At 67.7% G+C, this 115,343-nt stretch carries 82 protein-coding genes, 4 pseudogenes and 1 riboswitch (2 of these 87 cut by a window edge); of the genes and pseudogenes, 50 read left to right on the top strand and 36 right to left on the bottom strand.

Going from position 1 to position 115,343, the window contains the following annotated elements; genetic code table 11:
* A protein-coding gene (locus tag WS78_RS24465; protein ID WP_038744872.1) for an amidase crosses the window boundary here: on the bottom strand, positions 1 to 780 show its 5' portion. It extends 609 nt beyond the left edge of the window; 780 of the gene's 1,389 nt are visible here — the first part of the coding sequence; its start codon is at positions 778 to 780; the stop codon falls past the left edge of the window.
* A 283-nt stretch (positions 781 to 1,063) separates the two neighbouring features.
* Between WS78_RS24465 and WS78_RS24460 the strand changes: the two genes are divergently transcribed.
* The 3 genes and pseudogenes from WS78_RS24460 to WS78_RS24450 form a co-directional block, all read left to right on the top strand.
* Positions 1,064 to 1,984, top strand: coding sequence for a helix-turn-helix domain-containing protein (locus tag WS78_RS24460; protein ID WP_156437555.1), 921 nt, complete (start codon positions 1,064 to 1,066; stop codon positions 1,982 to 1,984).
* 681 nt (positions 1,985 to 2,665) lie between these two features.
* On the top strand, positions 2,666 to 2,971 hold the full coding sequence (locus tag WS78_RS24455) for an H-NS histone family protein (RefSeq protein WP_085701533.1): 306 nt from the start codon (positions 2,666 to 2,668) through the stop codon (positions 2,969 to 2,971).
* A 335-nt stretch (positions 2,972 to 3,306) separates the two neighbouring features.
* Positions 3,307 to 5,045, top strand: a pseudogene (locus tag WS78_RS24450) (type VI secretion system Vgr family protein); the annotation flags it as partial.
* 431 nt (positions 5,046 to 5,476) lie between these two features.
* Here the strand turns inward: WS78_RS24450 and WS78_RS24445 are convergent.
* Positions 5,477 to 6,388, bottom strand: coding sequence for a helix-turn-helix transcriptional regulator (locus tag WS78_RS24445; protein ID WP_226377304.1), 912 nt, complete (start codon positions 6,386 to 6,388; stop codon positions 5,477 to 5,479).
* A 75-nt stretch (positions 6,389 to 6,463) separates the two neighbouring features.
* Here WS78_RS24445 and WS78_RS24440 point away from each other — a divergent pair, with 75 nt between their 5' ends.
* From WS78_RS24440 to WS78_RS24380, 13 genes are all read left to right on the top strand, one after another.
* Entirely contained in the window at positions 6,464 to 6,889 is a 426-nt protein-coding gene (locus tag WS78_RS24440) for a hypothetical protein (protein WP_156437384.1), read from the top strand.
* Positions 6,890 to 7,557: 668 nt separating this feature from the next.
* Positions 7,558 to 7,683 carry a hypothetical protein gene (locus WS78_RS38065; protein ID WP_257789117.1) on the top strand — a complete coding sequence of 42 codons (126 nt, stop codon included), beginning with the start codon at positions 7,558 to 7,560 and terminating at the stop codon, positions 7,681 to 7,683.
* 321 nt (positions 7,684 to 8,004) lie between these two features.
* On the top strand, positions 8,005 to 13,086 hold the full coding sequence (locus WS78_RS24430) for a non-ribosomal peptide synthetase (protein WP_226377303.1): 5,082 nt from the start codon (positions 8,005 to 8,007) through the stop codon (positions 13,084 to 13,086).
* Positions 13,083 to 17,765, top strand: coding sequence for an SDR family NAD(P)-dependent oxidoreductase (locus WS78_RS24425; RefSeq protein ID WP_226377302.1), 4,683 nt, complete (start codon positions 13,083 to 13,085; stop codon positions 17,763 to 17,765). The genes WS78_RS24430 and WS78_RS24425 overlap by 4 nt, the downstream gene beginning before the upstream one ends.
* Positions 17,762 to 21,319, top strand: coding sequence for a type I polyketide synthase (locus WS78_RS24420; RefSeq protein ID WP_059582785.1), 3,558 nt, complete (start codon positions 17,762 to 17,764; stop codon positions 21,317 to 21,319). The genes WS78_RS24425 and WS78_RS24420 overlap by 4 nt, the downstream gene beginning before the upstream one ends.
* Positions 21,316 to 32,238 carry a non-ribosomal peptide synthetase gene (locus WS78_RS24415; protein ID WP_059582790.1) on the top strand — a complete coding sequence of 3,641 codons (10,923 nt, stop codon included), beginning with the start codon at positions 21,316 to 21,318 and terminating at the stop codon, positions 32,236 to 32,238. Before WS78_RS24420 ends, WS78_RS24415 begins: the two co-directional genes overlap by 4 nt.
* Positions 32,235 to 36,803, top strand: coding sequence for a type I polyketide synthase (locus WS78_RS24410; RefSeq protein WP_059582795.1), 4,569 nt, complete (start codon positions 32,235 to 32,237; stop codon positions 36,801 to 36,803). The genes WS78_RS24415 and WS78_RS24410 overlap by 4 nt, the downstream gene beginning before the upstream one ends.
* Positions 36,796 to 37,968 carry an acyl-CoA dehydrogenase family protein gene (locus WS78_RS24405; protein WP_038744881.1) on the top strand — a complete coding sequence of 391 codons (1,173 nt, stop codon included), beginning with the start codon at positions 36,796 to 36,798 and terminating at the stop codon, positions 37,966 to 37,968. Before WS78_RS24410 ends, WS78_RS24405 begins: the two co-directional genes overlap by 8 nt.
* The gene (locus WS78_RS24400; RefSeq protein ID WP_059582799.1) at positions 37,965 to 38,933 is read left to right on the top strand and encodes a phosphotransferase family protein; all 969 of its coding nucleotides are present in this window, start codon (positions 37,965 to 37,967) and stop codon (positions 38,931 to 38,933) included. The genes WS78_RS24405 and WS78_RS24400 overlap by 4 nt, the downstream gene beginning before the upstream one ends.
* A complete protein-coding gene (locus WS78_RS24395; RefSeq protein ID WP_059582802.1) occupies positions 38,930 to 41,161 on the top strand; it encodes an alpha/beta fold hydrolase in 2,232 nt (743 codons plus the stop codon). Before WS78_RS24400 ends, WS78_RS24395 begins: the two co-directional genes overlap by 4 nt.
* 81 nt (positions 41,162 to 41,242) lie before the next feature.
* Positions 41,243 to 42,148: an NAD(P)/FAD-dependent oxidoreductase gene (locus WS78_RS24390; RefSeq protein ID WP_059582805.1), complete on the top strand. Its 906-nt coding sequence runs from the start codon at positions 41,243 to 41,245 to the stop codon at positions 42,146 to 42,148.
* 72 nt (positions 42,149 to 42,220) lie between these two features.
* Positions 42,221 to 43,135, top strand: a complete 915-nt coding sequence (locus tag WS78_RS24385) for an alpha/beta hydrolase (protein WP_394335894.1) — start codon at positions 42,221 to 42,223, stop codon at positions 43,133 to 43,135.
* Positions 43,132 to 43,968 (top strand): thioesterase II family protein, encoded by an 837-nt coding sequence (locus WS78_RS24380; protein WP_038744886.1) that lies wholly within the window; start codon positions 43,132 to 43,134, stop codon positions 43,966 to 43,968. Before WS78_RS24385 ends, WS78_RS24380 begins: the two co-directional genes overlap by 4 nt.
* Positions 43,969 to 43,992: 24 nt before the next feature.
* On the opposite strand, the pseudogene WS78_RS24375 reads toward WS78_RS24380, so the two are convergent.
* The 4 genes and pseudogenes from WS78_RS24375 to WS78_RS24360 all read right to left on the bottom strand — a co-directional run.
* A pseudogene (locus tag WS78_RS24375) lies at positions 43,993 to 44,810 on the bottom strand (IS3 family transposase); the annotation flags it as partial.
* A 274-nt stretch (positions 44,811 to 45,084) separates the two neighbouring features.
* Positions 45,085 to 46,056 (bottom strand): aldo/keto reductase, encoded by a 972-nt coding sequence (locus WS78_RS24370; protein ID WP_038744887.1) that lies wholly within the window; start codon positions 46,054 to 46,056, stop codon positions 45,085 to 45,087.
* A gap of 26 nt (positions 46,057 to 46,082) precedes the next feature.
* A complete protein-coding gene (locus tag WS78_RS24365; protein WP_052145019.1) occupies positions 46,083 to 46,886 on the bottom strand; it encodes an SDR family NAD(P)-dependent oxidoreductase in 804 nt (267 codons plus the stop codon).
* Positions 46,887 to 46,938: 52 nt separating this feature from the next.
* A complete protein-coding gene (locus WS78_RS24360) occupies positions 46,939 to 47,400 on the bottom strand; it encodes a cupin domain-containing protein (protein WP_038744888.1) in 462 nt (153 codons plus the stop codon).
* Between the two features lie 164 nt (positions 47,401 to 47,564).
* Between WS78_RS24360 and WS78_RS24355 the strand changes: the two genes are divergently transcribed.
* From WS78_RS24355 to WS78_RS37780, 5 genes and pseudogenes are all read left to right on the top strand, one after another.
* Positions 47,565 to 48,497: a LysR family transcriptional regulator gene (locus WS78_RS24355; protein ID WP_038744889.1), complete on the top strand. Its 933-nt coding sequence runs from the start codon at positions 47,565 to 47,567 to the stop codon at positions 48,495 to 48,497.
* On the top strand, positions 48,494 to 48,850 hold the full coding sequence (locus WS78_RS24350) for a nitroreductase family protein (RefSeq protein ID WP_082717418.1): 357 nt from the start codon (positions 48,494 to 48,496) through the stop codon (positions 48,848 to 48,850). The genes WS78_RS24355 and WS78_RS24350 overlap by 4 nt, the downstream gene beginning before the upstream one ends.
* 11 nt (positions 48,851 to 48,861) lie before the next feature.
* Positions 48,862 to 49,434, top strand: a complete 573-nt coding sequence (locus tag WS78_RS36265; RefSeq protein ID WP_156437383.1) for a hypothetical protein — start codon at positions 48,862 to 48,864, stop codon at positions 49,432 to 49,434.
* 90 nt (positions 49,435 to 49,524) lie between these two features.
* Positions 49,525 to 50,232, top strand: a complete 708-nt coding sequence (locus WS78_RS24345) for a DUF4145 domain-containing protein (protein WP_063889471.1) — start codon at positions 49,525 to 49,527, stop codon at positions 50,230 to 50,232.
* A gap of 260 nt (positions 50,233 to 50,492) precedes the next feature.
* Positions 50,493 to 50,651, top strand: a pseudogene (locus WS78_RS37780) (ISNCY family transposase); the annotation flags it as partial.
* A 211-nt stretch (positions 50,652 to 50,862) separates the two neighbouring features.
* On the opposite strand, the gene WS78_RS24340 reads toward WS78_RS37780, so the two are convergent.
* Both WS78_RS24340 and WS78_RS24335 read right to left on the bottom strand, forming a co-directional pair.
* Positions 50,863 to 51,192, bottom strand: coding sequence for an H-NS histone family protein (locus WS78_RS24340; RefSeq protein WP_038744892.1), 330 nt, complete (start codon positions 51,190 to 51,192; stop codon positions 50,863 to 50,865).
* Between the two features lie 61 nt (positions 51,193 to 51,253).
* Positions 51,254 to 51,721 (bottom strand): ProQ/FinO family protein, encoded by a 468-nt coding sequence (locus WS78_RS24335; RefSeq protein ID WP_038744893.1) that lies wholly within the window; start codon positions 51,719 to 51,721, stop codon positions 51,254 to 51,256.
* Positions 51,722 to 52,297: 576 nt separating this feature from the next.
* Here WS78_RS24335 and WS78_RS24330 point away from each other — a divergent pair.
* The 4 genes from WS78_RS24330 (at position 52,298) to WS78_RS24315 (ending at position 58,729) form a co-directional block, all read left to right on the top strand.
* Positions 52,298 to 53,059: a 2-keto-4-pentenoate hydratase gene (locus tag WS78_RS24330; protein ID WP_059582815.1), complete on the top strand. Its 762-nt coding sequence runs from the start codon at positions 52,298 to 52,300 to the stop codon at positions 53,057 to 53,059.
* Between the two features lie 427 nt (positions 53,060 to 53,486).
* The gene (locus tag WS78_RS24325; protein ID WP_038744895.1) at positions 53,487 to 54,062 is read left to right on the top strand and encodes a DUF2760 domain-containing protein; all 576 of its coding nucleotides are present in this window, start codon (positions 53,487 to 53,489) and stop codon (positions 54,060 to 54,062) included.
* Positions 54,059 to 55,906 (top strand): Hsp70 family protein, encoded by a 1,848-nt coding sequence (locus tag WS78_RS24320; protein ID WP_038744896.1) that lies wholly within the window; start codon positions 54,059 to 54,061, stop codon positions 55,904 to 55,906. The genes WS78_RS24325 and WS78_RS24320 overlap by 4 nt, the downstream gene beginning before the upstream one ends.
* Positions 55,907 to 55,909: 3 nt before the next feature.
* Positions 55,910 to 58,729, top strand: a complete 2,820-nt coding sequence (locus tag WS78_RS24315; RefSeq protein ID WP_059582827.1) for an Hsp70 family protein — start codon at positions 55,910 to 55,912, stop codon at positions 58,727 to 58,729.
* Positions 58,730 to 58,795: 66 nt separating this feature from the next.
* Here WS78_RS24315 and WS78_RS24310 read toward each other — a convergent pair whose 3' ends face one another.
* The 6 genes from WS78_RS24310 to WS78_RS24285 all read right to left on the bottom strand — a co-directional run bounded on the left by WS78_RS24310 (position 58,796) and on the right by WS78_RS24285 (position 63,568).
* Positions 58,796 to 59,929: a CapA family protein gene (locus WS78_RS24310; protein WP_059582873.1), complete on the bottom strand. Its 1,134-nt coding sequence runs from the start codon at positions 59,927 to 59,929 to the stop codon at positions 58,796 to 58,798.
* Positions 59,930 to 60,064: 135 nt separating this feature from the next.
* Positions 60,065 to 60,346 carry a GYD domain-containing protein gene (locus WS78_RS24305; RefSeq protein ID WP_231751981.1) on the bottom strand — a complete coding sequence of 94 codons (282 nt, stop codon included), beginning with the start codon at positions 60,344 to 60,346 and terminating at the stop codon, positions 60,065 to 60,067.
* Between the two features lie 191 nt (positions 60,347 to 60,537).
* Complete coding sequence (locus tag WS78_RS24300; RefSeq protein WP_038744899.1) at positions 60,538 to 61,242, bottom strand: hypothetical protein; 705 nt, start codon at positions 61,240 to 61,242, stop codon at positions 60,538 to 60,540.
* A gap of 141 nt (positions 61,243 to 61,383) precedes the next feature.
* Complete coding sequence (locus WS78_RS24295) at positions 61,384 to 61,644, bottom strand: hypothetical protein (RefSeq protein ID WP_038744900.1); 261 nt, start codon at positions 61,642 to 61,644, stop codon at positions 61,384 to 61,386.
* 57 nt (positions 61,645 to 61,701) lie between these two features.
* Positions 61,702 to 63,135 (bottom strand): RtcB family protein, encoded by a 1,434-nt coding sequence (locus WS78_RS24290; RefSeq protein WP_059582877.1) that lies wholly within the window; start codon positions 63,133 to 63,135, stop codon positions 61,702 to 61,704.
* Positions 63,136 to 63,148: 13 nt separating this feature from the next.
* Complete coding sequence (locus WS78_RS24285) at positions 63,149 to 63,568, bottom strand: archease (RefSeq protein WP_059582830.1); 420 nt, start codon at positions 63,566 to 63,568, stop codon at positions 63,149 to 63,151.
* A gap of 703 nt (positions 63,569 to 64,271) precedes the next feature.
* Between WS78_RS24285 and WS78_RS37250 the strand changes: the two genes are divergently transcribed.
* Both WS78_RS37250 and WS78_RS24270 read left to right on the top strand, forming a co-directional pair.
* Complete coding sequence (locus WS78_RS37250) at positions 64,272 to 64,748, top strand: hypothetical protein (protein WP_186448660.1); 477 nt, start codon at positions 64,272 to 64,274, stop codon at positions 64,746 to 64,748.
* Between the two features lie 214 nt (positions 64,749 to 64,962).
* Entirely contained in the window at positions 64,963 to 65,772 is an 810-nt protein-coding gene (locus WS78_RS24270; RefSeq protein WP_060819989.1) for an SAM-dependent methyltransferase, read from the top strand.
* Positions 65,773 to 65,850: 78 nt separating this feature from the next.
* Here the strand turns inward: WS78_RS24270 and bcmE are convergent, their stop codons facing one another.
* From bcmE to WS78_RS24240, 6 genes are all read right to left on the bottom strand, one after another.
* Positions 65,851 to 67,281 carry a thiamine pyridinylase gene (gene bcmE, locus WS78_RS24265; RefSeq protein WP_059582840.1) on the bottom strand — a complete coding sequence of 477 codons (1,431 nt, stop codon included), beginning with the start codon at positions 67,279 to 67,281 and terminating at the stop codon, positions 65,851 to 65,853.
* 65 nt (positions 67,282 to 67,346) lie between these two features.
* A complete protein-coding gene (gene thiD / locus WS78_RS24260) occupies positions 67,347 to 68,147 on the bottom strand; it encodes a bifunctional hydroxymethylpyrimidine kinase/phosphomethylpyrimidine kinase (protein ID WP_038744907.1) in 801 nt (266 codons plus the stop codon).
* A gap of 236 nt (positions 68,148 to 68,383) precedes the next feature.
* On the bottom strand, positions 68,384 to 69,124 hold the full coding sequence (locus WS78_RS24255; RefSeq protein ID WP_038744908.1) for a class I SAM-dependent methyltransferase: 741 nt from the start codon (positions 69,122 to 69,124) through the stop codon (positions 68,384 to 68,386).
* Positions 69,125 to 69,139: 15 nt separating this feature from the next.
* Positions 69,140 to 70,126 carry a thymidylate synthase gene (locus WS78_RS24250; protein WP_059582841.1) on the bottom strand — a complete coding sequence of 329 codons (987 nt, stop codon included), beginning with the start codon at positions 70,124 to 70,126 and terminating at the stop codon, positions 69,140 to 69,142.
* Between the two features lies 1 nt (position 70,127).
* Positions 70,128 to 70,583 (bottom strand): nucleoside 2-deoxyribosyltransferase, encoded by a 456-nt coding sequence (locus tag WS78_RS24245; RefSeq protein WP_038744910.1) that lies wholly within the window; start codon positions 70,581 to 70,583, stop codon positions 70,128 to 70,130.
* Positions 70,580 to 71,059 (bottom strand): NUDIX hydrolase, encoded by a 480-nt coding sequence (locus WS78_RS24240; protein WP_038744911.1) that lies wholly within the window; start codon positions 71,057 to 71,059, stop codon positions 70,580 to 70,582. The genes WS78_RS24245 and WS78_RS24240 overlap by 4 nt, the downstream gene beginning before the upstream one ends.
* A 560-nt stretch (positions 71,060 to 71,619) precedes the next feature.
* Between WS78_RS24240 and WS78_RS24235 the strand changes: the two genes are divergently transcribed.
* Together WS78_RS24235 and WS78_RS24230 are read left to right on the top strand one after the other, a co-directional pair.
* Positions 71,620 to 72,414 carry a methyltransferase domain-containing protein gene (locus WS78_RS24235; RefSeq protein WP_059582846.1) on the top strand — a complete coding sequence of 265 codons (795 nt, stop codon included), beginning with the start codon at positions 71,620 to 71,622 and terminating at the stop codon, positions 72,412 to 72,414.
* A 35-nt stretch (positions 72,415 to 72,449) separates the two neighbouring features.
* Positions 72,450 to 73,613 carry a TauD/TfdA family dioxygenase gene (locus WS78_RS24230; protein WP_059582849.1) on the top strand — a complete coding sequence of 388 codons (1,164 nt, stop codon included), beginning with the start codon at positions 72,450 to 72,452 and terminating at the stop codon, positions 73,611 to 73,613.
* Between the two features lie 163 nt (positions 73,614 to 73,776).
* Here WS78_RS24230 and WS78_RS24225 read toward each other — a convergent pair whose 3' ends face one another.
* A complete protein-coding gene (locus WS78_RS24225; protein ID WP_059582856.1) occupies positions 73,777 to 74,613 on the bottom strand; it encodes a DMT family transporter in 837 nt (278 codons plus the stop codon).
* Between the two features lie 89 nt (positions 74,614 to 74,702).
* Positions 74,703 to 74,809, bottom strand: a riboswitch (TPP riboswitch).
* A 252-nt stretch (positions 74,810 to 75,061) separates the two neighbouring features.
* Between WS78_RS24225 and WS78_RS24220 the strand changes: the two genes are divergently transcribed.
* Positions 75,062 to 75,661, top strand: coding sequence for a rhomboid family intramembrane serine protease (locus WS78_RS24220; protein WP_059582859.1), 600 nt, complete (start codon positions 75,062 to 75,064; stop codon positions 75,659 to 75,661).
* Between the two features lie 49 nt (positions 75,662 to 75,710).
* On the opposite strand, the gene ftsH is transcribed toward WS78_RS24220, so the two are convergent.
* Positions 75,711 to 77,678: an ATP-dependent zinc metalloprotease FtsH gene (gene ftsH, locus WS78_RS24215; protein WP_038744916.1), complete on the bottom strand. Its 1,968-nt coding sequence runs from the start codon at positions 77,676 to 77,678 to the stop codon at positions 75,711 to 75,713.
* Between the two features lie 55 nt (positions 77,679 to 77,733).
* A complete protein-coding gene (locus tag WS78_RS24210) occupies positions 77,734 to 78,249 on the bottom strand; it encodes a BCAM0308 family protein (RefSeq protein WP_059582882.1) in 516 nt (171 codons plus the stop codon).
* 719 nt (positions 78,250 to 78,968) lie between these two features.
* On the opposite strand from WS78_RS24210, the gene WS78_RS24200 reads away from it, so the two are divergent.
* Positions 78,969 to 80,723, top strand: a complete 1,755-nt coding sequence (locus tag WS78_RS24200) for an N-acyl-D-amino-acid deacylase family protein (protein ID WP_059582864.1) — start codon at positions 78,969 to 78,971, stop codon at positions 80,721 to 80,723.
* Positions 80,724 to 80,779: 56 nt separating this feature from the next.
* On the opposite strand, the gene WS78_RS24195 is transcribed toward WS78_RS24200, so the two are convergent.
* Complete coding sequence (locus WS78_RS24195; protein WP_038744919.1) at positions 80,780 to 81,478, bottom strand: helix-turn-helix transcriptional regulator; 699 nt, start codon at positions 81,476 to 81,478, stop codon at positions 80,780 to 80,782.
* 150 nt (positions 81,479 to 81,628) lie between these two features.
* On the opposite strand from WS78_RS24195, the gene WS78_RS24190 reads away from it, so the two are divergent.
* The 14 genes and pseudogenes from WS78_RS24190 to WS78_RS24125 all read left to right on the top strand — a co-directional run bounded on the left by WS78_RS24190 (position 81,629) and on the right by WS78_RS24125 (position 98,338).
* Positions 81,629 to 82,726, top strand: coding sequence for an efflux RND transporter periplasmic adaptor subunit (locus tag WS78_RS24190; protein WP_059582865.1), 1,098 nt, complete (start codon positions 81,629 to 81,631; stop codon positions 82,724 to 82,726).
* Positions 82,723 to 85,833 carry an efflux RND transporter permease subunit gene (locus WS78_RS24185; RefSeq protein WP_038744921.1) on the top strand — a complete coding sequence of 1,037 codons (3,111 nt, stop codon included), beginning with the start codon at positions 82,723 to 82,725 and terminating at the stop codon, positions 85,831 to 85,833. Before WS78_RS24190 ends, WS78_RS24185 begins: the two co-directional genes overlap by 4 nt.
* Positions 85,830 to 87,458, top strand: a complete 1,629-nt coding sequence (locus WS78_RS24180; protein ID WP_226377301.1) for an efflux transporter outer membrane subunit — start codon at positions 85,830 to 85,832, stop codon at positions 87,456 to 87,458. Before WS78_RS24185 ends, WS78_RS24180 begins: the two co-directional genes overlap by 4 nt.
* A 31-nt stretch (positions 87,459 to 87,489) precedes the next feature.
* A pseudogene (locus WS78_RS37775) lies at positions 87,490 to 87,692 on the top strand (hypothetical protein); the annotation flags it as partial.
* An 18-nt stretch (positions 87,693 to 87,710) separates the two neighbouring features.
* A complete protein-coding gene (locus tag WS78_RS24170) occupies positions 87,711 to 88,355 on the top strand; it encodes a GTP cyclohydrolase II (RefSeq protein WP_059581877.1) in 645 nt (214 codons plus the stop codon).
* The gene (locus tag WS78_RS24165; RefSeq protein WP_059581881.1) at positions 88,352 to 90,049 is read left to right on the top strand and encodes a WD40 repeat domain-containing protein; all 1,698 of its coding nucleotides are present in this window, start codon (positions 88,352 to 88,354) and stop codon (positions 90,047 to 90,049) included. Before WS78_RS24170 ends, WS78_RS24165 begins: the two co-directional genes overlap by 4 nt.
* The gene (locus WS78_RS24160) at positions 90,046 to 90,738 is read left to right on the top strand and encodes a 1,6-didemethyltoxoflavin N1-methyltransferase (RefSeq protein WP_038745328.1); all 693 of its coding nucleotides are present in this window, start codon (positions 90,046 to 90,048) and stop codon (positions 90,736 to 90,738) included. Before WS78_RS24165 ends, WS78_RS24160 begins: the two co-directional genes overlap by 4 nt.
* Before the next feature lie 15 nt (positions 90,739 to 90,753).
* Positions 90,754 to 91,737 carry a formylglycine-generating enzyme family protein gene (locus WS78_RS24155; RefSeq protein WP_038745330.1) on the top strand — a complete coding sequence of 328 codons (984 nt, stop codon included), beginning with the start codon at positions 90,754 to 90,756 and terminating at the stop codon, positions 91,735 to 91,737.
* A gap of 106 nt (positions 91,738 to 91,843) precedes the next feature.
* Positions 91,844 to 92,938 carry a bifunctional diaminohydroxyphosphoribosylaminopyrimidine deaminase/5-amino-6-(5-phosphoribosylamino)uracil reductase RibD gene (gene ribD / locus WS78_RS24150; protein ID WP_059581887.1) on the top strand — a complete coding sequence of 365 codons (1,095 nt, stop codon included), beginning with the start codon at positions 91,844 to 91,846 and terminating at the stop codon, positions 92,936 to 92,938.
* Between the two features lie 61 nt (positions 92,939 to 92,999).
* Positions 93,000 to 94,052: a methyltransferase gene (locus tag WS78_RS24145; protein WP_059581892.1), complete on the top strand. Its 1,053-nt coding sequence runs from the start codon at positions 93,000 to 93,002 to the stop codon at positions 94,050 to 94,052.
* Positions 94,053 to 94,054: 2 nt separating this feature from the next.
* On the top strand, positions 94,055 to 94,918 hold the full coding sequence (locus WS78_RS24140; RefSeq protein WP_059581897.1) for a VOC family protein: 864 nt from the start codon (positions 94,055 to 94,057) through the stop codon (positions 94,916 to 94,918).
* A gap of 34 nt (positions 94,919 to 94,952) precedes the next feature.
* Positions 94,953 to 96,356 (top strand): MFS transporter, encoded by a 1,404-nt coding sequence (locus tag WS78_RS24135; protein ID WP_059581900.1) that lies wholly within the window; start codon positions 94,953 to 94,955, stop codon positions 96,354 to 96,356.
* A 74-nt stretch (positions 96,357 to 96,430) separates the two neighbouring features.
* Positions 96,431 to 96,922, top strand: coding sequence for a DUF2165 family protein (locus tag WS78_RS24130; protein WP_059582243.1), 492 nt, complete (start codon positions 96,431 to 96,433; stop codon positions 96,920 to 96,922).
* A gap of 18 nt (positions 96,923 to 96,940) precedes the next feature.
* A complete protein-coding gene (locus tag WS78_RS24125; protein WP_059581903.1) occupies positions 96,941 to 98,338 on the top strand; it encodes a DUF6687 family protein in 1,398 nt (465 codons plus the stop codon).
* Here the strand turns inward: WS78_RS24125 and WS78_RS24120 are convergent.
* The 3 genes from WS78_RS24120 to WS78_RS24105 form a co-directional block, all read right to left on the bottom strand.
* Complete coding sequence (locus WS78_RS24120; protein ID WP_038745343.1) at positions 98,335 to 99,120, bottom strand: helix-turn-helix transcriptional regulator; 786 nt, start codon at positions 99,118 to 99,120, stop codon at positions 98,335 to 98,337. The two genes, WS78_RS24125 and WS78_RS24120, sit on opposite strands and share 4 nt — an antisense overlap.
* A gap of 401 nt (positions 99,121 to 99,521) precedes the next feature.
* A complete protein-coding gene (locus WS78_RS24110) occupies positions 99,522 to 99,962 on the bottom strand; it encodes a nuclear transport factor 2 family protein (protein WP_038745345.1) in 441 nt (146 codons plus the stop codon).
* Positions 99,963 to 100,083: 121 nt separating this feature from the next.
* On the bottom strand, positions 100,084 to 102,105 hold the full coding sequence (locus WS78_RS24105; RefSeq protein ID WP_059581908.1) for an oxidoreductase: 2,022 nt from the start codon (positions 102,103 to 102,105) through the stop codon (positions 100,084 to 100,086).
* A 147-nt stretch (positions 102,106 to 102,252) separates the two neighbouring features.
* Here WS78_RS24105 and WS78_RS24100 point away from each other — a divergent pair, with 147 nt between their 5' ends.
* Positions 102,253 to 102,810, top strand: coding sequence for a PadR family transcriptional regulator (locus WS78_RS24100; RefSeq protein ID WP_059581913.1), 558 nt, complete (start codon positions 102,253 to 102,255; stop codon positions 102,808 to 102,810).
* Between the two features lie 260 nt (positions 102,811 to 103,070).
* Positions 103,071 to 103,853: a hydroxyethylthiazole kinase gene (locus WS78_RS24095; protein WP_038745495.1), complete on the top strand. Its 783-nt coding sequence runs from the start codon at positions 103,071 to 103,073 to the stop codon at positions 103,851 to 103,853.
* Positions 103,854 to 104,034: 181 nt separating this feature from the next.
* Here the strand turns inward: WS78_RS24095 and WS78_RS36255 are convergent, their stop codons facing one another.
* A complete protein-coding gene (locus WS78_RS36255) occupies positions 104,035 to 104,205 on the bottom strand; it encodes a hypothetical protein (RefSeq protein ID WP_156432345.1) in 171 nt (56 codons plus the stop codon).
* A gap of 262 nt (positions 104,206 to 104,467) precedes the next feature.
* Here WS78_RS36255 and WS78_RS24090 point away from each other — a divergent pair, with 262 nt between their 5' ends.
* On the top strand, positions 104,468 to 105,307 hold the full coding sequence (locus WS78_RS24090) for a TauD/TfdA family dioxygenase (protein ID WP_059581917.1): 840 nt from the start codon (positions 104,468 to 104,470) through the stop codon (positions 105,305 to 105,307).
* Between the two features lie 127 nt (positions 105,308 to 105,434).
* Positions 105,435 to 106,322, top strand: a complete 888-nt coding sequence (locus WS78_RS24085) for an AEC family transporter (RefSeq protein WP_059581922.1) — start codon at positions 105,435 to 105,437, stop codon at positions 106,320 to 106,322.
* A 170-nt stretch (positions 106,323 to 106,492) separates the two neighbouring features.
* Here the strand turns inward: WS78_RS24085 and WS78_RS24080 are convergent, their stop codons facing one another.
* Positions 106,493 to 107,113, bottom strand: a complete 621-nt coding sequence (locus WS78_RS24080) for a hypothetical protein (protein WP_059581925.1) — start codon at positions 107,111 to 107,113, stop codon at positions 106,493 to 106,495.
* Positions 107,114 to 107,252: 139 nt separating this feature from the next.
* Positions 107,253 to 107,510, bottom strand: coding sequence for a DUF2249 domain-containing protein (locus tag WS78_RS24075; RefSeq protein ID WP_038745355.1), 258 nt, complete (start codon positions 107,508 to 107,510; stop codon positions 107,253 to 107,255).
* Positions 107,511 to 107,884: 374 nt separating this feature from the next.
* Between WS78_RS24075 and WS78_RS24070 the strand changes: the two genes are divergently transcribed.
* Positions 107,885 to 108,844 (top strand): universal stress protein, encoded by a 960-nt coding sequence (locus tag WS78_RS24070; RefSeq protein ID WP_059581929.1) that lies wholly within the window; start codon positions 107,885 to 107,887, stop codon positions 108,842 to 108,844.
* Between the two features lie 455 nt (positions 108,845 to 109,299).
* Here the strand turns inward: WS78_RS24070 and WS78_RS24065 are convergent, their stop codons facing one another.
* The 6 genes from WS78_RS24065 to WS78_RS24040 form a co-directional block, all read right to left on the bottom strand.
* Positions 109,300 to 109,716: a hypothetical protein gene (locus WS78_RS24065; RefSeq protein ID WP_059581935.1), complete on the bottom strand. Its 417-nt coding sequence runs from the start codon at positions 109,714 to 109,716 to the stop codon at positions 109,300 to 109,302.
* Between the two features lie 475 nt (positions 109,717 to 110,191).
* Positions 110,192 to 110,716, bottom strand: a complete 525-nt coding sequence (locus tag WS78_RS24060) for an NADH-quinone oxidoreductase subunit B family protein (protein ID WP_038745362.1) — start codon at positions 110,714 to 110,716, stop codon at positions 110,192 to 110,194.
* Complete coding sequence (locus WS78_RS24055; protein WP_059581938.1) at positions 110,716 to 112,455, bottom strand: NADH-quinone oxidoreductase subunit D-related protein; 1,740 nt, start codon at positions 112,453 to 112,455, stop codon at positions 110,716 to 110,718. Before WS78_RS24055 ends, WS78_RS24060 begins: the two co-directional genes overlap by 1 nt.
* Positions 112,456 to 112,458: 3 nt before the next feature.
* On the bottom strand, positions 112,459 to 113,919 hold the full coding sequence (locus WS78_RS24050) for a hydrogenase 4 subunit F (protein ID WP_038745369.1): 1,461 nt from the start codon (positions 113,917 to 113,919) through the stop codon (positions 112,459 to 112,461).
* Entirely contained in the window at positions 113,912 to 114,571 is a 660-nt protein-coding gene (locus tag WS78_RS24045) for a formate hydrogenlyase (protein ID WP_038745372.1), read from the bottom strand. The genes WS78_RS24050 and WS78_RS24045 overlap by 8 nt, the downstream gene beginning before the upstream one ends.
* Positions 114,572 to 115,343, bottom strand: the 3' portion of a protein-coding gene (locus WS78_RS24040; RefSeq protein ID WP_038745375.1) for a respiratory chain complex I subunit 1 family protein. The gene runs 179 nt beyond the window's last position; 772 of the gene's 951 nt are visible here — the last part of the coding sequence; its start codon lies off the right edge, out of view — the gene reads right to left on this strand; its stop codon occupies positions 114,572 to 114,574.

The following is a 115,343-nucleotide window of genomic DNA, read 5'->3' as shown; positions in this document are numbered from 1 at the left end:
GCCAAGCCGAACGCCTTCGAGGTCATGGCACGGCTCGACGGAAAATTGAGGCACTGCGCGGAGCGACGTAGTCGGGTCGGCGGGGTCCCGGCCGGCGACAATTCCAAGAGCGGCCGCAGCGTCAGCAGCCGATCGAGCGATCACACCAACGTGGTCGAGGGTCGAGGCAAGCTCGAACGTTCGATGGCGAGACACACGTCCCCAAGTAGGCTTGATACCCGTAACTCCGTTGGCAGCGGCGGGCAGGCGGATCGAGCCGCCAGTTTCGGATGCGAGCGCTGCGTAACAGAGACCGGCGGATACGGCAACCGCGCTACCGCTCGACGACGCACCAGGCCAATAGTCGGCGTGCCACGCGTTACGTGGTGTCGGGAACGGCGCCCGATGTTCCGCGTAAGCGCCCTCCGTCATAGACAACTTACCGAGTATCACAGCACCTGCTTCGCGCAATCGCCGAATGACTGTGGCGTCTTCCGTCGCAAGGGCATTGGCGCGAATTGCCATGCCTGCCGTTGTTGGCACTCCCTTCATGTCAAAAATGTCCTTCACTGCCACTGGCACACCGTGCAAGGGTCCGCGATCTATCCCACGCGCGATTTCCCGCTCGGCTCGGTTCGCTTCGGCGAGCGCGGAAGCTTCCGTTACCCGGATGTATGCCTGCATGATTGGGTCGACTGTATCAATGCGAGAAAGCATGATCCGAGTCAACTCAACCGCGGAGAGAAGCCGCCGCTTAAGCATCGACGATATCTCGGACACGCCCAAGTATGCAATATCCACGGTGGTATCAATTAAATTTATAGTAGTTAGGATCTAACGTGCATCGATCACTGAAATTCAGAATCTCATCAATATATTCGATGAAATTTATGGTTACTCGACAACCACGAATATACAGCAATTTCAGGCAATTTCATCTCATTTTTCCTCAGCGCGATCTCGATGGTATGCATTTTGCAGATGATTATTTTGGCAGTCGAAATTTGATCGATGCAATACTTGCGTTTGCTGGAATTTGTCCAACTAATTATATTTTGTGATCGTGATCGAACGGATCGACACTATGGGTGTCACGGAAGCTGAGCGCGTGACATATTGGCAAGACGTCATTCGACGAATATATTGCCAATCAGAATCGACTATACCGTTAAACGCAGCGCGAGATTTTAGAGCCTTTCTGTCGCGGCAAGCATTTGGCCATGTTGGGATCGGCCATGTTGAAGCGCCAGCCGTCGCCTATTCGCGAAAAATTTCAGATGTCCGCCAATCTCCAAGTGAAGATTTTCTGGTTAGCATCTTAGAGTCTGGAGGTGCTAACATTGAACAAAATGGGAAAAGAGCAATACAAAATTGCGGAAATATGGTTATCTATGATACCGCGCGCCCATTCGATTATGAGTTTATTTCTGATTATAAAATTACATTGCTTAGTCTTCCGCGAAGCCAAATGTTACATAGAATCCCGAACATCGAGAAGCTCACCGCAGTTCCAATTAACACCCATTCTCAGATAGGCGCACTTGCCTCGACAGTCATCCGTGGCGCAGCTCAGATGGATCTGGTGGTTGACGCGAGTGCGCGCGCGAAGATTGGATCTTCGGTGATCGATATATTCAGTGCTGCAATCGAGATGGAGCTATACAGTGGAGGGTTGATTGAGAGTCGACAGATTGATGTAGTAGAGCGTGCCAAACGCTACATCACGGGAAATCTCTCGGATTCGAGTCTCGATATAAGTAAAATTGCGAATGCTATAGGTATATCAAACAGAACCCTTAATCGTGCATTCGCGGCTGAAGGAACCACTGCGGTTCGGTGGCTGTGGCAAGCGAGATTGCACGAGTGTTACATGGCACTCAATGACGGACGTATGGGGCGGGTGTCGGACATCGCGTCAGCATATGGTTTTAACGATGTTTCACATTTCAGCCGTGCATTCAAGTTGATGTACGGCGTTACGCCCACATCAATCGCGCGGCGCTGATCGCATCAGCCCGATCTTGGAGTTTTATCACAATACAGTTATGTTGTATTGGTCAGGTTCGAAGCATCAGGTTTCCAAAAACGCGCAAGGCGGAAAATGCAAATCGTCGTGACGCGATGAGTCATTCCATGTGATCACCTCGAGAAATATAATTCGGTCATGTCCTTTGGTGGTGATTCGCTATACACAGCTCCATGACGTATCTTTTCATGGGTACGTACATAAAAGTGATTAATGTTATGGCAAGAATGATTTCTTGCATTGCGCCTTCGCGTTCTCAATTGGGCATCTTGTTTTTTATCCGTCTGCGCCTATCTGCCTGGGTGTGGACGGTTTTCGATTACGCATTTTGTGATCGCCTTTTTATTAATATTTTATAGTTTATATTATTTTAATATCAAGTATGCCAAAGGGAGTGCGGTGCTTTCCCAGGGAAATTGTACCGATGCGTACTATCCGTTCGATTTAATTGATTCGGTAGAGAAAATGCTTATAAGTTAGTGGCCACCGCCTGCGAGCCCTCCGATCTGCCTCGGAGCAGGCGGTTTTGCGATCGTCGGTATCGACGATCGCCTTTTTATTCACGCCGTGTTGTCGCATGCCTGGCACACAACACCCGCCCCTGACGTCGCACGGCGCTCGGATGCGTGCGTCTAAACGTAATTCTATTGGAGAGAAATTGTGGCAACTTACGAAGAACTGAAAGCTCAACTCGATGCACTCAATAAGGAAGCCGAAGTAGCTAGAGAGCGTGAAATCTCTGCGGTACTTTCGGAGATTCGAGGGGCTGTCTTGAAGTACGAAATTCGGCCAGACCAGATCTTTCTGCAATGGACTCGCCTTCGCTCGCCAGACAAGCGGCGTGGCCCACTTCCGCCGAAATATCGGAACCCGATGACGGGCGAAACGTGGAGCGGTCGAGGCCGATGCCCAAAGTGGATGGCTGGCCTGCCGCGCGACGAATTTCTTGTCGAACGATTTGCTTGATCAGCAATCGAGTGCTCGGCACGCGCGCTCATTGAAAGACGCGTGAAAATTCGAACCAGTAGACGGAGATTTCTCCGCTCTCGAGGTCCATTTCGACGCAAGGGACGCTACGGCCAATGCTCAGCGGACCAATTTCCCGAATCGACCTGTTAACTCTGACAGGTCAACTCCATGTTGTAGAACCATCCGCTGTCAGCGCGATGGCAAATCTTCGTTAATTTGGCCGCCATTTGTCTCAGCCTTGATAAAATTAACGCGCCGTGAGGAGCGCCTCAATCACATCACGAATCAATGCTCCTCCAATTCGAATCCAAGCAGAAACCTGAGAGTCTTCCGTGACCAATTTGAACGATACGCTACGGGGTTTCGCGTCGGGGGCGGTCGACTGGAATAAACGTCCGGTCGCGTTGCACTTCGGCGCCGCGCAGGCCGCGATCGGCCATCTGCTGGCGCTGCAGCACGCGAGCGTTCAGGAAGGCTTGATGTCCGGGATTCGCGGGAGTCTGACCTGCGTGTCGACCCGCCACGACCTGCCGCCCGGCGTGTTGCTCGGCATTCCGGTATCGATCCGGCTCGTGACCGACCGCGGACAACCGCATATGGTGAACGCGATCATCAGCGACGTCCAGATCGGACAAAGCGACGGCGAACTCTGCGTGTACCAGTTGACCGTGTGCGATGCGTTGTCGCTGATGGACAAGCGCACCAATTCGCGCGTGTTTCGGAAGCGGAACGTCGTCGACATTCTCATCGCGCTGTTCAACGAGTGGCAGCAGCGCAGTCCGGCTCTCGCGCGCGCGTTCGAATTCGATCTTTCCCACCTGCGCGCCGACCGCTATCCGCCCCGCGAATTGACGCGGCAGGTCAACGAGTCGGACGCGCACTTCGTGCGTCGCCTGCTGCGTCGCGAAGGGATCACCGTGTTCGCGAAGGCCGGCCCGGCGAAGCACATGCAGAACGTTCACGACGAAACGCCGGTGCATACGCTCATGTGCTGCGACGATCCGATGTCGCTGCCTCAAGCGCCCGCCGGCACGGTTCGATTGCATCCGCGTGACGCCGGCACCGAGCAACGCGACACGGTCACGCTGTTCGCGCTGCACCGGCAACTGGTTCCGGGCAAGGCCGGCCGTCGTGGGACTACAAGAAGGCGAGGATAGACGAATCGACCGTCGGCTCGAGTCTCGATCAGGGCGAGTCAGGCAACGACCTGGCCAAGTTGCTGACCGACGTCGCGATCGACATCCCGCACGCGGGCGATTCTTGGAGCGATCACGAGCGGCTCACCCGCGCGCGCATGCTCGCGCACGAGTTCGAAGCCGAACGCTATGACGGCGTCAGCAGTGCGCGCGATCTTGCCGTGGGTGCGTGGATCACGCTGACGGGCGCACCGGAATGGGACAAGCAACTCGCCGACAAGCGCCAGTTCGTGATCACGTCGATCGACCACGCCGTCTGGAACAACCTGCCGAAAGGACTCAACGAACGCGTGCAGGCGCTATTCGCGGCGAGCCGCAATCTCGCGCAGGCAGCTCCTGCGTTACCGGCCGCGCTCGCGGAGGATGCCGATACGCGTTACAAGAACACGTTCAGTTGCGTGCGCCGCGGCGTGCCGCTCGCGCCCGCGTACGATCCGCGAACGGACTTGCCGCCAGTGCATCTGCTGACGGGCACGATCGTCGGCACGGAGGACGAAGAAGTGTTCTGCGACGAGGACGGCCGCGTGCGCGTGCGGATTCACGGCCTCGATCCGGCGGACCACGCGCACGCGCAGGTCACGGGCACCACCGACAATGCGGGCGATAGCGCGCCGATTCGCGTCGCGACGAGTCTCGCGGGAACGAATTTTGGGGCATCGTTTCTGCCGCGCGTCGGCATGGAAGTCCTTCTCGGTTGTGTCGGCGGCGATCCGGACCGGTTGGTGATCATCGGGGTGCTGAGCAACGGCGCGCATCCGCTGGCGACGTTCAGCCACACGGGCCGGCTGCCGGGCAACCGTTACCTGTCCGGCATCAAGACGAAGGAAATCAAGGGGCAGCGGTACAACCAGCTGCGCCTCGACGACACATCGAATAGCAGGAAGGACACGCTAACTATCGCAAGCCGGATGCGGGCGCCAGCCGACAACGTGATCACTTCACGCACTCCTGCAGGGACGCCTCGGCGCTGGCGCCAGCAGCCCGCGAATCCGCACACGTCGATTGCGGACCTCCCTGAGGGTCGGCCAGGATTCGCATATTTTCGAATCCCGGCCGACCCTCAACTTCCTCCGGAGGCGTTCGCGGCACGCAATCGCGATCGGCCTCGGGCTCATTCTGGATTCCGCCGGCCCAACAAGCGCCCATTTGCTGAGCCCGCTATGACGGCCACGCGGCCCTCGTGTTGGCGACGACTCCGTTTCGCTTGTGGCGAATCGTTGATCGAACGGTATGAGTCGCGCAGCACGAGCGACTGCGACGCGAGGCAACATCGTTGTCAGCCAAATCGTGACGACTGTATTTCGCTCTACGTACTTTGTGCGACTTCGTCAACGGACATCAAATAGCAGCGCGGAGATTGGCCGGTGACCCGGCGGAACGAGCGCGACAGCTGAGTGTTGCTTTGGAAGCCGACTTCGATCGCGATGTCCAGCAGCCGCATATTTCCCCGGCGCATCAGCCGTTTAGCTTTCTCGACTCTCCTTTCCGTGATGTATTTGCACGGCGGCACGCCGAAATGATGCTTGAACGTACGGGAAAAATGGTACACGCTTAGCCCGACCACGCCAGCCAGGTCCCTCAAAGTGATCGGCGAATTCAGATTTTCGTCGATGTGATGGGTCAGTCTGCGGTGCTGCGCGCTGGAGAATCTCTTGCCGCTCGCGTTGTCTTCGGTCGATTGAAGCCGGAGCATCTCGGACAGCAGCGCGACTGCCATGTGATCGTGAAAGTACGGCCATCTATGGCGATTGGTCGATGTGTCCACGACGTGTCGCATGAGCTTGAGCAACACCTCGCCGGTGACGTTCATCGCCGGCTTGAGCATCGATGACGCACTGTCCATGAAGCCCGTTTCGCGAGCATCCACGGCAAATATGAAATAGCTGACCTTCCCACCGGAGCCGCCCTTGCAACTGAGCGTGTGCAGCGGCGGCAAGTAGTCGAGCCCGACGTCGAGCCGGCGTGGCCCTGCGACGCGCCGTCCGTCGATCCACGTGCCGCCCGTGGACACGGCGTGCCGGTCGTATAGGAAAAACAGGTGGCGATTGCTTTCGATCTCGACCTGGTATGTCTCGGACAATACTTCGCACCGGTACATGCCGCATACGTCGGTCTGCATGAGCGGAGTCACTCTCGCATGATCGCGGTCCTGATAGTGAAGCCATGTGGGCGCATCGGCTGAGACGGGGAAGTTGTCGCGGGTAGTGACGGAATGCATGGGTGGCCTCAAGTTTCTTATGCTTGCAACAAACGGAGTCACGGGTGAAAGCTCGAGCGGAAAGGGGCGCTTTGCGTGATGCTCGACGTGTTCCGCAAGGAAGCGCTTGAACAGAGCCGGGAGGCGCCGGATGGAGTGCGGGCGGAATGTGTGATGTTGTTGCACATGATCCAATGCTATGCGGCCGGATTCGAAGGCGGTGGGCGAGCGGAGGCGCTTCCCGCGGACTCGCGCGAACTCGCTGTGACGTGGGCGAAGCGAATGCTTGATTTAAGAAATCGCTGTGCGCATCTTTCTGGCTCCTTGATTGGGAAAGCGAAGAATCACTTTTCATTCGCTAACAGACGGGAATCAATGGCGCATATCGCCGAACGGCTTCCGATAGCCGTTTTGCATTTTCCTGTTGGTTCGCGACCCTCAGCGCCATGTGACTTATATAAACAAAAAACGTTCAAATCGAAATCAGAGTTGAATAAATTGGATGGTCGTCTCACGAGATAAAAATGACTTTTGCCGATTGCATTCTCTTATTCCGAATGCAACATGGATGCGATGAAGCCGTGCGCATGCATTGATGGGACACGCCCCAATTTCGATAGACTTTGCGCCATGTCGGCATGCGCCCTCGTGCATTCGCCACAAGGGCAGGCAATGTTGCTCTCGCGCCGATTTCCCGGTTCGTCCATCGATCAGCCCGAGCGTGCGTTCCGTTCGTCTTGCAGCGCACGGGGCTGGTGCGCTGGCAGCGTAGGGAGGCGCGAGGCAGCTGCGGGATTTCGATACGCTGGACGACGCAGCGTCGCTGAATCGTGGGCACCACGAGTGGCCGGAAATGCCATCGCTAAACGAAAGGCGGTATATGCTAAACGGGAAATAATTGACCTGAACATCGAAAATAATTTTCGATTTGTTTCCAATCGTCGTCAATTGATGATCAATTAGATGTTGGTTATGCGCATGTTTCCAAGGAATCGGGACAGATAGAAAGCAATTTTGATCAAATTTCCGCAATGGTGATGGGGACGAGGAAACGCGGATATAGACAATGTGAGCGCATATCCGAGCGTTGATAAAGAGTTGCTCAAGCGGTCAAGCACGGAGGCGATGTTTATATCAAAAGCGAGGTCAAGTCGGAGCCGCTCGCATTATGTTCGTACGCGTGACGGCACATGTCTTTTCCCGCAGCGCACGCATCGAGACTCACGTACCGCGGCCATTCCTGGCAAGAGGCCTTCGTCGACAGCCCGGTCATTCACGAGGGGGCGTCCGGCAATCTGTCGATGCTCGGCACGTGACATGTCCGATTTCGGGCGACAGCAGCTCGCAGTCGACGTGATCGTGAATGTTCTTGCGCAGCCGGATATCGATGTAGATGTGACAAGGAGATACTCGATGATTTCCGATGTGAGCCGGCAAGTTTGCAGTGTCAGCCGAGAACTACCGACGGGCGGATGCGTGATCGGGCGCCAGCGCATGAAGCCCGATGATTCCAGCGCGCGCCGCGCTGAGCGAAGAGGATGGCGCGCGCTTCATCCTCCGCGCGCGGCGGCATGCGGCCCCCTTCGGCGCGTCTGCACCGCCAGCCGGAACGAAAGCCGAAATAGGAAAGCGACGTCATGAGCACCTCTCGTATCGGCGCATCGCCCCCGCCTCCCGTCGACGACAAGGCTCGGAACGGTCGCTCTTCCACGTATTCCGGCGCCGAGTCGATCGCCGGGCAATTGATGTCGCGTGCCGAAGCGGCCCCCGATTTTCCTGCGTTCGCTTCCGTCGGCTCATCGGAAGACGTTTGTTTGACCAATGCGTGTCTATGCGAACGCGCATCCGCGATTGCTTTCCGCCTGGCGCGCATCGCGTCGGTCGGCGATCGCGTGATGCTGGCTTTTCGGAATCCTCTCGATTTCATTCCCGCCTTCTTCGGCTGTTGCCTGGCCGGCACGATTCCTGTTCCCGTGGCGCCTCGGCATGGCCGCGACACGATGCTCGCGATCGCGCAGGATTGCGGCGCGGCTATCGCGTTGACCGCCGAGGAGCGTGAGGCGCTGCCGGGTATTCAGTGGATGCGCACGGACGACGGTGAACGTCGCGCGCCGTTCCTGAGCGTGGTCACCGACGACCATCCCGCCCTGTTGCAATACACGTCCGGCTCGACGCGAACGCCGCAGGGCGTCGCCGTGACGCACTCGGGGCTGCGCGCGACGATCAGGGACCTCGACAGCGCCGCGCTGCACGACCCCGACAGCGTCATGGTCAGTTGGTTGCCGTATTTCCACGACATGGGCCTCGTCTACGGCATTCTCACGCCGTTGTACTGCGGCTTCACCGCGTATCTAATGCCGCCGGAAAAATTCATCGCACAACCGATGTCATGGCTGCGGGCGATCGCGACCGTGCGCGGCACGCACACGGCGGCGCCCAATTTCGCGTACGCGTTGTGCGCGGACCGAGCGGCCGATCTCGCGCCCGAAACCGATCTTTCTTCGTTGCGCTTCGCGCTCAACGGAGCCGAACCGATTCGTTGCGAGACGGTACGCCGCTTCGAGGCGGCGTTCGCGCCGTTCGGCTTGCGGCCATCGGTGGTGACCCCCGGTTACGGGCTGGCCGAAGCGACCCTGAAGGTGGCGTCGGGACGCAGTGGCGAGGGGATGCGCAGCGCGCGTTTCGAGCGCGATGCGCTGGCGCTCGGCCGCGTCGTCCCGCATCGGGACGGTGTCGAACTCGCATCGTGCGGCACCAGCCTGATCGACACGCGTGTGAGAATCGTCGATCCGCAAACGTGCCGGCCGTGTGCGCCGGATGTCATCGGCGAAATCTGGGTGAGCGGGCGAACCGTCGCCGGGAGCTACTGGCGTCGTCCTCAAGAAACGCAGCGGATCTTTCGCGCGCGACTCGACGACGGCGAAGGTCCGTGGCTGCGGACCGGCGATCTCGGCTTCGTGCACGACGGCTCGCTGTTCGTCGCAGGCAGGCTGAAGGATCTGATCATCGTCGGCGGCCGGAATTTTTATTGCCATGATATTGAGGACTCCATATCTGGATGCCACCCCGCCATCCGGATGGGGCGGGTATTCGCCGCGGCGATCGAAGGCGCGGACGGCGAAGGGATATTGGTCGGCGCCGAGGTGCGCAGCGGCTGCGACGAGACGGCGGCCCGCGCGATCATTCCGGTGATCCGCTCGGCGTTGATGAACGAACACGGCGTCGCGCCGGCGCGCATCGTGTTGCTGCGGCGGGGGAGCATCCTTCGTACGTCGAGCGGGAAGACCCGCCGGGCGGCGACGCGCGACGCGCTCGCGCGCGGCGACTTGCAGATCGTTGCCGATGACGGTGGCGGCATGGCCGGCGACGCTATCTTGGCCGAGATCGCGCGATTTGTGCCGGGGGCTGCGGCGCAGCCGGCCAGCCGGCTCATCGACCTCGGGCTCGATTCGCTGTCGGCCGCGCGGCTGGCCGCGTCGGTGCGCGCGCGCCACGGTGTGGACCTGACGTTCGCGACGCTGTTCGCCGCTTCGGCCGATAGTCTGAGGCGCGAAATCAGCGACGGGCGCAGCGCGCAGACTGCGGCCCCCGCGGCGCCGAGGCACTACGAGGCTGACCAGCCGTTCGAGTTGTCCGAGATGCAGCAGGCCTATTGGATCGGCCAGCAAAGTGGCGTGCCGCTCGGTAGTGTCCAACCGCATATTCGCGTCGATTTCGAAGTCGACCACGCCCGCGTGCCCGATCTGAGCCGGCGGCTGGCGCAGCTTGTCGAACGCCACCCCGCGCTGCGGATGGCGGTGCGCGGCGACGGGCGCGCGGTCTTCGAGGCGCACGCCTACGATCCGGTCCTGCCTCAGCAGGACCTGCGCGATCTGGAAGAGTCGACATTGGCCGAGCGCTTGTGCGCCGTGCGTGCGGAACTGGCCGACGGCAACGGACGCCCCGTCGCCGCATGCTTCAGCCGCATCACGGACACGATGTCCGTTCTGCATGTGCGCCTGGGGCTGCTCGCCGGCGACCTGCGCAGCTTTTTGCGGCTGGTGCGCGAACTGGCGCACGGCGCGTCTCGCGAGCCGTCTCCCGGCATCGTGCCGCCCGCGCCGCCGCCGTTGCCCGATGAACGCCGCGAAGCGTGGCTGCGCCGCGTCGAGTCGATTGCGCCCGCGCCGGAGTTGCCGGCGGCGATGGCGCTCGCCGACGTCGTCGACCCACGTTTTGTCAATCTTCGCCGGGAATTGCCGGAGCCGCTGTCCGCGGCGCTGACGGCGCGCGCGCAGGCGCTGGGCGTCACGCTCGCTTCGTTGTGCACCGCCGCGTTCGCCGACGTCGTGCGGTTGTGGTCGGCGGCGCCCGAGTTCACGCTCAACGTGACCTGCAATACCCGGGCGGCACAAGCCGGGGAAGCGATCGGCGACTACACCAGCAATACCTTGCTTTCCCTGCGCGAGCGTCACGCTTCGTTCGTCGAGCTTGCCCGGGCGGTGCAGCGGCAAGTCTGGGCCGACCTGGACGAGCCATGGTGCTCCGGCGTGGCGATCCTGCGCGAGCTCGGTCGCCGCAACGGCGCGCCGGTGCTGATGCCGGTGGTCCTGACGAGCCTGCTGTCGGGCGACCCGGCGGACGATCTGGCAGTGCTCGACGCGCTCGGGCGGGTGGTCGACATGGCCAATCCGACGCCGCAGGTCTCGCTGCATGCCATCCTCGGTCGGCGCGGCGAGCGTCTCGTCGTGATGTGGGAATACGTCACGCAGCTGTTTCCCGAACGGATGGTGGACGCGATGTTCGCCGCGTTCGTCGAGTCGCTTGCGACGATCGCGGCCGAGCCGTCGGCCGTCGAGCTGCCCGTGGTTGCGAAGCTTGCGCCGGACGAGGCCGCACGGCGTGCGGCGACCAATGCGACGGAGGTCGAGCGCGCGCCGCGTCGTCTGGAGGCGGCGTTCGTCAGGCAAGCGAATGCGCGCCCCGATGCCGTCGCCGTGAGGCAGGGCGGTGCGGCACTGACCTATGGCGCGCTGTTGCGCGACGCAGAAGACATCGGCAGCGCGCTGCAGCGGCTCGGCGTCGCGCGCGGCGATGTCGTGGCGGCCGTCGTCGAGCCGGGGCCGCGCGCGATTGCGGCGCTGCTCGGCATCGAATTGGCCGGCGCGGCCTATCTGCCGGTCGAGCCGTCCTGGCCGTCGGCGCGCATCGACGAGTTGCTGCGTGAGGCGGGCGCCCGTCACGCGGTCGTGACGACGGGCGACATCGATCTGCCGGTGCCGTCGCTGCGCCTCGACCGTCCGCTCGCGCGCGTCGCGCCCGCGCCGGTGGCGGATGCGGGCCCGGACGACGCTGCCTATGTGATCTTCACGTCCGGCTCGACGGGCCGCCCGAAGGGCGTGGTCATCACGCACGAAGCCGCGGCGAACACGATCGACGACATCAATGCGCGTTTCGCCGTCGGCCCGGCCGATCGGGCGCTCTGCGTATCGTCGCTTGCTTTCGACTTGTCGGTCTACGACATATTCGGACTGCTCGGGGCAGGCGGCACCGTGGTGTTCCCCGAGCGCGCGCGCGATCCTGATGCGATCTCGCAGGCGTTGCGCGATGCCGAGGTGACGATCTGGAATTCCGTGCCGGCCGTGCTCGAACTGTTGCTCGACGTGGCCGCGCCGCGCTCGCCGCACCTGCGGCTCGCGCTGCTGAGCGGCGACTGGATCGCGCCGACGCTGCCCGAGCGGCTGCGCGACGCGTTCCCGAACGTCCAGCCGATCAGCCTCGGCGGTGCGACGGAAGCGTCGATCTGGTCGGTCGTCCACCCGATCGCGCCGGCCGACGCGGCGCTGGCTTCGATTCCGTACGGCAAGCCGCTGTCGAACCAGCAGTGCTTCGTGCGCGCGCCCGACGGGCGTGAGCGTCCCGACGGCGTCGCCGGCGAACTGCTGCTCGGCGGATGCGGCCTCGCGCTCGCCTACCTCGGCAACGAGGCGGAAACCGCCCGCCGTTTCTTCGTCGATGGGGATGGCAGACGGCTTTACCGGACGGGCGATCTCGCGCGCTGGCTGCCCAATGGGGAACTCGAGTTGCTGGGGCGGATGGACGGCCAGGTCAAGGTGCAGGGATACCGGATCGAGCTGGGCGAGATCGAGGCCGCCGCGATGCGCGCGGGCGGCATCTCGCGCGCGGTGGCGTCGGTGGTCCGGCGCAGCGGCGCGACGGTGATTCAGTTGCACGTGGTCGCGTTGCCGCAGCGGCGCGGCGACATTGTGTCGGCGGTGCGCGCCGAGCTGGTTTTGCATTTGCCCGCCTATATGCAGCCGCACCACGTCGCCGTGCTCGACGCGCTGCCGCTGACGGCGAACGGCAAGGTGGATCGCGCGCGGCTGGCCGCGCTGCCGGCCCCGGCCCCGGCGGCACGGGTCGCGGCTGCGGCGCGGCGCGACGCGTCGCTCGAAGCGACGATGCTCGATGCGTTCGCCGAGGTGGTCGGCGTCGACATCGATCCGCAACAAGGGTTCTTCGACGCCGGCGCGACCTCGATGCACATCGTGCGCTTGCGCGCGCTGCTGGCGTCGCGGGGCGTGGCGGTTGCGCCGCTCGTCGATTTCTTCTCGCTCGCCACGATTCGCGCGCTCGCCTCGCGCTCCGCCGCGAGCGGCGCAGACACGCTCGACACGAAGGACGTCGCCGGCGTGCGCGCCTACAGACAGCGCGCACGCGCACGCAAGGAGGCTATGTGACTGTTTACGAAACACCCGTGGATGCAGTGGCGATCGTCGGCGCAAGCTGTCGGCTGCCGGGCGCGACCACGCTGGAACAATTCTGGTCGCTGATCGCCGATGGCCGCATCGCGATCGAGCGCTTCACCACCGATGCGGCCCGCCGCGAGGGCGTGCCGGAGGAAGTGTTGGCGCAGCCCGGCTTCGTCGGGGCGGGCGGGCCGCTCGAAGGCGTCGACCTGTTCGACGCGGCGTACTTCGGCATTGCGCCGTCGCAGGCGGCGGCGATGGACCCGCAGCAGCGGATTTTCCTCGAATGCGTGCACGAGGCGCTCGAGCGCGCTGGCCACGGCGCGGTGCGCGGCCCTCGCGTCGGGATCTGGGCCGGGTCGGCCACCGTCGATTATCTGGTCGACCATGTGCGCGACCGGCTCGATCGCGCGTCGCCGAACCGCTTCCTGCAGCAATGGGTGGGCGTCGACAAGGACTATCTCGCGACGCAGGTCGCGTACCGGCTGGATTTCGGCGGGCCCGCGGTCACGCTGCAGACGGCCTGTTCGACTTCGCTCGTCGCGGTGGTCCATGCGCTGCATGGGCTGCTGAGTTTCCAGTGCGACTTCGCGGTAGCGGGCGGCGTCAGCATCGCGCTGCCGCAGCGGCAAGGGCATGTGTACGAGGAGGGCAGCATCCTGTCCGCCGACGGCGCGTGCCGGCCATTCACGACGGAAAGCAGCGGCACCGTCTTCGGCAACGGCGCGGGGGTCGTGGTCCTGAGGCGTCTGGAGGATGCGCTCGACGACGGCGACCCGATTCTGGCGGTGATTCGCGGTGGCGCGATCAACAACGACGGGGCGGCGAAGGTCGGCTTCACCGCGCCGGGCGGCCGGGGGCAAAGCGAGGTGATCCGTCACGCGCTGGCGTTGAGCGAAGTCGACGGCGCGTCGGTCGGCTATGTCGAGACGCACGGCACGGGCACGGCGATCGGCGACGAGGTCGAACTGGCGGCGCTGACCGCCGCGCTGGGCGATCGACGGCCCGGCGACGCGCGGTGCGCGCTTGGATCGCTCAAAGCGAACGTGGGGCATCTGAACGCGGCCGCGGGAGCGTGCGGCCTGATCAAGGCCGCGCTTGCAGTGGAGCACGCGCAGATTCCGGCGGCGGTGGGGGCCGAGCAGGCGATCGCGGCGCTGCGCGGCGAATCCGCGTTCTACCTGCCGACGAACACGGTGCCGTGGGACGCGCCGCTCAGGCGTGCGGGCGTCAGTTCGTTCGGCATCGGCGGCACCAATGCGCACGTGATCGTGGAGGCCGCGCCGCCGCGCGAACCCAGGACGCCGCAAACGGTGCCGCTGCTGTTGCTGTCGGCGCGTGGCGACGCTGCGCTGCGCGAACTGTGCGCGAATTATGCGACGTTTCTCGAAGGCAACCCGGACGTGCGGCTCGAGGACGTGTGCTTGACGGCGGCTATAGGCCGCCGCCATTGGGAACAGCGCGCGGCGTTTCGCGCCGAATCCCGCGAGCGGTTGATCGGTTCGCTGCGGGCATTCGCCGCGGGCGATTCCGGTGCCGACGTGATCAGCGCCGAAGTGCCGGCCCGCGTGCCGGAAGTGAGCTTCGCGTTTGGCGGCGCACGCGATCTCGACGCGGTCCTCGCCCGCGTGCGGGCGTGCGGCGTCGTGCCGGCGAGCGTGTGCGCGACGGGCGACGGCGTGTTCGCGGCGGCCTTCGCCGCCGGCGCGCTGAGTCTCGACGACGTACGGAACCGTCGCGCGGACAACGTTGCCGCGCCGGCGCTGCTGTGGATCAGCGCATCGTCGGGCTTGCCCATCGACAGCCCGGCGGCGGTGCGCGACGAACTGGCGTGCGCGAACGACGCCGCATACGATGCCGCGGCGGCGCTGGAGGCCGCGGGCGCGGCGCTGGTGCTGGAATTCGGCGACGTGGCATTGGGCGCGGGGGGCGCGGGCGTGGTGTCGCTCGATCCGGCGTCGCCGGAGGCGATCGCCCGCATGTGGACGGCCGGCGTGGCGCTCGACCTGACGCAACACTATCGCGACGGCAACCGGGTCATGCTGCCGACCTATCCGTTCCAGCGTCAGCGCTTCTGGATCGACCGCGCGCCACGCTTCGCCGAAAGCGGCGTGTCGCCCTTCCTCGGCCGGCGGACCGACGCGCCCGCGCTGGATGCGACGTTCTTCGACGCCGACTGGAGTGTGGCGACGCTGCCGTTTCTCCAGGATCACGTGATCTACGGAAAGATCGTCGTGTCGGGCGCGGCCCTCGCGGTGATGATCGCCGACGGCGTGCGGGAGCTCACCGGGGCGGATGCTTGCGTGTTGAGCGACCTGCGCTTTCCGGCGGCACTGGTGATTCCGGCGGGCGCGGCGCGGCGGGTGCAACTGCAACTGGTGCGGGACGGCGACGGTTTCGAGGCGGCCGTGCTCACGCCCGAGCCCTTCGAAACCCATGCGACGGCACGCGCCGAAGCGGGCGCGGATCAAGACGCCGCGCCATCGGCGCAGGTGCGCGGCGAAGCGATCTCCACCGATTTGCTGGATACGTGGCTGCGCGCTCGCAGCGTCGTCATGGGGCCGACATTCCGCCGGCTCTCGGAGATCGTCGTGAGCGACGGCGAGGCTGCCTGCGCGATGCGTGCCGATCCCGGCGACGCGGGCTGGTCGCTGCACCCCGGAATTCTCGACTCGGCGCTGCAACTGGTCGCGGCCGCCGCGCGGCCCGACGGAAGCAACGCGTTCGTGCCGACCCGCATCGCGCGGTTGACGATCCGGGGGCGCGCCGGCGCGCAGATGCGATGCTATGCAGCCGCCGACCGCGGTTACGCGAGCGTGTTCGACGGCAACGGCGCGCTCGTCGAGCTGACGGGCCTCGAATCGCGCGAGGTCAGCCGCAACGAACTGCTGCGGATCGAGCCGCTGCGCGACGGCTACGCGGTTCAATGGCGGGGCGTGACGGACGGTGCGCCATTCGCCTTGCCGGAGCCGATCGTCGTCGTGCGCGATGCGGGCGAGGTCGCATCGGGGCTCGCGTCGATCTTGCGCGACGAGGGCAAAGAGACGCTCGTCGTCGCGACGCCGGACGAGATCCCGTTCGAGCGGGCCGGCCTGATCGTCGATTGCCGGGGCATCGACGCGCGCTCGGCCGCGCCGGCCCCGGCGCTCTACGAGGGCGCCCTTGCGCTGTTCGCGGCGGCCGCCCGGCGCGACGAGCCCTGCCGTATCGCCGTCGTCCTGGCGCCGCAAGCGCCGGCGTCGGCACCGTTGCAGGCGCTGGCGCGAGCGGCCGCGATGGAAACCCCGCACCTGCGCACGCTCGCGCTGCATGCGGACGACGCCTGCGCGATTCGCCGCGGCCTCGACTGCTTCGATCGGGAAACCGAGGTGTCGATCCGCGGCGCGGAGGTCACGGCGCCGCGCCTCGACGAGCGCGCGCTGCCCCGGCGCGCCGAATACGCGCCGGCGGGCGACGGAACCTGGCTGATTACGGGCGGCCTGGGCGATCTCGGGCTGCAAGTCGCGGGCTGGCTCGCGGCACTCGGCGTGCGCTCGCTGATGCTCGTCGGCCGCCGGCCGCCCGGCGACGCAGCCGACGAGACGCTGGCCGTATTGCGGCGGGACGGCGTCGATGTGCAGGTAAGGCAGGCCGACCTGTCGCGGGAAGCGGACGTCGACGCGCTGCTGAACGACATCGGCGCGACGATGCCGCCGCTACGCGGAATCTGCCATCTCGCGGGCGTCGTCGAAGACCGGCTGGTGAGCGACGTCACGCCGGCGTCGCTCGCCGCGACCTTCGCCGGAAAAGCTCAGGGCGCGTGGCTGCTGCACGAGCGCACGCGCGGCCATGCGCTCGAACACTTCGTGCTCTTCTCGTCCGCGGCCGCCGCGTTCGGCGCGCCGGGGCAGGCGAGCTACGCGATGGCGAATGCGTACCTGGACGCGCTGGCCGCGCATCGCCGCGCTCAGGGCCTGCCTGCGCTGTCCCTCGCATGGGGGCCGTGGCAGGACGTCGGCATGCTGGCCCGCACGGCGGCGAGCGCCAAGCGCCGGCTGGCGCAACTGGGCATCGGGCAGATCGAAACCGAGTGCGGGCGCGCGACGTTCGAGATCGCGCTGGCCGCCGATTTGCCGCCGCATGTCGTGCTGTTGCCGATCGACTGGCAGCGGCTCATCGATCAATGGCCGCCGCACGTTCCCGCAAGCCGCTTCGACGGCATCGCCACCGCGCGGCCCGGCGCCGGGCTCACTTCGTCGGTCAGCGAATTGCTGGCGCTTCCGGCAGCCGATCGCCGGCATCGATTGTTCCGGCTGCTCGCCGAGGATGCGGCGGCCGTGACCGGCACGAGTCTCGCCGCACTCGATCCGGAACGCTCGCTGTTCGACTACGACTTGGATTCCCTGCTGATCACCGACCTGCGCGTGCGGCTCGAAAAGCGCTTCGGCCGCACGATCTCCACCACGGTCATCTTTTCGAACCCGACGATTGCCGCGCTTGCCGACTACCTGGCTCGGACGATCTTCGGCGCGGCGCTCGACGCTCCCGCCGCCGGAGCAGGCGCGGCTACGGCGGCGCCCGCGCCCGGCGACGCGCAACCGCAGGCGCCGGCGGAGCGGCTGTCGCAAGAGGAGATCGTCGAACTGCTGTCCGCAAAGTTGGACGAGCTTCGGGGGGCGGACTCGCGATGAATCCGATCGATCCCACTGCGCTGATGCAGGACGCGCTGCTCGAAATCGAGCGCCTGCAACACAAACTCGGCAAGTTCGAGCAGCAGCTGCATGAGCCTATCGCGGTGATCGGGATGGGCTGCCGGTTCGCCGGCGCGAATTCGCCGGACGACCTCTGGCGACTGCTGCTGGACGGCACGGATGGCGTTCGCGAGGTGCCGCCCGATCGATGGGACGCCGAGCGATATTTCGACTCCGATCCGGATGCCGCCGGCCGCATCTACTGCCGGGCCGGCAGTTTTCTCGACGACATCGCCTCGTTCGACGCCGGCTTCTTCGGAATTTCCGCGCGCGAAGCGGTGATGCTCGATCCGCAGCAACGCATGCTGCTGGAGGTGGTGTGGGAAGCGATCGAGCGCGCCGGCATTCCGGCGTCCGCGCTGAAAGGCACGGCGACGGGGATGTTCGCCGGCGTGATGCATCAGGACTACGCGCACCGGTTCCGCCGCGCGGCCGACGTCGATCTCTACACCGCCGCGGGCAACGCGCCCAGCGTGCTCGCCGGTCGCGTATCGCACGTGCTCGGCCTGCACGGGCCGTCGCTCACGGTCGATACCGCGTGTTCGTCGTCGCTGGTCGCGGCGCATCTCGCCTGTCATGCGCTGCGCGTGCGCGAATGCGACATCGCCATCGTCGGCGGGGTGAACGTCGTGCTGTCGCCGCTGTCGACCGCTGCTGAGTGCCGGGCGCACATGCTGTCGCCGAGCGGGCGCTGCCGGTCGTTCGACGATGGCGCGGACGGCTTCGTACGCGGCGAGGGATGCGGCGTGGTGGTGCTGCAGCGGCTTGGCGACGCGCAGGCCGCGGGCCGCACGATCGACGCGTTGATCGCGGGTTCGGCCGTCAATCACGACGGCCGCAGCGCGGGCCTGACCGTGCCGAACGAGCACGCGCAGCGCGAACTGGTGCGCAGCGCATTGAGGGCCGCGCGCCTCGATGCGTCGCAGGTACGCTACGTCGAGGCGCACGGCACCGGCACCGCGCTCGGCGATCCGATCGAGGCGGCGGCGCTCGCGTCCGTATTCGCGGGCCGTGCGAAGGACGCGCGCGTGCTGCTCGGCTCGATCAAGAGCAACTTCGGGCATCTCGAAGGCGCGGCCGGCATCGCCGGACTGATCAAGGCGATCCTCGCGGTCCGCCACGGCGTCGTGCCCGCCATGCTGCACGTCACGCAACCGAACCGAGGCATCGACTGGGACAACTTGCCGCTGCGGCTCGCGCTCGGCAACGAGCGGATCGATCGGGACGCCGGGCCGTGCATCGCGGGCGTCAGCTCGTTCGGCTTCAGCGGCACCAACGCGCACGCGCTCGTCGTCGCGCCGCCGCGCGTCGAGCAGGCGGTTCAGCCGGACGACCGGCCCGGCGCGCAACAACTACTGACCGTGTCCGCCAAATCGGATGCGTCGCTGCGGGCGAACGCGGCGCGATACGCCGATCACCTGGCGGGCCTCGATGCGCGCGCGTTCGCGGCCGCCTGCCACGCGTCGCGCGTCGCACGCTCGCATTTCCCGCACCGGCTCGCGGCCGTCGCGGAAAGCGCGGACGACATGGCGCGCGAGCTGCACCGCTTCGCGCGCGGCGAGGACACGGCCGTCAGCGCCGGCGTGTGCGGCGCGATGCCGCTCGGACGCGAGTCGTCGCCGGACCTTGCCGGCGGCGCGAACGGTCTCGACCTGCTGCCGTCGCTCGCGCAGCGTTACGTGGCGGGCTTGCCGGTCGACTGGGCGGCGCTAGGCGGCGCTGGCCGCCACCTCGCGCCGTTGCCGACCTATGCGTTCGACCGCCAGCGCTACTGGGTCGACGAGCGCGCCGTCGGGGCGCCGTCGCAGCTCTTCCGGATCGCATGGCAACCGGCCTCGACGCCGGCGGGCGCGCACCGCACGGGTGCGCGCGTCATTGCGGGCGACCCGGCGCTCTGCGCGGAAGTCGCGCGCGCGCTCGAAGCCTCGGGTGAACGCTGCTCGATCGTGGCCGCCGACGCCGATGCGATCCTGCAAGCCGGGCCCGCCGACCTTGGCATCGTGCTCGCGTTCGACAGCGCGGTGCATGACGGCGAGCCTGTCGAGGCCGTGGCGTGCCGCGGCGCGCTAGTCGGCGCGCTTGCGCGCCGCCTGGCGGCGGCGCCCGCGGCGGGGCCGGTGACGCTCGTCACGCGCGGCGCGGTTGCCACCGGGCCCGCGGAGGATGTCGATCCCGTCGCCGCCGCCATGAACGCCGCCGTTCGCGTGGCGCGGCGCGAGCAGGGCCGTGCATGGCGCGGCACGATCGATATCGACGGATCGGCGGCGTCGTTCGAGACGCTTGCCGCGCTGCTCGGCGACGAACCGGGCGACGAGCAGATGGCGGTACGCGGCGCGACCGTGCTCGTGCCGCGGCTGCGCCACGCCGGAGCGGGCGCGGCGGGCGGGGTTCCGGCGCTCGACGGAGACGCCGCCTACGTCGTGACCGGCGGCACCGGCGCGCTCGGTCTCGCGACCGCCCGCTGGCTCGCGGGTCGCGGCGCACGCCATCTGCTGCTGATCAGCCGGCGCGGCGCGGTCGGCGACGGCGTGCGGGCAACCTGCGAACGCCTGCGCGGCGACGGCGTCGACGTGCAGGCCGTCGCCTCGGATGTCGCGGACGAAGCATCGCTGCGCGGTGCGCTCGCGGCGGCCGCGCGGCCGATCCGCGGCGTCGTGCACTGCGCAGGCATCGTTCAGGACGCGCCGCTCGCCACGCTGGATGCCGCCGCATTCGCGAACGTGCTGCGCGCGAAGGTGGGCGGCGCGGCGCTGCTCGACCGCCTGACCGATGCACAGCCGCTCGACTTCTTCCTGCTCTATTCGTCCATCTCCGTCGTGGTCGGCCGCCACGGCCAGGCCGCGTACGCTGCCGCGAACGCGTATCTCGACGCGCTCGCGCAACGGCGCCGCGTGCGCGCGCGTCCCGCGCTGTCGATCGGCTGGGGACTATGGACGTCCGGCATGGGCACGGCCGATGCGAAGACGGCCGAGCGGATCCGCTCGAGCGGCCTCCATCCGCTCACCGAGGTCGAGGCGTTCGCGTCGCTGGAGCAGGCATTCGCGGGCGAGCCGCACGTGATCGTCGCGGCGATCGACATCGATCGAATCGCGGCGCAGCCGGATCTTCCGCGCGCGATCGAGGGCATCACCGGCCGCGCCCAGGCCCCGCGCGCACGCGCCTTCGACATCGAGCAACTGCGCGGCCGCCCGGCCGCCGCCCGCCGCGCGCTGATCGCCGGCTATCTCGACGCCGAATTGCGGGCGGTGCTGTCCAGTTCCTCGGCGTTCTCGCATCAGGCGTCGCTGATCGAGCTCGGCGTCGATTCGCTGACCGGCTCGGAGCTGCGCAATGCGATCGAGCGCTCGATGGGCGTATCGGTGTCGATTTCGAACCTGGTCGACGGTTCGTCGCTCGACGCCGTGATTGAAGCCGTGGCGGCGCAGATCGAGCGGCGACTCGTCACTGAACACAGCTCGACGACCGGAGCCGAAACGGAGGAAATCACGCTATGAATATCGTTCGGCTCATGGCCGATTTGGCCGATGCGGGGATCACGCTGCGCCGCCGCGACGACCGGCTCCACGTGGAGGGACCGCCGGGCGCGCTTGACGGCGCGCTTGTCTCGCGGCTGCGCGACGCGAAGGATGCGCTGCTGGCGATGCTCGACGACGACGCATCGCGCGCCCCCCCGCTGCCGCCGCCGTTGCCGGGCGAGGGCGGCGACGCGGGCGCGCTGTCGCCGGGACAGGCCCGCCTCGTTGCCGCGACGCGGCTCGGCGATCCGGCGATGTACAACGAGCAGATGGCGATCGAACTGGCGGACGCCGTCGACTCGCAGGCAATCGGCCGTGCGTTCGTCGCGCTCGCGCGCAGGCACGACATCCTGCGCACCGTGTTCGTCGGCGGCGAGCGGATGCAGCAGACCGTGCTGCCCGAGCCGGTGGTGCAGATCGAGCGGATGTCGGTCGACGGCGACGGTGCGTTGCGCGCGCGCGCCGCGGAGGTTGCCCGTCTGCCGTTCGCCGCCGGGCGGCCGTTGTGGCGCATCGACCTGTTCTCGACGCCCGAGCGGCCGCTCGTGCTCGTGCTGACGATTCATCACGCGATTTTCGACCGGTGGTCGATGAGCGTGCTGATCCGCGACTTCAGCGCGTATCTCGCCTCTCCGGACGAAAGCGATGCACCGGGGGGCCGGCTGAGCTACCGCGACTTCGCGGCCTGGCAGCGCCGCTGGATGGAGACGCCCGACTACGCCGCGCAACTGGACGCGTGGCTCGAGGCGCTGGCGGACCTCGATGAGGTGCCGGCGATTCGCGGCGACCGCCCGCGCGCCTCCGTTCCGAGCTGGCGCGGCGGCACCGAACGCGTCGAGATTCCAGCAGACTGCATCGAGGCGGCGGCGGCGTTCTCGCGCACGCGCAACACGACGTTGTTCACGACATTGTTCAGCATGTTCGCGCTGCTGCTGCATCGGTATACCGGCGATCCGCGCGTCGTGGCGCTCACGCCCGCGGCCAACCGGCCGTTCCAGGCGGCCGAGGACATCGCCGGCTATTTCGTCAATCTCATCGCGCTCGCGACGAGCGTGCGCGACGACGACAGTTTCAGCTCGCTGGTCGAGCGGATGCGTGAGGCGACGGCGCGCGCGTTCGCGCATCAGGGCGTGCCGCTCGACGCGATCGTCGACCGGTTGCGCGCGCGCGGCGGCCCGCAGCACGATCAGTTCGCGCAGACGGCGTTCGCATTCCAGAACGTACGTCTTCCGGCGGTGCGCACCGCGAGCGGCACCGCGACGCCGTTCGATCTCGACAGTCCGTTCGCGCGCTTCGACCTTTATCTGTCGATCGAGGGGGATGAGCGCGGGATGTTCGCGGTCTGGCAATACAACGCCGATCTGTTCGACGCGGAGACGGTTTGCCGGCTCGGCGCGCACTACGTCGCGTTGTTGCGCGCGGCGCTCGCGTCACCGGAGGCGAATGCGCATGCGCTGCCGATGCTGTCGAACGCGGAACGCGCGCAACTGCTGTTCGATTTCAATGCTACCTGGGCTGACTTCCCGCAAGACGCGCTGATTCACCAACTGTTCGAGGAACAGGTCGAGCTCAGCCCCGACGCTGTTGCGGTGGTGTTCGAGGATCAGTCGCTGAGCTATGGCGAATTGAATCGCCGCGCCAACCGGCTGGCGCATCACCTGATTGCGCTGGGGGTGGGGCCGGACGAGCGGGTGGCGATCTGCGTGGAGCGCAGCCTGGAGATGGTGGTGGGGTTGCTCGCCATCCTCAAGGCGGGGGGCGCCTACGTGCCGCTGGACCCGGCCTATCCGGCCGAGCGGCTGCGCTACATGCTGGACGATGCGGCGCCGGTGGCGTTGCTGACCCAGCGCGCGTTGATCAACGGCCTGGCCTCCAAACTGCCCACCGTGCTGCTTGACACCCAGGACCCGTCCATCGATGCGCAAATGGACAGCAATCCCGATGCGCAAGCGCTGGGACTGACTTCGCGCCATCTGGCCTATGTGATCTACACATCGGGTTCCACTGGGCAGCCTAAGGGAGTGGCGATCGCCCACTGCAATACTGTGAATTTTCTCACCTGGGCACAACGTACCTTCAGCCCGGATGAGTTGGCGCATACCCTTTTCGCGACATCGCTCAATTTTGATTTGGCGGTATACGAGTGTTTTGCGCCACTGCTTTCCGGCGGCACGGCTCACCTCGTCCCGGATGCGCTGTCTCTAGCCGCCGCAGGACAGCCTGTCAGCCTGATCAATACGGTGCCGTCGGCCATCGCGCACCTGATCGAGACAGGCACAATCCCCAGCGAGGCACGAACGGTCAATTTGGCTGGCGAGGCATTGAAACAAAGCGTAGTCGAGCGTTTGTTTGCCCGCACATCCGTACAGCATGTGTGCAATCTGTATGGCCCCTCCGAGACAACAACCTACTCGACCTGGATACGGATGAACCGGGCAGAGGGCTTTGCCAGTCATATCGGCCGGCCGATCGCCAACACCCGGATCTATATTCTGGACACGCACGGCCAGCCGGTGCCGATCGACGTGGCGGGCGAGATTCACATCGCCGGCGCCGGCGTTGCGCGGGGCTATCTGAATCGTCCCGAGCTGACCGCCGAACGCTTCCTGTCCGATCCGTTCTCGGCCGATCCGGATGCACGCATGTACAAGACCGGCGACCTTGGACGCTGGCTGCCCGACGGCAACATCGAGTATCTCGGTCGCATCGACTTCCAGGTCAAGGTCCGCGGTTTCCGCATCGAACTGGGCGAAATCGAAGCACGCCTCGCGCGATGCGACGGCGTGCGCGACGCGGTGGTGATCGCTCGCGAAGACACGCCGGGCGACAAACGCCTCGTCGCCTATGTGCTGCCGCAGTCCGGCGTCGCGCTCGTCCCCGGCGAATTGCGTCGGCAACTCGCCGGGCAACTGGCCGAGTACATGCTGCCCAGTGCCTTCGTGATACTGGATGCATTACCGCTCACGCCCAACGGCAAGCTCGACCGCGAGGCGCTGCCGGCACCTGATTTGGCGGCGGTCGCGTCCCGTGGCTATGAAGCGCCGACGGGCGAAGTGGAAACGGCGCTGGCGCGGATCTGGCAGGACTTGCTGGGCCTGGAACAGGTCGGCCGCAACGACCATTTCTTCGAGCTCGGCGGCCATTCCATGCTGGTAGTCAGCATGATCGAGCGGCTGCGGAGCCTCGGCTGGTCGCTCGACGTGCGCAGCCTGTTCGTCGCGCCGGTGCTCGCTGATCTGGCTCGGGCCATCGACACCCGGCGCAGCGACGCGCCCGCTTTTGTGGTGCCGCCCAACCGCATCCCCGACGGTTGCGGTGCCATCACGCCGGCCATGCTGCCGCTGGTGGCACTTTCCCAGGCCGAGATCGACGCCGTCGTCGACGCGGTTCCCGGCGGGGCAGCCAATGTGCAGGACATCTATCCGCTGGCGCCGCTGCAGGAAGGCATCCTGTTTCATCATTTGCAGCAGACGCAAGGCGATGCCTATCTGTTGCGCAGCCTGCTGGCTTTCGATACCCGCGCGCGTCTCGACGCCTTTCTCGCGGCCTTGCAACAGGTCATCGATCGTCATGACATCCTGCGCACCGCCGCCTGCTGGAAGGACTTGGCGCAGCCGGTTCAGGTCGTTTGGCGTCAGGCGGCACTGCACGCCGAGATCTTCAGTCCCGCAGAGGAGGGCCATGTTCCCACCCAGCTGCTAAGGCATACCGATCCGCGCGCGCGCCGCCTCGACTTGAGCCGTGCGCCGCTGTTCGCGCTCGACATCGCTCACGATCCGGAGCGGGGCGAGTGGCTGCTGGCGCTGACCTTCCACCATCTGATCGCCGACCATCTGACGCTGGAACTCATCGTCGCCGAAATTACCGCGATTCTGCACGGGCAGGCCGAAGCCCTTCCGGCGGCGCTGCCTTACCGAAACTTCATCGCGCAAGTCTCGAGCGTGCCGGCGGATGTGCACGAGACCTACTTTCGCGAGGTGCTCGGCGACGTCGATGAGCCGACCGCTCCCTTCGGCGTGCTCGAGGCGCGAGACGACGGAAAGGATATAACCGAGGCCCATCTCGCGCTGGCCGACGACCTGGCTCGGGCGATCCGCAATCAGGCGCGGCGGTTGGGTATGAGTCCGGGCGTGCTGTTCCATGTCGGCTGGGCCCAGGTGCTGGTGCAGACCAGCGGCCGCGACGACGTGGTCTTCGGGTCGGTGCTGCTGGGTCGTCTGCGGGAATTGGCCGGCGCCGATCGGGTGATGGGGGTGCTTATCAATACCCTTCCGGTACGGATATGCCTGGCGGAGCGCAGCGTGCAGGAGGTGGTTCAGGCCGCCTATCACGGTTTGACGGGGCTGCTGGAACACGAGCAAGCGCCCCTGTCGCTGGTTCAGCGCTGCAGTGGGGTGGTGCCGCCGCTACCGCTGTTCAGCACCTTGCTCAATTATCGCCACAGTACCGCCGGCATAGCCGACGGGACCTGGGAGGGAATGCGCCAGCTTCACTCGGAGGAGCGCACCACCTATCCGGTGACGCTCTCGGTGGATGACCTGGGCGAGGGCTTTGGCTTGACCGCCCAGACGGTTGCGGGCATCGACCCGGCCCGGATGGCCGCCTACCTGGCGACTGCCATGCGTGGCCTGGTCGATGCATTGGCCGCCGAACCGCAACGGCCGATCCTGAGCCTGTCCATTCTGTCGCGGGAGGAAGAACGGTGCCTGATTCACGATCTGAACGCCACGCCGCCGGAAGGCGACGGTTATCTGCTGCACGCCGGCATCGAGCGCCACGCCGCGCTCACGCCGCTCGCGCCCGCGGTCATCTGCGCCGAGGGCTGCATGCAGTATCGCGAACTGGCGGCAGAAACGCGCCGCGTCGCCGGCGCGGTCGTTGCGGCTGGTGCGCGGCGTGAACCGGTCGCGGTGCTGCTGCCGCGCTCGGTCGGCGCGATCGCCGCGTATTCCGGCGTGATGCGTGCGGGTTGCGCTTATGTGCCCATCGACCCGGCGACGCCGCCGGAGCGCATGCGCGACGTGCTCGCCACGCTCAACTACGTGCTGACGACGCGCGAACTCGCCGCGGCGCTTGACGGCGTCGACGCGCGGGTGATCCTCGTCGACGAGGCCGCGCCCGCCGATGTCGCGCCTCCGACGGTCGCGCTCGGCGATCTCGCCTATGTCATGTTCACGTCCGGCTCAACCGGCAAGCCCAAAGGCGTGATGATCGACCATCGCTCCGCCTCGCTAACTATCGAGAGCATTCTCAGGCGTTACGCGATCGGCCCGGCCGACCGGCTGCTGTGCGTGTCGTCCGTGGGATTCGACCTGTCGGTGTTCGATTTCTTCGGCGCGTTCGCGGCGGGCGCCGCGGTCGTGCTGGCGCCGGAATCGTCGAACGTCGAGCCGCACGTCTGGCTCGACCTGATGGAGCGTGAGCGGGCGACGGTGTGGGAGTCCGTGCCGGCGGTGATGGAACTGCTGCTGCTCGAGTGCCGCAACAGCCGGCGAAAGCTGCCGCCTTCGCTGAAGCTCGTGATGATGAGCGGTGACCGCGTGCCCGTCAATCTGCCCGCGCGAATCAGAGAAGCCGCGACCTCCGAACTGCACGTGATCGCACTCGGCGGGGCGACCGAGGCGGCGATCTGGTCGTGTTACTACGACACGCGCCACCTTCCCCCCGACGCCTCCTTCGTGCCTTATGGGCGGCACCTCCCGGGGCAACGGCTGTACGTGCTGTCGTCGTCGCTGCGGCCTTTGCCGATCGGCGTGCCCGGCGATCTCTGGATCGCCGGCGCGGGCGTCGCGCGCGGCTATCTCGGCCAGCCGGACCTGACCGCCTATCGCTTCGTCGACGATCCGCACGTGCCGGGTGAGCGGATGTACCGCACCGGCGACCGCGCGCGGGTGCTCGCCGACGGCAACCTTGAATTCCTCGGGCGGATCGACGACCAGGTCAAGATCCGCGGCTTTCGCATCGAAATCGGCGAAATCGAGGCGGCGCTCGGCGCGGCGCCCGGCGTTGAGCGCGGCGTCGCGACGATTGTCGAGCACAATGGGCGCCAGACGATCGCGGCATATGTAGTGGCCCGCGCCGACGCCGTGCTGGACCATGCCGAGATTCGCGACGCGCTCGCGCGGCGCCTGCCGCCATACATGCTGCCTGCGTCGATCGTGTCGATCGACAGCGTGCCGTTGACCCGGAACGGAAAGATCGATCGACGCGCACTCATGCAGGTGCGTGCACAGACGTCGCCGGCGGAGGGGCCGCGAAACGCCGTCGAGAAAGCACTCGCGTCGATCTGGCAAGTGGTCCTGGGTCGCGAAGCCATCGACGTTCACGAAAATTTCTTCGACGCCGGCGGCGACTCGATGCTTGCCATTCGCATCGTGACCCGCGCACGGGAGCAGCGGATTCACATCATGCCCCGCGACGTGCTCCAGTTGCAGACGATTGCCAAGATCGCGGCCGCCGCGGGAGCGGCCTCCGATGTCGTCGAGCCGGACGGCGAAACCGCAGCTCCGTTACCGCCGATGGCTCGCTGGTTCTTCCTGCAGCAACCGCGGGAGCCTGACTGGTTTCACCAATCGGTCCTGTTGCAGGTGCCGGCGCAGACCGAAACCTCGGCCATTCGCGGCGCGCTGGAAACGCTGGTGACGATTCACGAGGCTTTGAGGACCGCTTACTTTCGCGAAGAGGGTGAATGGCGGCAGCGGGTGATCCAGCGGGTGAAGCCCGTCTTTGAAACCGTGAAGCTTGCCGTCGCCGAAGACGATGCGATTGACGAGGCCGCGGATCGGCTTCGGGCATCGATCCGCATCGAGCACGCCGCGTTGCTCAGCGCCGGGCTGCTCGAATTCCCGGACGATTCGCGGCGTCTACTGCTCATCGCGCATCATCTCGCCGTCGATGCGGTGTCCTGGCAGATCATCATTGACCAGATTGCTTCGCTTTGCGCGGGCAACGACCTTGGCGCCGTGCCGACGACGATGCGGCGCTGGACCCGGCGTCGCATCGACTGGGCGGCCGCGGCGCCCGCGGGCCTGATCGACGAATTGCTCGGCGGCGCGGCGTCGTCCGAGTCGCTGCCGCTCGACGGCACGGACGAAGCTGGCGACGTGGCGGCATCCGGCGAACAATCCTGCGCGCTGGACAGGGCGACCACGTCGCGGATCATCAGCGGCTTTGCCGCTGCCGAGGGCTATCGCATCGACGAGGTGACGGCAGCCGTTGTCGCCGGCGCGATCATGCGCTGGTCCGGACGGCACGAAGTCGTGATCGATCTGGAATCGCACGGACGCAACGGCTTCGCCGACGATCCGGAGGTTCCGTTCACCGTGGGCTGGTTCACGACCATCATGCCGACCGTGATTCGCGGCGGAACGTTCAAGGAAACGCTGCAGAGCGTGCGCGCGGCGATCCGGTCGAGCAGCGAGCACGGCGCCGATTATCAGGCGCTGCACTATCTGAAGGGGCGAGCCGACTGGTCGCCGCGCCCGCTGTTGTTCAACTTTCTGGGACGACTGGAGGCCAAGGCGGGGGAATGGCGACTGCTGCGCGCCGGAATCGGGAGCGACCGCGCGCCTTCGACACCACGCTCGCATCTGCTCGACATAGGGGCGGCCATCATCGACGGCTCACTGAACGTGAGTATCGAATACAACCCCCGTGCGCATCGCGACGACACCATCGCGAGCCTGCTCGACGACATCCGCACGACGCTAGACGAGTTGGGTTCCCGCACGGCGCTCGGCGATTCGTCGAGCATCGACGTGGAAGACGTTTACCCGCTCACGCCGATGCAGGAGGGGATGCTGTACCACGCGCTCGGCGGTGACGGGATGTATGTGGAGCAACTGACCTGCACGCTGGCCGGCGCCGTGAACGAGCAGGCGCTGAGGAGCGCCTGGAGCGACGTGGTCGCGTCGAACCCGGTGCTACGTACCTCGTTTCATTGGGAGGGCGTGGCGCAGCCGGTTCAGATCGTGCACACGTCGGTGTCGGTACCGTGGCAGCAGGAGTCGTGGCCGCGGGGGCTGGACCTGGACGCGTGGCTGCGTGCCGATCGAGAGCGGGGGCTGGATTTGCGCGCGGCGCCATGTCTGCGCTGCGCGCTTCTGAAAACGGACGAGGATCGATGGGAACTGGTGGTGACGTACAGCCACCTGTTGCTGGACGGCTGGTCGCTGTCGCTGCTGATCGGCGAGCTCGTGCGCGCGTATGCGGCGCGCGTGGCGGGCGATGTGGCGCAGCGGCCGCCTCGCAGCCCGTTCAGCGGCTATGTGGCGTGGTCTCGGTCGATCTGGGAGCAAGGCGCGGGCGAGGGATTCTGGCGGGCGGAACTGGGCGATTTCGAAGGCACGCGGGAGTTGGTGCTGCCGACGCCATTGCCGGATGGCGAAGACGGCGCGCCGGTCACGGTCGAAGTCGATCGCGGTGCGCTGGAAGCGCTGGAGAAGCGCGAGCGGGTGACGCTCGCGAGCGTGGTGGCCGGATGCTGGGCGGTGCTGCTGAGCCGCTACGGCGCAAGCGACGACGTGCTGTTCGGGATGACGAGCTCGGGGCGGCGGGCGGAAGTGAGCGGCAGCGAGTCGATGGTGGGGGTGCTGATCGAGACGCGGCCGGCGCGGATCAAGGTGGACGGGCAGGCGCCGCTCGGCGCGTGGCTGAGATCGGTGATGCAGGCGGAGGCGAGACGGGAAGAGGCGGGCGCGGTGTCGCTTGCGCAGATCGAGGGCTGGGGCGAGGCGGAACGCGGTACCCGGCTGTTCGATACGCTGGTGGTGGTGGAGAACTATCCGATGGCGAAGCCGAGCGATTTGCTCGGAGGCGGGATCGGCGTGGTGTCGGTGCGTGCGGTGGAGCGCACGAACTGGCCGCTGACGGTAGTGGCGGTGCCGGAAGGCGGGCGCTTGAAGCTGACGTTGCTGTACGACCCGGCGCGCTATGAGCGCGCGTCGATCGAGCAGGTGGCGGGGCATCTGGCGCGGTTGTTGAGCGCGGCGGCGCAAGCGGCGACGGTCGGCGACCTGGCGGCGGCGATGCTCGATGACACGGAGCGCGAGACGCTGCTGGTTCACTGGAGCGGAGGGGACCAGGTGCTGCCGCCGCCGTGCCGGACCATCGTCGAGCGGATCGACGAGCAGGCCCTTGCGCGGCCCCAAGCTACGGCGTTGCGGCTTGGCGATCGGCGGCTCAGTTATGCGGAACTGACGGCGCGGGGCCGACGGATGGCGGCTTGGCTGCAGGGTCAAGGCGTGGGCGTGGGAGGACGCGTCGCGATAGTCGGCGAGCGGACGATGGAGACGATCGCCGCGATGTACGGGATTCTGGCAAGCGGCGCCGCCTATGTGCCGCTGGACCCCGACTGGCCGGACGAACGCAAGGCGCTCGTGATCGAGGACGCGCAGCCGCTGATGGTCATCGGAGGCAGCGGGGCATGGTGCGGCGCGGTGCGGCAGGTCGAATTGGGGGAACTTGAAGTCACGCCTGACGCGGCGCTCACGCCATGTCAGGCGACGGTGGACGATCTGGCGTACGTGATCTATACGTCGGGATCGACCGGCCGGCCAAAGGGCGTGATGGTGCGGCACGGTGACGTGATGCATCTGGACGGTTTGCGCGAGCGGATGGAGCTGAGCGAAACCGATGTATGGACGGCGTTCCATTCCTACGCGTTCGACTACTCGATCCTGGAGATCTGGTATCCGCTGATGACGGGAGCGACGGTGGTGCCCGTGCCGTATTGGGTCACCCGTTCGCCGGAAGCGTTTCACGAATTGCTGCGCACGGAAGGCGCGACGATCGTGTGCCAGACGCCGGCGGCCTTCCAGCAGCTTGTGGCGGTGCCGCATCGAGGCGTGCGGCTGCGATGGGCGGTCGTGGGCGGCGAGACCTATCACGCCTCGCTGCCGGCTAGCGCCGATCCCGCCCAATACCCGCGCATCGCGAACGTGTACGGCATCACCGAGACAACGGTGATCACGACGTTCGAGCCGCTGGGGCGCGGCCAGCCGGTGACCATCGGACGGCCGTTTCCGGGCCAGAGAATCTATCTGCTGGACAGGCATGGGCGCCTCGTGCCGCCGGGCGCCGTGGGCGAGATTCACGTTGCGGGCGAAGGCATCGCGGCCGGCTATCTGGGCGCGCAAGCGCTGACGGCGCAGCGGTTCGTCGCGGATCCGTATCGGCCCGGCGAGCGGATGTACCGCTCGGGGGATCTGGGACGATTCCTGCCGGGCGGACGTATGGAGTCGCTGGGTCGGGCGGATCGACAGATCAAGATTCGCGGTTACCGGATCGAACTGGGCGAGATCGAGTGCGCGCTGTCTTCGCTGGAGGGAATCGGCGGCGCGGTGGCCGACGTTCGCGAGGGCGCAAGCGGCCGTCAGTTGGTGGCCTGGTATGCGGCGGCCGCCGACATGGATGCGCAACGGGTTCGCACGGCACTCAAGCAGCGGCTGCCGGACAGCATGATGCCGTCGGCACTGATTCGGGTCGACGGATTTGCGCTGACGGCGAACGGCAAGATCGACCGGCGGGCGCTCCCCCGGGAGAGCGCGCCGACGGCACCGGCGCAGGGACCGCGCAACGCGCTTGAAGAAGCGCTCGCCGCGATCTGGTGCGAGGTGCTCGGCCGCGAGGCGATCGGTGTCGATGAAAACTTCTTCGACGCGGGCGGCGACTCGCTCGCGATCGTCCGGGCGCACGGCCTGATGAGCACCCGCCTGCCACGCGCCGAAAGTCTGCGCGTGGTCGATCTCTTCCAGCAACCCACGATCGCCGCGATCGCTTCGCAAATCGCCGCCGGCGAAACCCGCCAAGCCACCGCCGACGAACCGGACGAGCGCGCACTGCGCCGCCGTCGCCGGACCATGGAACGCCGTCAAAAGATCGAGAGGGAACACGAATGAGCACTCCGCACGTTGCAATCATCGGCATGGGTTGCAGGTTTCCGGGCGCGAGCTCGCCCGAGCAGTTCTGGAACAACCTGGTGCACGGCGTCGAGTCCGTCACGTTCTTCGGCCCCGTCACGCCAACCGACGCCGGATACGAGGTTCATGCCGCGGGCATCCTCGACGATGTCGCCGGGTTCGACGCGGCGCTGTTCGGGCTCAGCGCGCGGGAAGCCGAACGGATGGACCCTCAGCATCGCGTATGGCTCGAATGCGCGTGGGAGGCGGCCGAACGCGCCGGCTACGATCCGAGGCGGCTGCCGGGACGCACCGGCATATTTGCCGGCGCCGGCTTCAACGAATACCTGATTCGCAATCTCGTGCCGTCGGCGCTGCACGACGATCTGTCGTTGCTGCTCTCCAACGAGCCGTCGTTCCTGCCGTCGCGGCTTGCCTATCTGCTGGGTTGCACCGGCCCGGCCGTCTCGGTGTCGAGCGCCTGTTCGACATCGCTCGTCGCCGTACATCTGGCCGTTCAGGCGCTGCTCGCCGACGAATGCGACACGGCCATCGCCGGAGGGGTTCGCATCACCACGCCGCAACGCCGCCCCTACCGCCACGAGCCCGGCGGCATCGGCTCGCCGGACGGCCATTGCCGCGCATTCGACCGCGCGGCCAACGGCACCGTCGGCGGCAACGGCGCCGGCGCCGTGATGCTGCGCCGTCTGGACGACGCGCTGGCCGACGGCGACCCCGTCGCCGCGGTCATTCTCGGCAGCGCGGTTTCCAACGACGGCGCGCGCCGGGTCGGCTTCACCGCGCCCGGCGTCGACGGGCAACGTTGCGCGATTCGCGAAGCGCAAGTGCTGGCCGACGTGCCGCCCGATTCGATCGGCATGATCGAGGCGCACGGCACCGCGACGGCGCTGGGCGACCCGGTGGAATTCGAGGCGCTGGCCGCCGCGTTCCGGCAAGGTACGGCGCGACAGGGCTTCTGCGCGCTGGGCTCGGTCAAGACGAACATCGGCCATCTCGACGCGGCCGCCGGCATCGCAGGTCTGATCAAGACGGTGCTCGCGCTGCAGCATCGCGTGATTCCGCCATCGCTGCATTTTCACGAGCCCAATCCGCGCATCGACCTCGCGAACTCGCCGTTCTTCGTGAACGCCGCCGCACGCCCGTGGCCCGATGCCACTCGGCGTGCCGGCGTCAGCTCGTTCGGCATGGGCGGCACCAACGCGCACCTCGTGCTGGAGTCCGCCGCCGAGCCGCAGCCCGAAGCGACCGGCGGCGACGCCGGCGGCCCGTGGCCGCTCTTGCTGTCGGCGCGTTCCGAGGCGGCTGTGCGGCGGCTCGCGACGGATCTCGCGGATCATCTCGAGCGCGAGCGGCCGCCGCTCGCGGATGTCGCATACACGCTCGCGATGTCGCGCGGCGCGTTCGAATGGCGGATCGCCTGCGAGTGCGCGTCGCTCGAAGAGGCGATCGAGATCCTCAGAAGCGATCTCCCGGTGACGCGCGCCGCGGCCGGCGCGGCGGCCGTCGCCGCGCGCGGACGCCGGGTTGCGTTGCCGCCGACGCCATTCGAACATCAGCGCTACTGGATCGATCCGCCGTCGCCGCTCGCACGCGTCGCGGACCCGGTCGGCTGGCTGTATGCGCCACGCTTGCGCCAAAGCGCACCGCTCGAGCGGGCACTGATCGACACTCGGCGGCACTGGCTGGTGCTGCTCGACGAGCATGGCGTGGGCGCGCGCGTCGCGACGAGGCTGCGTGAGGCAGGCGCGCAGGTGGCGGAAATCGCGTATGCCGACGAGATGGACGCGCAAGCGATCGATGCCGTCGCCGCGGCGGCCGCAGATCGTCCTTCCTCCATCATCGCGCTGTGGAGCCTCGCCGCGAAACCCGCCCGCGACGACGATTCGATGCTGAAACGGCATTACATCCGCCCGGCGCAGCTCTTGCGCGCGTGGGCGGACCGCACGGGCGCCGACGTGGACGTCACCTTCGTCGCCGACGGCGCGCTGGCCGGTTTCGGCGCGCCGGCCGCGCCGGAAAAAGCGATGCTGCTCGGCCTCGCGCGCGCGCTGCCGGCCGAATATCCCGGCTGGCGCGCGCGGGTTGCGGATGTCGACGCCGCCGCGGCCGATCTCGTCGAATGCATCGTCGCCGAAGCGTGCGCGCGGTCGGCCGACGACGCGGCGATCCATCGGCACGGATCGCGCTGGGTCGAAGTCTTGGAACCCATCGGGGCTGCGACGACGCAGGCGATGGCGATCCGTCGCGACGGCGTCTACGTCGTCACGGGCGGCAACAGCGGCATGGGGCTCGCAATCGGCCGGCATCTGGTCGAGCGCGGTGCGCGCGTGGTCGCGTTGAGCCGGCGCGGCGGCCAATCGATTCCCGGGCTGACCGCGATCGCGGTCGACGTGAGCGACCTCGATGCGTTGCGGCGAGCAGTCGCGCAGATCCGCGCCGAGCATGGCCCCATCAACGGCGTCGTGCATAGTGCGGGGATGCCGCCGCATGCATTGCTGCGCACGGCGACCGATGCCGCGATGCGCGATGTGCTGGCGGGAAAATTTCTTGGCGCGCGCAATCTGCGGCAGGTGCTATGCGCCGATCCCCTCGATTTCGTCGTGCTGTGCTCGTCGCTGCGCGCGCATGTGCCGGCCGCGGGCGCGAGCGACTATATGGCTGCCAACCTCGCGCTGGAAGCGCTGGGTGCTTCGTGGGCGGCCGACGGTGCACGCGTGCGTGCGATCGCGTGGGATACATGGAAAGAGATCGGCATGGCGACGGTGTCCGACGAACGCTTCGTGCCGGATGATCTGCGCACGGCGGGCCTGAGCGCCGACGAGGGTGTCAGGGTCCTCGAGATGGCGTCGGCTTGCGGATCGCCGCGCATCGCCGTCAGCACGCGCAAGCTGGACCCGCTGAAGGCCCGCGCCCGCGAAGCGTTTTCGCTGGCGCGTGCGGCCGACGCGCATCAGCCGGCCGCCGGCTCGCGGCATCCGAGGCCGGTGCTCGCGGTACCTTACGTACCGGCGCGAACCGCGCTCGAAGCCCGGCTCGCGACGATCTGGTCCGATGTGCTCGGCTTCGAGCCGATCGGCGTCATCGACGACTTTTTCGACCTCGGCGGCGATTCCGTCGCCACCTTGCAGATCGTCGCGCGCGCGAAGGAGCAGGGCATTCATCTCGATACGCATTTGGCGTTCGGCGCGCACACGATCGAAGAACTTGCCGCCGCCGGCGCCGGGCGGACGGCGCAGGCCGTGCCGCGAGAAACGCCGCTGCCGCTCTCGCCAACCCAGCAGTGGTTGTTCAATTGCGGATCGGGCGACATCAACCGCTTCGTTCAAGGCGTGGTCGTCAGCGTGCCGGCCGAGATCGATGCGACGGCGCTCGGCACCGCCATCGACGCCGCGATTGCGCACCACGCGGCGCTGGCGGCGCGCTTCGAGCAAACGGAAGCCGGCTGGAAGCAGGTGCTCGGCACGCCCGCGCCTGTTGTCGTCGCCGTTCATCGGCATTCGGGGCCGGCCGACGAGCAACTCGGTTTCGCACAGGGGATCGGCGCAACGTTGCAGTGCTCGCTCGACATCCGGACGTCGCCGTTGCTGCGCGCCGCGCTCGTATTGGGCCCGGCCGGCTCGATGCTGGTCCTCGTCGTCCATCATTTGCTGATCGATGCATTCAGTTGGCGAATGTTGCTGGGCGACTTCCACGGGCGCGTCGGCGCATCGGCGCCGGCGGCAGGCCAGCAACGGGCGGCGGCCGATGAGTCGTTCTTCCAATGGGCGATCGCACTCGAACGCGTCGCCGCGGCAGGGGAGCTCGACGACGATGCGGCGTTCTGGTCATCGCTCGATACGCCGCCGGATGCGTTTCCCGTCGCACGGCGCGATGGTGCGCGCCGCTCCCTGAATTCGACGCTCCCGGTCGAGCAGACGCTTGCGCTGAGCGCCACCCGTCGCCCGCTCGAAGCGCTTCTCGCGGTTGCCGTCGCGCGTGCGATCCGTTGCGCGGGCGAATCGGACCGGGTTCCGGTCGACATCGAGTCCTTCGGGCGCGGCTGGTCTCGCGTGCCATGCGACGTTTCAAGCGCGATCGGCTGGTTCACCGCAATTCATCCGCTCGTCGTGGACACATCGGCGGACATCGAGGCCGCCGCGACGCATGCCGCGGCGCTGTTGCCCGACGCCCGACGTCACGCCGTCGCCTACACGGTGCTGCGCCAGGCCGCGCCGGAGCGCCTGCCCAAAGCGTTGCGAAGCGACGCGCCGGTATCGATCGCGTTCTTCCCTGCGGAATCAGCCGTGCCGGCGTGGCCGATTGCCGCAATCCTGTCCGCGCCGGAGCAAATGCCGGCGCCGCACGCGATCGCGCTCGCAGCGACGATCGAGGGCGGCGCGCTGCACATCGTGTGGCACGGCCAGGACGAGCCATTCGACGGGGTGACGCTCGACACCATTGCCGCACGGGCCATGGACGAACTGCGGGCGCTGGCGACGGGAGGAAAGGCCAGGATGAGCACCATCCTGGCGCAGTTGGACATGTCGGAGGCAACCAATGATTGAACGGGTCGCAGCATTTCGGGACGTCGAAGCGGCGCTCGCGGAACCGGAGGCGGCACTGGCGGCAGGCGACTTCGCAGCGGTCGAGCGGTTGATGGCCGGGGTTCGCGCGGCCAACCGGGCGCGAGGCCTCTGGCTTCCGCAGGCGCCGCGCGCGGACGGCGGCATGGGGCTGAGCCTGCTCGAACTGGTCGAGGCCGGAGAAATCCTCGGCCGATCGCCGCTCGGTCACTATGCGGTCAACTATCAGGCGCCCGACACCGGCAACATCGAGGTGCTGTTCGAGTATGCGACGGCCGCGCAGAAAGCGCGCTGGCTCGCCCCATTGTTGCGCGGCGAGATCCGCAGTTGCTTCGCGGCGACGGAGCCGGACTCCGCCGGCTCGAATCCCGCGTCTCTCGAGTCGAAGGCGGTTTTCAAGAATGGAGCATGGTATCTGAGCGGCCGGAAGTGGTTCGCGTCCGGCGCCGATCAGGCGGCGTTCGCGATCGTGCTGGCCGTTACCGACGAGACGGCGCCATTGCATGCGCGCACCAGCACCTTCATCGTGCCAGCTGACGCGCCGGGCTACCGGCATGTTCGCAACCTGCGCGTGATGGGCGATGAAGGCTGCGGCTGGGCCAGTCACGGCGAACTCGAGCTGGACGACTGCCGGGTGGGCGAAGATGCGCTGCTGGGCAAGCCCGGCGAGGGGTTCATCGTATTGCAGGCGCGCCTGGCAACCGGGCGTCTGCATCATTGCGCGCGCTGGATCGGCGTGTGCGAGCGCGCGTTTGCGATCATGTGCCGGCGAGCGTGCCGCCGCGAACTGGCTGCGGGCGAACTGCTGTCGTCGCGTCAAACGGTGCAGAACTGGATCGCCGAGAGCCGCGCGTCGATCGATGCCGCGCGGCTCCTCGTCACCCAGGCGGCATCGCGTCTGCAAAGCCGGCACGAGCGCGCTCAGATCGACATCTCGATCGCGAAATTCTTCGTGGCAGGCGTGACGCAAACCGTCCTCGACCATGCGTTGCAGGTGCAAGGCGCGCTCGGCGTCAGCGGCGACACGATTCTCAACGTGCTCTGGCGCCACGAGCGAGCGGGGCGCATTTATGACGGTCCCGACGAAGTCCACAAGGCGCTCGTGGCGCGCCATGCACTGGCCGCGTTTCGGGGGGAAGCCCGATGAGCGCCGAAATCGCGCAGCGTGCGATGGCGGCGCTCGGCCGCCCCGGCGGCCCCGCTCAGGCGACGCGCATCGGCGGCGGACGGGCCAGCGAGGTTTTTCTCGTGCAGACAGGCAATCGCGACGTGATTGCCTACCTGCTGCCTGCGGGAGCGCCGAGAGAAGCGCAGCGCCGATTCGGCGTCCTGGAGCGAATCGGCGAGCATTTTCCGCTGGCGCCGAAGCCGCTCGCGGTTGGCGGCGGGGCCGACGACGGCTCGACGTTGCTGCTGGTCGAACGGCTCGACGGCGTCTTGCCGGCCGCGTGCGGGCCGCTTTCGCCCGACATCGTGCGCCGCCTCGCCAAGAATTTCATCGCCGCGCTCGCCGCGTTGCATGCCGTCGAAATCGCGCCGGCCGAGCGGCCGCCCGATTATCTGCGCCGAAGCCTCGGCGAATGGCTACGGCGCTGGAACGAGGAAGAAGCCGCGGGCGCCGACGGCGACTTCAAGGCGGTCGCGCGGTGGCTGACGGAACGGCTTCCTAATGCATCGCCGGCGGCATTCCTGCACAACGACTTCAAACTGGACAATACCCTCGTCGATCCGGGCGATCCGGCGCGGGTGGTCGGGGTTGTGGATTGGGAGCTGGCCGCCATCGGCCATCCTCTCGCCGATCTCGGGATCGCGCTGGCCTACTGGATCGAGAGTCGCGATCCGCCGCTGCTGCGTCTCGATGCGCCGGGGCCGAGCTGCGCGCCGGGCGCTCCGACTCGCGAGGCACTCGTTGACCTGTACGCCGAGGCCGGCGGGCGCGAGGTGGCGCAACCGGCGTACTGGTATGCCTATGGCCTGCTGCGACTCGCCGTGGTCACGCAGCAGCTCGCGCTGCGCCACCGCCGCGACGGGCAGCGCGTGCCGCGCAGTCGGTTGATCGTGCGCTGGCTGCTGAGCCGCGCATCGGAAGTTTGCGGGAGCGCACGGCTATGAAGGCGAAAGTTCAGGACATTCACGCACTCGCGCCGTCGCAGCGCGGGATGCTGCTCGAAAGCGCGCACGGCGCGATCAAGGGCGGCTTGTTCATCGAGCAGACCGTGCTGTCGGTTCGCGGGCATCTCGATCGCAACCGTTTCCTCGCGGCCGTCGAGCGCACCGCCGAGACTCACGCGAGCCTGCGCTGTTGTTTCGCATGGGACGTCGAGCAGCCGGTGCAGGTGGTGTTCGAGCGGATTCAGCCCGAACTGGCGTGGGAGGACTGGCGAAACACTGACGACGCGGACGATCCGCAGGCGCTGACGGCCTGGCTGGACGAGGATCGCGCGCGAGGCGTCGCTGTCAACCGCGCGCCGCTGTGGCGCTTCGCCGTGATCCGGCTGCGTGATGACGCATACCGGGTCGTCTGGACTCACCACCATCTCATCACTGACGGCTGGTCGATCGCGGTGGTGCTTTCGGATCTGCTCACATGCTACGAGGGTGTTCGGCCAGTGCCGCCGGCGCGGCCGCTACGCGATTACGTCAACTGGATCGACGCGCAGGATGCGGCGGTCGCGGCCGCGTTCTGGCGTCAGCGCCTCAGCGCATTGCCCCGCCTGTCCCCGATGGCGCGGCGCGCGTCGGGCGACGGCTTCGCAGAGGTCACGGACATCGACGCGAGCGCGCTCCTCGACGTCGCGCGCTCCCACGGAGTCGCGTTCGCGATTACGGTGTTCGCCGCATGGGCGCTGATCCTGCGCGCGTTTCGCGCGACCGACGACGTGGTCTTCGGCGTCACCACTCACGGCCGTCCCGCGACGCTTGCGGGAGTTGAGCGCATCGTCGGGCCGTTCATCTCGACCTTTCCGCTGCATGTGCGGATGACCGATATGGCGACGGTCGGCGAGTTGCTGGACCGGATCGAGGCGATGCAGCGCGAGCAGCGCCCGTTCGAATATCTGTCGTCCGCCGAAGTGCATCGGGCCGCCGCCGTTGCCACGCGTCTTTACGATACCTTGGTGGTGGTCGAGCATCTGCCGCAGCAAGACGCGCCCGCCGATGCCGGTATATCCGTCGCGGCCGAGGCGGGCAGTGGGGCGCGCTCGCATCATCCGTTGCTGTTGCGCGTCTCGCCTGACGGTATCGCGCGCTTGCTGTACAACCGGCGCTTCATCGACGACGCAACGGCGGCCGGGCTGGCGTCGCTGTTGAGCGAAGCGGCGGCGCGACTGGCGGCGGACGATGGCCTGCCGCGCCTCGAAGATCCGGCAATCCCGCTCGCCGTCGCGCAGCCGGCCGCGTCGCGCGCGCCTGAAACCCCGGAAGAGCGGGTGGTCGTCGCGCTGGCGCGCGATCTGTTCGGCGGCCAGGCGGGGCTCGACGATAGCTTCTTCGATCTCGGCGGGCATTCGCTGCTCGCCGTCGACTTCCTGCATCGCATCGCGAACGCAACCGGGGTGCGCTTGCCCGTGACTCAGTTATTGCACGACGCTCGCCTGGGTGCGATCGCGCAGGCGCTCGCCGACAACCTCGCGGGCAACGCCGGCTCCTCCAGTGCACCACGGATTTTCTTCGTTCCCGGCAACCCCGGTTCGCCGTTGTACGCCGCTCGCCTCGCCGCGCATCTGGGCGGCCCGAACGGCTGGCGCCTGCACGGCCTTGAAGCGCCGGGACTCGACGGCGCGCAAGCGCCGCTGCCGAGCGTCGAAGCGCTCGCCGAGCACCATCTGGCCAGTCTGTCGGACGCCGACGATCCGGCCGTGCTGGTCGGCCATTCGTTCGGCGGGTGGGTGGCGTTCGAGATGGGGCTGCGCTTGCAGGCGAGCGGCCGGGCAGCGGTGGTGATCCTGCTCGACACGCTCGCCCCACATCGGCTGACTTCACGCGGGGATGTCGGCGATGCGGGTTTGCGAGCCGAAGTCGCGAGGCTCGCGTCTCGCGCCAACGACGCGGGCTTCGCTATCCATGTCACGCCCGCAGCTTTCGCGGTCTATGCCGCCGCGCGGCGCGCGACCTATGCGCCGTCCGCGCGGGCCGAGTTTCCGCTCGCGCTGTTTCGCGCCGCCCGCGCGCACCCCGAGGACGGCTGGGACAGAAGCGATTCCGCCTATGGCTGGACTGAGCTCTGCCGCAATGTCCATGTGGATTGCATCGACGGCGACCATCTGTCGATGATGGCCGAGCCCGCCGTCGAAGTTCTGGCCGAGCGGATCGGGCATTGGCTGCGTCAACGGGAAGGTTGACGCCCGCGGGCAGTGCGGCCCGGTGCCGCGCATCCGCTTTTCTCAAACGCGGTTTTCCCCTTGTCAAAGGATGAATCATTCATGAATACGGAACGTTCCTCGACGCGCTTCGATGTCGTCGTGATCGGTGGCAGCTATGCGGGACAATCGGCCGCCATGCAGCTTGCCCGTGCGCGTCGGCGTGTGCTCGTGGTGGATGCCGGCTTGCGCCGCAACCGCTTCTCCCCGGTCTCGCACGGCTTGATCGGGCAGGACGGGCGTCCGCCCGAAGAGATCGCGGCAAACGGCAAGGCGCAGCTTCTTGCGTATCCGAACGTGCAGTGGCTGGAAGACACCGTGATTCACGCTGAACGCACCGATGCCGGTTTTGTTTTTCGAAGTGCATTGGGGCAGCACTTCAACGCGAGCAGCGTGGTGCTCGCGTTCGGCGTGGTGGACGAGATTCCGGATTTGGAAGGCGCGGCCGAACGATGGGGGCGCAGTGTATACCACTGCCCGTACTGCCATGGCTACGAATTGGACCAGGGGCGCATCGGCGTGCTCGGGAACGGCTCGATTTCGCCTCTGCTGGCGCTGCTGATGCCGGACTGGGGCAAGACCGTGCTCCTGACCAACGGAACATTTGAGCCAAACGACGAGCAACGCGACGCGCTGGCCGAGCGAGGCGTCGCGATCGAGCCCGAACGGGTGACGCGCATCGTCGATACGGCGAGCGTCGAGCTCGCCGACGGACGGTGCATCGTGCTCGATGGCCTGTTCACCATGAATCGCACCCATCTGTCGAGTCCGGTCGCGGAACAATTGGGGTGTGCGATCGAAGACGGGCCGCTGGGGCCTTATATCCGTGCCGACGAATCCATGGAAACTTCCGTGCCGGGCGTGTTTGCATGCGGCGACGCCACGCAGCGAGGCGGCAGCGTGGCGCTCGCCGTGGGCAGCGGTGCGCTCGCGGGCATCGTCGCGCATCGAAAGCTGGTCATTCCCTGATGCGCAGGAGAATCCATTCGGACTACAACTTTTCGAGCAACCGATTTTTCTTCATCTACCGGGAACATGATCGTGAGTTGGCAAAACTGGTGCTTTTCCTGGCTATCGCGTAAAACGACCAAGTCCCTGACCAGAAAACCGGCGCTGTCCGCTCACGACATGCGAGCGCACAGCGCCAAATGGTCCAGCCGTGGCGTGAAACCTCCCCGGGGCTGGCGCGTACGCGAAATGGCCGCGCGGCCGCTATGCGGCGAATGGATCGAACCGGCGGATCCGGTTCGCCGCGACTCGCTTCGCCGCATCGTCATTTATTTGCATGGCGGAGGATATTGCTTTTGTTCTCCCCGCACGCATCGAACGATTGCCGGTGCGTTGGCCAAAGGGGCGGATGCGCGTACCTTTTCATTGGATTACCGGCTTGCTCCGGAACATCCGTTTCCCGCCGCGGTGGAGGATGCATTGGCCTCCTATCGGCAACTTCTCGCCGATGGCGCATCTTCAGACCGGATTGTCATCGGTGGGGATTCCTCCGGCGGGGGGCTCGCGCTTGCTCTGTTGCTGTCATTGCGCGATGCCGGCGATCCGTTGCCGGCTGGCGCAGTATTATTTTCTCCGTGGACGGATCTGGCCGCGACCGGCGCGTCCCTGAAGGCGAATGACGAAGCCGATGTCATGCTGAGCGCGGCCGCCGTAGCGAATTTTTCCCAGTACTATCTGGGCGGCACAGCTGCTGATCACCCTATTGCTTCACCTCTCTATGGCGAATATTCGGGTTTGCCGCCCTTGTTCGTCCAGGCGAGCGACACGGAGGTATTGCTGGACGACGCCGCACGGGTCGCGGAAAAGGCCCGCGTTGCCAACGTCGCGGTGGACTTCAAGGTCTGGCATCGGGTTCCGCACGCCTGGCCTACGCTGACGCCTTATCTGCCCGAAGCGAAGGCGGCCGTAAAAGAGGCAACCGACTTTATTCGGAGGGTGGTGCCGTGAGCTTCGAATTGACGGAGAAAGCCGGCGCCGGCCGCTGGATCGAGCCGTCATCGTCGGCCGGGAACGCCATGCAGCGGTTGTTCTGCATCCCTTATGCGGGCGGCGGCGCATCCGTGTTCCGCGGCTGGCAGGCACGGCTTGCGGCGACGGTTGACGTCCGTCCGCTGCATCCGCCTGGGCGAGGCCGCCGTTTCCGCGATGCGTTGCTATATCGGGTGGACCTGATCGCCGACGAGGTGACGGAGGCGATCGCGCCGCTACTCGACCGGCCCTATACCCTGTTCGGCCACAGTATGGGCGCCAGCGTGGCGTTCGAGGTGGCGTGGCGCATCCAGGCCCGCCGCCTGCGGGAGCCGAGGTGTTTGATCGTTTCCGGCCGCGGCGCTCCGCATCTGCCTACGAAGGGACGGCCGATCCACGATTTGCCGGACGATCAATTTCTCGACGAGGTGATACGCATGAACGGCACGCCGCCTGAAATTCTCGCTCATCCCGAAGTGATCACATTGCTACTCCCGATTCTTCGTGCCGATTTCAAGGCGGTGGAGACTTACCGGGCAAAACCGCATCCCCCTCTGAACTGCCGGATCGTTGCATTGGGAGGCAGTGGCGAACCAGGCAGCGCGGAGGCGGTGGAGTCGTGGCGCACTTACACTACCGGCGGCTTTCGCGGCGAGATCCTTCCCGGCGATCACTTTTTTATACATGGCAATGCTGAGCAACTGTTTTCGGTTCTCAGCGAGGAATTGACGGATGCGCTGCGTTGCGCCGCAACCCCGTTGGCAACACCGGTGCATCAGCCATTCACAGATTCATGTGACGTGCGGAAGTGATCGCACCAAGGCTCGGAACGCAACACCTCCAGATATACGCATCATGTTAATCACCTCCCGGTCGCAGCAGTCCAGCGCGAACGTTACGCGCAGCGGCATGCCGTCGTCGCACCGGAACTCAAAGCCATCGGAGCACCAGCGGGCGTTGCTGCGGTCCACAGCAACGCGGCCGTCATGGCGCCGCTTGTCTCGCCGCACGCCAGGGCGGCGCAGCAGCAACCGGTACTCGCGCATAACCCGATACATGCGCTTGGCGTTGACGCATGGTGCGCCGGTCTGCTCTCGACTACGACGCAGCAGCGCCCAGATACGCCTATAGCCGTAGATCGGCAGGTGCGCTACATGCCCCCGAATTTCCTCGACCAACCCGGTATCGTCAGTCGGGCGGGCAGGGCGGCCATCGCGCCAGTCAGACGAACGCGCCTGCTTCACCACCACGGCAGAGCGCGCCACGCCGAGAACTTCGCAGACCGTCTTCATCGGTCGTCCCCTGGCAGCAAGGGCGAGCGCGCAATCAGGTTTTTTGAGCGGCCCCAGTCCACGGCTTCTTTCAGGATTTCGACCTCCAGCGTCCTCTTCCCGAGTAGCCGTTGCAGTTCCTTGATTTCCTTGATGGCGGCGGCCAGCTCAGATGCCGGCACAACGGCTTCGCCTGCCTTCACCGCCGCCGGACTGCCTTCCTGGTATTGCTTGCGCCAGCCGAACACCTGGTTGGCGTTGACGCCGTGTCGACGCGCCACGGCCGACACCGATGCTCCCGGCTCCAGTGTTTCCTGCACGATGGCGATTTTTTCCTGCGCCGTGCGCCGACGACGGCGCTCCGGCTCGGTCAGAATTTCGATGCTTTCCACGTCATGACTAGGCTTACTGATAGGCACAAGACTATCCGTTATTTTAAGAGAGTCCTCGTGTTCTCAGATACGTGGGGTCGCTCCACCGGTTACGTTCGTGGAGACGCGTGATTCTCTTTAAGAATCACACGACATTTATGTCGATATGTGATCGATTATTCGTGAATCCCGGGCGACCCGCTATTGCAACAGAGCGCTTTTTCGGCTGCCTCCAACACGTCCCACACGGACTACCATTTTGTAGCGACGGCGATGCGTAGCATCGTCACCACTGAACCGGTCCGACCGTTCCGTCGAACGCTGCCTCTAACAACGCGGTTTCGCGATCGTCGAGCGTCAGGTCGAGCGCCGCGAGCGCATCGGCCGCGTGATGCGGCTTCGACAACCCGACGATCGGCGCCGTGACGCCGGGCCGCCGCAGCGCCCAGGCGAGCGCGATCCGCGCAGGCGGCAGCCCGCGCGCCCGCGCTACTTGCCCGACCGCTTCGACGGTCGCCGCGACCGCGTCGCGGCCGTCGTACCACGACACCATCTGCCGGTCGGTCGCGGCGCGCGTCGTCCCGGCATCGCGCGAGCCGGCCAACAGCCCGCGGCCGAGCGGCGACCACGGCGTATACGCGATGCCTTCCTCGATGCACAGCGGCAGCATGTCGCGCTCGTCGTCGCGGCAGATCAGGCTGTACTGGCTCTGCATCGACGCGAACCGGGCGAGGCCGTGATGCCGCTGGAATGCGAGCATCTTCATGAACTGCCACGCGTGCATCGACGACGCGCCCAGATAGCGGACCTTGCCGCTCCTCACGATGTCATCGAGCGCCTCGAGCGTTTCGTCGATCGGCGTGTCCGGGTCGAAGCGGTGGACGACGTAGAGATCGACGTAATCGGTTCCGAGACGCTGCAACGACGCGTCGATGCTCGCGAACAGATGCTTGCGCGACAGCCCGCGCGCATTCGGGCCGTCGCCGGTCGGAAAGAACGCCTTGGTCGCGATCACCACGTCGTCGCGCACCGCGAAGTCGCGCAGCGCGCGCCCGAGAATGCGTTCGCTCTCGCCGTTCGAGTAGATATCCGCCGTATCGAAGAACATCACGCCCGCATCGAGCGCCGCGCGGATGAACGGGCGAGCCGCGTCCTCGGTCGCGACCCACGGCCGCCACGACGGATCGCCGTAGGTCATGCAGCCGAGGCACAGCTTCGATACCTTCAGCCCGGTGGTTCCCAGTCTCACGTATTCCATCGGTTCATCCTGTGTGGCGATAGCGGTCAGCGCATGCCGCCGATCGTATAGCCGCCGTCGACGAGGATCGATTCGCCGGTCACGAAACGCGCTTCGTCGCTGCACAGCCAGACGGCCGCGTCGGCCACGTCCTCGGGGGTGCCGATCCGCCGCGCGGGCGTGAACGCGGCGAACGGTCGAAACATCTCGTCGTCGCCAAAGCGGCGCGCCATCGGCGTATCGATGATGCCGGGGTTCACGTTGTTGATCCGGATGCCGTGCGGGCCGCCTTCGAGCGCGACCGCGCGCACCAACGCATCGAGCGCGCCCTTGCTCGCTGAATAGGTCGACGAGCCGGCCAGCGCGCCCTTCGCGAGCCAGGACGACGTATTCACGATCGCGCCGCCGCCGTGCGCGAGCATCGCTTCCATCTCGTATTTGATCGACAGCCACGTGCCCTTGAGATTGGTGTCGATCACGTCGTCGAAGTCGGCTTCGGTCTGCTCCACGATCGGCGCGAACGTGCCTTCCGTGCCGGCGTTGTTGAATGCCGCGTGCAACGCGCCGTAGCGCTCGACCGTCGCGTCGACGAGTGCGCGCACGCCATTGGCCGAGGCGATATCGACGGCGATCGCGAAGGCCTCGCCGCCGCGCTTGGCGATCGCGCGCACGGTGTCGTCGAGCGGGGCCGCGCGCCGCCCGGCGACGACGACGCGGGCGCCATCCCGCGCGAACGCGAGCGCGGCCGCCCGGCCGATGCCGGTGCCGCCGCCGGTGACGAGCGCGACGCGTCCGTCGAGCCGGGGCCGCGTCGGGGTAGAAGGGGTTGATAAGATGCGTGAATCGGACATGATGGGTGTTGCTCCACGTCAGGGTGAAACGGGCCGGCCGGCTGGCCGGCGCTCAGTCTTCGCCGGCCGGGATCGTCAGCGGCGCGCCGGGCGTGCCGGCATAGAACACGATTAGCTCGGCGGGCTCGTTGCCGGTCTCGCCGCGATGGGCGCCATCGACCATTTCCGGCACCACGTCGCCCGGGCCGAGCGCCAGCCGCTTGCCGTCGCTTCGGCGTACGGCGGTCAGGTGGCCCGACAGCACGTAGCCGATGTTGATCGACGGATGCGTATGCCAGGGCAGTACGGCGTGCGGCGGGAGGGTGTAGCGGACGACCGTCACTTCCGGCTGATGTATCGGGTATGCGCGATACGGCGAGCCGTCCCACGCGTGCGTGGTTTGCAGCAGCACCGTTTCGGCGGCGCGGGGGCGGGCGTCGGACGCTTGCGCGAGCGCGGGCGACGACGTACCGGCAATGATCGACGCGGCCGCGGTGGCGGCCCGGAAAGCGACGGAAAACAAGCGCGGCTTCATGGCGTGCGGCCCGTTCGGGCGGATCGTTCAGGACAGCGTCATTGTGCGAAGCGGATCGGCATGCGAATAGCGCCGGTTTGGTTGAAACCGATTCAACTTGACCGACCGGCGTCTCGACGCCATTGATGGACACCCGGACGTTCCGGGTTCGACGGGAGTACCGAATGGATCGTTTGAAGGCGCTGACGGTATTCGTCCGCGTGGCGGTCGCGGGCGGGATCAGCGCGGGCGCCCGCGAGCTCGGCATGACGCCGCAGGCGGTCAGCAAGCAGGTCGCCGCGCTGGAAGCTTTGCTGAACGTGCGGTTGTTCCAGCGCTCGACGCACCGGATCGCGCTGACGGCCGAGGGCGAGCGCCTGCTCGCGCAATGTCGCGGCGCGGTTGGGGAACTGGAGACCGCGCTGCGCATGCTCGACGACGATCGCGCGCAAGCGGTCGGCACGATCCGCGTCGCGGCGCCTTACTCGCTGGCGCGGCGCTTTCTCGCGCCGTTGCTCGGCGAGTTTTGCGATCGGCAGCCGGGCGTCACCGCGGAGCTGATCGTCAGCGACGACATGGCCGATATCGTCGAGCAGCGCATCGACATCGCGGTGCGGACCGGCGATTTGCCCGACAGCGGGCTGGTTGCACGGCGGGTTGCCGATCTGCAACTGGTCGTCTGCGCGGCGCCGGCGTATCTGAGCCGCCACGGCGAGCCGCGCACGATCGATGCATTGCGCGAGCACCGCTGCACCGCGTTCCTGTATCCGCGCACGGGCAAGCCGTTTCCGTGGGAGTTCCTCGTCGACGGCCGCGTCGATACGCAACAGGTCCGCCCGTTCATCGCGACCAACGACATCGACGCGGAACTCGACATCGTGCTGAGCGGCGCCGCGATCGGCCAGTTCTTCGGTTATTCGGTCCACGCGCACGTGCGCGAGGGCCGGCTCGTGCCGCTGCTGACGAAGCATGCGACCTGCCGGTACGGGCTCTACCTGTGCATGCCGCAGCGAACGCATCTGCCGCGACGGAACCGGCTGTTGATGGATTTTCTAGCTACGCGACTAGCCGAACACCCGGAGCTTGCGCCGCTCCCATTGGGGAGCGAGTCGACATGATGCGCCTTGTCAAATCATCAATCGCGTTGGTTCGCCTGACTGCCGATGTACCGGCTCCGGTTGTTTGGTCCCGTTTCGACAAGATGTGGTGGAAGTACCCGCACTCCCGTGCCTACCGCGTCGCGCTTTTGGATATGGGCTGCCTTGCCCAGACTTTCCAGCTCGTAACTACCGGCCTTGGCCTGAAATCTTGGCTGACAGGCTACTTCCTTGACAGAGAAATCAATCGTCTGCTGGCCGTGGACGAAATCAATGAATCAGTACTGTTTTTTGTGGGGGCTGGCGAGGGGGCCGATACGCCTTTCGCCCCCGAGGTGCTGACTGCTGTCGAAAAGCTCAGAAACGCGTCCTGAGAGACATTCCCATGCTCATTCTCGGCTTTAAGCCTGGACACGACGGGCACATTGCGAGCCTTGAAAATGGCGTCCTGAAATTTTCGTATGAAGCGGAAAAAGATACCAATCCGCGTTATGCCCCTGTCGATGTCGATCTGCTGATCGACGCTTGCAGAGCAGTTGATCGGATCCCGGATGTGATTGCCGTGAGCGGGTGGAGCAAAGGGATTCGGCCTGATCAAGGTGCGCCAATTGGCGGTGGCTATCTGGGTCTCGCTCGGCCGCAGGTTTTGCCAGCCTCATTTTTCGGCAACGAAATTCGTCGGATAACGGACTCTCACGAGCGCTCGCATATCATGTGTGCTTACGGCATGTCGCCGTTTCCTCAAGGGCAAGCGTGCTACGTATTGGTCTGGGAAGGACATATCGGCTCATTTTACTTTGTAGATGAATATGTCAATATCGAACGACTGTGCGAGGCGCATTTCAGGAACGCGCGCGTCGCCTGCGGGTGCGTCTTGAAAGGTGAGACTGCCTCTGAAGAGCATTTTCCCGAATGTGGAGACTTCGGGGTCATTCTCGTTGATAGCATCGCATCGTAGCCATACTGACCATTGTAGAGCGGTCGGGTTTTCGGCGCCGCTGTCCGCGCGCAATGAGAAAGATTGGTTGCCCCGTACGCAGGAAAACATATGGAAACGTTGAAAGCTCATTGCCCGCGATGTGATGGCGAGCGGAATTGTAGCGTTCATGGCGCCTTAGATGAGCCGTGGGAGTGGACTGACGGCCGCAATGCAGCGAATGGGAAAGTCGATCACCGGTTGCTGAAATGCCTGGGCTGCGAAACTGTTTTCTATTGGCGCAGTAGTTGGGATTCTGAGGACTGGGACATACGAATAGGTGTGGATGGGACACAAGAGATGTATAACCCCGTCACTGTAACGACTTACCCGATGCCCGACAAAAGCAACGACCGGCCAGACTGGATTTGGGATTTATCAAGCATAGACCCACAGCTCGCCACGATTTTGACGCAAACTTACGACGCGAAATCAACAGGGGCGCTGATTCTGGCTGCGGTAGGGCTAAGGACCGCGCTTGATCGAGCGACAGAGTTTCTAAAGATCGACCCGGGCTTGTCGCTGGAAAAGAAGGTCGACGTTCTGAAGAGCAACGGTTTCATTGGCGAGACTGAGGCGATTGTGCTGGCCACCGTAGCGAACGCTGGAAATGCGGCAGCTCATCGCGGCTGGTCGCCGAATGAACCCGAGTTCCGCGAATTGCTCACCGCGCTGGAGCAATTTGTCGCCCGGACGGTGGTGAGCGGAAAATCAGTCTATGAGATCGCGAAGCGCATTCCGCCGCGGCATCCGCGCCCCGGGAAGGCTCTGCCGGAATAGGTCGTGAGCATGACGCCACGAAAGTACGCCCATGTGGACAGGAACAAATTTACGCAAATTTTTAGAACAAATTTATGCAAACCAACGAGTGCGGCTGGTTCGATGCGGCCCTACGTCGGCAATTTGACATAAGGTAAATTATCGACATAAATAGCTATAGTAATTAAGTTGTAATGTCCGCTTCCGGCCAAGTTCAGATATCCGCTTTTCGCCCCGTCGTAAGCTGATCGGCCGCTGGGAATCCAGCGCTGGAGGCTTCGATGGCAGCGACGGAACGGATCATCATGACGATGCGAGAATTGGATCGATCCAAGAAGGCCATTCAGGACGTGGCGGACGGCAAGCTCAAGCCGTGGCGCGTGGCTGAGCGGCTCGGGCTGACGACGCGGCAGATTCGCCGGCTGGTCGGTCGACAGCGCGGGTGCGCAGTTTCTTTCGAGGTCACGACGCCGTCGACGGACGGCATCGCACTGCCGCGCGAATGTCTTGCGCGGGAGCATCGGGCGTGCGAAGACGAGCAATCGTCGCGCGGCCGCAGGCCACGGGTTTCACGGCGAATACAAGCAACGGCTTTGGGACGATGCCGGACCGCGGCGCTCGGCGCTGCCTGCCGCGTGCGGCCGCCGCCGTCTACGCGTTCTCCCCAGGCCACCATGGCTCAGGCTCCGGCCGGATCAGATAGTCGTCGAGGTTCTTGCCGGTCAGCCATTTCGGGCAGGCGCCGCGGCCCGTCCAGGATTTGCCCGACGACGGATCATAGTATTTCGCCGGCAATTTCTTCGGCTTGTCTTTCACGAAGCCCGCCGCCCGCAGCAGCTCCACCTCCGTGATGTCGTATTGCTTCACCTGTTCCCGAATGGCGGCGAGCACGTCGGCCTTCTCTTTCTTCTTCGCTTCCTCGAGGAGCAAATTGAGGTGGCCGAGCTGCTTTTGCAGCGTCTGAATTTTGCTGGTCGTCACGTGATGTGTGTCTTCAATCGATGCGCTGCCCACCGTTCGGCGGGCACGCGGATGTCGGTCGCTATTGTGGAGCCTGCTCGGGCTTGGCCTGTTGCGGCCGGGGCTTCGCCGGGCGACGCCCCTTCAGCATGCGCGCGCGCTTCGCATCGGCGGCCGATACCTGCCCTGCTTCGCCGCCCGCCAGATCGACGCGCACGGCACCTTCGACGAGGCACGTCCAGTAGCGGTTCCCGCGACACCAAGTCTTCATCGCGTCGCGCAACTCGGCCTCGCTCGACCGGAGCGCCTGCGCCTGGCCGATCAGGTCTTCGAGAATGCCGACCTTCAACGGCACCTTCGGCGCAGGATTGCGCGGAAACGCCAGCGGAAAGCGCTTCTGGAGTTTCGCGATCGTCAGCACCACCGGGTCCGTCGCGCTCGGCGAAGCCGCCGGTTTGGTGTCCCGCTTCTGCGCTTTCTTCTCCGACCGCTCCCGCGCGGCGTCTCTCGCAAGTTGATCGCGCAACGATGCAAGTTGCTCAAAGCCCATAACTTCCAGCCCACTGAAAAATAAGCCGAGATTGTAGCAGCCGACGGCCGGGTGTTTTTGCAATTCCGTCGCCGGGCGTTCATGCCGGCGACGGCGGCGGTTTCCGGCGAAAAGCGCCGGGGCGTCAGGCCGATGGAGAGGCGATCTCGCCGCCGACGTTGGGGCCGCATGCAGCGCGCGTCTCGCGTGGCCGCCGAGGCCGGGGATTGCACGCCGGGAGCATGGCGGAACAAGCCGTGACGGCGGGCGCCCCGTAGCGCTAGCGGCCGTCGTGCGTGCGGCGTGGAGCCGCGTCGAACGGCGCCGAGCGGTGCCGAGCGGTGCCTATTGGCAGCAGGCCCGCGCGCATCAGGATGGCATGGCGACGAGCCGGCGCGGCACACATCCGGCGCGCCAGCCGGTGTCGGGTTGTCCGCGATGCCGGCTGGCGGATCGATCCGCGAGCGCATCGATCATGCAATGCCTCGATGCCGCGTGGCCGCCGGGCGATGCGATCGCGATGAAACCGTTATCATCGCTTCCGTTGCGCCGATCCCGGCGTGCTCCCTTTGCCGCCCTTTTCTTCGCGAGAACGACATGACAAACACTCCCGAACGCGTGGACGGCGCCGCGCGGCATCTGGTTGCGGCCCGCCGCGCCGGCGTTGCCGGAGCGCTTCTGCCGGATGCGTGCCGTCCCGACGACATCGAGACGGCGCTCGCGATCCAGCAACGCGTCGCGGAATTGCTCGGCGAGCCGATCGGCGGATGGAAATGCGCGCTGCCGCCGCCGGGCCGGGTCGTCGTCGCGCCGATCTTCGCGTCGACGATCCATGCGTCGGCCGAGCCGTTGCGGGCCGTCGCCGATGCGCGGACGGTCCGGATCGAACCGGAAATCGCGTTCGTGCTCGATCGCGATCTGCCGCCGCGCGACCGGCCTTACGACGAGCACGAGGTGCGCGCCGCGATCCGCGAGGTCCGGCTCGCGCTCGAGGTGCTCGGCTGCCGGTACGCGGAGCCGTCGCGCGCGACCGTGCCGGAGCTGCTCGCGGATGGGCAATTCAATCAGGGCTTGTGCGTCGGCCCGGTCGTGCGCGACGGCCTCCACGCGCCGCTCGATGCCATCGCGCTCGAGTTTCAGGGCGGCGTCGACCGGGCGGCCGATGGCCGCCATCCGGACGGGCATCCGTTCAAGCCTTTGCTGTGGCTCGTGAATTTTCTGGCGGCGCGCGGCGAAACGCTCCACGCGGGACAGATCGTGACCACCGGATCGTATGCGGGGGTGATCGAGGTGCCGCTCGGCAAGGCGTTGACTGTGCGGTTCGGCGAGCTCGGCAGCGTCTCGGTGAAGCTGGCATAAGCGCAGCGCAAGCCCGACGCGCGCGCCCTCGGAGGACATCCGCCGGGCATGCTGCGCGCTTTCGACGAAGGCGGCCGCGCCGGAAACGGCTCGGCTGCGCGATCGCTCGCCCCGAATCGCCCCGAATTGCATGGGATCGCGCTGACTTACGCCGAAGCCGCGCCGAAGCCGCGCCGACACCCGCCCGCGCCTTGCGCCGCATGCGTTCCCGTGCGCGATCGGCGCGAAAAATTCGCAAAAAGCGACCGTTTGCATGCGTGCCTTGGCCGGCTCGACATCAGATCAAGGCAAAATACGGGTTTTGCGCCCGTCGGGCTCAGATACGAGATGCCGGAACAGGATGCGCGACGCCCGCTCGCGGCTCGTCCCGCCCTGCGTCCGGCAGGATAGCTCGCCGTTCAGGCGGGCCCAATGGAGCTTTCTCCTCATGACCGAACCGAACATTTCATTCGCCGGCCGGCTTTCGCTCGCCTTCGGCCTGTTCTTCTCCGTGCTCGGCGACCGCGAGCTCGCGAGCCGCGCACGCCGCCTGCGCGACGGCGAAGCCCCCGCGGCGCCGGCTGCGGCGCCCGTCGCGCCGCCCCAACCCGCGGCGGCGCCCGCGCGCGAGATCGTCAAGGAAGCGACCCCGGACGCGGCGCTCCAGCTGCTCGGGCTGCTCCAGCGCGATGCGCGCCTCATCGACTTCGTCGAAGAGGACATCGCCGGCTATTCCGACGCGGACATCGGCGCCGCCGCGCGCCTCGTGCACGACGGCTGCCGCGCCACGCTGCGCGAGCACTTCGCGATTCGCCCGGTGCGCGACGAGGCCGAAGGCGCGCGCGTGACGATCGGCGAAGGCTTCGACGCGAGCGCGATCCGCCTGACGGGCAACGTCGTCGGCAAGCCGCCGTTCAGCGGCAGCATCAGCCATCGCGGCTGGCGCGTCGACGCCGTCCGGCTGCCGAAGCTGAACCCGGGCCACGACGCGTCGGTCATCGCTCCCGCCGAGGTGGAGCTATGAGCGAGCCGCGTTATTCGATCGGCATCGATCTCGGCACCACGCACTGCGCGCTGTCGTACGTGGATCTCGCGTCGAGCGACGGCGAGAAAACCCGTCTCGACGTGCTGCCCATCGCGCAGTTGACCGCGCCGGGCGCGATCGAGTCGCCGAATCTGCTGCCGTCCTTTCTGTACCTGCCGCATCCGAGCGAGCTCGCGCCGGGCGACCTCGCGCTGCCGTGGGCGCCCGAGCGCGATTTCGCGGTCGGCGAGCTCGCGCGCAGCCGCGGCGCGGGCACGCCGATTCGCCTCGTATCGAGCGCGAAGAGCTGGCTGTGCCATCCGGGCGTCGATCGCCGCGCGGGCATCCTGCCGAGCGACGCGCCGCCGGAAGTCGCGCGCGTGTCGCCGCTCGAAAGCTCGGTGCGCTATCTGACCCATCTGCGCGACGCGTGGAACCACGCGCATCCGGATGCGCCGTTCGATCAGCAGGACGTCACCGTCACGATTCCCGCATCGTTCGATCCGGCCGCGCGCGAGCTGACGGCCGAGGCCGCGCAGGCGGCCGGCTATGCGCGCATGACGCTGCTCGAGGAGCCGCAGGCGGCGCTCTACAGCTGGATCGAGAAAAGCGGCGGCGGATGGCGCAAGGAGGTGAAGGTCGGCGACATCATCCTCGTCGTCGACGTCGGCGGCGGCACGACCGACCTGTCGCTGATCGCGGTCGTCGAGCGCGACGGCAATCTCGAGCTGCATCGCGTCGCGGTCGGCGAACACATCCTGCTCGGCGGCGACAACATGGATCTCGCGCTCGCGCACGTGGTCGCGCGCAAGCTTGCCGCGCAAGGCACGCAGGCGGACCCGTGGCAGTTGCGCGCCCTCACCTACGCGTGCCGCGCCGCGAAGGAGACGCTGCTCGGCGATCCGTCGACGGACGCCGCGCCGCTCGTCGTGCCGAGCCGCGGCTCGAAGCTGATCGGCGGCTCGATCCGCACCGAGCTCACGCGCGCGGAGCTCACGCAGACGATCCTCGAAGGCTTCTTCCCGCAAGTCGACGCGTCGGCGCGGCCCGTGAGCCGCACGCGCGCGGGCTTGACGCAGCTCGGCCTGCCGTACGCGCAGGATGCCGGCGTCACGCGGCACCTCGCGGCGTTTCTCGGCCGGCAGGTGGCGGCGCTCGCGGAACTCGACGGCTTGCGGGACGTGCACGACGCGTCGGCGAGCTTCCTGCATCCGACCGCCGTGCTGTTCAACGGCGGCGTGTTCAAGTCGCCGCTGCTCGTCGAGCGTATTCTCGGCACGCTCAACGGCTGGCTCGCCACCGACGGCGCGGCGCCCGCCCGGCTGCTCGGCGGCGCCGATCTCGACCTCGCGGTGGCGCGCGGCGCCGCGTATTACGGCTACGTGAAGCGCGGCAAAGGCGTACGCATCCGCGGCGGCACGGCGCGCGCGTATTACATCGCGGTCGAATCGGCGATGCCCGCCGTGCCCGGCCTCGAGCCGCCGATCCAGGCGCTGTGCGTCGCGCCGTTCGGCATGGAGGAAGGCTCCGACGCCGCGTTGCCGCCGCAGGAATTCGGCCTCGTGGTCGGCGAACCGGTGCATTTCCGCTTTTTCGGTTCGTCGGTGCGCCGCCAGGATCAGGTCGGCACGCTGCTCGATTTCTGGTCGCCCGACGAACTCCAGGAGCTCGAGGCGATCGAGGCCACGCTGCCGCCCGAGGGGCGCACGCCCGGCGAAATCGTGCCCGTGAAGCTGCATGCGCGCGTGACGGAGGCCGGCACGCTCGAGCTCGAGGCCGTGCAAAGCGGCGCGAACGAGCGCTGGAAAGTCGAATTCGACGTGCGCGGCGGCGCGAATGCGTAACCGATGAAACAGTTCATCGTCGGCATCGATCTCGGGACGAGCAACACCGTCGTCGCGTACGTCGAGGCAGGCGGCGACGCGATTCGCGTGCTCGACGTCGACCAATTGGTCGCGCCGGGCGAGCTCGGCGCGCGGCCGCTGCTGCCGTCGGCGCGCTATCACCCGGTGCCGGGCGAATTCGCGCCCGGCGATCTGCGGCTGCCGTGGCGCGACGCCGAAGCGGCCGACGCCGACGGCGCGCCGCCCGCCGTGATCGGCACGCTCGCGCGCGCGCTCGGCGCGCAGGTGCCGGGCCGGCTCGTGACGAGCGCGAAGAGCTGGCTGTCGCACGCGTCGGTCGATCGTCTCGCGCCGATCCTGCCGTGGGGCGCGGCCGACGCCGACGACAAGGTGTCGCCGGTGGCGGCGAGCGCGAGCTATCTCGCGCACGTGCGCGCCGCGTGGAACCGCCGCTTTCCGGACGCGCCGCTGGAGGCGCAGGACGTCGTGCTCACCGTGCCCGCATCGTTCGACGACGGCGCGCGCGCGCTCACGCTCGAAGCGGCGCGGATCGCGAAGCTGCCCGCGCTGCGCCTGCTCGAGGAGCCGCAGGCCGCGTTCTACGACTGGCTGTTTCATCATCGCGACACGCTGCGCGACGAGCTTGCGCAAACGCGGCTCGTGCTGGTGTGCGACGTCGGCGGCGGGACGACGGATCTCACGCTCGTCAAGGTGCACGTCGAGGGCGGCGAGCCGCAACTGACGCGCATCGGCGTCGGCGATCACTTGATGCTCGGCGGCGACAACATGGATCTCGCGCTCGCGCGCGTTGCGGAGACGCGCATCGCGCAGGACGGCGCGCGCCTGTCGGCGGCGAGCCTGTCGCAGCTCGTCGAGCGGTGCCGCGCGGCGAAGGAGCGCCTGCTCGACGCGGATGCGCCCGACGCGGTCGGCGTGACGCTGCTCGGCTCGGGCGCGCGGCTCGTCGGCGGTGCGCGCAAGACCGAGTTGAGCCGCGACGAGGTCGAGCGGATCGTCGTCGACGGATTCTTCCCCGCTGGCCGCCCCGACGATTTGCCGCGGCGCTCGCGCGCGGCGCTCGTCGAATTCGGCCTGCCCTATGCCGCCGATCCGGCCGTCACGCGGCACGTCGCGGCGTTCCTGCACCGGCTCGCCGCGCAGTCGCGCGACGCGCTCGGCGCGCCGGCGAAGGCCGGCGCAACGGATGCGGCGGATGCAGCGGATGCGGGTTTGCCGATACCCGACACGCTGCTGCTCAACGGCGGCGTGTTCCGCTCGCAGGCGCTCGCCGATCGCCTCGCGGGCGTGCTCGGCGAGTGGCGCGGCCAGCCGCTGCACGTGCTGCACAACGATCATCCGGACGTCGCGGTGGCGCGCGGCGCGGTCGCGTACGGGCTCGCGCGCGCCGGGCGGGCGCCGAGGATCGGCGGCGGCTCGCCGCGCAGCTACTTTCTCGTCGTCGACGACGACGGCGACGACGGCGCGCGCGCGTCGCGGGGCGTCTGCGTGCTGCCGCGCGGCACGGCGGAGGGGCACGAGGTGCGCCTCGACGATCGCACGTTCGCGTTGCGGCTCGGCCATCCGGTGCGCTTCCATTTGGTCTCGACCGTTTCCGACCATGCGTGGCGCCCCGGCGAGCTCGCGGATCTCGGCGCGGGCGACTTCGTGCGGCTGCCGCCCGTCGCGACGGTCGTCCGGCAGCAGGACGCGGGCGGGTCGCGCGAGCGGCTCGTCAAGCTGACGACGTCGCTCACCGAGGTCGGCACGCTCGACATGCACTGCATCGCGACGGACGACCCGTCGCAACGCTGGCTTCTCGAATTCCAGTTGCGGCGCGAGCGCGCGCAAGGCGACGCGGCCGACGCGTCGCGCCATCCGTCGCTCGACAAGGCGATCGAGTTGATCGACCGCTCGTTCGGCGCGCGGCTCGCGAACGTCGATCCGAAGGAAGTCCGGCGTCTGCGCGCGCAGCTCGAGCAACTGCTGGGCGCGCGCGAGAACTGGGACATCGCCCTCCTGCGCGAGCTGTTCGGCGCGCTGTGGGAGCGCGCGGGCCGGCGGCGGCGCTCGGCGGACCACGAGCGCGTCTGGCTGAACCTCGCCGGCTATTGCGTGCGGCCGGGCTTCGGCTATCCGCTCGACGACTGGCGCGTCGCGCAGCTCTGGACGCTGTTCGACGACGGCATCCAGTACGTGAACGAGGGGCAGGTCTGGTCGGAATGGTGGACGCTCTGGCGGCGCGCGGCGGGCGGGCTCGACGACGATGCGCAGCGCCAGGCGCTCGACGCGATGGTCTGGCTGCAGGAGGCGGCGGGCGCGAAGCGGCCGAAGCTGCCGTTCGATCCCGCGAAGATCGGCGACATGGACATCGTGCGTCTGTCCGCGTCGCTCGAGCGCGTCGCCGTCGAGCGCAAGATCGAGCTCGGCGAGCGGCTGCTCGAACGGCTGCGGCGGCCGGCCGAGAATCACCAGTGCTGGTGGGCGATCGGGCGCATCGGCGCGCGGCGGCCGCTGTACGGCAGCGCGCACGGCGTGGTGCCGCCTGACGTGGCGAGCCGCTGGCTGGACGCGATCCTCGCCATCGACTGGAAGAAGGTCGAGCCGGCCGCGTTCGCGGCCGTGCAGATCGCGCGCATGACGGGCGACCGGACGAACGACCTTGCGCTCGACGTGCGCGAGCCGGTCGTGCGCCGGCTCGCGGCGATCAACGCGCCGGATGCGTGGCTGCGGATGGTGCGCGAGGTCGTGACGCTCGACAACGCGGACACCGGCCGCGCGTTCGGCGAATCGCTGCCGGCCGGGCTGAAGCTCGTCGCCGGCTGACCGATCGGGGCGGCCGGCGGCATGCGCTTTTCGACCGGAGCCGCGCGGCGGACCGCTCGAACCGCGTCACCAATGCAGATGCATCACGTCGGCGTCGCACGCCGACACGTGCGTGCCGAACCGTCGGCTTTCGCGCTCGAGCACCGCGTGCAGCCAGGTTCGCCCTTCGGCGGACGCGCGTTGCAGCCGCAGGTTCCGGATCTGCATCGGCACCGCCGACATCTCGACGAGCGCCCCGCTGTCCGCATCGAGCACCGGAAAATACATCAGCGTGAGGTCCGGGCGGAACTGCTGATGGCCGTGGATGCCTTCGTAGTCGTTCAGAAAATCGCCGCAGCCGTAAAGGATCAGCCGCCCGCGATAGATCTCGACGCCTTTGACGTGGTGCGACGAATGGCCGTAGACGACGTCGGCCGCGCCCGTGTCGACGAGCCGATGCGCGAACGCGTGCTCGTCGCCGCCGATCTCGAAGCCCCAGTTGCCGCCCCAATGCAGCGAGACGACGACGAGATCCCCGTCGCGCCGCCGCGCGGCGATTCGCTCGCCGATCTGCGTCGCCCGCTCGGGCGACAGATTCGCCAGATAGTTGAGGCCGCTGCGCCGCAGCGTCGCCGCCCACGACGGCGGCACGCCGCTCGTCTCGGCCGCGAACGCGTAGACGCAAACGCGCCGCCCGTTCGCGAGCGCGAGTGTGGCGGGCTCGGCCGCCTGCGCGTCGTCGCCGCCCGCGCCGGCGGTCCGGATGCCGGCCCGATGCAGCGTGTCGAGCGTGTCGGCGAGGCCGGCGCGCCCCCAGTCGAGCGAGTGGTTGTTCGCGAGCACGCAGCAATCGATGCGCGCGCTCGACACGCAGTCGACGTTGCGCGGATGCATCCGGTACAGCACGGGTTTGTCCGGCCAATGCTCGTCGCTCGTCGTGATCGCCGTTTCCAGATTCACGATCCGCGCGTGCGGCCGCATGCGATTGAGCTCCGGTAGCGCGTCGCCCCACGGATACGCATAGTCGACGCGCGCCGGCAGCTTGCCGTTCGCGAGTTCGGCGAGGCGCACGTAATCGCGCGCCGACCGGCAATAGCGCTCGTACAGTTGGGGATCGCTCGGATGCGGCAGCATCTGGTCGATTCCGCGGCCCGTCATCACGTCGCCGCAGAGAAACAGGCGCACGTGGCCGTCAGGCGGCGTGTCGTCGGCTTCATTCATCGCATCAACGCGCGGGCCGGCCCGGCGCGCGCTCCTCCGAGGAAACAGCCCGTTGCGGATCGCCCGGCGACGCCGGCCGCCGAGCATCGAGCGACGCCGCTCGTCGCGCATCGCTCGCGCGTGGATCGGCCCGCATCAGCCGATCGAATCGATGATTTCCTTGAACGCGCGCCATTCGGTCGCGGCCCATACCTCCGCGTGCGAGCGTCCGAGCGTGCGCAGGATCGCCGACACCTTGAACGCGGTCGCGATGTCCGGCGCGGAAAACACGTCGAGGTAATCGTACGGCCCGAGGATCGCGTAGCTGTGCCGCCATTCGATGCCCGGGCACGCCTGCTCGATCTCCTTGACCGCGCGCTTCTCGAGCGCCTCCATGCTCGACGGCGATTTGAGCCCTTCCGGGGACAAACGCGTCAACAATACGAAGTCCGGCATCATCGTCTCCTCGCGCGCATCGACATGCTTGAAGCATTGCGCATCGGAGCGGGCGTCCGTTGATCACGATCAAGGTCCGGGCGCGTCCGCCTGCTGCATGCCGAACGTCGAACGCCAAACACCGAACACCGAACGCCGAACGTCGAATGCCGCGCCGACGCGGCATTCGCCGATCACGTCCTGGCCGGCGCGAGCAGGCCGAGGTCGCGCAACTCGCGATACGACAGTTCGCGCCTGCGTGCGCCGTACACGCCCCGGCGGCCGTAGATGTGTTCGAGGTCGAAGCGGTCCGACGCGTCGACGACGCGCCCGAGCACCGCATCGAACACGGTCGCGTGCTCGGGCGCGTGGCGCGCGGCCGGGTCGGCGGCCTCGCGGCGCGGAAACGGCAGATAGTCGAGCTCGACCAGATACCACGTCGGCCCGATCTTGTGCGCCTGGGTGTGCGCCGACACCGGGCGCATTCGCGCGTGCAGCTCCTCCGCGCGGCGCGCTTCGCGCTCCTTCTCGTGCTGCAAGCGCGACGCGAGCGCGGCGTTGCGCATCAGCGTGCCGAGTTCGGGGTGAACGTAGAACGCGCAGCCCGCCTCCTCGAGCGCGACGACGCCATGCGCGGCATGGACGCGAACGCGCCCGTGCTTCGTCGACGTGTGCGTCGCCACGAGGCTCGCCGGGACGTCGGACAGCTCGGGAAAGCGTTGCGCGAGCTCCGTGCGCACCGGCGCCCAGGCGAGCCCGACGCGCGCGGACAGGAACGCCCGCAGCGCCCGCTGACGCGGCGGCTTGTCGGGCGCGCGCGGGCGGGCGACGGCAGGAATGGCCGCAATGGCCGGTTGCCCGGCGGACGTGGTCCGGAAGTTACGGTTCGCCTTGACCATGACGATTCGCCTGCGTTTCCGACGATGAATGACATGACGGCTTCGGATGACGGCATCGGTCGCGCGAGCGCCCTCGCGCGGTACGGGCGCCTGCGTCGCCGCGCCTTCCGGCGTCGCCGCCTGCGCGCGAACGCGACGGATTCACCGGCGCATGTCGTCGCCGTCCGCCTCCTCGCGCTCCAGTATCTCGAGCACGCGCGCGGTCCGGCCGTGCGGTTCGCGATCGAGCCGGAACTGCAGCCGCTCGTCGGATCTGAACCACGTGTACGCGTCGAGCACCTCGGCGCTCGTCGGCTCGATGTCGAGGATCTTCGCGATGACGTCGTCCTCGATCGGCCCGACGATATCGCGGATCTCGGTCGCGGTGGCGGGGGGCGATGCGGAATTGAGCTTCGTTGACATGGCTTTTCTCCCGTTCCGGTTCAGATCGATTGCTTCGCTTCGCGCCGACGCCATGCGTCAACCCTTGATGCAGACGATCGGCACGAGCCGCGCGACCTTGCGCGCGAGCCCGGCCTCGGCGGCCGCGTCGACGACCGCGCCGACGTCCTTGTAAGCGCCCGGCGCCTCCTCGGCGACGCCGCGCTCCGACGGGCTGCGGATCAGGATGCCGCGGGCCGCGAGCTCGTCGACGAGCGCCCGGCCATGCCAGCGCCGCGCGGCCGCGAAGCGGCTCATCGCGCGTCCCGCGCCGTGGCACGCGGAACCGAACGCGCGCTCGCCGCCCGCCGCGTCCGCGCCCGCGAGAACGTACGACGCCGTTCCCATGCTACCCCCGATCAGCACCGGCTGGCCCGCGTCGCGCAGCGCGTCGGGCAGCGCCGGATGGCCGGGCCCGAACGCGCGCGTCGCGCCCTTGCGGTGCACGTAAAGTTGCAGGCGGCGGCCGTCGATCACGTGATCCTCGATCTTGCACGTGTTGTGCGACACGTCGTAAAGCAGGGTCAGTTGCGCGGCGGGCAGCACCTTCGCGAAGACTTCGCGGGTCAGATGCGTGAGGATTTGCCGGTTCGCGAGCGCGCAGTTGATCGCCGCGCGCATCGCGCCCAGATAGCGCTCGCCGAGCTCCGACAGGATCGGCGCGCACGCGAGCTCGCGATCGGGCAGCGTGATCCCGTGGCGCTTCGCGGCGACCACCATCTCCTTGAGGAATTCGGTGCCGATCTGATGGCCGAGCCCGCGCGATCCGCAGTGGATCGTCACGACGACCTGCCCGGGCCGCAGCCCGTAGCATTGCGCGCACGCCGGATCGTAGATGTCCGCGATCTCCTGCACTTCGAGGTAGTGGTTGCCGGAGCCGAGCGTGCCCATCTCGTCGCGCTGGCGCTTTTTCGCGAGCGCCGACACCGCGGACGGCTTCGCGTGCCGCACCATCCCGCCCTCTTCGATGCGCTCCAGATCGAGCGGCGCGCCGTACCCCTGCTCGACAGCCCATGCGGCGCCGCCCGTCAGCATGTCGTCGGTTTTCGCGGCCGACAGCCGAAGCCTCCCGGTGCTGCCGACGCCCGCCGGGACGTGCGCGAACAGCGCGTCGGCGAGCTTTTTCTTCACCGCTTCGATGTCTTCGCGCGCGAGCCCCGTGTGCAGCGTGCGCACGCCGCACGAGATGTCGAAGCCGACCCCGCCCGCCGAGATCACGCCGCCCGCGTGCGCGTCGAACGCCGCGACGCCGCCGATCGGAAAGCCATATCCCCAGTGCGCGTCCGGCATCGCGTACGACGCGCCGACGATGCCCGGCAGCGTCGCGACGTTGCAGACCTGTTCGTACACTTTGTCGTCCATGCCGGCGGCGAGCTTGCGGTCCGCATAGATGATGCCCGGCACGCGCATCGCGCCCACAGGCGGAATGTGCCATTCGAATTCGCCGTGCTGCTCGAGCCGGGTCAAGTCCATCGCCATGCTCCGTTCACACGTCGACGACGCATTCGGCAATCCATGCGCCGTCGTCGAGCCGGTCCACGCGCAGCGCGGTGTAGGTCGCGCCCTTCGGCTCGACCGCCGGCCGGTGCCGCGCGACGTCGACGGGCTCGCCCGCGACGCGCGCCCGCAGGCCGTCTTCGGCTAGCGTCACGTCGAAGCGGCCGAACACCATCTTGCGCACCGCCATTTCGTAGACGATCGCGTTGAGCCAGTCGACGAGCAGCAATTCGCGGTCCGTCTCCGCGCAGGCGATCTCGATGTCGCGCAGCGGCCGGATCGACGCCGGATTCGCGACGATCGCCGTCAGCGCGAGCGCGGCCTGCTCGTAAGCCTGCGCGAGCGTGTCGCCGACGCCGCGCACGCCGATATCCGCGCCATGCTGGAAATGTTCCCAGAATGCGGTCATTTCGCGTCGCTCCTCGAGTGCCCCGCCGCACTGACTGCATGCGAAACAAGCCTAGGCGCGATGCCCGCACGGGCCTTGACCTGCGTCAATCGCCGCGCCGGGGCCGCGCGCTCGGGATCGAAACCGGCGAGCGCGGACACGAGCGCCGCGGCGATCATCGGCAAGTGGATAGCGACCGCATCGCCGGGCGCCTGCATTCGGCCCGTGCCGATGCGTGGGCCGAGGCGAATCGACGCAGACGCGCATCGCCGGGGCGGCCGGCGCGGCCGGCGTGAAATCGCCGCGTAGCGGCGCGCACCTCTTCTCTTGTCCAACGAATGCGAGGCGCCGGCGATCGTCGGATTCGCCGGTTCAATGCCGGCCAAGCGGGGCCGGAAGCGCGATTGCGGCGGCTTTGCGCGCGCAGGCGCAAGGTTCGTGTCGGCAGCCTTCATCCGCGGCGATTGCGCGAATGAGCGCGCTGTCCGCGACGCTCGCGGCGATCGCGCTTCGACGCTCGACGCCCGCGTGACGAAATACACTCGAAGACGCTCGCCCCGACGCGGCCGGGCTGCGCCAATGTTCGCTTCGCTCGTACGGCTTGGCTCGCGCAACGCGTCTGTCGCATCAAGTCCGTCGCATCGATGATGCGGACGCGCATGCCGCCACGATCCGCGAATAGAAAGCGAGGTCGCTCGCGGCGACGCCGAAACAATGCGTGCGCATGCCGACGAATCGTCAACTTTCGTGGGCAGTCGCGCAACGCGCGCGTTCGCGTGTCGGGGCGAGATCGCTCGGCTATCGACCGGCCTCCGAAGCTTCGTGCTTTGCGCGCGCGTATGCGCGTGCTATCAAGGCAGGATTCGCCACGAAGCGCGAGGTTTCAACACGCGCGCCGCGGCGAATTCGCACGGTGTCGGAAAAGAACGGTCGCATCGATTCGCTAGCCGTACCGGCGGTATCGACGACATCAGGCGTTGCCGGACAGAAAACGATCTCGCGAGCCGTTTCGCGAAGCGGCCCGATTGATCGGTCGAACGGGACATCGGCGCTTGCGCGCGAGCGTCTGAACGAACGGCCGGCATCAACGACGTTTCGTCACGGTTCGCGGCGTGCGCGGTGCGACACGGATGCACGCACCGCGATCGACGCCGCCTGCGCGCGCGCCGATTGCCTGCCCGGTCGCGGCGCAGCCGCGTGACGGCGCGGCATCGCGTTGCGCCGCCCCGCCGTCGCCGGGAATCGGCTTGGCACGGCGGCTTCGGATCGGCAAAGGACGCGCCGCGCTGTCCGTGCGCACGTCTGCGCCGGCCGTTCGCCGCAAGCAAGCACGCGCCGCATCAACGAAACGCGCCGCGCAACGCCCGGCGCTTCCGCCACCGCCCACGAATCAATAAGAGGAGATCAGACCCACCATGTCCAAATACGCATTGGGCCACTCGCCGATAGAACTCCGCCGGCTGGATTTCCAGTCGGAAATGCTGAAGCCCGTCACGCGGCGTCTGCTCGAGTCCGCGCGGCTTCGGCCTTCGATGCGCGTGCTCGACGTCGGCTGCGGGACGGGCGGCGTCAGCATGCTGGCGGCCGAGACGGTCGGCCCGACCGGCACCGTCGTCGCGATCGACGCGAGCGACGTCGCGATCGACGCGGCGACCGCCAATGCCGAGCAAGCGGGGCTGCACAACATCCGCTTTCGCGCGTGCGGCCTGGATCAGGTCGAGGGCGCGCACAGCTTCGACGTCGTCGTCGCCCGCTACGTGCTGATCCACCAGTTGCACGCGGCCGAGCTCATTCGTCACGCGGCGCGCTTCGTGAAGCCCGGCGGATATCTCGCGCTGCACGAGCCGGACTTCGTGCGCAAGCCGATGTCGATGCCGGCCATCAATCTGTGGGACTCGGTGGCGAACGAGATTCTCGAGCGCGGCAAGCGGACGTTCCCGTCGTCCGACGTCGCGCACCGGATGGTCAAGCTGTTCGCGGCCGCGGGGCTGCCGCTGCCGAGAATGTCGTACGAGGTGCCGGTCGACGGCGGGACCGCGATGAAGCTCAGCTCGTGGCTCGCGGAAATGCTGCGGGCGCTGTCGAACGATCCCGACTCCACGGTGCTCGCGAACGGCAAGCGGCTCGAATTCGACCGGCTGAGCGGAGACTTGCAATGCGAAGTCCACGAATCGCGCGCGCAGGTCGAGTTCTTCGGGCAGATGTGCGCGTGGGCGCAACTGTAGGCGCGCGCGTCGGCAAGTAGCCGGCGTCGCGCGCATCGGGCGTCCGGCCGGCCCAGTCGGCACGGCCGGACGCGCTCTTCACCGCTTCGCCCGATCCGCGCGGTCGATGCGGGTTGCCAATGAACGCGGCATTTTTGCGGACGTCGAAGTCGGGCATGCGTTGCATCCGCATGCGGACGTGCCGGTGGGCGCCGCCGGCGATTGATTGGTCCACTGGCCGTTCCAGCCGCCCTGCGCCGCGCAGACGGTCGGGCACACGGCCTGCGCGCCGCGATAGTCGGCGATCGGCAACGCGGTGTCGATGTCGCAGCCGCACGGATAGTCGGCGCGCGCGCTCTGCGCGATCGGCGCGCTCATCGACGCGAGCCAGTTGCGCGACTGCGCATCGATCTTGAACATCACCGGCTGGCGCGCGTCGAGCAGCGTGACCATCTTCCGATAGAGCGGATAGCGCTGCGCAAGCGTCTGCAATACGCTGCGGCGCGCGGAGAACAGATATTGCGGCACTCCGCTGCCGTCCGGGCCGACGCTTTGCACCATCGTCGACGACGCGGCGATCACGTTCGCGAGCTGCACCGCGAGCGCGCGCGTGCCGCGCGCATGCGTCGTCGTGTTCACGCCGATCACGTCCGCATAGAAGAGCGGCGGCTGCGGCTCGTCCGACAACGGCAGGAACTTGAAGTCGAGATTCTGCCGCGCGGCCTCGCTCATCGCCGACATCGATTCCGAATAGCCGATCACCGCGCGTCCGTCGCCGTCGCTGAACCACACCGAACGGTCGTACTGGCCGGGGAGCTCGGCGGTCGCGTTCGGCCAGCTCGACATCGCCATCAGCGAGCGCAGGCTTGCGAGCGCATCGCCGTTCAGGTCGTTCGCGCTCCACGGCAGCGGCAGCGGATACGCGCCCGTGCGGCTGTGCGCCGCGTCGAGATAGAGCGCGGCGTTCGTCGTGCGCCCGGACATGTCGATCATCAGCCCGCGCTTGTCCGGCGGAATCTCGCTCGTGAACGTGCATTGCTTGAGCGCGCTGCGAACTTGCGTGAGCGTCGTCGCGGCCGCGAGCGCCGCGTCGTCCTTCCGATAGAACAGCACGTTCGCGCAGCCGAGCTGCGGGATGCTGTAGTAGCGGTCGCCCGCCTTCACGCCGTCGATCGCGTACGGCAGAAAATCGTCGATGTTCCGGATCTCGTTCGCCGCGAGCGGCTCGAGCCAGTTCTGGCTGCGGAAGTAATCGAAGAAGATCGCGTCGTACACGTAGACGTCAACGTTCGCCGGCGGATTTTTCCTGTAGCCGCCGTCCCAGTCGTCGGCGGACACGAACTGCAGCGCGACGGCCGGCTGCACCTTCTTCCATTCGGTCTCGATCGCGGACTTGAACTGATCGACTCGCGGCACCCACGGATACAGCGCGACCGTCAACTGCGCGACGGCGGTCGCGTTGCCTGCGTGCGAAGGCGCCGCGAACAGAAAGCCCAGAACGATCGTGAAACAATACAAAAGGCGACGCATGATGAATCCTTGTCGAATGAATCGTGCGAACCGACGCGCGCTGCCGCGGGCAAGCGGCGCGAGCGTCAATTCCATAGCGCGTGAAAATGATGGACGGGGCCGTGCCCGTGGCCGACGTCGAGCCTGCCCGACGCGGCGAGCGCGTCGCTCAGGTACGCCTTCGCGCGGCACACGCTGTCTTCGACCGAGTGGGCCGGCAGCAGCGCGGCGATCGCGGCCGACAGCGTGCAGCCGGTGCCGTGGTCATTCTTGGTCGCGACGCGCGGCGCGGACAGCTCGACCGTCGCGGCCGCCGGGCCGCGCAGCACGTCGACGCTGCGCTCGCCCGGCAAATGGCCGCCCTTGAGCAGCACCCAGCGCGGGCCGAGCGCGTGCAGTTCGGCTGCCGCCGCGTGCATTTCAGCGAGCGTGCGCGGCTCGCCTCGGTCGAGCAGCACGCCCGCCTCCGGCAGATTCGGCGTGATCAGCGTCGAGATCGGCACGAGCTTGTCGCGGATCGCATCGACCGCGTCCGGATCGAGCAGCCGGTCGCCGCTTTTCGCGACCATCACCGGATCGAGCACGACGGGCGCCGCGCGATGCCTGACGAGCGCCGCCGCGACCGCCTCCGCGATCGCCGCCGTCGCGATCATGCCGATCTTGACCGCGTGCACGGCGACGTCGTCGAACACCGCGTCGATTTGATCGGCGACGAACGCCGGATCGAGCGCGCGAAAGCTGCGCACGCCGACCGTGTTCTGCGCAACGACCGCGGTGATCGCCGCCATCCCGTACGCGCGCATCGCCGAGAATGCCTTGAGATCGGCTTGAATGCCCGCTCCGCCCGTCGGGTCGGTGCCGGCGATCGTCAGTACGTTCGCGATCATGTTCCCTCGTGATTGTGTCGTTTTGTCATCGATAGTCGCGCGGCGCGGCGCGCTTCGGCGGGCCGCGTCGCCCTTTCGTCCGGCCGCGCGGGCGATGCTCGCGTGCTTGTGTCGTTCCGCGCGGCCGCGGCCGGCGAGCGGGCGCGGCGACGGCGTTCGGCCGCAAGCCTGCGCGCCGGGCCGTGCGGGCCGCGAATCGAACGCCGCGCCGCGCACGGCCCCGCGCGGCGGCCGCTTCAGCGCGGCGGCTTCGTCGCCTTGAACAGCACGAACGGCTTGCTGCCGTCCGCGTGCGCATGCGCGCCGGGCGCGCCGCCCGCCTCGTCCGCCCGGAAGCCGAGTTCCATCGTCGCGGCAAGCGCGAAGCCCGCCGATTGGAGGGCTTCGCGGTACGTCGGCATGTCCCAGTGCGTGTCGACGACGTCGAACACGCCCTCGCCCGGCACGCGCAGATAGACGGGGCGCGCGTCGCCGTCGCGATAGACGATGCCCGGCTCGCCGTTGCGGAACGTCGGGTACTGCACGCCCGTCGTGCGCGGGTTCGTGTCGAGGACGTAGTACGTGCCGCCCGGCTTCAGCACGCGCAGCACCTCGGCCGCGACGCGCGCGAGCTCCGCGCGCTCCGCGATGTTGATGAACAGGAAGCAGCTGATCGCCGCATCGAAGCTCGCGCCGGCGAACGGCAGCGACGGCCCGTCGATGTGCGCGTACTGCAGGCCCGCGCCGGTGCCGGCCGCGTTTGCGCTATCGATCATCGTCGGCGCGATGTCGACGCCCGTCACGTGCTCGACGCCCGCCGCCTTGAGCCGCCGCGATACCTTGCCGCCGCCGCAGCCGTAGTCGAGCACGCGGATCGCCGTGCCGTGCGTGCCCGTGAGCTCGGCGATGAGCGGGCGGTAGCCGAAGCGCTCCTCGATCCGGTCGTCGTATGCGTGAAAGCGCTGCGAAACCTCGTGTTCGGTCCAGTCGGTCTTCATCGGGGTCCTCGTGCGTTATTGAAGCGAGGCGGACGCCATGTCCCAGCGGTTCAGGAGATAGGCGCGATGGAACGGGCCGACGAGCGCGAGCGCGTCGTCGGGCGGCGGATTGCCGGCCTTGATTTCGCGATAGATCCAGAACAGGCCGAGCACGTCGCGCCAGTACGGATCGAGATCGACGTCCTGCAGCGCGGCGAGCGGCATCCCGGCGCGAATCCGGCCTTCGTAGTCGAGCACGCGCCGGATCGTCGCCGGGCCGGTGCCCGCCGGCATGCGCGGCGGCGCTTCGTTCGTGACGATCGTCGCGTCGCATTCGTCGAGCAGCGCCTGCACGCGCGGCAGGTTGTCGTCGTACACGTGGATCGAGCCGACGTGATGCGAGTACGTGCCGAGCTCGCATCCGAGCCGCGACGCGATGTATTCCTGCAGGAACGTGAACGAGAACACGTCGTTCAGGAGCCCGATGTACGCGTCGTTCGCGCGCATGAAGACGACCGCGTGCAGCCGTGCGTCGCGCAGCAGCAATTGCAGGCCGAGCGTGCACGACACGTCGACGTTGCGCCGGTACAGATCCTCGTCGGCGCTGAAGATCTGCAGCACGACGCGCTTGCTCTCGGCGTCGTCGCGCGACAGGATGTCGAGCGCGCGCTCGATCTGGTCGAGCGAACGCTCGCCGTAATGCAGCAGCCGCGCGCCGTAGCCGGTGCCGGGCAGATGCTTGCCGTCGGGGCTGTAGCGCGCCATCGACGGCGCGTAGTGCTCGATGAATGCGAGATCGTTGCGGCCGGACAGATACCACAGCGCCTCGGCATAGTTGAAAACGACGTTCTGCCTGCGCGCGGCGTGCCGGCAGAAGCGCGCGCGCGGATCGTCGATGCGCGCGCCGTAGCCGATGATTTCGCGCTCCGCGTGCCCGCGCGGCGCGCTCCGGTATTCGTACGCGCCGCAGACGTCCCTCAACGTGGCGAGATAGAGCTCGCTGAGACCCGGATAGCGCCGCATGTCAGACCCTCGCGCCGATGCGGTCGATCGCGGCTTCGATCGCGGCCGGATCGATCCGGCCGCCGCTGTATTCGACGCGCTCGATGTGCGTGATCTCGTCGAGCCCGCGCACGAGGTACGCGTATTCCTTGTCGGCTTCGAGCAGCAGCACGATCGGCTTGCCGAGCGCCGACGCCCAGCCGAGCTCGATGTGCGTGCCGGGCGACGCCGGCGCGCCCGGAAACGCGACGAAGTAGTCGCACAGGCTGATCTGCTCGTAGTCCGTCCTCGTGCACACGGCGGGCGTCATGAACTCGCGCCCCCAGTGCTCGCGCCGGTGCGCGCAGTGCACATCCCAGCCGCGCGCCTCGAAATGATCGATCACGTGGCGAAACAGGTTGATGCTCTCTTCCGGCATCACGCCGGTGTGCTTGTCGACCAGGGATTTGAACGGTCCGCCCAAGAACATACGCTTCATCGGCTGTCTTCCTTTCGGTTGGAATGATGGAGGGCGTGCGCTCGCAGCGCCACGCGCGCGACGTGGTCCGCGAGGACGCCCGGGAATTGAGGCACGCCGTCCGGCACGCGGACCCAGCGGCAATCCGCTGCGTCGTCGCCCGGGCGCAGCGCGCCTTCGGCATGGCGGCACAGCATCGCGATCAGCACGTAGTGATGATGCCGGCCGGCCGGATCGAAGCCGATCACCTCGACGACGTCGAACGGCTCGCCGATCTCGGCGCGCACGCCGGTTTCCTCGAACAGCTCGCGCGCGGCCGCGTCGCGCAGGCTCTCGCCCGGCTCGACCGAGCCGCCCGGAAAGCCCCACGTGCCCTTTTGCGGCTCCTTGCCGCGCTGAACGAGGATCACTTCGTCGCCGCGAAACGTGACGGCGATCACCGCGACGCGCGGCGCCGCGAGCGCCGCCGCGCGGCCGGTGCCTTTCGGATCAGTCATCGTCGATGCTCCGCATCTTCGCCCTCTCTCTTCGCGCGCCGTTCGTTCGGCCCGCATGCGCAAAACGACGGTAATCGGCCGCCTCGGTGATTAATGGATGAAACAATCCGCTCGAATTTGCTCGGATTTTGCGAATGAATATTTTCGATTCGCGATTCAGCGGCCTTTCCGTTTTCGGAAATTTCGCAAAGCGCCTAGCCTAACACAACCCTGACGATTCGCTCGAATGCGATTTTATTAACCAAATCGCCGCCCCCTGATTATTCGGCCGCATTCCATACTTATTGCGCTGGTCGATTGACAAATGAAACCGGCCGTTGCTATACCTATTAACCGTTGCCGATTCCGCGCATCAATCGACGAAGCGCCCCGCCATACGTTTGCGCCGCGCCCGACTGCCGCGCGGCGCGGTAATCGCCTCGCTTTCGCACGCCGTCGGCACATCCGGTTTCGAATCAGCCTGCATTTGCGGTAATCCGTAACGCCGCACCACTCCGTATCGTCGTCCGATATGGAACTCTCATCGTCACGCAACTGAAACACAAAAAAGGTGATCGATTATGCAAACGCATCCGGACGGGCTGTCCAGTCAATACGAGGCGCAGCGCTATTCAAACGCGCGCAATATTCTGAGATCCGAAATTATCTACGGCGACGGGTTTCAAAGCCCCGGCGGCATCGAAGGATTCAGGACGATGCTTGCCGACAAGATGCCGATCGAGCCCGGCATGCATCTGCTCGACGTGGGCTCCGGCCTGGGCGGCGCCGCGTTCCATCTCGCGAGCCGCTACGACGTGACGATCGTCGGGCTCGACACCGCGCCGCGGATGACGGAGCTCGCGGCGGCCCGGCAGCCGGCGCTCGATCCGCGCGGGCGCGTGCGCTTCGTCAACGGCGACATTCACGGCGACGCGCTTGCCGGCGAGCGTTTCGACATCATCTATTCGCGCGACGCGCTGATGTACGTGCACGACAAGGCGTCGCTGTTCGCGCGCTGCCACGCGCTCCTCGCGCCGCAAGGCCGCCTGTACATCACCGACTTCTGCCGCGGCCGCGCGTCGCTCGCGTTCGACGCATATGTGTCGGTGTCGGGCTACGACCTGAGGACGATCGACGAGTACGCGCGGATCGTCGAGGACGCGGGCTTCGACGTCCTCACCGCGACCGACGTCAGCGACGACGCGCGGCGCCAGTTGACCGACGATCTGCATCGCTACGAGGCGCGCGTCGCGTCGCGCGATCCGTCGATCGATGCACCCGACGCCGAGCACATCGTCGAGCGCTGGCGGCGCAAGATCCGCTTCGTCGATGAAGGGAGCCTGCTGCAAGGGCTCTTCGTCGCGCAGCGCCGATAGGCCGCCCGTTCGACGGTCATTCAGGAGAAGCCGACATGCTGACATCGCATTCCGATCATCTGCAAATCGACTGGGAAACCGGCGGAACGGGCCGCTATCATTGGGTGTGGCTGCGCCAGGCCTGCGAGTGCGCAGAGTGCTTCAACGGCCACTGCCGGCAGCGCCATTTCGATCCGGGCGCGATTGCGCCCGGCATCCGGCCGGAGCGCGTGTCGCTCGGCGCGCACGGGCTGCGGATCGTCTGGCAGGACGCGCACGTGAGCACGTACGCGCTCGACCGGCTCGCGCGCGACGACTACCGCGACGGAATTTCCGCGGCCGACGCGCAAGCCGGCCCGCCCTGGACGCCGTGGCCCGAGCGCGGCGCGCCGGCGTCGAGCCATTTCAGCCTCGCCGACGTGCTGGAAGGCGACGCCGCGCTGCGGCTCGCGCTGAATCGTCTGTTCGAGTCGGGCCTTGTCGTGCTGAAGGCGGACGGCGGCGCGACGCGGCCTTTCGACGAGGTTCGCGAGCGTCTCGCGGGCTTTCTCGATCCGTCGTACTTCGGCGAATTCTTCGATCTCGAAATCAAGTCGGACGACGCGACCGACAGCGTGTCGTTCAGCACGAAGGCCTTGCCGCTGCACACCGACATTCCGTACTGCTCGCCGCCGCCCGACTACCAGTTCCTGTTCGGCCTCGACGTCGATCCGCGCTGCGCGCGCGAGCAAATCGGCTGCACGCGGTTCGTCGACGGCTGGGCGGTGCTGTCCGAATTGCGCGACGCGTCGCCGGACATGTTCGATCGGCTCGCGCACACGAACGTCGTCTATCGCGCCGAATATCCGAACGCGCGCAAGCGCTACGAGCATCGGACGCCGATCGTCCGGCTGCGGCCGGACGGTTGCGTCGAGCGCCTGATCAACAACCCGACGAAGATGTTCTTCGACGGCATCGGCTTCGACGATCTGATGCCGTTCTTCCGCGCGTATCACGCGCTCAAGGCGCGCCTCGTCGCGACGAGGCGATCGTATCTGCACACATGGACGCAGGGCGACATGGTCGTCTGGGACAACCGGCGGATCTTTCACGGACGCGGCGACTTCGGCGCACCCGGGATCGTGCGCACGCTGCGCGGCGGATATTTCAAGGAAGGCGAGCTGCGGGCGCGCGAGGCGTTTATCGCCGCGGCCGCGGCCGCGCGGCGCGCGGAGGGCTGAGCGCGGCGGCGCGTCGTCGATGCGCGCGCGGCGCTGTTCGCATGGCCGTCGCGGCCGCCGAAGCGCCGAACCCCGCGCTCGCCTGCGCGCGCATGAGACGGCCGGCGCGCGCAGGCTCGCTCGGATGTCGCCGGCCGGCTCGCATCGCGCGAGCCTGAATGCATCAAGCGGGATACGTGAGGCAGGCCGCGCCCGCCGCCACCGCCGCGCACGCGACGAAGCGCCGTCCGCTCGGCTTCTCGCCCAACCACGCCCAGCCGATCAGCACCGAAAACACGATGCTCGTCTCGCGTAGCGCGGCGATCGGGCCGACCGGGCCGCGCGACAGCGCGTCGACGACCGCCGCGTAGCTGATCAGCGAGATCAGCCCGCCCGCCGCGGATTTCAGCGTTTCGGCGCGCGTGAAGCCGGCGTTCAAGCGGCCGCCGACGAGGAGGAACACGGCGGGCATCGCGACGCCATACGCGATGAAGATCCACGCCGCGTACGCGAGCGGATGGCCCGCGACGCGCGAGCCGACGCCGTCTACCGTCACGTAGCCGCCGATGAAGAGCGCGGTCGCGAGCGCCGCGGCGAACGAGCGCGAACGAATCCGCGAGCGGCCGAGCGCGAGGCTCGCGATGCCGCCCGACACGAGCGCGACGCCCGCGAGCGGCGCGCCGTCGAGACGCTGGCCCGCCCACGCGTAGCCGCCCAGCGTGACGAGGAGCGGCACCGCGCCGCGCACGACCGGATAGACCTGGCTGAGCGCCGCGCCTTCATACGCGTAGGCGAGAAACACGCTGTAGCCGACCTGCAACGCGGCGGACGCCGCCAGGTACGGCCAGCTCGCGCGCGCGGGCAGCGGCAGCAGCGCCGCGCAGACGAGCGCCGCGGCGGTCGTCGCGAAGCTCATCACGGTGATGCTCCGCAGACGATCCGCGCCGCTTCTGAGCAGCGCGTTCCAGGTCGCGTGCAGGATCGCCGCGAACAGCACGAGCGCGATGACGGACGGCGTCATCGGCGCGCGGCGAACGCAGCGGGGGACGCGCAAGACGCGCAAGATGCAGGAAGCCCCGCCGCGGCGCGGCGGCGGGCGGATTGCGGACAAATCATGGCGGACCTCATTCCTACGCCGGCATTACCCGGATCAGGTTTAGGGGTCGTTCCTTGCGCGGAACCTCTCAGCCGATCGCCCGGCTCCCCCTGATGGCCGGGCTATTATCGGCAAGAACCCGGTGGCCGACAAGCCGACGCGGGTTGATTCGTTCGCCGTCTGCGAGCGTGTCGGTCGACGCGGGAAAATGGGGCGACGGGACGGCGTGGCAATGGAGCAATGGAGCAACAGGGCCGACCGCGACGCACGACCGATGCCGCGCATGTCGCCAAGCGCGCGGCGAGCCGGCTGCGGCCGCGCGATGCCGGCATAATGAACGCCGACGCCCCCACTTCTTTCGCCCGCGGCCGCCATGACGCTTGCCATCGTCGTCCTGAACCTGATCGGCTTCTTCGTCGAGCTCGCCGATCCCGACCGCGTGCTCTCGCTGTTCGCGCTGTGGCCGCCGCGGAACGGTGCGGGCGCCGCCGTGCCCGCGTTCCATCTCTGGCAAATCGTCACGTACAGCATGCTTCACGCCGGGCTGTCGCACCTGCTCTTCAACATGCTCGGGCTCGTGATGTTCGGCCGCGACGTCGAGCGCTCGCTCGGCCGCGCGCGCTTCGGCACGCTTTATGTCGCGAGCGTCGTGTGCGGTGCGCTTACGCAGCTCGTCGTCGCGCGCTACACGGCGGCGGGCGCCGCGCCGACGATCGGCGCGTCGGCGGGCGTGTTCGGCGTGCTCGCCGGGTACGCGCTGCTGTATCCGTCGCGCCGCGTCGTGCTGCTGTTTCCGCCGATTCCGATGCCCGCGTGGGTGTTCGCGCTCGGCTACGCGGGCATCGAGCTGCTGCTCGGCGTCGCGGGCGCGGCGAGCGGCATCGCGCATTTCGCGCATCTGGGCGGGATGCTCGGCGCGCTCGTGCTGATGCTGTTCTGGACGCGGCCGAAAAGGGAGTGGCCGATCGAGTGAGCGCGGCCCGCACTCTGTCGCGCGACGGGCGGCACGGCCTGCCGCGCCGTCACTGCGGCACCGAATGATCGGCCTTGTTCGCCGGGCCGGCTTGCGTCGCCAGCTTCGGCGCGCCGGAATCGTCGCGGCCGCGCTTCGCCGCGCCCCCGCCCGCCGCCGAGTCGTCCAGCAGCGGCTCGTCGTTCACGAGCCGCACGAGCATTTCGTGATCGACGACTTCGTGCTTCAGCAGATACTGTGCGATCCGCTCGAGCGCGTCGCGCCGCTCCTTCAGCGTCCGCGACACGCGATCGTGCGCCTCGGCGAGGAGCCGCTGGATCTCGTCGTCGATCCGCGTCGCGGTGCTCTCGCTCCAGCGCTCGCCGCCCGGCTGCCAGACGACGGGCGGCAGCCCGCGGCTGTCGGCGTCGCCGAACGTCGCGAGGCCGATCCGCTCGCTCATCCCGTATCGGGCCACCATGTGCCGGGCCATTTCGGTCGCGCGCTCGAGATCGTTTTCCGCGCCCGTCGACACGTCGCCGAACACGATCTCCTCGGCGACGCGCCCGCCGAGCAGCACGTCGAGCCGATCGAGCAGCTCGCTCTTGCGCAGCACGTAGCGATCCTCGGTCGGCACCTGCTGCGTGTAGCCGAGCGCCGCGATTCCGCGCGGAATGATCGACACCTTCTTCACCGGATCGCTGTGCGCGCGGGTCTGCGCGATGAGCGCATGCCCGGCCTCGTGATGCGCGATCGTGACCTTCTCCTGCTCGCTCATCACGCGGCTCTTGCGCTCCATGCCCGTCATCGTCCGGTCGATCGCCTCGTCGAAATCCGACATCTCGATCGCCGGCTTGTCGAGCTCGGCCGCGTGCAGCGCCGCTTCGTTGACGATGTTCGCGAGATCCGCGCCGACGAAGCCCGGCGTGCGCGACGCGAGCTCGCCGAGATCGACGTCCGCCGCGAGCTTCACGTGCTTCACGTGCACCGACAGAATCTGCCGCCGCCCGGTCAGATCCGGCCGGTCGATCGCGATATGCCTATCGAAGCGGCCGGGGCGCAGCAGCGCGGGATCGAGAATCTCCGGACGATTGGTCGCCGCCATGATGATGACGCCCGAGTTCGCCTGGAAGCCGTCCATCTCGACGAGCAGCTGGTTGAGCGTCTGCTCGCGCTCGTCGTTGCCCGACGTGATGCCCGCGCCGCGCACCTTGCCGAGCGCGTCGAGCTCGTCGATGAAGATGATGCAAGGCGCTTTTTGCTGCGCCTGCTCGAACAGGTCGCGCACGCGCGCCGCGCCGACGCCGACGAACATCTCGACGAACGACGAGCCGCTCGTCGAGAAGAACGGCACGCCCGCCTCGCCCGCGACCGCCTTCGCGAGCAGCGTCTTGCCGGTGCCGGGCGCGCCGACGATCAGCACGCCCTTCGGAATCTTGCCGCCGAGCCGCTGATAGCGCGCGGGCGCGCGCAGGAACGCGACGATCTGCTGGAGCTCGGCCTTCGCCTCGTCGATGCCGGCGATGTCGTCGAAATCGATGCCGGTCTTCGCCTCCACGTAAACCCGCGGCTTGCTCTTGCCGACGCCCGACCAGTCCTGCAGCCCGCCGCGCGGGCGCCGCAACATCACGTTCCAGACGATCGCGAACACCGCGATCGGCACGATCCACGACGCGAGCGTGCCGATCCAGGTGTCGTCCTCCGCGCCACGGTAGCGGGTGCCCGTCGCGGCGAGCGTGTCGATCAGGCGCTCGTCGGTCACGCGCCTCGTCGTGAAGCGCCATGGCGCGCCCGCGCGCTTGATCGCGTCGGCGTCGGACGCGGGCAGCGCCGCCGCGGCCGTGCTGTTGCGCAGGACGCCCGTGATCCGCGTCGGGCTGACTTCGAGATCGTCGACCTGCGCGGCCGTCGCGAGCTTGCGGAAGTCGCTGTACGCGATTTGCGTCGCGGGCGCGCTCAGCGTCGCGAGCTGCAGCGCGAGCAGCACCATGAAAACGAGCACGACGACGAAGCCCAAGTATCCGGTTTCGCTCTTCATCGGGATGCCTCGGCGTGTGTTCGGCGGTACGAAGTGGTCGGCGGACGCGCACGCGCTAGGCGGCGTCGCGCATCCAGTGCGCGCGCAGCACGTCCTCTCCTTCACGATAGTCGATTTCGAGCTCGCCGCGATGCGCGCGCACGAGCGCCTCGCTCAGCCGGTGGACGAGGTGCGAGCCCGTCGTGCGCACGATCATCCGCGCGGGCCGCGTGTCGATCGACACGATGCGCTCGAACGGCCGGTCGTGGCGCTCGCCGCCCGCCCGATGGCGCAGCAGCGCGACGATGTCGTCGCAATGGCGCGCGAAATAGCCGCCTTCAAGCACGAGTTCGCCCGCGCCCGCGCGCTCGCGGATGCGCCGGCACGCGGGGCACACGATCTGCAGCAGCGTGCCCGCCGCCGCATGCCAAGTCCAGCGGCCACCGTCGTACAGCGCGCCGCATTCGGTGCAGCCCATGCCGCTCTTCAGGCGAGCCGGCGCGCCGTAGCCGTGCGCCGCGTGCGCGCGCGGCGCGTCCCGATCACGGCGCAGCCTCATCGCCGCATAGAGTTCGTTCGATCCGTAGATCATCGTCTTTCCTTGTCGATATGTCGTACGTTTCGCGTGCGGCGCCGGGCGCTCGTCGGCGGCATGCGCTTGCATCGCGGGAATGGCGGCGCGCGGCCGGGGCGCGACGTACATGAGAGAGCATCGGCGATCGCCCGCACGTGCGGTTGACGCCGATCAACGCTTGACGAAATCTTGCCGCCTCGCGCGCACCGATTGGTACAGATCCGTAGCCAATGGACGAAGGCCGATACGATCGGCCCCAGGCAGGCGAACGGCGCGCTCGGGCGGATCGCGGGGCGCCATATGTCGTGGGGGGCGGCATATCGCGCGTCGCCGCCGTTCGTGAACGGCCGCGCGTGTGCCGCGATTGCCGTGGCGCAGCATGGCCACGGCAATTCGCGCCGCTTGCCGGCGGCGCCCGCTGGACGATCGCGCGGATGTCGACGGAAGACGCCGAACGACGACACGGTGACGCGCCGCAATACGCGATCGCGCCTCGAGAGGCGTGTCTGATCCTTTCGGCAACGCCCGTCATCGGCGCGAGCGACGCTTGCGGGCCGCCGCTCGCAGTTGAGGCAATACTCGATTGCAATTCATCTTGACATCAATCAATGTAACGTTTTGGCGACGAACGCCGATGCCCGGCGCAAGCCAACGCGCGACGCGCAACTCGCATCGCGGCTCAAGCATCGCGTGCGGGCCGCCCGTGCGTCCAGAACACGATACGGAGACACCTCAAGATGACGCGCTACGACACGATCATCCGCAACGGCCTATGGTTCGACGGCACGGGCGCCGAGCCCCGCGCGCGCGACCTCGGCATCCGCGACGGCCGGGTCGCGACGGTGTCCGACGCACCGCTCGCGGCCGATGGCGCGGACGTGATCGACGCGGCCGGCAAATGGGTGCTGCCCGGCTTCGTCGACATCCATACGCATTACGACGCCGAGATCCTCGTGTCGCCGGGGCTGCCCGAATCGGTGCGGCACGGCGTGACGAGCGTTTTCCTCGGCTCGTGCTCGCTGTCGACGGTTCACGCGGACGCGCTCGACTGCACCGATCTCTTCAGCCGCGTCGAGGCGCTGCCGCGCGATCAGATGCTCGCCGTGCTGTCGCGCGCGAAGACCTGGGACACCGCGGCCGCGTACGTCCGCCATCTCGAATCGCTGCCGCTCGGCCCGAACGTCGCCGCGTTCCTCGGCCATTCGGACTTGCGCACGCACGTGCTCGGCCTCGGGCGCGCAGTGGACGACCGCGTGCGGCCGCACGAGGCCGAACTGCAAAGGATGGAGCGGCTGCTCGACGACGCGCTCGACGCGGGCTTCGTCGGGCTGTCGTCGATGACGACGCCGTGGGACAAGCTCGACGGCGAGCGCTACCGGTCGAAGTCGCTGCCGTCGACGTTCGCGACGTGGCGTGAATACCGGCGGCTGAACCGCGTGCTGCGCCGCCGCGGCCGCGTGCTGCAGAGCGCGCCGAACACGACGAATCCGCTGAACGGCCTGCTCTTCATGGCCGCGAGCTGCGGCTACTTCGTGCGCAAGCCGCTGCGCACGTCGCTCCTCGTCGCGGCGGACAGCAAGGCCGCGCCGCGCGGCACCGTCGACGTGCTGCTCAACGGCGTGCGGCTCGCGAATGCGCTCTTTCGCGGCGAGCTCGTCTGGCAGCATCTGCCGGTGCCGTTCCAGGTCTACGCGGACGGGATCGATTTCGTGATCTTCGAGGAATTCGGCGCGGGCCGCGCGGCGCTGCACCTGAACGACGCGCTCGAGCGCAACCGGCTGCTGCAGAACGAAGGCTACCGGCGCGAGTTCCGCAAGCAGGTCGGCAAGGGGCTCGACCTGAGGCTCTGGACGCGCGATCTGCACGACACGCGGATCGTCGGGTGCCCGGACGCGTCGGTCGTCGGCAAGTCGTTCGGCCAGGTCGCCGACGAGCGCGGCATCCACCCGGCAGACGCGTTCCTCGACCTCGTCGTCGCGCACGGGCAAAAGGTGCGCTGGTGCATGACGATCGCGAATCACCGCGCGGACGTGCTCGACCGGATCGCCGCGCATCCCGCGTTGCAGATCGGCTTCGCCGATTCGGGCGCGCACCTGCGCAACATGGCGTTCTACAACGCGCCGGTGCGCTTCCTGCGCCGCGTGCGCGAGGCCGAGCGCGCCGGGCGGCCGTTCATGTCGGTGCAGCGGGCGGTGCATCACCTGACGGGCGAGCTCGCCGGGTACTTCGGGATCGACGCCGGCACGCTGCGCGCCGGCGATCGGGCGGACGTCGCGATCGTCGATCCCGCGCATCTCGACGCGTCGGTCGACGCCTGTCACGAGGCGGACATGAGCGCGTTCGGCGGGCTGCGCCGGCTCGTGAACCGCAGCGGCGCGGCGGTCGCGGCGACGCTCGTCAACGGGCAGGTCGTGTATCGCGACGGCGCGTTCGCCGACGGCTTCGGCGAAACGCGGCGCGCCGGGCATTTCCTGCGGGCCGCGACGCGTTAGGCGTCAGGCCGCCCGGGCGCGAAGGACGGCGCGGGGCGGAATCGCGACGCGCCCGGTCATTCGTCGCGCGACGGCGCGCGCCCTTCCGCATCCGGCTCCCCGGCGGCGCATGGCCGTATCCGGTACGCGCAGCGGCGCGCGCCGACCGGAATATGCTCGATGCGCTCGATCGTCAGCGCATCGCCGAGCATCTCGCGGAAGATCTCGAGCTCGGAGCGACAGAAGCCCTGGCACGCGGTGGCGGCCGCGCAGATCGGGCAGTGATTCTCGATGAAGAGCCAGCCGTCCCCGTCGGGCGCGCGCGACCATTCGGCGAAGTAGCCTTCGCGGTCGCGCAGTTCCGCGAGACGCGCGATGCGCGTCTGCGGGTCCGTCACGCCCTCGAGCGTTTGCGTGTACGTGCGGCGCATCTCCGTCTCGCGCGCGGAGATCAGCAGATCGAGCGTCGGCTGGCCGAGCGTCGTGCGGATGATCCGGATCAGGTCGACCGTCATGTCCGCGTGCGCGTCCGGGAAATGGCCGTGGCCGAGCGGCGTGAGCCGCCAGATCCGCGCCGGCCGCCCGACGCCCTGCGCGACGTTCTCCGCCTCGACGAGCCCGTCCGCCTCGAGCTTCTTCAACTGCTGCCGCGCGGCCTCGGCCGTCGTGCCGAGATACGCGCCGAGCTCGGCCGCCTGCAACGGGCCGCGGCGCTTCAGCACGTTCAGCACGCGCTCGGAAACCGGGATTTCCTGCTTCGAAAAAGTATCGTCCATCGCTGCATTATCAAATGTTGGGCTTGCGCAATGCAACGATAACGCAAGCCGGCCACGCCAATCACCCAAATAAACCAAGGATATTCTTGACTTATTCCGTTGTCAGACAAATCATGTCCCCGATTCTTACAAAATGACTGAGAGATTTCCATGGGCCGTCGGCTATTGCTTGCATTGGCGCTATTGGCGTTCATTTTCGGCGGGCTGTTCCTGTGGCGGGAAAGCCGCGTGCAGGCCGCCGATCATCCCCCCGCTCCCCCGCCCGCGCTGACGGTTTCCGCCGTCGCCGTGCGCGCCGCGCCCGAGCGCGTGTCGATCGACGCGGTCGGCTCGCTCGACGCGGTCCGCCAGGTGACGCTCGCGCCCGAAGCGGCCGGTCGCGTCGTCGCGCTGCATTTCGAGGCCGGCACGACGGTGCGCAAGGGCCAACTGATCGTCCAGCTCTTCGACGAGCCCGAGCGCGCGAAGCTCGCGTCGATCCAGGCAAAGGCCGCGTTCGCGAAGCGCCAGCTCGATCGCTCGCAGGCGCTCGCGCAGACGGGCGCCGAGCCGCGCAATATCTATGACCAGCACCGCTTCGATTTCGACGCGTCCGCGGCCGACATCCGCGAGACGCAGGCGGTGATCACGCAAAAGGCGGTGCGCGCGCCGTTCGACGGCGTGCTCGGCCTGCGCCGCGTGAACCTCGGCCAATACCTGAACGCGGGCGACGCGATCGCGACGCTGACCGATCTCGACACGCTGTACGCGAACTTCACGGTGCCGCAGAAGAGCTTGAGCCAGCTGCGCCTCGGCCAGAACGTGTCGATCACGACGGACGCGTATCCGGATCGCACGCTCGTCGGCCGCGTGAGAGCGATCGAGCCGCAGGTCGGCGCCGACACGCGCAACGTCGCCGTGCAGGCGACGCTCGCGAACCCCGGTCACCTGCTGCGCCCGGGGATGTACATCCAGGCGCGGCTCGAGCTGCCGCCGCGCGAGCGCGCGCTGACGGTGCCCGACACCGCGGTGCAGACGTCGCAGCGCGGCGAATCGGTGCTCGTCGTCGGCAAGCCGGGCCGCGACGGCCTCGGCGTCGTGCGGCTGCAGCCCGTGCGCACCGGCCGGCGTGCCGAAGGCCGCATCGCGATCGCCGAGGGCCTGCGCCCGGGCGACGTGGTCGTCACGTCGGGCCAGGTGAGGCTCGCGGCGGGCGACAAGGTGAAGGTCGCGCTCGAGGACGGCGCATCGTCGGGAGCCGAGCAATGAACGCCGGCACGCCTCACGATTCGGGCGCAACCCGCGCGCGCTTCACGGACGTATTCGTCCGCCGCCCGGTGCTGTCGCTCGTGATGAGCCTGCTGATCCTGCTCGTCGGCCTGCGCGCGCTGATGTCGCTGCCGGTGCGCCAGTATCCCGCGCTCGAGAGCGCGACGATCAGCGTCGAGACCGACTACCCCGGCGCGTCGCAGGATCTGATGCAGGGCTTCGTGACGACGCCGATCGCGCAGTCGATCGCGACGGCCGACGGGATCGAGTACATCACGTCGACGACGACGCAGGGCAAGAGCGTCGTGAAGGCGCGGCTGCGCCTGAACGCGAACGCGGACCGTGCGATGACCGAGGTGATGGCGAAGGTCCAGCAGGTCAAGTACAAGCTGCCCGCGGATGCGTACGACTCGGTGATCACGAAGCTGACCGACGCGCCGACCGCCGTGATGTACCTCGGCTTCGCGAGCGACACGCTGTCGATCCCGCAGATCACCGATTACGTGGTGCGCGTCGCGCAGCCGCTCGTGACGACCGTGCCGGGCGTCGCGTCGGCCGAGATCCTCGGCGGCCAGAACCTCGCGATGCGGGTCTGGCTCGACGCGACGCGGCTCGCCGCGCACGGGCTGTCCGCCGGCGACGTCGCCGCGGCGATTCGCGCGAACAACGTGCAGGCGGCGCCCGGTCAAGTCAAGGGATCGCTCACGATCGCCGACATCTCGGCGAACACCGATCTGACCGACGTCGGCGCGTTCAACGGGATGGTCGTGAAGAACGATCCGAACGGCGGCGGGCTCGTGCGGCTGAAGGACGTCGCGACGGTCGAGATCGGCGGCGAGAACTACAACTCGAGCGCGCTGATGAACGGCCGGCGCGCGGTGTACATCGCGGTCAACGCGACGCCCGCCGGCAATCCGCTCGAAATCGTGCGCGGCGTCGGCGCGGTGCTGCCGGCGATGGAGCGCAACAAGCCGGCGAGCATCCAGATCGCGAACATGTTCGACGGCGCGCGCTTCGTCAACGCGTCGATCGCCGAGGTCCGCTCGACGCTCGCCGAGGCGATCGCGATCGTCGTCGTCGTGATCTTCCTGTTCCTCGGCTCGTTTCGCGCGGTGATCATTCCGGTGCTGACGATTCCGCTGTCGCTCGTCGGCTCGGCCGCGCTGATGCTCGCGGCGGGCTTCTCGCTGAACCTGCTGACACTGCTCGCGATGGTGCTCGCGATCGGGCTCGTCGTCGACGACGCGATCGTCGTCGTCGAGAACATTCACCGGCACATCGAGGAAGGCGAGCCGCCCGTGCGCGCGGCGCTGATCGGCGCGCGCGAGATCGCGTCGCCCGTGCTCGTGATGATGGCGACGCTGATCTCCGTCTATGCGCCGATCGGGCTGATGGGCGGCCTCACGGGCTCGCTCTTCAAGGAGTTCGCGTTCACGCTCGCGGGCGCGGTGCTCGTGTCGGGGATCGTCGCGCTCACGCTGTCGCCGATGCTCGGTTCGCTGCTCCTGACAAGCAAGATGTCCGAAGGCCGGGTCGCGAAGGCGATCGAGCACACGCTCGAGCGCGTCACGCGCGTCTATCAGCGCGGCCTGCACGCGAGCCTCGCCGCGCGGCCGGCGATTCTCCTGATCGGCGTCGGCGTGCTGGCGGGCATCGTGCTGCTCTTCTCCGGCGTGAAGCGCGAGCTCGCGCCGCAGGAGGACCAAGGCTCGATCATGGTCGCGGTAAAGGCGCCGCAGTATGCGAACCTCGATTACATGGAGCGCTACGCGCCCGACATCGAGCGCGTGTTCCGCACGCTGCCCGAAGCCGACACGAGCTTCATCCTCAACAGCTACGGCGGCAGCAACCTCGGCTTCGCCGGCGTGAACCTCGTCGACTGGGAGAAGCGCACGCGCAGCGCGTCGACACTGCAGGCGCTGATCCAGGCGCGCGGCGACCAGATCCGCGGCGACCGCGTGTTCGCGTTCCAGCTCCCGGCGCTGCCCGCGTCGAGCGGCGGGCTGCCGATCCAGATGGTGCTGCGCGCGCCGTCGAGCTTCGCGGATCTCTACGCGCAAATGGAGCGGATCAAGGCGGCGGCGCAAAAGAGCGGCCTTTTCGCGGTCGTCGACAGCGATCTGACGTTCGACAGCCGCGCGGTGGGCGTGACGATCGACCGCAATCAGGCGAACACGCTCGGCGTGACGATGAAGGACATCGCCGACACGCTCGCCGTGCTCGTCGGCGAGAACTACGTGAACCGCTTCAACTTCAAGGGCCGCTCGTACGACGTGATTCCACAGGTGTCGCGCGGCGAGCGGCTGTCGTCGGAGATGCTGAGCCGCTATTACGTGAAGACGGGCTCCGGCCAAATGATTCCGCTGTCGACGGTGATCCACGTGACGAACGGCAGCCAGGCGAACGCGCTCAGCCAGTTCAACCAGATGAATTCGGCGACGTTTTCCGCCGTGCCAGCGGCGGGCGTGACGATGGGCGAAGCGGTCGCGTTCCTCGAGGCGCAGAAACTGCCGTCCGGCTTCTCGATCGACTGGCTCGGCGAATCGCGACAGTACGTGCAGGAAGGCAACCGGCTCGCCGTCACGTTCGGCTTCGCGCTGATCGTGATCTTCCTCGTGCTCGCCGCGCAGTTCGAGAGCCTGCGCGATCCGCTCGTGATCCTGGTGTCGGTGCCGCTGTCGATTTGCGGCGCGCTCGCTCCGCTCTACCTCGGCTTCGCGACGCTCAACATCTACACGCAGATCGGGCTCGTCACGCTGATCGGCCTGATTTCAAAGCACGGGATTCTGATGGTCAGCTTCGCGAACGATCTGCAGCGCCACGAAGGGCTCGACCGGCGCGCCGCGATCGAGCGCGCAGCAGCCGTGCGGCTGCGGCCGATCCTGATGACGACCGCGGCGATGGTCGCGGGCCTCGTGCCGCTCGTGTTCGCGGCTGGCGCCGGCGCGGCGAGCCGCTTCGCGATCGGCATCACGGTGTCGACGGGCATGCTGGTCGGCACGCTCTTCACGCTGTTCGTGCTCCCCACCGTCTACACGTTCGTCGCGAAAGACCACGGCGCGGCGATGCGCAGCGAGCGCGCGCAACTCCTCGCGGCAATCCGATGACCATGAACGACACGATGCATCGCTTTCCCAACGATACGGCGCCGAACGCGCGCCGCCACCGCCGCGCGCCGGGCGCGGCCGCCTCGATCACGCGCTCGGCGGCCTGCTCGATCGCCGTCGCGGCCGCCCTGCTCGCGACGGGCTGCACGCTCGCGCCGCGCTACGAGCGTCCGGCCGCGCCCGTGTCGGGCGCGTTCCCGACCGACGGCGTCTACGCCGCGCAGCCGGGCGCCGCGTCCGGCGCGCGCAGCGCGAACGGCCAGTCGGCCGTCGACATCGGCTGGCGCGAGTTCTTCGTCGATCCGCGCCTGCAGCGGCTCGTCGAGATCGCGCTGAGGAACAACCGCGATCTGCGCGTATCGGTGCTGAACGTCGAGGCCTCGCGCGCGCAGTATCAGATCACGCGCGCCGGCCTGTTCCCGACGCTCGACGGCACCGGCACGGGCTCGATCCAGCGCTATCCCGCCGGCGTGTCGACGACGCGCCAGCCGCTCATCTCGCGCGCCTACAACGTCGGCGTGTCCGCGTCGTGGGAGCTCGACCTGTTCGGCCGCGTGCAGAGCCTGAAGGACCAGGCGCTCGCGCAATACTTCGCGACCGCGCAGGCGCGCAAGGCCGCGGAGATCTCGCTCGTCGCGAGCGTCGCCGATCAGTACCTCTCGCTCCTGTCGACCGACGACCTGCTGCAGGTCACGGAGAACACGCTGAAGACGGCGCGCGCGTCGTACGACCTCACGAAGCTGCAGTTCGACAACGGCACCGGCTCGGAGCTCGATCTGCGGCAGGCGCAGACGGTCGTCGAGACGGCGCTCGCGAACCAGCAGGCGCAGGCGCGCGCGCGTGCGCAGGCGGTCAACGCGCTCGTGCTGCTGATCGGCGAGCCGCTGCCCGACGATCTGCCGGCCGGCCTGCCGCTCAACGCGCAGAACCTGCTGACCGACGTGCCGGCCGGGCTGCCGTCCGATCTGCTGACGCGGCGCCCCGACATCATGCAGGCCGAGGAGGCGCTGCGCGCGGCGAACGCGAACATCGGCGCGGCGCGCGCGGCGTTCTTCCCGAAGATCTCGCTGACGGCGGCGTTCGGCACCGCGAGCCCGACGCTCGGCGGCCTGTTCAAGGCCGGCACGGCGGCGTGGTCGTTCGCGCCGAGCATCGCGTTGCCGATCTTCGAGGGCGGGCAGAACATCGCGAACCTCGATCTCGCGCACGTGCAGAAGCGCATCGAGATCGCGAACTACGAGAAGGCGATCCAGAGCGCGTTCCGCGAGGTGTCGGACGGGCTCGCCGCGCGCGGCACGTACGATCAGCAGATCGCGGCGCTCGAGCGCAACGAGCACGCGCAGCAGCGCCGCTACGATCTGTCGGACCTGCGCTACAAGAACGGCGTCGACAGCTATCTGTCGGTGTTGACCGCGCAGACCGATCTGTACACGGCGCAGCAGCAGTTGATCAGCGCGCGGCTCGCGCGCTGGACGAACCTCGTCGATCTGTACCGCGCGCTGGGCGGCGGCTGGATCGAGCGCGCGGGCGACACGCCGCGCCCAGCGGATGCGCCCGTCGACTACGGACGTGCGGCCGTGCCCGCGGCGGCGATGGCGGTAGCGATTTTGTCCACCAAAAATTAGTTGAGCACGCAACCAATTAAGAGACGGCGATACGAATCGAACAATGACCGGCGATACCGTAATCGGTACGGATGCACAATCGGCGAAGCTTTTGCACAATCGGACGCAGCAGCCAATCAAGAGCTCGCCTAGAACCCGAGAGACAGCAACAAAACGGAAATCGATTCACCCAGCAGACATAACAACAAAGCAACAAGACTTCCGTGTTCTTCGCGATGCGTATCTCAATGTTGAATAACCTTGAGGCACAGCATGAATGATCGTCGTATCCCCCCAACGCTGAGCGCGTCCGTCCGTACGCGCGTCAACGTACCCATCCGTCCGCGCGCCGACCAGCAGCGGTACGAGGCCGAGATGGTGACGTTCCAGGGCCTTTGCGACAGCGCCGAGCATCTCGCGCTCGTCTTCGGGCCGCTCACCGACGCGCCGCTCGTGCGCGTGCATTCCGAGTGCCTGACGGGCGACGTGTTCGGCTCCGCGCGCTGCGATTGCGGCGAGCAGCTCGACGAGTCGGTCGCGATGTTCGGCCGCGAAGGCGGCATCCTGCTCTATCTGCGTCAGGAAGGCCGCGGCATCGGGCTGTACAACAAGCTCGACGCATACCGCCTGCAGATCTCGCAAGGGCTCGACACGTTCGCCGCGAACCGCGCGCTGAACTTCCCCGACGACCTGCGCGATTTCCGCGTCGCCGCGCAGATGCTTCAGGCGCTCGGCGTCAGCGAGATCTCGCTCGTCACCAACAACCCGGACAAGATTTCGCAGATCGAGAAGCACGGCATCCAGATCAAGCGCGTGCGGCAGACGGGCGTGTTCGTCAACCACACGAACCAGGGCTACCTGCGCGCGAAGATCGATCACCACCGTCACGCCATCAACCTCAGCCAGGAACTGCAATGATCACTCACCGCGCACCGATCAGCGGGATTGCCGCGCACCGCGACCAATACGTTCTGACTGCCGGTTACGACAACCAGGTCATCCTGTGGGACGCGAAGACCCAGCGTCCGCTCGCCCGCGCGATGCACGACCATCTCGCGAACCAGGGCGCGTTCTCGCCGGACGGCGCGTACGTCGTCACGTCGTCGTCCGATTACAGCGCGCGCCTTTGGACCGTGCCCGATCTGCGGCTCGTCGCCGTGTTCGCCGACCAGGAAGACGACGTCGAGATGAGCGCGTTCCATCCGGACAAGCCGCTCGTCGCGACCGCGTCGCGCGATCATCGCGTGCGGGTCTACGACTTCAGCGGCAAGCTGCTGAACACGTTCGGCGGCCACGCCGCCGACGTGATCTCCGTCGAATGGATGCGCGGCACCGACGAGATCGTGTCGTCGAGCGACGACGGCACGATCAAGCGCTGGTCGCTCGCGAAGAACGGCCTCGTCGCCGACATCGATCTCGACGGCATCGAAACCGACACGATCGCGATCGCCGCCGACGGCCGCATTTTCGCGGGCAATGACGAGGGCGAAATCATCTCGATCGGCGTCGACGGCGCGCGCGCGACGATCGACGCGCACGACGCGGGCGTGAAGCGGCTCGTGCTCGACGGCGACCGGGGCCTGCTCGTGTCGCTGTCGTACGACCGCACGATGCGGCTCTGGAGGATCGGCGCGTCCGGCCAGCCGGAAGCACTCGGCGGCGCGGCGCTGCCGCCCGAGGTGTGGCCGCGCTCGTGCTCGTTCGAAGGCGACGAGCACATCGTGTTCTCGACGTTCCATTCGAGCTATCGCCGCTACAACTGGAAGACCGAGCACTGGGACGCGGCCGAACTGCCGCCGACGCACGGCGTGAACGCGGTGGAGCCCGTCGACGGCCATCTGTGGACGATCGGCGATGCGGGCATCGTGCGTGTCGATCAGCGCGAGCATGCGCGCACGGGCAGCCTGTGCAATTTCCTCACGCCGGCGGGCGAGCTGATCCTGACGGGCGGCCAGCTCGGCAAGGTATTCGACGCGCGCAGCGGCCGCGAGCTGCACCAGCACCGTTCGCCGCTGAACTGCGGCGCGTCGTTCGAGCGCGACGGCGTCGCGCACGCGGTGATCGGCGCGTACACGGGCGAAGGCATCGTGCTGCGGATCGACGGCACGAAGGCGACGCACGTCGCCGACCTGCCGCTGCACGCGAACGCGGTCAAGGGCATCGCGGTCTCGGGCGATCAGATTTTCTCGGTCGCGGCCGATGCGTCGGCGACCTGGTATAGCGCATCGACGCTCGAGCCGGTGTTCGAGCTCAAGCGCGCGCACGACAAGATCGCGAACGGCTGCGCGGGCCTCGGCGGCGGCTACTTCGCGTCGGTGAGCCGGGACCTGAAGTTGCGGATCTGGTCGCCCGACCATCACGCGGACGTGATCGCGACGCCGCACACGCACTCGATCAAGTGCGTCGCGGCGAGCGCCGACGGCCGCCACGTCGCGACGGGCAGCTACAACGGCCGCGTCGCCGTCTACGACCGGATCGAGAAGCGCTGGGCGCTCGACGTGCGCGTGACGACCGCGGGCGTGTCGTCGCTCTCCTACGACCCGGCCGCGCGCGCGTTCCTCGCGAGCTCGTACGACGGCAACGTCTATCGCATCCCGCTGGAGCGCGCATGAGCGCCGCCGAACCGCACTACATCGACGCGCAGCGCACCATCGCGCCCGTCGACGGGCCGCTCGCCGCGCCGCGCGAGTACGCGGCGGTGCTGCGCTCGGATTTCGTGTCGAGCTACCACGACGGGCGCGACGTCTGGACCGACGAGGCCGCGATGCGCCCGGCGAGCGCGATCCTGCACGAGCATCTCGGCCGCCCGGCCGACATTCTCGACGCGGGCGCGGGCCGCGGCCGGGACACCGCGTACTTTCTCGAGCACGGGCACCAGGTGACGGCGGTCGATCTCGTCGAGCCGCCGGAGTGGGCGCAACTCGCGCAGCGCTGGGGCGAGCGCGTGCGTTTCGTGACGCGCGCCGTGTCCGAATTCGAAGGCGCGGCGCTCTTCGACGGCGCGCTCGACAACGGCTGCCTGCACCATCAGCATCCTGACGCGTACGGCGCGTACCTCGCGCGCGTTCATGCGCTGCTGCGCCCCGAAGGGCTTTTCACGATCTCGGTGTTCGAGTCCGACGGCCCGGGGCGGCTGTACGCAAACCAGGCGCAGCGCCTCTACCGCGAGTTCACCGAGCCCGAGCTCGTCGAACTGCTGGCCGCCGCGCATTTCACGCCCGTCAGCAGCCACCGCGTGCCGCGGCCGAAGGCCGGCCTGCACTATCTGGTGCTGACGGTTCGCAAAACCCGAACCGACTGACGCGAGTTGATGCCTATGACGCTCAAGCTGGCCGACAACCCGAACTATCTCAGCGACCGCGCGGCGATGGCGCTGCCGGAGAACCTGTTCGTCGCGCGTACGAGCGCGACCGTGTTTTCGACGCATCTCGACCTGCTGCGCGCCGCGCCCGAGCAGTGGAGCGCGATCGCGCAGGACCCGGACGCGCCGTTCGAGCGGCGCTACGCGGCGGGCACGCTGCTCGGATTCGCGGGCGACGCGCGAATCCGCCCGCTCGATCCGGCGATGTGCGACGTGCCCGCCGCGCAGGCGCGTCTCGGCACCGAGCCCGAACGGGTGCCGCAGGTCGTCGCCGAATGGGAGCGCGTCGGCGTGATCGAGGAGTGGATCGCGAAGGAGTGCCCGCGCTACACGACGGAGCTCGCCGCGTTCCGGATGATGCGCTATCCGGTCACGAACCTCGAATACCGGCTCTTCCTCGAAGAGACGGACGCGCCGTGGCTGCCGACGTCGTGGACGTTCGGCGTCTATCCGGTCGAGCGCGCGAACCATCCGGTCTGGACGGTGCCCGCCGAGGCGGCCGATGCGTACGCGCACTGGCTGAGCGAAGCGACCGGGCGGCGCTTCCGGCTACCGACCGAGGCCGAATGGGAGTACGCGGCGTCCGGCGGCGCGGGCGTCGAGTATCCGTGGGGCGACGCGTTCGATCCGCGCGCGGCGAACACGGTCGAGGCCGGACCGTTGTCGACGACGCCCGTCGGCATCTTCCCGCTCGGCCGCAGCGTGTTCGGCATCGACGATCTCGCCGGCAACGTGGAGGAATATGTCGCGGACGACTATCGCCCGTATCCGGGCGGCGCGCCGATCGACGACGACCTCGCCGTCACGCAAGGCAGCTACCGGATCGCGCGCGGCGGCAGCTTCACGCGCTTCGGCGATCTCGCGCGCTGCGCGCGCCGTCACGGCCGCTATCAGCGCGACATCTACGCAATGGGCTTCCGGCTCGTGGAGTCGCGATGAGCGCCGCGCGGATCGCCGATCGGCGCGCGCGCCGCGCATCGATGCCGCCCGCCCGCGGCCGCCCCGCACGAATGGCGCGCGCCGCATCCTCGACGGACGACCGACGATGAGCACGTTTTCCGACATCGACCGTGCGCACATGACCCGCGCGCTGCGGCTCGCCGAACAGGGTCTTTACACGACGCATCCGAATCCGCGCGTCGGCTGCGTGATCGCGCGCGGCGAAGAGGTGCTCGGCACCGGCTGGCATCGGCGCGCGGGCGAGCCGCACGCGGAAGTGCACGCGCTGCGCGAGGCCGGCGAGCGCGCGCGCGGCGCGACCGCATACGTGACGCTCGAGCCGTGCGCGCATTACGGCAGGACGCCGCCGTGCGCAAACGCGCTCGTCGCGGCGGGCGTCGCGCGCGTCGTCATCGCGGCGCGCGATCCGTTCGAGCAGGTAGCCGGGCGCGGCGCCGCGCGCCTCGCCGACGCGGGCATCGTCGTCGAACAGGGGCTGATGGAAGGTTACGCGCGCGAGCTGAACATCGGCTTCTTCAGCCGGATCGAGCGCGGCCGGCCATGGACGCGCGCGAAGCTGATCCTGTCGATCGACGGGCCGCTCGACGAAATCGACCGAACGGTGCTCGACGTGACGGAATCGGAGTCCCGCGACGACATCCGGCACTGGCGCGCGCGCAGCTCGGTGGTGCTCGCGCCGCAAGGTCCGGCCTACGCTGTGGCGAGGAACGGCGCCGCGCCGCGCTACGTCGTTCGCTCGTGCGACTGCGCGGCGCTCGACGCGGCGCCCGCGACGGCGGAAGGCGTGCCGACGCTCGCGCTGCATCGCGAAGGCGCTCGCCAGGCCCACGCGCCGTCAGCCGGCGCACCGATCGAGTCGGGCATCGACGCCGAAGCGGACCTGCCCCTGCCCGACGCGCTCGCGCGTCTTGCCGCCCAGGGCGCGAACGAGCTGTTCGTCGACGCTGATCTCTCACTGTGCGACGCGCTGTTCGAAGGCGATCTCGCCGACGAACTGCTGCTCTACGTGCACCCGTCACGCTGCGGCGCGCCCGTGCCGGCGCCGCGGCTCGTCGCGTCGATCGACGACGTCGCGCACCGCTGGGGCCTGCGGCCGTTTCAGCATCTCGCGATCGGCTGCGGCCAGCGCATCCTGCTGCGCCGTCTCGCGCGTCCGCCCGGGCGCGCCGTACTTCAATAGCCGCGCGGCGCCCAGCGTCGCGCACCGTTTTTTCCCCGCACCACATCGAACGAGGACCTCAATGAACGCATCTGCTGTCGAGACCATCTACGAGTCGACCGAAGACAAGGCGGCACTGACTTCGGTGGTCGACTTGGTGAAGCTGTCCGACCAATACCGGCAATCGGCGATCCTGCATTACGCCGTCGCCGAAAAGCTGTTCGATCTCACGCAAACGAGCCGCACGCCCGCCGAAGTCGCGGCGAGCTTCGGCATGGTCGAGGGCAAGGCCGCGATCCTGTTGCACGCGCTCGTCGCGCTTGGCCTGCTCGCCAAGGAAGGCGACGCGTTCCGCAGCACCGAGCTGACCGCGCGCTACTTGACGACCACGAGCGCCGACTACATCGGCCCGATCGTCGAGCATCAGCATCTGCAATGGGACAACTGGCCGCGCCTGGGCGAGATCCTGCGCAGCGAGAAGCCGCTCGCGTTCCAGCAGGAAAGCCGCTTCGCGCACGACACGCGCGCGCGCGACGCGTTCAACGACGCGATGGTGCGCCTGAGCCAACCGATGGTCGACGTGGTGAGCGGCCTGGGCGTGTTCGCGAGCGCGCGCACCGTGATCGATCTCGCGGGCGGCCACGGCACGTATCTCGCGCAAGTGCTGCGCCGCCACCCGGAGCTGACGGGCCAGATCTGGGATCTGCCGACGACCCGCGACGCCGCGCAGAAGACGGTCAAGGCGCACGGCTTGGCCGGCCGCGTCGAGTTCTTCGAGAAGAACCTGCTCGACGCGCGCAACTTCGAGGGCGGCGCGGCCGATGTCGTGATGCTGAACGACTGCCTGCACTACTTCGACGATCCGGAGGCGCGCGCCGTGATCGGCCACGCGGCCGGCCTCGTGAAGCCGGGCGGCGCCCTCCTGATCCTCACGATGACGATGAACGGCGATCGCGTGACGCCCGCGCTCTCCGCCGATTTCTCGCTGCACATGATGGTGAACACGAATCACGGCGAACTGCATCCGACGCCGTGGATCGCCGGCGTCGTGCGCGACAACGGCCTGTCGGTCAGCGAGCGTTCGATCGGCCGCTACACGCTGCTCATCGGTCAACGTCCCGCCAGCGAGGTCTAACCATGCTCGTCTTCGAACTGATCAATCTCGACGTCAATCCCGCCGACGCGGAACGGATCACGCGCACGCTGTCCGCGCAATGCACGGCGGCCGGCTACCGGCTGCGCGCGCCCGAGACGAACGGCGCGGCGCCCGACGGCGTGTTCGTGCTGTCCCGCTCGGCGTCGGCCGAGGCGAGCGCCGAGCGCGCCGGCACGGCCGGCTGGGCGGCCGCCGCGCAGATCCGCATCGATCCGGCCGGCACGGAAGGCGAAGCGCCCGCGGTCTGGCGCGAAGGCCATTCGAGCGCGTTCTGCTATCCGCTCGCGCTCGAGCTGACGGCGGCCGACGCGTCGTCCGACATCGCGCGCGACTGGCTCGCGAGCTTCGCGACGTTCACCGCGTGCATCAAGATGTGGCGCCGGCTGCGCGACGAACCCGAGCAGGGCCAGCCGCGCGCGCTGCGCGTGAACCACATCAACATCCTTGCGCGCGATCTGGACAAATCGGTCGATTTCTACCGCCGAATCTTTGGAGCCTCTTACTGCTACAACCTCGGTCCGAAGAAGGTTGTAATGGAGCTGAACGGCTTCGATTTCTTCATCGAGCAGGCGGACGCCGTCGCCTACCCGCCCGGCTATCACTTCGGCGTGCGTTCGGACCCGGACGGCGTGAAGACGATCGCCGCGCTCGTCGAGGCGGACGGCGGCATCAGGATCGTCAAGGGCAACGGCCCGGCGCCCGGCTATCACGCCGGCCCGGACCGCGTGCGCACCGCCTTCTACTTCCAGGACCCCGACGGGCTCGAAATCGAAGTCTATTCTCCGGAGATCGAAATGCTCGAGAGCAATCCGCACCTGATCTCGCAGCATCTGTCGCCATCCTGACGCCCATCCAACCCAGCAACCGACGAGGTAGTCCATGAGTTCCATCACCGCCCCTTCGTGGGGAGAGCTGCTGTCCGGCCGCAACGGCTTGCGCTCGATCGCGCTCGCAGGCGGCGTCGCGCTGCACGCGATCAACATCTACATCGCGACGACGATCCTGCCTTCGGTCGTGCGCGACATCGGCGGGCTCGAGTACTACGCATGGAACACCACGCTGTTCATGGCTGCCTCGATCATCGGCGCGCCGCTGTCCGCGAACGTGCTGAGCCGTTTCGGCCCGCGCGCCGCGTATCTGGTCGCGCTCGTCGTGTTCTGCGCGGGCACGCTCGCGTGCGCGGGCGCGAACGGCATGCCGTGGATGCTCGTCGGCCGCGCCGCGCAGGGTTTCGGCGGCGGCATCCTGTTCGCGCTCAGCTACGCGCTGATTCGCATCGTGTTCGACGAGCGGCTGTGGTCGCGCGCGATGGCGATGGTGTCCGGCATGTGGGGCGTCGCGACGCTGTGCGGGCCCGCGATCGGCGGGATCTTCGCGCAGTCGGGCACGTGGCGGCTCGCGTTCGTCGCGCTCGTGCCCGTCGCCGTCGTGCTCGCGCTGATCGTGATCGTCCAGCTGCCCGCGCGCGAGGCGTCGGGCGCGCAGGCCGCGCGGCCCGCGATCGGCAAGATCCTGCTGCTCGCGGTGTCGGTGCTCGTCGTGTCGGTCGCGAGCCTGTCGAGGGAGATCGTCGCGAACGTCGCGGGCGTCGCGGCCGGCATCGCGATCGCCATCCTGATCGCGCGCTTCGAGCGCGGCGCGACGATCCGGCTGCTGCCGACGGGCGCGTACGACGTGCGCGCGCCGCTCGGCGCGATCTACGCGTGCATGAGCCTGCTCGTGATCGGGATGACCACCGAGATCTTCGTTCCGTATTTCCTGCAGATCATTCACGGCTACCCGCCGCTGCTCGCCGGCTATCTGACCGCGCTGATGGCGGCCGGCTGGACGGCCGGCTCGCTGTTCAGCTCGGGGCGCAGTGCGCGCACCGCGCAGGCGCTCGTGCGCGGCGGGCCGCTTCTCGTCGTGCTCGCGCTCGTCGCGCTCGCGATCGTCGTGCCGCCGTCGCACCTGCTGAGCGCCGGGCCCGGCCTCGCGGTGCTGTGCGCGGCGCTCGCGGCGGTAGGCGTCGGCATCGGCGTCGGCTGGCCGCATCTGCTCACGCAGGTGCTGCAGAGCGCGCCGGCTGGCCAGGAAGATCTCGCGTCGACGTCGATCACCACCGTCCAGCTCTATGCAACCGCGATCGGCTCCGCGCTCGCCGGCCTCGTCGCGAACCTCGCCGGCTTCTCCGAGCCGGGCGGCCTCGCGGGCGCGCAGCAGGCGGCCGCGTGGCTCTTCTCGGTATTCGCGGCGGCGCCCGTGCTCGCCGCGCTCGTCGCGCGGCGCGTGCGCGCCCGATGACCGCCGCGCGCGCCGCCGCCATCGCGGCGCGCGGCGCCCTGCCGTTCCCCGCAACACGACAAGCACGACGCACGATGAGCCTGCTGACCGAGATCGATTTATTCAAGAGCCTGCACGCGTTCGCGATCGCCGGATGGGCGACGATCGTCACGATCAACAACGTGCAGACGTTCGCGGCGACGACCAACACCGTCGGCCGCACGATGAGCATGGCGCTGCTGAAGCAGGACCCGCCCGTCGACACGCCGCTGCTGCGCCGCGCGACGACGTCTCGCGGCCTGCACCGCGCGGCGCTCGCGATCATCGTGCTGCTGCAGGCGTTCACCGCGATCGCGATGTGGGGCGGCCTCTGGCAGTGCCTGGCGACGCCCGCGCCGCATGCACCCGCGCTGCCGTGGCTCGACGCCGGCGCGACAGGCTTCGCCGCTTGCGCGCTCGCGCTGCTGCTCGGCGGGCTGTGGTACGGCTACTGGATACGGCAGGAAGGCCTGCAATTGACCCACATCGCGCTCGTCGTCTGGTCGATCGCCGCCTATCTGCTGTTCCACCTCGGTACGACAACTTGACTTGACAGGATCACTGCGATGACGACCCATCTCTCCCTCCACGACGGCGATCACGTCGTGCGGTTCGACGACGACGTCGCGGCCCGGCTCGACGGCGTCGAGTTGCGGCTGCTCGCGGGCCGCGTCGTGGCGATCCGCGAAAACCAGTTCATCGATCTGCAAAACGTGATCGCCGGCGGCGGCGCCGTCACGCGCGACGGCAACCCGTTCGACCTGCGCCGACGCAATCTCGGCACGCTCCATTACGACTTCGGCGGTCACGGCGAGCTGGCGCTGCGCGATGCCGATGCCGATGCCGCGCGCATCGCGGCCGCGCTCGCGCGCGAAGCCGACGCCGCACCCGCGTCGCAGCCGGAGGCCGTCACGCTCACGCCCGGCGACCGGCTTTCGTTCCTGCCGTTCGAGCACGCGCGCGACGTGCCGAACATCTCGGCGGATGCGACCCATAACGCGGCGACGCGGCTCACGCTGTCGCACTGGCCGGCGAACCGCACGCCCGCGCGATACAAGGCGAACCTGTCGACCGAGAGCGTGCTGCGCTTCGTGCCCGAGAGGCTCGACGAGATCGACGTGCGCCACGTGACGACCGATCACTTCGATCTCGACGGGCTCGCGTCGGTGTACGGGCTGATCGCGCCGGATCATGCGCTGCGCCATCAGGCGCTGCTCGTCGACGTCGCCCGCTTCGGCGACTTCGCGCGCGGCCGCTCGGACACCGCGCGGCGGCTCGCGTTCGCGCTGAATACCGTCGTCGCGCGCGCGGCGCGCGACATCGGCGCGCCGCGCGACGAAAGCACGCGCATCGCGCGGGTCTTCCGCGCGCTGCTGCCGGTGCTGCGCGATCTGCTCGACGCGCCATCGATACCCGGCGAGCTCTGGCTCGACGCCGACCGGCACCACGCGTCGACCGAGGCGCTGCTCGATCATCCGGACGCGGCGCTCGAGCAGCATCCGGAACTCGACCTCGCGGTGTTTCGCCTGCCCGCCGCAAACGCGCTGCGCGGATGCGCGTCGCAGCGCTATTTCGGCCTATCGCCGATCGGCTTCCACAACCGGACGCCGCTGTCGACGCTCGCGCTCGTCGCGCACGGCGACGTCGTCGTGCATCAACGCTACGAGGGGTGGGTCGAACGCGTATCGGCGGCGCCGCGGCCGCGGCGCGATCTGTCGATCTTCGCGCGCGCGCTGCAGGCGGTCGAGCCGCACGCGTGCCGCTGGCAGTACGACGGCGTGCAGCACATCATGCCGAGGCTCGGCCATGACGGCATTCGACCGAGCGGCATTCCGGCGGACGCGATCGTGCGCGAGCTGAAGCGGCTGCTCGCGGTCGCGCCCGCCGCGTGGGAGCCGACGCCCGCCGCCGAGCCGCACGACGACGCGCCGCTCGCTCGCGTCGCGAGCGGCGCGCTCGGCTAGAGCATCGCGACGACGGCGGATTGCCCGGCAGCCGCCAGCGCGCTGGCCGGCCCTTGCGGCGCGGCGCGCTCGAGCACCACCGATAGCTGATTGCGCAGCAACGATTGCGGAATCCGGTTGCAATAGCCGGCGCCCGACGCCAGATCGATCAGCTCGTTCTTGCTCGACGCGGAGAACTTGCAGCGCAGGTTTTCCACGTATTGCTCGATCGTCCGGGCCGACAAGCCGAGGATGTTCGCGACATCCTTCGCCGTCTTGTTGCGCGCGAGAAAAAACAGCACCTGCCGTTCGCGCTCGGTCAGCGCGAGCGCGTCCCTCGGCGAATCGATCCGGTAGGTGCCCTGCTCGAACGGATCGCCGACCCGCTTGCCCGTGTACGAATCGCCGATCACGCGGCCGAGCGTGACCATGTCGAGCTGCGACACCTCCGCCGCATGGAAAATCGTGCCGACGATCTCCTTGTTGCTGTCGACAAGCGGAATTTTCGTGAACACAAACGCCATCCAGACGTCCGACGCATACGGGTGGATGTCGAGCACCTTGATCGCCCGGCCGGTTTCGCGGACCTCGCGGTCCTGCGCCTGGAATTGGTCCGCACAATTCGACGATCCGCACGGCAGATCGAATGCGGATTTGTTCTCGAGCTCGCGCGGATTGTGCACGCCGACGACTCGCGCGAACGAATCGTTGACGTGAATGAATCGCGACTGGCTGTCCTGGCAGCCCCAAAGACCGGGATAATGATCGAAAATCAACTTCAGTTGGTCAACGAAACAAGTCATCAGGCCTCCAATTGGTATTTTTTTCCGTCGCACCTGCGAGTTCGCCGCGCGCGCCAATGCGCGAGCGGACGAAACAGTCTCCTCCACTGCTTGATCGATCACTGCATGTCGGCATGCGCAACGGCGTCGCGCGTGCGCGCCGACGCGCGCACGCGCGAATCCGATCGGAAGATCGGTGTTCCGCCATGTCTTGAAACACGACTGTCGCGTATTCGAAATAAAACGATCCGCGAATTCGTTCGCGGATCATCGACGAGAAGAGGCGGTCACACGTGCGCGGCACAACGCCCGCGCGACCCGTTTCGAAGTTTAAAGCAATGCAATCGTAATATTTAGCCTGAAGGCGCTATTAGTGTTTTATAAAGCGAAAATCTCTATTTCTATTTTTATTCGCTTATCGTTCACACATTCGATTTAAACTCGGGCAGGCGAGAGCCGATTCGCGCGCCCATTTCGGCGCCGAGCGCCTGCAAGCCGCTTGCCGGCCGCACCATCACCTCGAACTCGACGATCTTGCCCGCTTCGTCGAAGCGGATCAGATCGACGCCCTTCAACTGCTTGTCGCCCACTCGCGCGCTGAATTCGAGCACGACGCTCAGGCCATCGTCGGTCGCGAGCTGCCGGTGATAGACGAAATCCTCGAATACGTTGATGACCGTGCCGATCGCGAGCACCAGCGCGGGCGCGCCCGCGTAGGCCGAATGCGCGATCGGCGAGCGGAACACCGCATTCGGATCGGCGATATCGGCCAGCCGGGTCATGTCGTGCGCGGCGACCATCGCATGCCAGCGCTCGAGTGACGGCAGCACGGCCGGGTGCACGCCGGCGGGAATCGAAGTCATGTCGCGTCTCCTTGTCAGTCAATGGTTGATGTCGCACTGTCGTGCGACGTGACGTGCCGTGATCTGCCGTGATGCCGCGCCGCACGCGCATCGGCACGTGCGGCGCGGCGAGCCGCCCGCGTCAGATCGATGCCGCGAGCCTCGTGCCCTGCAGGATCGCGCGTTTCGCGTCGAGCTCGGCGGCGACGTGCGCGCCGCCGATCAGATGCACCGAACAGCCCGCCGCGCGCAGGCCGTCGTACAGCTCGCGCTGCGGCTCCTGGCCCGCGCAGACGACGACGCTGTCCACCGCGAGCGTCTGCGGCTCGCCGTCGATCGTCACGTGCAGCCCCGCGTCGTCGATCCGCTCGTAAGACACGCTCGACGACATCGCAACGCGCCGCGACTTCAGCGACGTCCGGTGAATCCAGCCCGTCGTCTTGCCGAGCCCGTCGCCGACCTTCGACGCCTTGCGCTGCAGCAGATGCACGTTGCGCGCGGCGGCGTCGACGTGCGGCATCCGCACGCCGCCGCGCTGCTCGTAGCCGACGTCGATGCCCCATTCCGCGTAGAACTTCGGCGGCGCGACGCTCGCGCTTTCGCCCGTCTGCGTCAGATATTCGCTGACGTCGAAGCCGATTCCGCCCGCGCCGATCACGGCGACGTTCGCGCCGACCGGCTTGCCGTCGCGCAGCACGTCGAGATAGCCGAGCACGTTGGCGCGATCGACGCCGTCGATGTCGGGCACGCGGGGCACGACGCCCGTGGCGAGCACGATTTCGTCGAAGCCGCCGCCCGCGAGCCGCGCGACGTCGGCGCGCGTGTTCAGATGCAGCGTGAGCCCGTGCAGCTCGATCTGCCGGCGGAAATAGCGCAGCGTCTCATGGAACTCCTCCTTGCCGGGCACCTTCTTCGCGACGTTGAACTGCCCGCCGATCTCCGGCGACGCCTCGAACAGCTCGACCTCGTGCCCGCGCTCGGCGGCCGTGACCGCGAAGCTCAGGCCCGCGGGCCCCGCGCCGACCACCGCGATCCGCTTGCGCTGCGCGGCGGGCGCGATCACGAGCTCGGTCTCGTGGCACGCGCGCGGGTTGACGAGGCACGACGTGATCTTGCCGCTGAAGATGTGGTCGAGGCATGCCTGGTTGCAGCCGATGCAGGTGTTGATCTCATCGGCGCGGCCCTCGCGCGCCTTGCGCACGAATTGCGAATCGGCGAGGAACGGCCGCGCCATCGACACCATGTCGCAATAGCCTTCGGCGAGCAGTTGCTCGGCGATTTCCGGCGTGTTGATCCGGTTCGTCGCGACAAGCGGAATGCCGACCTTGCCGACGAGCCGCTTCGTCACCCACGCATACGCGGCGCGCGGCACCTTCGTCGCGATCGTCGGGATGCGCGCCTCGTGCCAGCCGATGCCGGTGTTCAGGATCGTCGCGCCGGCCGCCTCGACCGCCTGCGCGAGCCGGATCACTTCGTCGAGCGTCGAGCCGCCTTCGACGAGGTCGAGCATCGACAGCCGGTAGATGATGATGAAATTCGCGCCGACCCGCTCGCGCACGCGCCGCACGATCTCGACCGGAAAGCGGATGCGATTTTCGTATGGGCCGCCCCATTCGTCGTCACGATGGTTCGTGCGCGCCGCGATGAATTCGTTGATCAGATAGCCTTCGGAGCCCATGATCTCGACGCCGTCGTAGCCCGCGTACTGCGCGAGCGCCGAGCAGCGCACGAAATCGTCGATCGTCGCGTCGACCTCGCTCGCCGACAGCGAATGCGGCGTGAACGCGTTGATCGGCGCCTTCAGCGCGCTCGGCGCGACGAGCGACGGGTGATACGCATAACGGCCGAAGTGCAGGATCTGCATCGCGATCTTGCCGTGCGCGTCGTGCACCGCGCGCGTGACGATCCGGTGGCGCTCGGCCTCTTCCTCCGTCGTGAGCATCGAGCCGCCCGGCATCATCCGGCCTCGCTCGTTCGGCGCGATCCCGCCCGTGACGATGAGCCCCGCCTCGCCGCGCGCGCGCTCCGCGTAGAACGCGGCCATCCGCTCGAAGCCGTTGGGCGCTTCCTCTAGCCCGACGTGCATCGAGCCCATCAATACGCGATTCTTCAACGACGTGAAACCGAGCTCCAGTGGAGCCGTCAGGTGGGGATAGTAAGTCATCGGTCGCTCTTTTTTTGCAACGGGTTGCATAAATATATCGACATCGCCTTTCAATTGCAACGCGTTGCATAAAGTGAGTGCTCTAAACGGGCGGACGCTGCGCGGTATGGCAAGATGCAAGGGTTTCGACCACTCGCCCGCTCGTCAATGTCCCTGCCTCACGCGCTGCTCACCTCCCTCGCCGAACGCCCGGGCTCAGGCTCCGAGCTGACGCGCCGCTTCGACCGCTCGATCGGCTACTTCTGGCACGCGACGCATCAGCAGATCTACCGCGAGCTCGCGCGGCTCGAGGACGAAGGCTGGGTCGAATCCACGCCCGTCGAGCAGGCTCGCGGGCGCAAACGCGCGTACCGGATACTGCCCGCGGGCCGCAAGGAGCTCAAACGCTGGATCGCGCAACACGACGATCCGAAGCCGCTGCGCGACGAGCTGATGATCCGGCTGCGCGCGGAAGCGGTCGTCGGGCCGACGGGGCTCGGCGACGAAATCAAGCGGCGGCTCGATCTGCATCGACAAAAGCTCGCGCTCTATCGCGAGATCGAGGCGCGCGATTTCGCGCACGACATGAACACGAAGGATCGTCGCCTGCAGCATCTCGTGCTGCACGCGGGCATCATGCAGGAGAGTCAGAGCATCGAGCTGATGCAACAGGCGCTCGACATTCTGTCGATGCCCGCAGAGAAATCGAAGCGGCGCGGCGCGTGAGGCCGCGGGCGCGCGCCGGCCGCGCCCCGCGCGACCGACTGCGCCGGCCGCCGCATCGAGTCACGGCGAGTCGCTCTGCAAACACTTGACGCCGATCGGCGCATGCGCGCGCCACAGCGGCTACAGTGCGCGAGCCGCGCCTTCTCGCGATGGCCGATGGGACGGGCTTGCTTCAGTGCCCGATCGCGCCCGATCGGCCAACCCGCGCCCACCTGCATTCACGCGTGCGCATGAGCGCGAACGCGACAAGGAACCACGACATGGAATCGATCTCCTGGAACACGCCATCCGTGCGCCACGAACTGGCCGCCGTCAAGCACGCGGCGCCGTTCGTGTACGGACTCACGAACTACGTCGCCGCGAACTTGAGCGCGAACGTGTTGCTCGCCGTCGGGGCCGCGCCCGCGATCGGCGCGGCGGCCGACTGGTCCGCGCGCTTCGCCGCCGGCGCCGGCGCGCTGTGGATCAACACGGCCGCGCTGATGAGCAGCGGCGCCGACGCGCTGCGCACGGCCGCGCGCGCCGCCGCCGAGGCCGGCACGCGCTGGGTGCTGGACCCAGTCGCGGTCGGCGCGGGGGCGCCTGATTACGACGCGATCGTTCGCGGCCTGCTCGCGTTCAAGCCGACCGTGATCCGCGGCAATGCGAGCGAGCTGATCGCGCTCGCGGGTGGCGCTTCGGCCGGCAAGGGCGTCGACACGACCGCGAGCTCCGAAAGCGCGCTCGCGTTCATCGGCGATCTCGCGCGGCGCAGCGGCGCGATCGTCGCGGTGAGCGGGCCGACCGACTACGTGACGGATGGCGTCGACACGCTCGCCGTTGCGGGCGGCGACGCGCGCTTGACGCGCGTGACGGGGGCCGGGTGCGCGCTCGGTGCGCTGATCGCGGCGCTTCTCGCGCAGCGCGGTGCGCCGCTCGCCGCGGCGGGCGCGGCGCACGCGATCTATGCGATCGCCGCGGAGCGCGCGGCGGATGCGCGCGGCACCGCATCGTTCGCCGTGCGGTTCGTCGACGAATTGTCGCTGCTCGATCCGGCCGAATAACCGTCCGACACCTCGTTTCAAGCGATGCGCACGAGCAGAGGCGCCCGATTTGCGCGCCTTCGCCGAAATCGTTTTCGTCGTTTCCGGAATGGGCGCCGGCGAATCGATCCGCCATCCATGTGCAGCCGTTATCGATCCCGTTCGGCGCGATCGCCGAACCCGCGTCATTAATTTTCCTTTTTTAAACGCTCGAATATTCTGATTTTTCAATTGCGAATGATGGATGCGGGCGCTCGCGCACGAATTTTCTAATTTCGACCGCGTTTGCATATTCCGACATTGCGCCAATGCTTTCGCGGCGCGCCGGGCGCTCGAACAGAGCGAACGCGACCGAGGCAATTTCGATCGGCATCGGCACATTAACGTCTGAGCGGAATCAAAATCTGTCCGCACTCCATCTGCAAATTCACGCCACATCATTTCTACGCGCGGATTTCCGACGCCAAATTAGAAAGACCTGTCTATTTGTAAACAAAATCGCAACGCGGTTAATGATCTGTAATATAAAAGATGGAAAGTAGAAAGACAGACATAGGAGGAGACAGCGCCCATTGATAAGCATACCGAAATACTTGGGCGTCAACCGTGTGAAATCCACGTTCCGAGGGCCGATCATGTTGACTCAGACTTCCAGCCTTTGCGCGCAAGCGCTACGCCAACCGTTCGACAGCACGCTGCCGCTTGCCGAAGTGACGCTGCCGATCCACTCTCCCGGCACGATGACCGGCGACGAGATCTCCGACATGGTCGGGACCTTCAATCGCTATGGTTTCGTGATCCTCGACTGCGAATCGTCGGAAAGGGACAATCTGCTCGCGCTCAAGCCGCTGCTCGGCAACGCCGCGCCGCACAAGCGCGCGGACGGCGACGGCGTCGTGCCGATCAACGCGTTCAAACCGGTCGACGGCCATATCGACTCGTCGCACGAAGCGCATCTGCCGCATACCGACGGGGCATTTTCGGACGCGCCCGAGCGGATCATCACGCTGCAATGCGTGAGGCCGTCGCACCAGGGCGGCCTGTCGACGCTGTCGAGCGCGAAGGCCGCGTACCGTCATATCGTCGATCGCTACGGCAACGTCGCGCCGCTCGCCCGCGCCGACGCGCCGACGATCGAGCGCACGACGCAAAAGAGCACGGCGCCCGTGTTCAAGGCGGAGGACGACGGCTGGTCGATCAAGTTCAGGATGAACGACGGCGCGGCCACGGCGACGCCCGCGGCCGCCGCCGCCGCCGCCGACATGTACGACAGCCTTGCGCGCTTCCTGACCGATCCGGACAACGTGCTGCTGTTTCCGCTCGAGCCCGGGCAGATCCTGATCGGTGACAACACCGCGGTCACCCACGGAAGAACCGGCTATCCGCCCGATCAGCGACGCAACATGCGGCGGCTGAATTTCGACGGTCACGGCGCGCTCGAGCGTCAGCTCGTGTTCGGCTTCGGCGACGATTGACCACCGACGCTCGCCCGCTTCGCGTTTCGAACGCTGCGCGCCGGCCGCCGAGAATGCATCATGCAACGGCCGGCGCGCGGCGTGCCGCATCGTCGGCACATGCCGCCGTCTCTTCGGGATCGTCCGAATGCAAAACGATTTTTCGCTGGTCGTCTTTCCGATCTTCGCGTGCTCGCTGATCGGCCTGCTGTGGGTCAGGCTCAAGCTTCCGATGAACGCGGCGTGCCTGAGCGCGCTCGTATCGAACATCGGCATTCCGTGCCTGCTGCTGTCGTCGCTCGACCGGCCGAACCTGACCGCGCGCGTGCTCGTCCACACGTTCGCGGCGGGCGCCGTCGCCCTCGTGTGCTTCGCGGCGCTCGGCGCGCTCTTCCTGCGCGTGCTGAGGCTGCCGATGCGGCAATACCTGCCGTCGCTGATGCTGCCCAACACGTCGAATCTCGGCCTGCCGGTCGCGCTCTTCGCCTTCGGCGAGCAAGGCCTGCTATATGCGGTCGCGTTCTCCGCGCTCGTGCAGATCGGCCATTTCACGATCGGCGTCTGGTTGCTGTCCGGTCAGGCTTCGTGGAAATCGATCGCCGTCAGTCCGACGATCTGGGCAGTCGTCGCGGCGCTCTTCATGACGCTGAACGGCCTGCATCTGCCCGCGCCGCTCGCGGCGAGCGTGAAGCAGCTCGGCAACATGGCGCCGCCGCTGATGCTGCTGATGCTCGGCGCATCGCTCGCGAACATCCGGCTCGCGGGCCTGCGCCGCGTGGCGGTGCTCGCGGTCGTGCGGGTCGCGGGCGGGCTCGGCGTCGGGCTCGCGCTCGCGTTGCTGCTCGGGCTGCCGAGCGTCGCCGCGGGCGCATTCGTCGTTCATTGCACGATGCCCGTCGCGGTGCTGAGCCATCTGATCGCGCAGCAGTACGACGGCCCGACCGAGGACATCGCCGGCATGATCCTCGTGTCGACCGGGCTTGCGCTCGCCGGGCTGCCGCTGATGCTCGCTTCGACGAAGCTGGTCGTCGGTTAGGCGGCGTTCGTCGAGCGACGTTTGATTTGCCGCTTTCGGCCTGCCGCTTGCTCGCGGCATCCGTTCGCCGACGCCGCAAGCGAGCGCCGTCCGCCGGACGCCGACATGCAAGCGCGACGCCGGTTCCGCAGCGCGCGTCGGATGCGCCGCGCCGCAACCGCCATCGCGCGTCAACGGTGGAGCACGATCACGTCGGCGTCGTCCGCATGTTCGAGCAGCAGCCGGCGCACGCGCGCCTGCCAGAGCTCGCGGAACAACGCGACGTCCTCGGGCTGCGCCGTCATCGCGAGACAGCGCGGCAGCAGATTCGCGATTCGCGGATCGCCCGGCACGCGATCGAGCCGCGCCGACACGCCGACGCTCGCATTCGTATCGACGCGCGTCAAGCGAAGCTGCCCCGGCATCGGTTCGCCGAACGTCAACAGACGGCGGCGGTCGAACCGGCCGCCGATGCCCTTGAACCCGGTATCGAACGTCGCCCCCGTCAGCAGGCCGACGACGTTCGCCACCACGCCCGTCACGCCTTCCGTCGCCGAATCGCGCAACGCGACGCGAATCGCGCCGCGCTCGGCGGGCATGCCGCCGTAGAGCGCGCCGAGCGCCGCGCGCGTCATCAGGTACGCGGACGCGACGGTCGGACACGAATGCCCTGCCAGCTTCACGACGTCCGCGTAGCGGTACTCGATCGCGCCGCCGTCGTGCGCGGCACCGAGGAACGCGGCGAGCGGATCGCGCAACGCGATGCGCGGCGCGGCGTCGAAGAAATCGGGAAATCGGTCGGATGAATGCATGATGGTCTGGATCAGCTTATCGCTTGTTGCGGGCCGCTCGCCGGCTGTCGCGCGCGACGCGCCGAACGCGGTGCGTCGCAGCCGGCGAGCGGGGATGTCGCGACGGCCGGCGCACTGCCCGCGCGACCGCCGGCATAGGTCATTGAACGATGAAATCGATCACGATCGCGCCGGGCTCACGCTGCCGATACTCGATGCCGACCCGCTCGCCATAATGCTGCCGAATCTGTTCGAGGAGCGGGAGCGGATCGTGATCGTTGACGAAGCGCATGGTTTCGCCGGACTGAAGCGCGTCGATCGCGCCGAAGATCGCCGCATGGCGGAATCGCTTCGCGACGCCGCGCGCGTCGAACGGATAGATCGCGGTCGGGGAAAGATGGAGATGCGGCTGCGACATGATTGGAAGTCCTTATCGGATGACGCTCGGATGGAGAAAGCGGCGGCGCGCACGGTGCATTGCAAGACAACCGATGCGCGCCGCTCGACGGCGATGCGTTCGATTCGAATAGATGCATTGTGCGAGCAACTATTCTATGTGCGCGCCCCTGCGCGCACAACGGCGCTTCGATCCGAGCAAAACGTGTGAAGCCGGCCGGTTCGGCATCGCGTTACCGGCGAAACGCCGCGCCGCAGCGGCATGCGCGGCGATTACGCGGCACGACCCCGCCGCCCGCGCGCCGCCTCGCGGCGCTCGAAAAGATTGATTTCGCTCAACGAATGGCGGGGCCGGTGCCGCACAATGACCCGATAGTTGGCGCGCCCAATACATTGATGGAGTCGACGATGCCCACCGATACCTCGAATCCCGCTCCGCTGTCGCTGCCTGGGCGCATTCTCGTCGCGATCGACGCGTCGAAGGCGTCGCAGCGCGCGGTCGACTACCTGAAGCGCGTGGTGCCCGCGGGCGCGGCCGTACGCTTCGTCAGCGTCGTGGACACGCCGCGCGCGTATACGCTGCCGCATACGTTCGCACCGTCCGAGTTTGCGGCGGCGCACACCGAGCTCGTCAACGATGCGTCGAACGTGCTCGGCGACGCGACGACCACATTCGGTCGCACCGACGTCGCGCTCGAAACCGCGATCGTCGACCTCGCGAAGAAAGGCGGCGACGTCGTCGACGCGCTGCTCGACGAAACACGCGACTGGAATGCCGATCTGCTCGTCGTCGGCTCGCATCAGTATCAGGGGTTGCTTCGTTGGGTAGACGGCAGCGTATCCGAGCCGCTGCTCGCGAGGACGGATTGCGCGATTCTTTTCGTGCCCTCCGGCGTCGAATCGGCCGTGCATGCGCCGAAGCGCATCATGTTCGCGACCGACGGCAGCCCGATCGCCGCGCACGCATTGCGCTACGGCGCGCAATTCGCGACGCCCGACACGCATCTGCGCGCGATCTACGTGATCGACCGCGCGGTGCGGCTCACCGATTTCGTGCCGATCCACGTGCTCGAGGACGCGTTCGTCGAGGAAAGCGAGAAGGCGCTGGCCGTCGCGCGCCAGTTGCTCGACGAAGCGCCGGGTCAGTCGAGCATCGCGGTCGTCAGCACCGACCGGACGAGCGACGACGTCGCGCACACGATCGTCCGCGAGGCCGACCGCTGGCCCGCCGATCTGCTCGTGATGGGCACGCACGGCAGGCGCGGCGTGTCGCGCTGGCTGCTCGGCAGCGTCGCGCTGCGCGTCGCGCGGCTCACGCAGATTCCACTGTTGCTCGTGCACGCGCCGGCTGCCTGAGGCGCGTCGACGGCCGGCTGCGCGCACCGGCTGCCGTGCGCTTCGCGGCCAGCGCGGGTCGGCGCGCCGCCGATTCCGGCGCGGCGTGGCGAGCGGCGACACGCGCTTTCGATGCCGCTTTGATTGCGCTTTCGATGCCGCCTCCAGCGGCATCGCGCTGCGGCACCCGGCTAGCGACAGGTGCAAGCGCCGATTGCCGCGAAGCGATTCGCTTCCGTCAATGCGATCGCTTCGTGACGGCCGCGCTATCTTCGTGTCGCCCGCGTCCGCTCCGAAACGACAATACGACAAAACGACGCCCGTCGCCGCGCCGGCAATCAACGCGCCCCGTCGCCGCCCAGCGTGCATCCCCTTCCGGGCGCGGATACGACACGGCATTGAGCATCGACGAATCGGCCGCACAAAAAAAGGCGGCCGAACGCCGCCCGCTCCTTTCACTCAGTTTCCGGACGCCGCTACGCACGCGGCGGCGGCTTGTCCGCAGCGTCGCTCCTTTGCTCGAACTGCACGGCGAGGCCGCCGGGCCGCAGCTTGCTCACGGTGACCCAGAACGGGCTGCCGCCCGGCAGCTCGGACATCGGCACGATCGGCACCTTGTAATAGCGATTCAGCATCATCAGGAACGCGAGCGCGTAGCCGCGCCGGCGCTCCGACGGCGCGATCTCGAGGCTGTGCACGTACAGCCGATCGGTCAATTGCGAAAGGCCGTATATCGCTTCGCCGACGCGCGCGCCGTCCGCATTGCGGATGACGACCGCCCATTTCGCGTGCGTCGCGGCCTCGTTCTCCGCTTCGGCCGCTTTCGTCTCGATCTTGATCGGCGGCAGGCGCCGCAGCTTGCACCAGGCTCGAAAACTCCGCAGTAATCCCATCGACTTCGTGCCTTTCTATTGCGTTGCTCGCTCGGCCGAACCCGGCCGTCGCGGTGAGTGTTCGCGTCTTTCGGGAAACTGGCGAGAGACCGGATCAAGTACAGCTTCAAGCAGGCGCGGCAATTTTTGTATTTTTCGATCCGTGAAGGGTGCGATAAAAAGTGCCTGATTGGAAATCAGCAAAAGACGAGAGCAGCGTAGGATTATGCGCAACAGCCGTAGGAATTCCCCTACAGACGGAATGGATACGTTCGCAGATCGGGCGCGCAGCCCCGCCGGCCTTCGCCGAACGCCGATCGAACGGTTTGAACGTATGTCGATGCGAAGAGGAATCGCCGTGTCGAAGCCCGGCGCGCGATGTCGCGCGGCGCACCGGCCGCCGGCGTGCCGGAATCGATTCGAATCCGAACCCGCACGCGGCCTTGTCTCGCCCGGAGCGCCCGGAGCGCCCGGGTGCGTCGAGGAAGTCGGGGAATCAACGCCCGCCCGGGCGCGCTCGCTCAAGCGCGCCGCGAATCCCGCGCAGCAAGTCGATCGGCCGCGGCGGGCAGCCCGGAATCGTCAGGTCGACCGGCACGAGCTTCTCGACGGGCCCGCACACCGCGTAGCTGTCGGCGAACACGCCGCCCGTGCACGCGCAGTCGCCCGCCGCCACGACGAGCTTCGGCGCGGGCGTCGCCTCGTACGCGAGGCGCACCGCGTCGCGCATGTTGAGCGTGAGCGGCCCGGTGATCAGCAGCATGTCCGCATGCCGCGGGCTTGCGACGAACTTGATCCCCAATCCTTCGATGTTGTAGTACGGATTGCCGAGCGCGTGCAGTTCGAGCTCGCAGCCGTTGCACGAGCCGGCGTCGATCGCGCGGATGCTCAGCGCGCGCCCGAGGATGTCGAGAATCTCCTGCCGGATACGCCGCGCGTCCCGCTGCCACGCGTCCTCGCCCGCCGGCGCGGGCTCGTCCGGCCGGCCGGTGCGCGCGATCTGTTTGATGAGCTGCCACATTACAGGTCGTGCCCCGCGTAGTTCAGGTTGAACGACTTGTTGATCAACGGGAAGTCGGCAACGATGTTGCCGATGATCGCATGCTCGAGCGCGGGCCAGTTCTGCCACGACGGATCGTGGCAATGGCAACGCGCGACGGCGCCGCGCGCGTCGAGCTCGAGCGCGACGAGCACCGGGCCGCGCCAGCCTTCTATCCAGCCGACGCCGCGCCGCGCATCGTGGGCGGCGCCTGCCGCCGCCTCCGCCCTTCCCGCCTCCGTCGCCTCCTCCGGGTTGCCCGGCGCGATCGCGGCGAGCTCGATCTCGGCCGCGATCGCGCCGCCCGGCAGATCGTCGAGCAGCGCGCGAATCGCGCGCACCGATTCGTACGTCTCGGCAAAGCGCACGGCAACCCGCGCGGCGACGTCGCCGCGTGGGTCGCCGTGCGCTTCGACGGGCACCGCGTCGTACGGCGCGAGCCGATGGTCGACGCGCACGTCGCGCGCCTGCCCGCTCGCGCGCGCGGCCAATCCGCACACGCCGAAATGCGCGGCCGTCTGCGCGGCGAGCCGCCCGGTTCCCGCGAAACGGTCCTGCAAGCCGGACTGGTCGTCATAGATCGTCTGCATCGCACGCACCTCGGCCTCGATCCGGTCGCATTGCGCGACGATCGCCGCCGCGTCGTCCGCCGAGACGTCGCGCCCGACGCCGCCCGGCACGACGCGATCCATCAGATGGCGATGCCCGAAGATCCGGTCGTTCAGGCGCAGCCAGTCCTCCTTGAGCCACGAGAATTGCGCGAGGCCGACCGCGAAACCCGCGTCGTTGCCGAGCGCGCCGAGGTCGCCGAGATGATTGGCGACGCGCTCGCGCTCGAGCAGCAGCCCGCGCAGCCGCAGCGCGCGGGCCGGCACGCGAACCGTCAGCGCCTGCTCGAGCGCCATGCAGTACGCCCATGTGAACGCGACCGTCGAATCGCCGGCGATGCGCGCGGCGAGCCGGCTGCCCTCGAACGCGCCCGCGCGCTCGAGGAGCCGCTCGACGCCGCGATGCGCGTAGCCGAGCCGTTCCTCGAGCCGCAGTATCTTCTCGCCGACGACCGAGAAGCGGAAATGCCCCGGCTCGATCACGCCCGCATGAATCGGCCCGACCGCGATCTCGTGCACGCCGTCGCCCGCGACCGGCACGAACGGATAGTCGGCCGTCGCGATCTCGAAGCGTTCGCGGCCCGTCACGCGCTTGCGCAGCGGATGGTAGCCGCGCGGCCATGCGCCGTGAGCGAGCCACGGCCGCACGTCGGTCGCGCCGCGCGCGCGCAGGCCGACGAGGTCGCGGACCGCGCGCTGCATCCGCGTCGCGCCGGCGAAGATCGTCGACAGGTCCGGGTAGTCGCCCATGTCGTCTATGTCGCCCATGTCGCTTCCATCGCCCGTCCCGCCGGCTTCGTCCGCCTTGCCGGCATTGCCCGCTTGGACCGCTTCGACCGCTTCGTTCGGTTCATTCTCTTCATTCGCCGCCGGCTCGACCGGCAGCCGCAGCCACAACAGGCCGTCGTCAAGCTCGTACGCGGCGCACACCTCGAAGCGCCCGGCGGCGGGCTCGCCGCCCCAAAGCGCGACGAGCCGCCCGCCGGCCTCGCGGATCGTCTCGGCGGCGCGCGTCCACGCGTCGGCGTCGACCGACGCGAACGCCACGTGCGGCAGCCCCATCTCGCTCGCGAGGCGCGTCCGGCTGGGGAGTTGCAAGGATTCGATCCGCATCGCCTACCCCGCGATCATCGCCGCCGCCTGTCGATACCAGGTCGCGAGATACGGCGGCACGTAGAGCCCGAGCATCAAGCCGAGGCCGAGATGAACGAACACCGGCAGCAGCGCCGGCGGATGCTCGAGCGTCGCGACGCTCGATTCGCCGAACACCATCCGCTGCACGCGCATGAAGATCGCGGCGAACGCCGCCGCGAGCGCGACGAGCAGGAACGGCGCGCTCCACGGCAGCTTCGCGATCGCCGTCGTCAGGATCAGGAATTCGCTCGCGAACACGCCGAAAGGCGGCATCCCGAGAATCGCGAGCGCGCCGAGCATCAGCCCCCAGCCGACCGTCGGACTGACCTGCAGGAGCCCGCGGATGCCGTCGATCGACTGCGTGCGCGCCTTCTGCGCCGCGTGGCCGACCGCGAAGAAGATCGCCGATTTGACGAGCGAATGCACCGTCATGTGCAGCAGCCCCGCGAACGTCGCGACCGGGCCGCCGAGGCCGAACGCGAAGGTCATGAGCCCCATGTGTTCGATCGACGAATACGAGAACAGCCGCTTCACGTCCCTTTGCCGGAACAGCGAGAACGATGCGACGAGCGCCGACGCGAGCCCGAAGCCGACGAGCAGGCGCCCCGGCAGGCCGTTGCCGAGCGCGCCGTCGGCGAGCACCTTGCAGCGCAGCACCGCGTACAGCGCGACGTTCAGCAGCAGCCCGGACAGCACCGCCGAAATCGGCGTCGGGCCTTCGGCGTGCGCGTCGGGCAGCCAGCTGTGCATCGGCACGAGCCCGACCTTGGTTCCGTAGCCGACGAGCAGGAACACGAACGCGATCGACACGATCGTCGGATCGAGCTGCGTCTTGACCGCGTTCAGGCTCGTCCACAGCAGCGCGTCGCCGCCGGCGAGCTGCCGGCCCGCCGCGAGATACAGCAGGATCGTGCCGAACAGCGCCTGCGCGATGCCCACGCCGCACAGGATGAAGTACTTCCACGCGGCCTCGAGGCTCGCCGCACTGCGGTAGACGCTCACGAGCAGCACCGTCGCGAGCGTCGCCGCCTCCATCGCGACCCACAGCACGCCGACGTTGTTCGTGAGCAGCGCGAGCAGCATCGCGAAAATGAACAGCTGGTACATGCAGTGATAGAGCCGCATCCGGGCGTCGCTCATCTTGCCGCGGTCCTGCTCGACGCGCATGTACGGATTCGAGAACAGCGACGTCGTCCAGCCGACGAACGCCGTCAGCGCGACGAGGAACACGTTGAACGGATCGACGAAGAAGAGTTCGCCCACCGCGTACATCGGCCCGTGCGCGACCGTGCGCGCGGCGAGCAAGAGCGTCGCCGCGCACGTGAGGAAACTGAAGCCGACGTTCAGCGCGCGCGCGACGTGCTGCCTGCGCACGAGCGCGAGGCATCCGCCCGCGACGAGCGGAATGCCGAGCGACGCGAGCAGCGCGAAGACGTCATTCATCTTTCAGTTTCTCGAGATGGTGGATGTCGAGGCTGTCGAACTGCTCGCGGATCTGGAACATGAACACGCCGAGGATCAGTATCCCGACGAGCACGTCGAGCCCGATCCCGAGCTCGACGATCATCGGCATTCCGTTGGTCGCCGCCGCGGCCGCGAAAAACAGGCCGTTTTCCATCGACAGGAAGCCGATCACCTGCGGAATCGCCTTCGCGCGCGTGATCATCATCATGAACGACAGCAGCACGCACGCGAGCGCGATGCCGAGCGTGCCGCGCGCGGCCGATTCGGCGAGCCGGCTGATCGGCGCCGCGACGTTGAACGCGACGATCACGAGCGCGATGCCGGCGACGAGCGTCGCCGGGATGTTGAGAAGCGGCTCGACGTCGGCCTTCACGTCGAGCCGCTGCACGAGCCGGTACAGAATCCACGGAATCAGCCCGACCTTCAGCAGCAGCGTGAGCGCGGCGGACACGTACAGGTGCGTGTCCGCCGTCACGAAGCCGAGGATCAGGTTCGCCGACACGAGCGCGACGCCTTGCAGCGTATACAGATGGATCAGCGACAAGATCCTCCGCTGGCTCAGCATCGCGAACGACAAGAGCAGCAGGATCGCCGCGAGGAAATTGATGAGCTGCGTCGCGTAGCCGTGCATCTACGCCCCCAGCAGAAAATGGACGAGCATGCCGATCACCGCGAGCAGGAACGCGGTCGCGAGAAATTCGGGCACGCGAAAGAGGCGCATTTTCGCGTTCGTCGTCTCGACCACCGCGAGGGCCGCGCCGCCGACGAGCAGCTTCACGAAGAGCGCCGGCAGCGCGAGCAGGAGCGCGAGCGGACTGCCCGCCTCGGCGATCCCCCACGGCATGAACAGCGCGAGGCCGATGCACGAATACGCGAAGAGCTTCAGGCTCGCCGCCCATTCCATCAGCGCCAGATGGCGGCCCGAATATTCGAGAATCAGCGCCTCGTGGATCATCGTCAGCTCGAGGTGCGTGGCCGGGTTGTCGACGGGCAGCCGCGCGTTCTCCGCGAGCGACACGAGCGTGAACGCGATTCCCGCGAACGCGAGGCTCGGATAGATCACGAGCTCGCGGTGGCCGAGCGCGGCGACGATGCTCGTCAAGAGCGTCGACTGCGTGATCAGCGACGCCGAGAACAGCACCATCAAGAGCGCCGGTTCCGCGAGGAAGCCGATCAGCATCTCGCGGCGCGCGCCGAGCGTGCCGAACGCGGTGCCGATATCCATCGCCGCGAGCGACAGCGCGACGCGCGCGAGCGCGAACAGGCCGACGAGCGCGATCGCATCGGCCGCGGGCGAGAGCGGCAGCTCGGTCGACAGCGTCGGCACGATCGCGCACGCGAGCGTCATCGCCGCCCAGACGACGTAAGGCGCGCCGCGAAACAGCGCACTCGCGTGCCGCGCG

Origin of the sequence: Burkholderia savannae, assembly GCF_001524445.2 — a bacterium.
Taxonomy (GTDB): Bacteria; Pseudomonadota; Gammaproteobacteria; order Burkholderiales; family Burkholderiaceae; genus Burkholderia; species Burkholderia savannae.
Note: the sequence above shows the minus strand (reverse complement) of the source record. Positions and strands in the feature narration are given on the sequence as shown.

Excerpts from the sequence above, each read along its gene's own strand:
- WS78_RS24290 (WP_059582877.1), bottom strand. The coding sequence starts at position 63,135 with ATGGACTTGACCCGGCTCGAGCAGCACGGCGAATTCGAATGGCACATT.
- WS78_RS24160 (WP_038745328.1), top strand. The coding sequence starts at position 90,046 with ATGAGCGCCGCCGAACCGCACTACATCGACGCGCAGCGCACCATCGCG.
- WS78_RS24085 (WP_059581922.1), top strand. The coding sequence starts at position 105,435 with ATGCAAAACGATTTTTCGCTGGTCGTCTTTCCGATCTTCGCGTGCTCG.
- WS78_RS24335 (WP_038744893.1), bottom strand. The coding sequence starts at position 51,721 with ATGGGCTTTGAGCAACTTGCATCGTTGCGCGATCAACTTGCGAGAGAC.
- WS78_RS24095 (WP_038745495.1), top strand. The coding sequence starts at position 103,071 with ATGGAATCGATCTCCTGGAACACGCCATCCGTGCGCCACGAACTGGCC.
- WS78_RS24125 (WP_059581903.1), top strand. The coding sequence starts at position 96,941 with ATGACGACCCATCTCTCCCTCCACGACGGCGATCACGTCGTGCGGTTC.
- WS78_RS24065 (WP_059581935.1), bottom strand. The coding sequence starts at position 109,716 with ATGGGATTACTGCGGAGTTTTCGAGCCTGGTGCAAGCTGCGGCGCCTG.
- WS78_RS24050 (WP_038745369.1), bottom strand. The coding sequence starts at position 113,919 with ATGAATGACGTCTTCGCGCTGCTCGCGTCGCTCGGCATTCCGCTCGTC.
- WS78_RS24300 (WP_038744899.1), bottom strand. The coding sequence starts at position 61,242 with ATGGTCAAGGCGAACCGTAACTTCCGGACCACGTCCGCCGGGCAACCG.
- WS78_RS24075 (WP_038745355.1), bottom strand. The coding sequence starts at position 107,510 with ATGTCGCAGCCGCATCTCCATCTTTCCCCGACCGCGATCTATCCGTTC.
- WS78_RS24395 (WP_059582802.1), top strand. The coding sequence starts at position 38,930 with ATGAAGGCGAAAGTTCAGGACATTCACGCACTCGCGCCGTCGCAGCGC.
- WS78_RS24130 (WP_059582243.1), top strand. The coding sequence starts at position 96,431 with ATGAGCCTGCTGACCGAGATCGATTTATTCAAGAGCCTGCACGCGTTC.
- WS78_RS24200 (WP_059582864.1), top strand. The coding sequence starts at position 78,969 with ATGACGCGCTACGACACGATCATCCGCAACGGCCTATGGTTCGACGGC.
- WS78_RS24090 (WP_059581917.1), top strand. The coding sequence starts at position 104,468 with ATGTTGACTCAGACTTCCAGCCTTTGCGCGCAAGCGCTACGCCAACCG.
- WS78_RS24120 (WP_038745343.1), bottom strand. The coding sequence starts at position 99,120 with ATGACTTGTTTCGTTGACCAACTGAAGTTGATTTTCGATCATTATCCC.
- WS78_RS24415 (WP_059582790.1), top strand. The coding sequence starts at position 21,316 with ATGAATATCGTTCGGCTCATGGCCGATTTGGCCGATGCGGGGATCACG.
- WS78_RS24390 (WP_059582805.1), top strand. The coding sequence starts at position 41,243 with ATGAATACGGAACGTTCCTCGACGCGCTTCGATGTCGTCGTGATCGGT.
- WS78_RS24140 (WP_059581897.1), top strand. The coding sequence starts at position 94,055 with ATGCTCGTCTTCGAACTGATCAATCTCGACGTCAATCCCGCCGACGCG.
- WS78_RS24320 (WP_038744896.1), top strand. The coding sequence starts at position 54,059 with ATGAGCGAGCCGCGTTATTCGATCGGCATCGATCTCGGCACCACGCAC.
- WS78_RS24360 (WP_038744888.1), bottom strand. The coding sequence starts at position 47,400 with ATGAAGCCGCGCTTGTTTTCCGTCGCTTTCCGGGCCGCCACCGCGGCC.
- WS78_RS24295 (WP_038744900.1), bottom strand. The coding sequence starts at position 61,644 with ATGTCAACGAAGCTCAATTCCGCATCGCCCCCCGCCACCGCGACCGAG.
- WS78_RS24185 (WP_038744921.1), top strand. The coding sequence starts at position 82,723 with ATGAACGCCGGCACGCCTCACGATTCGGGCGCAACCCGCGCGCGCTTC.
- bcmE (WP_059582840.1), bottom strand. The coding sequence starts at position 67,281 with ATGCGTCGCCTTTTGTATTGTTTCACGATCGTTCTGGGCTTTCTGTTC.
- WS78_RS24410 (WP_059582795.1), top strand. The coding sequence starts at position 32,235 with ATGAGCACTCCGCACGTTGCAATCATCGGCATGGGTTGCAGGTTTCCG.
- WS78_RS24355 (WP_038744889.1), top strand. The coding sequence starts at position 47,565 with ATGGATCGTTTGAAGGCGCTGACGGTATTCGTCCGCGTGGCGGTCGCG.
- WS78_RS24325 (WP_038744895.1), top strand. The coding sequence starts at position 53,487 with ATGACCGAACCGAACATTTCATTCGCCGGCCGGCTTTCGCTCGCCTTC.
- WS78_RS24100 (WP_059581913.1), top strand. The coding sequence starts at position 102,253 with ATGTCCCTGCCTCACGCGCTGCTCACCTCCCTCGCCGAACGCCCGGGC.
- WS78_RS24250 (WP_059582841.1), bottom strand. The coding sequence starts at position 70,126 with ATGCGGCGCTATCCGGGTCTCAGCGAGCTCTATCTCGCCACGTTGAGG.
- WS78_RS24195 (WP_038744919.1), bottom strand. The coding sequence starts at position 81,478 with ATGGACGATACTTTTTCGAAGCAGGAAATCCCGGTTTCCGAGCGCGTG.
- WS78_RS36255 (WP_156432345.1), bottom strand. The coding sequence starts at position 104,205 with ATGCCGATCGAAATTGCCTCGGTCGCGTTCGCTCTGTTCGAGCGCCCG.
- WS78_RS24460 (WP_156437555.1), top strand. The coding sequence starts at position 1,064 with ATGGGTGTCACGGAAGCTGAGCGCGTGACATATTGGCAAGACGTCATT.
- WS78_RS24315 (WP_059582827.1), top strand. The coding sequence starts at position 55,910 with ATGAAACAGTTCATCGTCGGCATCGATCTCGGGACGAGCAACACCGTC.
- WS78_RS24255 (WP_038744908.1), bottom strand. The coding sequence starts at position 69,124 with ATGAAGACCGACTGGACCGAACACGAGGTTTCGCAGCGCTTTCACGCA.
- WS78_RS24060 (WP_038745362.1), bottom strand. The coding sequence starts at position 110,716 with ATGTGGCAGCTCATCAAACAGATCGCGCGCACCGGCCGGCCGGACGAG.
- ftsH (WP_038744916.1), bottom strand. The coding sequence starts at position 77,678 with ATGAAGAGCGAAACCGGATACTTGGGCTTCGTCGTCGTGCTCGTTTTC.
- WS78_RS24145 (WP_059581892.1), top strand. The coding sequence starts at position 93,000 with ATGAACGCATCTGCTGTCGAGACCATCTACGAGTCGACCGAAGACAAG.
- WS78_RS24055 (WP_059581938.1), bottom strand. The coding sequence starts at position 112,455 with ATGCGGATCGAATCCTTGCAACTCCCCAGCCGGACGCGCCTCGCGAGC.
- WS78_RS37250 (WP_186448660.1), top strand. The coding sequence starts at position 64,272 with ATGCCGACGAATCGTCAACTTTCGTGGGCAGTCGCGCAACGCGCGCGT.
- WS78_RS24245 (WP_038744910.1), bottom strand. The coding sequence starts at position 70,583 with ATGAAGCGTATGTTCTTGGGCGGACCGTTCAAATCCCTGGTCGACAAG.
- WS78_RS24445 (WP_226377304.1), bottom strand. The coding sequence starts at position 6,388 with ATGCATTCCGTCACTACCCGCGACAACTTCCCCGTCTCAGCCGATGCG.
- WS78_RS24045 (WP_038745372.1), bottom strand. The coding sequence starts at position 114,571 with ATGCACGGCTACGCGACGCAGCTCATCAATTTCCTCGCGGCGATCCTG.
- WS78_RS24430 (WP_226377303.1), top strand. The coding sequence starts at position 8,005 with ATGAGCACCTCTCGTATCGGCGCATCGCCCCCGCCTCCCGTCGACGAC.
- WS78_RS38065 (WP_257789117.1), top strand. The coding sequence starts at position 7,558 with ATGTCTTTTCCCGCAGCGCACGCATCGAGACTCACGTACCGCGGCCAT.
- WS78_RS24180 (WP_226377301.1), top strand. The coding sequence starts at position 85,830 with ATGACCATGAACGACACGATGCATCGCTTTCCCAACGATACGGCGCCG.
- WS78_RS24210 (WP_059582882.1), bottom strand. The coding sequence starts at position 78,249 with ATGATCTACGGATCGAACGAACTCTATGCGGCGATGAGGCTGCGCCGT.
- WS78_RS24170 (WP_059581877.1), top strand. The coding sequence starts at position 87,711 with ATGAATGATCGTCGTATCCCCCCAACGCTGAGCGCGTCCGTCCGTACG.
- WS78_RS24285 (WP_059582830.1), bottom strand. The coding sequence starts at position 63,568 with ATGACCGCATTCTGGGAACATTTCCAGCATGGCGCGGATATCGGCGTG.
- ribD (WP_059581887.1), top strand. The coding sequence starts at position 91,844 with ATGAGCACGTTTTCCGACATCGACCGTGCGCACATGACCCGCGCGCTG.
- WS78_RS36265 (WP_156437383.1), top strand. The coding sequence starts at position 48,862 with ATGCTCATTCTCGGCTTTAAGCCTGGACACGACGGGCACATTGCGAGC.
- WS78_RS24165 (WP_059581881.1), top strand. The coding sequence starts at position 88,352 with ATGATCACTCACCGCGCACCGATCAGCGGGATTGCCGCGCACCGCGAC.
- WS78_RS24240 (WP_038744911.1), bottom strand. The coding sequence starts at position 71,059 with ATGACTGATCCGAAAGGCACCGGCCGCGCGGCGGCGCTCGCGGCGCCG.
- WS78_RS24080 (WP_059581925.1), bottom strand. The coding sequence starts at position 107,113 with ATGCATTCATCCGACCGATTTCCCGATTTCTTCGACGCCGCGCCGCGC.
- WS78_RS24365 (WP_052145019.1), bottom strand. The coding sequence starts at position 46,886 with ATGTCCGATTCACGCATCTTATCAACCCCTTCTACCCCGACGCGGCCC.
- WS78_RS24155 (WP_038745330.1), top strand. The coding sequence starts at position 90,754 with ATGACGCTCAAGCTGGCCGACAACCCGAACTATCTCAGCGACCGCGCG.
- WS78_RS24310 (WP_059582873.1), bottom strand. The coding sequence starts at position 59,929 with ATGAATGAAGCCGACGACACGCCGCCTGACGGCCACGTGCGCCTGTTT.
- WS78_RS24225 (WP_059582856.1), bottom strand. The coding sequence starts at position 74,613 with ATGACGCCGTCCGTCATCGCGCTCGTGCTGTTCGCGGCGATCCTGCAC.
- WS78_RS24070 (WP_059581929.1), top strand. The coding sequence starts at position 107,885 with ATGGAGTCGACGATGCCCACCGATACCTCGAATCCCGCTCCGCTGTCG.
- WS78_RS24110 (WP_038745345.1), bottom strand. The coding sequence starts at position 99,962 with ATGACTTCGATTCCCGCCGGCGTGCACCCGGCCGTGCTGCCGTCACTC.
- WS78_RS24235 (WP_059582846.1), top strand. The coding sequence starts at position 71,620 with ATGCAAACGCATCCGGACGGGCTGTCCAGTCAATACGAGGCGCAGCGC.
- WS78_RS24370 (WP_038744887.1), bottom strand. The coding sequence starts at position 46,056 with ATGGAATACGTGAGACTGGGAACCACCGGGCTGAAGGTATCGAAGCTG.
- WS78_RS24350 (WP_082717418.1), top strand. The coding sequence starts at position 48,494 with ATGATGCGCCTTGTCAAATCATCAATCGCGTTGGTTCGCCTGACTGCC.
- WS78_RS24405 (WP_038744881.1), top strand. The coding sequence starts at position 36,796 with ATGATTGAACGGGTCGCAGCATTTCGGGACGTCGAAGCGGCGCTCGCG.
- WS78_RS24190 (WP_059582865.1), top strand. The coding sequence starts at position 81,629 with ATGGGCCGTCGGCTATTGCTTGCATTGGCGCTATTGGCGTTCATTTTC.
- WS78_RS24400 (WP_059582799.1), top strand. The coding sequence starts at position 37,965 with ATGAGCGCCGAAATCGCGCAGCGTGCGATGGCGGCGCTCGGCCGCCCC.
- WS78_RS24345 (WP_063889471.1), top strand. The coding sequence starts at position 49,525 with ATGGAAACGTTGAAAGCTCATTGCCCGCGATGTGATGGCGAGCGGAAT.
- WS78_RS24220 (WP_059582859.1), top strand. The coding sequence starts at position 75,062 with ATGACGCTTGCCATCGTCGTCCTGAACCTGATCGGCTTCTTCGTCGAG.
- WS78_RS24270 (WP_060819989.1), top strand. The coding sequence starts at position 64,963 with ATGTCCAAATACGCATTGGGCCACTCGCCGATAGAACTCCGCCGGCTG.
- WS78_RS24135 (WP_059581900.1), top strand. The coding sequence starts at position 94,953 with ATGAGTTCCATCACCGCCCCTTCGTGGGGAGAGCTGCTGTCCGGCCGC.
- WS78_RS24330 (WP_059582815.1), top strand. The coding sequence starts at position 52,298 with ATGACAAACACTCCCGAACGCGTGGACGGCGCCGCGCGGCATCTGGTT.
- WS78_RS24105 (WP_059581908.1), bottom strand. The coding sequence starts at position 102,105 with ATGACTTACTATCCCCACCTGACGGCTCCACTGGAGCTCGGTTTCACG.
- WS78_RS24420 (WP_059582785.1), top strand. The coding sequence starts at position 17,762 with ATGAATCCGATCGATCCCACTGCGCTGATGCAGGACGCGCTGCTCGAA.
- thiD (WP_038744907.1), bottom strand. The coding sequence starts at position 68,147 with ATGATCGCGAACGTACTGACGATCGCCGGCACCGACCCGACGGGCGGA.
- WS78_RS24230 (WP_059582849.1), top strand. The coding sequence starts at position 72,450 with ATGCTGACATCGCATTCCGATCATCTGCAAATCGACTGGGAAACCGGC.